The organism is Microbacterium sp. PAMC21962 (assembly GCF_019443465.1).
Classification (GTDB): Bacteria; Actinomycetota; Actinomycetes; order Actinomycetales; family Microbacteriaceae; genus Microbacterium; species Microbacterium hominis.
In genome coordinates this window covers 3,309,630-3,421,944 of sequence record NZ_CP080381.1, presented here as the reverse complement: position 1 = coordinate 3,421,944, position 112,315 = coordinate 3,309,630, and the positions used below count along the sequence as shown (strand labels likewise).

Sequence of the window (112,315 nt, the reverse complement as noted above, 5' to 3'; positions counted from 1 at the left end):
TGTAGCCGGTGCGGTGGTCGGCGATGCGGTTCTCGGGGAAGTTGTACGTGCGGATGCGCTCGGAACGGTCCATGCCGCGGATCTGCGAACGGCGGGCGTCGGATGCCGCGGCATCCCGCTCCTCCTGCTGCTTGGCGAGCAGCCGGGCACGCAGCACCCGCATGCCGGCCTCGCGGTTCTGCAGCTGGCTCTTCTCGTTCTGCATCGAGACGACGATGCCGGTCGGCAGGTGCGTGATGCGCACCGCGGAGTCGGTCGTGTTGACGGACTGTCCACCCGGACCCGACGAGCGGAACACGTCGATCTTGAGGTCGTTCGCGTCGATCTGCACCTCTTCGGGCTCGTCGACCTCCGGGAAGACGAGGACACCCGTCGTCGACGTGTGGATCCTCCCCTGCGACTCGGTCGCGGGGACGCGCTGCACACGGTGCACGCCGCCCTCGTACTTGAGGTGGGCCCACACCCCCTGCGCGGGGTCGGTCGAGCTGCCCTTGATCGCGACCTGGACGTCCTTGTAGCCGCCCAGATCGGATTCGTTGCGTTCCAGCAGCTCGGTCTTCCACCCCATGGATGCCGCGTACTGCAGGTACATCCGCAGGAGATCGGCCGCGAACAGGGCCGACTCGGCGCCGCCCTCCCCCGCCTTGACCTCGAGGATCACGTCGCGCGCGTCGTCGGGGTCGCGCGGGATGAGCAGGCGCCGCAGCTTCTCCTGCGCGGCGGCGACCCGCTCCTCGAGGACCGGGACCTCGTCGGCGAAGGCGTCGTCCTCACGGGCGAGCTCACGCGCGGCGGCGAGGTCGTCGTCCGCCGCGCGCCACGCGTCGTGCGCCGCGACGATCTTCGACAGCTCGGCGTAGCGACGGTTGACGCGCTTCGCGCGGGCGGCATCGGCGTGCACCGCGGGGTCGGAGAGCTCCTCCTGGACCGCGCGGTGCTCGTCGATCAGCGCCTGGACGGACTCGAACACGGTCCCGCTCAGCGGATGCTGTTCTCGTGTCCGTGGCTGTGGCCGCCGGCGGTCGTGGACACCGACTTCATCTGCACGTTCTGCATCTGGTAGAGGAACTCCACGTTCGAGCTCGTCTCCTTGAGCTTGCCGAGGACCACCTCGAGAGCCTGCTGCGGGTCGAGGCCGGCGAGGGCGCGACGCAGCTTCCAGGTGATCTTGACCTCGTCGGGGTTCAGCAGCATCTCCTCGCGGCGCGTGGACGAAGCGTTGACGTCGACGGCGGGGAAGATGCGCTTGTCGGCCAGCTGACGCGACAGGCGCAGCTCGCTGTTGCCGGTGCCCTTGAACTCCTCGAAGATGACCTCGTCCATCTTGGAGCCGGTCTCCACGAGCGCCGTCGCGAGGATGGTGAGCGATCCGCCGTTCTCGATGTTGCGGGCGGCACCGAAGAAGCGCTTGGGCGGGTACAGGGCCGACGCGTCGACGCCACCGCTGAGCACGCGGCCGCTGGTGGGCGCCGAGATGTTGTAGGCGCGGCCGAGACGCGTGATCGAGTCGAGCAGCACGACGACGTCGCGGCCGAGCTCCACGAGGCGCTTGGCGCGCTCGATGGCGAGCTCCGCGACGGTCGTGTGGTCTTCGGCCGGGCGGTCGAAGGTCGAGGCGATGACCTCGCCCTTGACCGTGCGCTGCATGTCGGTGACCTCTTCGGGGCGCTCGTCGACGAGCACGACCATGAGGTGGACCTCGGGGTTGTTCGTCGCGATCGCGTTCGCGATCTGCTGCAGGACGATCGTCTTGCCGGCCTTCGGCGGCGCGACGATGAGACCGCGCTGGCCCTTGCCGATCGGGGCGACGAGGTCGATGATGCGCTGCGTGAGCTTCTCCGGCGCCGTCTCCAGGCGCAGGCGCTCCTGCGGGTAGAGCGGCGTGAGCTTGCCGAACTCGACGCGCTCGGCGGCGTCGTCGACCGACAGGCCGTTGATGGCGTCGACCTTCACCAGCGCGTTGTACTTCTGGCGGCTCGACTGCTCGCCCTCGCGCGGCTGCTTGATGGCGCCGACGACGGCGTCGCCCTTGCGCAGGTTGTACTTCTTGACCTGGCCGAGCGAGACGTAGACGTCGCTGGCGCCGGGCAGGTAGCCCGTCGTGCGCACGAACGCGTAGTTGTCGAGCACGTCCAGGATGCCGGCGATCGGGATGAGGACGTCGTCCTCGCCGATCTCGGTCTCGAACTCGTCGCCGTTCTGGTTCTGTCCGCCGCGACGCTTGTTGCGCTGACGACCGCGTCCCTGACCCTGCTCGTCGGCGTCGTCGTTCGACGTGTTGTCCTCGGCGGGGGCCGCGGGAGCGGCCGGCGCGTTCTGACCGCCCTGCGTGGCCGGGGCGTTCTGCGCGGCCTGGGCGTTCTCGCCGCGCTGGCCGCGGTTGCGGCTGCGGCTGCGCGAACGGCTGCGGCTGCGGCTGGGGGTCTCGCCCTCGGCCGCGTTCTCGCCGGATGCCGTGGCGTCGGCGGCGGCACCCGTCTCGTCCTGGGCAGGAGCGGTCTCGCCCTCACCGGACGGGGCGACGGCGTCGGTGGCCGCAGCCGCGGTGTCGGGGGTCTCCGCCGGCGCGGCGGTCTCGGCGGGCGCGTCCGCGCTCTCGGCGGCGGTCTCGACGACGGTCTCGGCGACGGTCTCGGCGGCGGCGGTCTCGGCGGCGGGAGCCTCGGCATCCGTCGCCTCGGCGGCCGGCACGTCGGTGCTCTTCGCACGGCGCGGGGCACGCTTGCGCGGCGCTTTGACGGGCTTCTCGACGACCGGCGCCTCCTCGCTCGCGGCGGCGGGGGCCTCGGCATCCGAGGGCACCTCGACGTCGGGGGCCTCGCTCTGGACGGCCTCGGCGGCGGGCTCCTCCGGCGCGACGGGCTCCTCCGCGGGAGCCTCCTCCGCGGGAGCCTCCTCCGCGGGAGCCTCCTCGGCGGCGGCCTCCTCGACGGGGGTCTCCTCCGCCGGGGTCTCGTCGGCGGTGGGGGCGTCGGTCACCTCGGTCGCGGCGGCGTCGCCGGCGGCTTCCGTGTTCTCGACGTTCTCGATGTTCTCGGTCTGGATCTCGGAGAGGGACTCCACGAGTTCTCCTTCGTAGGCATGTGGACGGGGACCGTCCGCATCGCGCCGTCCACGACAGGCGCTACCGCTCTCGTGCGCGCATGCACGTCTAGCTCAGACGCGCGATGGTGCAACGTGAGGGTTATGCGGTGGTTCGCAGAATTGCGACGGAGGCCAGATTCACGGTCACGCCGTGGCACCCTCCGTATGGTTCCTCACTGTACCACCCCTGACGTCGACGGCGAGCATGCGCGGCTCCCACGGAGTGTCCGTGACGGTGGCCGCCACCTCCGCGGCCGCGAGACGCTGACCGGGACCGTCGGCGAGCACGAGCACGCTCGGTCCGGCTCCCGACACCACCGCCGCGAAGCCACGGGCACGCAGGGCGCGAACGAGCTCGTCGGTCGCCGGCATCGCCTGGGCCCGGTACGACTGATGCAGCTTGTCCTCGGTGGCCGCCATCAGCAGCTCCGGGCTCTGGGTGAGCGCCGCGATCAGCAGGGCCGAGCGCGACACGTTGAAGACGGCGTCCTCGCGCGTGACCTGCAGGGGCGCGAGCCCGCGCGCGACCGACGTGGACATCGTGAAGTCGGGGACGAACACGAGCGGAGCCACGCCGCGGTGCACCAGCAGCTTCTTGTGCTGCGGGCCGTTCTCGTCCATCCACGCGATCGTGAGGCCGCCGAACAGCGCCGGTGCGACGTTGTCGGGGTGCCCCTCGAGCTCCGTCGCGAGCCGCAGCAGCGTGTCGGGACCGAGCTCGACATCGCCGGCGAGCAGCCCCTGGGCCGCGAGCAGTCCGGCGACGACCGCCGCGCCCGACGAGCCCATGCCGCGCCCGTGCGGGATGGTGTTGTGCGCGACGAGACGGATGCCGGGCATCGGACGGCCGGAGGCCTCGAAGGCGTACGCCATGGCCCGCACGACCAGGTGCGAGGCGTCGGTGGGCACGTCCGCGGCGCCCTCCCCCGAGACGACGATCTCCAGCCCCGGCTCGGGCAGCGCCGTGACGACGAGCTCGTCGTACGAGCTCAGCGCGAGGCCCAGCGTGTCGAAGCCGGGCCCGAGGTTGGCGCTCGTCGCGGGCACGCGCACCGCGACGGCACGCCCCGCCTCTGCCGCGGTCATGCCAGGTCGAGGACGGACGCGACCTCACTGGTCGTCGCGTCGACGACGGTGGGCTCGACCTCGGTGCCGTCGGCGTTGCGCAGGGCCCACTGGGGGTCCTTGAGGCCGTGGCCGGTGACGGTGATGACGATGGTCGCGCCGGCGGGGATCACGCCCGCCTCAGCGCGGTCCAGCAGGCCCGCGACGCCGATCGCGCTGGCGGGCTCGACGAAGACGCCGGCCGTGCTGGCCAGCAGCTTCTGCGCCGCGAGGATGCGCGCGTCGTCGATGGCGCCGAACCAGCCCTGGGTCGCGTCGCGCGCTTCGAGGGCGAGCTCCCACGAGGCGGGGTTGCCGATGCGGATCGCGGAGGCGATCGTCTCGGGGTTGCGGACGACCTCGCCGCGCACGAGCGGCGCGGAGCCCTCGGCCTGGAAGCCGAACATGCGCGGCACCTTGGTCGCGACGCCGCGCGCGGCCTCCTCGCGGTAGCCCCGGGAGTAGGCCGTGTAGTTGCCGGCGTTGCCGACGGGGATGAGGTGGAAGTCGGGGGCGTCGCCGAGCTGGGAGACGACCTCGTAGGCGGCCGTCTTCTGCCCCTCGATGCGGTCGGGGTTGACCGAGTTGACGAGGTGGACGGGGTAGTTGTCGGCGAGCTCGCGCGCGATCTCGAGGCAGTCGTCGAAGTTGCCGCGCACCTGGATCAGCCGACCGCCGTGGATGACCGCCTGGCTGAGCTTGCCCATCGCGATCTTGCCCTCCGGGACCAGCACGGCCGCCGTGATGCCCGCGTGCGCCGCGTAGGCGGCGGCGGATGCCGACGTGTTGCCGGTCGAGGCGCAGATGACGGCCTTCGCGCCGTGCTCGACGGCGCGCGAGAGCGCGACCGTCATGCCGCGGTCCTTGAAGGAGCCGGTCGGGTTCATGCCCTCGAACTTGATGAAGACGTTCGCGCCGGTCTGCTGCGAGAGCGCCGCGGCGGGGATCAGGGGCGTGCCGCCCTCGCCGAGCGTCACGACCGTCGACGTCTCCGTGACGCCGAGCCGATCGGCGTATTCGCGCAGGACTCCCTGCCAGACGTGTGCCATGTCCATCTCCTTCTTGCGGTGCCGCGACCGCGAGTTCAGTTTCCCCGGATCAATTGCCTTCGACGCGCAGGACCGACACGACGCGGCCGACCACGCCGCTGGCGGCGAGACGGTCGACGGTGTCGCTGAGGTCCTGCTCGCGTGCCGTGTGGGTGCCGATGACCAGCCGCGCGACGCCCGGAGCGTCCTCGACCTCGGTGGGCGCGGTCGGCTCGATCGTCTGCTCGACCGTCGCGATCGACACGCGTCCCTCGCTGAGGATGCCGGCCACCGTCGCGAGCACACCCGGCTCGTCGGAGACCTCGAGGGTGATCTGGTAGCGCGTGGTGACGCGGCCGATCGGGAGCACCGGGAGGTTCGCGCGCGTGGACTCGCCGACCCCGACCCCGCCGGCGATGTGGCGCCGCGCCGCCGACACGACGTCGCCGAGCACGGCGGACGCCGTCTGCACGCCGCCGGCGCCCGCGCCGTAGAACATCAGGTTCCCGGCCGCCTCGGCCTGGACGAAGACCGCGTTGTTGGCGCCGTGCACGCTCGCCAGCGGGTGCTCGCGCGGGACCAGGGCGGGGTACACGCGCACCGAGATCGCCTCGCCGGTGGGCGAGTCAGCCTCGGCGTCGGCGAGACGCTCGCAGACGGCCAGCAGCTTGATGACGTAGCCGGCGTGATGGGCGGCATCCATCGCCTGCTTGTCGATGCGCGTGATGCCCTCGCGGTGCACGGCGTCGAGCGGGACGGCGGTGTGGAAGGCGAGCGAGGCGAGGATGGCCGCCTTCTGCGCCGCGTCGTAGCCTTCGATGTCCGCCGTGGGGTCCGCTTCCGCGTAGCCGAGCTTCTGCGCGTCGGCGAGGACCTCGTCGAAGCCGCTGCCCTCGCTGTCCATGCGGTCGAGGATGTAGTTGGTCGTCCCGTTGACGATGCCCATGATCCGCTGCACGCGGTCGCCGGCGAGCGAGTCGCGCAGCGGTCGGATGATCGGGATGGCACCGGCGGCGGCGGCCTCGTAGTACACCGACGCGCCCACCTGATCGGCGGCGTCGAAGATCTCCGGGCCGTGCGTGGCCAGCAGCGCCTTGTTGGCGGTGACCACGTCGGCGCCCGACGACAGCGCCAGCAGGATGTCGGTGCGGGCGGGCTCGATGCCGCCCATCAGCTCGATGACGATGTCGGCGCCGACGATCAGCTGCTCGGAGTCGGTGGTGAACAGCTCGCGCGGCAGGTCCGCGTCGCGCGGCGCGTCGGGGTTGCGCACCGCGATGCCGACGAGATCGAGCGCGGCGCCGGCGCGGTCGGCCAGCTCGTCCGCGTGCTTGCGCAGGAGCGCGGCGACCTGGGACCCGACGGCCCCCGCCCCGAGCAGGGCCACACGCAGTCGACGGTAGTCGGTCATTCGTTCTCCTCGCCGGATGGGGAGCCGGAGGCGACCCCGAGGTCGCGCGCCAGCAGGTCGTCGATGGTCTCGCCGCGCACGATCACCCGTGCCGCGCCGTCCCGGACGGCGACGACCGGCGGCCGCGGCACGTAGTTGTAGTTACTCGACAGCGAGAAGCAGTAGGCGCCGGTCGCGGGCACGGCGAGCAGGTCGCCGGGGGTGACGTCGCCGGGCAGGTACTCCGCGTCGACGACGATGTCGCCGGACTCGCAGTGACGGCCCACCACGCGGGCCAGGGCAGGCGCGGCATCCGAGGTGCGCGATGCGAGACGGGCGGAGTACTGCGCGCCGTACAGCGCCGGACGCGCGTTGTCGCTCATGCCGCCGTCGACGCTGACGTAGAGCCGTTCGAGCTCGTCGCTGACCTGCACGGGCTTGACGGTGCCCACCTCGTACAGAGTCACACCGGCGCGGCCGACGATCGTGCGGCCCGGCTCGAAGGCGAGGTGAGGCAGCGGGATGCCGCGGACCTCGCACTCGCGCGCGACGGCGTCGACGATGCCGTCGGCCAGCGCGGCGATGGGCGTGGGCGTATCGACCGACGTGTAGGCGATGCCGAAGCCGCCCCCCAGGTTGAGGACGGGGATGTCGCCGCCGGCGAGCAGCTGCGCGTGGAGGTCGACCACGCGAGCCGCGGACTCCTCGAAGCCGCGCGCGCCGAAGATCTGCGAGCCGATGTGGCAGTGCAGGCCGACGAAGCGCAGGCCCGGCAGCTCGCGGATGCGGGCGACGACGGCCGGGGCGTCGGCGAGGGCGAACCCGAACTTCTGGTCCTCGTGGGCGGTCGCGAGGAAGTCGTGCGTCTCGGCGTGCACGCCGCTGTTCACGCGGACGAGGACCGCCTGCGGCTCGGCCCCGGCGGCGACGCGGCGCTCCACGATCGCGGCGAGCCGCTCGAGCTCGATGCGGGAGTCGATGACGATCGAGCCGATGCCGATCTCCACGGCGCGCTCCAGCTCGGCCACCGACTTGTTGTTGCCGTGCAGCCCGAGCCGCGACGGGTCGGCGCCGGCGGCGAGGGCCACGGCGAGCTCACCACCGGTGGCGACGTCGACCGCGAGCCCCTCTTCGGTGACCCACCGCACGACCTCCGTCGACAGGAACGCCTTGCCGGCGTAGTAGACCCGGGCCTGCACCCCGTGGCGGGCGGCGGCGGCGGCGAACGCCTCGCGCACCTCGCGGGCGCGGCGGCGCACGGCATCCTCGTCGAGGACGTACAGCGGTGTGCCGAAGCGGGCGCGCAGCGCGGCGGCGCCGACGCCGGCGATGAGCAGCTGGCCGTCGTCGTCGCGGGCGGCCGAGGCCGGCCACACGGCCGCGGCGAGCGCGTTCGCATCGTCCGGCACGGTGAGCCACGCGGGCACGAGCGGGCGGTCGGAGGCGGCGGACACGTGCGGAACCAATCGTGTGGGGTCGGGCTGCCGACGGTCACGTCACGCCCGGCAGTCCTAGAAGTCTAGGGCACCCCCGCATGCCGCCTCACGCATGTGACGACCCCCGCGAGACCCCCCGGGCCCGCCCCGCCTCAGCTGCACGTGCCCTTCTGCTGCAGGGCCGTGTCGACGGTGATCCGCGGATCGACCGCGATGTCCGCGACCACCTGCGATCCGTCGACGCGCACCGCGGACAGCGTGAGCCCGGCGGGCAGGTACTGCTTCACGCACACGTCCCAGTCGCGCACCACGGTGCGCGCGACCGCGCCGAACTGGTCGATCAGCACGTCGGCCGACACCTCGGCGCCCGACACCCGCAGCGTGCGCGGCGTGAGCACCAGGTCGCCGTCCGACGCCGAGGGGGCGAGGCTCACCCCGACCGGCACCGACAGGGCGAACAGCCTCAGCTCCGTCGACATCACGATGTCCGGCGCCTCGAGCGTGACGGCATCCGCCGGGAAGCCCTCGACGGTGCCGAGCAGCCCCCGCACCTGGGCCTCGTCCAGACGCACGGTCGCCGACGCGCTCTGCAGCGGCTGGTCGCCGCCGACGGGCACACCCGCGGCGTGCACCTCGACGTCGCCCGTGAGCTGCCCGAGCGGGACGTCCGCGGCGGACACGGTGACCTCGTCGAGACGGCCCGCGATCAGCTGCGGCAGCATCTGACCGGGGACGGCGACGTCGATCTGCTGGTCGGCGGGGAGGTCGAGCCGCGACACGACCTGCTCGCGGATCGTCCGCTCCACGACACCGCGGGCGATGTACTCCCCCGCGAACCACGCGCCGACGGCGAGCGCCGCGACCGCGAGCACGGCGATCAGCCACGGCCAGCGGCGGCTGCGGCGTCGTCGCGGTGCGGATGCCGCGGCATCCGTCGACAGCACCCACTGCGCCGTCGGGTCGGGAAGCGGCTGGGTGGGGTGCTGGTCGCTCACGTCACATCCGCTCGGGCGCGCTCACACCGAGGAGTCCGAGTCCGTTGCGCAGCACCTGACCGGTCGCGTCGTTGAGCCAGAGCCGCGTGCGGTGCAGGTCGGTGACCGGCTCGTCACCCAGCGGCGTCACCCGGCAGGTGTCGTACCAGCGGTGGTACAGGCTCGCGAGCTCCTCGAGGTAGCGCGCGACACGGTGCGGCTCGCGCACCTCGGCGGCGTAGGCCACGATGCGCGGGAACTCCTGCAGGGCGCCGAGCAGGGCCGACTCGCTCTCGTGGTCCAGCAGCTCGGGCACGAACGCGCTGCGGTCGACGCCGGAGTCCGCCGCGTTGCGCGCGACGTTGTGCGTGCGGGCATGCGCGTACTGCACGTAGAAGACGGGGTTGTCGTTCGTGCGCTTCGTGAGGATCTCGGGGTCGAGGGTCAGCGGCGAATCGGCGGGGTACCGCGCGAGCGAGTAGCGCAGCGCATCGGTGCCGAGCCAGTCGCGCAGGTCGTCGAGCTCGATGATGTTGCCGGCGCGCTTGGACAGCCGCGCGCCGTTGACCGAGACGAGCTGGCCGATCAGCACCTCGATGTCCTTCTCGGGGTCGTCGCCCGCCGCGCCCGCGAGCGCCTTGAGGCGGTGGACGTAGCCGTGGTGGTCGGCGCCGAGGAGGTAGATCTTGTGTGCGAAGCCGCGGTCGCTCTTGTTGAGGTAGTAGGCGGCGTCGGCGGCGAAGTAGGTGTACTCGCCGTTGGAGCGACGGATCACGCGATCCTTGTCGTCACCGAAGTCGGTCGTGCGCACCCACACGGCGTCGTCCTGGTCGAACACGTGCCCCTGGGCGTGCAGGCGGTCGACGGCCTCGTCGACGAGGCTCGGCTCGCCGTTCGGGCCGTGGGCGTGGAGCGTGCGCTCGCTGAAGAACACGTCGAAGTGGACGTTGAACTTCTCCAGCGACGCCTGCAGGTCGGCCAGCTGCAGGGCATACGCCCGATCGCGCGCCTCGACCACCTGGTCCTCCGCCGGCAGGTCGAGGATGCCCGGGAGCTCGGCGAGGACGCGACGGGCGAGGTCGTCGATGTAGGAGCCCGGATAGCCGTCCTCGGGGGTCGGCTCGCCCTTGATGGCGGCGAGCACGGAACGGCCGAAGCGGTCCATCTGCGCGCCCGCGTCGTTGATGTAGAACTCGCGCACGAGCGTCGCACCGCTGGCCAGGAGCACCCGCGCGATCGCGTCGCCCAGGGCCGCCCACCGGGTGTGGCCGATGTGCATCGGGCCGGTCGGGTTCGCGCTCACGAACTCCAGGTTGATGCTCTGCCCGCGCTGGGTCTCGTTGGTGCCGTAGGCCGCGCCGGCCTCGACGATCGCCCGGGCCAGGGCACCGGCGGCGCCCGCCTCGAGACGGATGTTGATGAAGCCGGGACCGGCGACCTCGACGCTCGCGACGCCGTCGGTGGCGGCGAGCGCGTCGGCGATCTCCTGCGCGAACTCGCGCGGGTTCGCCCCGACCGCCTTGCCGAGCTTCAGCGCGGCGTTGGACGCCCAGTCGCCGTGGTCGCGGTTGCGCGGCCGCTCCAGCGGCAGGTCGGCCGCGGTCAGACCGGCGCTCGCACCGGGGCGTCGCGCCTCGGCGAGCGGGGCGATGACGGCGAGGAGGGCGGCGGAGAGGGCGTCGGGGTTCATAGCCCGTCAAGTCTACGGGCGCGTGCCGCCCGCAACCTGCGTGCCCGGCTCGGCATCCGTCGTGAGGTGCGGGGTCTTGCGGGGCCCTCCCCGCGCGCAGGCGCCGGCACAACTCCACCTGAGACGTCTGCGAAGCCACGAAAGCTGCGGACACCAGACCACAGGCGGAGTTGCGCAGGCACGTCGAGACCCACGGCCGCGGTGGCGGCCCGGCTGGCGCCGTCGGAGGCTCAGGCCGCATCCGCGCGCCGCCGCCGTGCGCAACTCCAGCTCGGTCGTGCGCGTGGGAGCGATAGCCGCAGCCTGGTGACGCACAGGCGGAGTTGCGCAGGCGCGTCGAGCCTCACGGCCGCGGTGGCGGTGGCGGCCGCGATGGCGGTGGCGGCCGGGTCAGGCGAGCTGGACGAGCTCGGCGAAGTCGTCGAGAGCGGGGTCGGATGCCGCGGCCGCGGCATCCTGCGCCGCGACGTCGGACGCGTCGTCCGGCAGGACGCACGCGTCGACGCGCATCCGCTGCAGGCCGACGTAGCCGCCGTGGTAGCTGAGGAACGCGCAGTCGGCGGCGTCGCGGCCGGTCGCGATGCGCACCAGCGAGCGGCGGTTCGCGAGCCGGGTGGCGTCGATGACGTACCAGCTGCCCTCGAGGTAGGCCTCGGCGACGGCGTGGAAGTCCATCGGGCGCAGCCCCGGCGCGAAGCACGCGGCGTAGCGGGCCGGCATGTCCATGGCCCGCAGCAGGGCGATGACGACGTGCGCGTAGTCGCGGCAGACGCCCTGGCCGGTCATCAGCGTGGTGACGGCCGAGTCGGTGCCCTGGCTGAGCCCCGGCGTGTAGGTCGTGCTGGAGGCGACGAACTCGCTGACGGCCGCGATGAGGTCGAGGCCCTGCAGCCCCCGGAACTGACGCCGCGCCTGCGAGAAGACCTCGTCGGACTGGCAGTAGCGGCTGGGGCGCAGGTAGGTGATGGCTTCCAGGTCGCTCGTCGCGCGCTGGGCGACGTGGCCCTCGATGAGCGCCTCGTAGCGCACCTCGAGACGTCCCGACTCGCCCAGAAGGCGGTGCAGCCGACTCCCGGACTGGTCGATGATCTCCGTCGGGGTGTACACGCGATCGCCCTGCGTGAAGGTCAACTCCTCGCGCAGGACCGGGGCCGGCTGGGCCGCCGCGATCTGGAAGATGAGGTCGACGGAGGCCCCGAGATCGAGGTCCAGTTCGGCGGTCACGAGGCGTTGCACCGCAGTATCCTCGCACGCCGCGGAGGCGGTCGCGCACACGGATGTCCGGACCCTCTCACGCGGGTCCCCGACGGCCGATTCCGGTTTGTGCCGGCCGTGACCTACTCTCGTCGCATGTCCGCCGCCCGCCGCCCGCGTCGCCGCCTTCCGGCGGGCGCACGGGCGACGCTCGCGACGCTCGTCGCGGTCGCCTGCGGCGTGGGCGTCTGGCAGCTCGCGATGCGCATCGCCGACCCGGCACCGGCCGCGGTCACGGCCTCCGGCAGCGACGCCGTGGCGGTGGCACCGGCATCCCTCGTGCTGCCGGATCACCCCACGGTGCTGGTGTTCGGCGACTCCTGGACGTACGGCTCGGCAGCCGCATCACCGGCCCTCGGCTACGCCGCCGTGGTCGGCGAGCTCGCCGGCTGGACGACGGTGGTCGACGGCGTGCGCGGCTCCGGGTATCTCACACCCGGGATCGACGGGCCCGACTACGCCACGCGCATCGCGGCGCTCGACCCGCGGCTCGATCCGGACCTCGTGATCGTGCAGGGCTCGATCAACGATCGACGTGAGCCGGCGGCGGGCTATCGGCAGGCGGTGGATGCCGCGTGGGACGCCCTGGCCGATCGGCTCCCCCGCGCGCAGGTGGTCATCCTCGGGCCGGCGCCGCAGGTGCTGCCCGTCGAAGCGGCGACGGCGCGGATCGACGCGGATCTCGCCGCCGCGGCCGCTGCGCGCGGCTGGTGGTACATCTCCCCCGTCCGGGAGCGGTGGATCACGCCGGCGAACTACGCGCAGGTGATCGACGCCGGTGCCGGGCGCCAGCACCCTTCGACCGCCGGGCACCGCTACCTCGCGGAGCGGCTCGCGGCGGCGGTCGCGGCGCTGCAGCGGTGATACCCTCGATCGGTACGCCTCCGTAGCTCAGGGGATAGAGCGTTGGTTTCCGGTACCAAAGGTCGCAGGTTCGATTCCTGTCGGGGGCACTCCTAGTTCCGCACGTCGTCGCGACGCGTCCGCGTCACGCGTCGTCATGCGCCGTCACACGCGCTCATCTCGCGGCACGGGGACACCCCTCTTCCTCCCGTCGAGACATGACCCGCACGACACTGCTGGAGAGGAGGCCGTCGCCTTCGCCCGCGATCTCATCCGCATCGACACCGTCGACACGTGTGTCGCCGATCTCGTCCTCGCGTTCCTCGCCGACGAGGAGAGCGGTGGCGTGTGGGGCGCGGGATGGCTCGTGGAGCACCGTCCGGACCTCTTCGGCGCGGCACGGGGGCTCTCCTTCTCCCCCGAGACGCGCGACGACGACCTCGACGCCCTCGGCTTCGTCGGAACCCTGATCGAGACCCTGCAGGCGGCGATGGCGGCGGAGGACGAGCAGGGCATCGTCGTCCCGTACCTGCTCCCGGCCTCCACCGACAACAAGCACTTCGCACGCCTCGGCATCCACGGCTACGGGTTCATCCCGCTCCGCGTGCCGCGGGGCTTCGACGTCTTCGGCCAGTTCCACGCGGCGGACGAGCGCATCCCTCTCGCGGCGCTGCACTTCAGCGCGCGCACGACGGCTCGCATCCTGCAGCACGCCTAGCGGGCAGGATGCGGGCCGTCGGGGATTCAGCCCTCGGACGGGAGCTCGGCCGCCGGTGCCCCCGCGTCGCGCCAGGCGGGGAAGCCGCCGTCGACGTGCGCGACGTTGGTGAAGCCGCTCTCGCGCAGCTTCTGCGCCACCGGTCCCGAGCCGCGGATGGATCCGCAGACGATGACGATGTCCTGATCCCACTCGGTGATCTCGGCGAGCTTCTCCGGAGAGTCGAGGAGGAACTGCGCGTCGATGCGATCGCGGTCACCGCGGATCGCCCCGGGGATCGCCCCGTCTTTGGCGCGACCGGCGTCGCTGCGCACGTCGACCACGACGGCGCCGGCCGCGAACCGGTCGGCGGCCTCTTCCGGGCTGATCAGCGGGGCCTCGACGGCGGGGGTGGATGCGGGTGCGACGTGGTCGTGGGTCACGGATGTCTCCTCGTGGGTCGGGATCGGAAGGGGGTGGTCCGCATGCGTCCGACGATAGGTGCGCCCCGCGCAGCGCCGGCCGATGCGTCGCCGGATTGCTCTGTGTGACGCCACGCTACGGATGATCACGGGCCGTGACGAACGGTGTTTGCCGTGCGCCCGTGCCGCTCTCTACCGTCAGGCAACCGGCTCGTCCCCGATGAGCCTTCCCGAGAGAACGGCCCGAAAGAGGCTTCCATGACCGACACCCTGGCCCGCGCCACCGGCGCGTCCGCGACCGCCCCCGGATCGCCGCCCGACGGCGACCGGTGGGACCTCGGCACCATCCGCGTCGTCCGCACGAAACACTGGTTCCGCTGGGCGCTCGCGGCCGTCGTGATCTTCGTCCTCGCGCAGTTCGCGTGGTCGCTCGTGACCGACGAGAACTACGAGTGGGACGTGTTCGCGCGCTACTTCGTCTCCGAGCCGGTCCTGCGCGGACTCGGTCTGACGCTGCTGTACACGGCGGTCTCGGCCGTGATCGGCTTCCTCCTCGGGACGCTGATCGCCCTGGCCCGCCTCGCGAAGTCGCCGCTGCTGAACAGCGCCGCCTGGCTGTACATCTGGTTCTTCCGCTCGGTGCCGCTCGTCGTGCAGCTGGTGGTCTGGTACAACCTCGGCTACCTCTACCCGACCCTCGGCCTCGGAACGCCGTTCACGACGGACTTCTGGATCGTCGAGTTCCCCACCGTCCAGCTGATCTCGGCGTTCGCGGCCGGCGTGCTCGGTCTCTCCCTCCACCAGGCCGCCTACTCGGCGGAGATCATCCGCGGTGGACTGCTGTCGGTGGACCAGGGCCAGCTGGAGGCCGCCGCCTCGCTCGGCATCCCGCCCCGCCGCCGCCTCACCCGCATCGTGCTCCCGCAGGCCATGCGCTCGATCGTGCCCAACGCGACCAACGAGGTCATCGGTCTCGTCAAGGGGACGTCGGTGCTCTTCGTCATCGCCATCCCCGAGCTTTTCTACGCGGTGCAGGTCATCTACAACCGCAACAGCCGCGTCATCCCGCTGCTGCTGGTCGCGGTGGTCTGGTACACGATCGTCACGACGATCCTGAGCATCGCGCAGTACTACATCGAGCGCCACTACGCCCGCGGAACCGTGCGCGTGCTCCCGCCCACACCGGTACAGAAGGCGCGCGCGTGGATCGCCGCGCAGTGGGCGCGCCTGGCCGACGAGAACCCGACAGCGGCGCGACCGGTGCCGCACGACGAGAAGGTCGCAGGACGGTCATGAGCGCGACGACGGGACTCGTGGAGATCCACGACGTGCACAAGAGCTACGGCGGCATCGAGGTGCTCCGCGGCATCCATCTGACGATCGCCCCCGGCGAGGTCGTGGCGATCCTCGGCGCCAGCGGCTCGGGCAAGTCGACCCTGCTGCGCACCATCAACCACCTCGAGACGGTGGATGCCGGCTCGGTCACGGTCGACGGCGAGTTCATCGGCTACGAGAAGCGCGGCGGCGTCCTCCACGAGCTGCGCGAGCGCGACGTGCTCGCGCGACGCACGCAGATCGGCATCGTCTTCCAGAACTTCAACCTCTTCCCGCACCTGACCGCCCTGGAGAACGTCACGGAGGCGCCGATCGCCCTCGGGCGACACTCCAAGGAGGATGCCCGCGAGCTCGGGCTGGGGCTGCTGGACCGCGTGGGCCTCGCGGACAAGGCCGACCGCTACCCGCGCCAGCTCTCCGGCGGTCAGCAGCAGCGGGTGGCGATCGCCCGCGCGCTGGCCCTCGCACCGAAGGTGATCCTGTTCGACGAGCCGACGAGCGCCCTCGATCCGGAACTGGTCGGCGAGGTGCTCGACGTCATCCGCGACCTCGCGCAGCTCGGCACCACGCTGGTCATCGTCACCCATGAGGTCGGCTTCGCACGCGAGGTCGCCGACCGCGTCGTCTTCCTCGACGGCGGTCGCATCATCGAGCAGGGTCCGCCCTCCGAGGTCCTCGTGCGTCCCCAGCACCCCCGCGTGCAGGAGTTCCTCGCCAAGGTCCTCTCCTGACAACCCCACCGCAGATCACACCCGAAACACAGAAAGCAGAACACAGCACATGGCCATCAGCAAGAAGCAGGGCATCGCCCTCGGCATCGCGGTCGTCGCCGTCGCCGCGATCGTCGGCGGCATCATCACGGCGGTCAGCCTCAACGGCTCGGCGACCGCCGCCGAGCCCGGCCCGACCGAGACCAGCGCGAACGTGTCCGCCTCCGGCATCCACTGGGTCCACCTGGACTCGTCCGTTCCCGCCGCCGTCGAGGCGCTCAAGAAGAGCGGCTTCACCCCGATCGAGCCCGGGAAGCTCACCGTCGCGATCGGCGCCTTCGTCCCGCCGCTGAGCTACCAGCCGGAGGGCACCTCGGCCGCGACGGACGTCGCGGGCACCGAGCCGAACATCGGCTCGCTGATCGCCGAGGCGCTGGGGCTGGAGTACAACCCCGTCGTGGTCGCCTGGGCCGACTGGCCGCTCGGCATCCAGTCGGGCAAGTACGACCTCATCGCGTCGAACGTCACGGTGACAGAGGAGCGCAAGGAGCTGTACGACTTCGCGAGCTACCGTGTCGACCAGCTCGGCTTCTACGTGAAGTCCGACAGCGCGATCACCTCCATCGCGGGCTCCGACGACATCTCGGGGCTGAAGATCATCGTGGGCTCGGGCACGAACCAGGAGAAGGTGCTGCTCGCCTGGAACGCGGAGCTCGAGAAGAAGGGCAAGGCGCCCGCTGAGCTCGTCTACTACGACGACAACGCGGCCGCGACGCTCGCGATCCAGTCGGGTCGCGCCGACGCCACCTTCGGCCCCAACGCGACCTCCGCCTGGGGCGCGCGCGAGACCGGTGACACCAAGCTCGTCGGGCTGGTGTCGGGCGGCTGGCCGCTGACGGCCAACATCGCGGCGGCGACGAAGAAGGGCAACGGCCTCATCGAGCCGGTCCAGATCGCCCTCAACGCCATCATCGACGGCGGCCAGTACGACGAGCTCCTGAAGACCTGGGGTCTGGAGGGCGAGCGGGTCGACAAGAGCGAGGTCAACCCGCAGGGTCTGCCGAAGTCCTGAGTCCGCGTTCTCCCACCGGCCGGTCCCATCCGCGGGACCGGCCGGTATCCTCGTCCTCTGGAGATCCGATGCCCCCTTCTTCCCCCGTCCCCGTCCCCGCTCCCGCCGCGCCCGCGCGAGCGGCCCACGACCCGGCGTCGCCGGCCGACGCCGCGTACCTCGCCAGCTACGGCGCGCTGTCCGACGGTTATCTCGCCTCCCTGCGCGACGTCGCCTCCCGCGTGCGCACAGGCGACGTGTGGGTGGCCGTCGACGACACGGGAGAGATCGTCGGCACCGTGTGGGTGTCGCGGCCGAACCGGGCCCTCAACCCCGACATCGGACGGCCGGGCGAGACCGACTTCCGCCAGCTCGCGGTCGCCCCGTCGGCGCGCGGCCGCGGCATCGGCGCCGCGCTGACGCGCCACGTCATCGCGCTGGCCCGCGAGCGCGGCTCGCACCGCGTCGTCATGAACTCGGGTCCGGAGATGACCGGGGCCCACGCGCTGTACGCGAAGCTGGGGTTCCGCCGGCTGCCCGACCGGGAGCAGGCACGCGAGCTCGAGCCGGGCCGCATCGTCACGCTCCTCGCCTTCGGCTACGACCTGGCTCCCGCACCCGCGCCCCCTGCCGAGGGCGCCGCCGACGAGCGCGGGCGACTGCTCGAAGTCCCCTGGGCCGACACCCGCGCCGCCGCGCTCCGCGAGCTCATGGATGCCGAGGTCAGCCCCCGCTACGCCGACCGCTTCCGCGACGGCGACCCGGCCGTCGCCGAGAGGGCGTTCGCCGTCGACCCCGCGACGATCGTCGCCACCCTGATCGCCCTCGACGAGGACGGCACCCCGGTCGGGCACGCCGCGCTGCGCGATCTCGCCCACGACGGCATCCGTGACCTCGAGATCAAGCGCTTCTTCGTGCACCCCCGCGCGCGCGGGCGTGGCGTGAGCCGGGCCCTGCTCGCGGAGTTGGAGCGCATCGCACAGCACCGCGGCGCGCGCCGGCTCATCCTGCAGACCGGGGACCGGCAGCACGACGCCGTGGCGCTCTACGAGAAGGCGGGCTACACCCCCATCGGGATCTACGAGCCCTACACGCCGTTCGCCTTCTCGCACTGCTTCGCGAAAGAGATCCCGGCGCAGGAGGTCCCGGCGAGCGGGCCCGGCGAGCGCTGACCGCTCAGGCCGGCACCGGCGCCGTCTCGCCGTGCACGCGCGAGACGGGGGTCTTCTCGCCCGCCTCGACCGCGATCGGCAGCCGGTTCTCGCTCGGCGGCAACGGGCACGTCGCGAAGTCGGTGTACGCGCACGGCAGGTTCGTCGCGCGGGTGAAGTCGATCGCCGTCCAGCCGTCCGCATCGGGGGCGTCCACCGCGACCGAGCGGTTCGCCGCGTAGGTCGTGCGCCCGCTCGTCGCATCGGTGAACAGCACGAGGAGGCCGCCGCCGTGACCGGGGAAGGCGGTGAGGGCGAGCGTCTCCCCCTCCCAGGCGAACTCCAGGCGGCCGGGCGCGTCGTAGACGTGGGTGAGACCGTCGACGGCCGAGCCGACCTCGGTCGGACGCGGGGTCTCGAACGGCACGAAGCGGGCGGGCACGCGCCACCGCGCGTCGGGGAGGTAGGCGGGCGTCCCCGGATACGCGACCAGGAACGGGTGGTCGGCGCGCCGGGGACGCACGATCGTGTGGCCCCCGCGGCGGGCGAGTTCGATCGCGCCCTCGACGTCACCGTCGGTGAAGCCCAGGAGCACGGAGGCGCGCTCGGGCAGCATCCCGAAGACGTGGCGCCCGCCGATGGCGACGCCGTCCAGGGTCAGGGTCTCACCCGCGGCGAGGTCGACGACGGCGCCGTCCACTCCGACGCTCCACGCCCCCGGCGCGCCCTCCAGGCGCACCGGGTCGGCCGAGAGCCAGGCCAGCCCGGTGATCGCGTGGAAGCCCAGCGGACTGTTGCGTCGCTCCTCGTGCGCGAGATGCCACGTCTCCCACTCGTGGGCGAACCGCGCCCGCTCGACGTCCGCGGTGATCGTGCTGGTCATCTTCTCTCCTCGTGGGGATGGGGGGTGGGGTGGGACTCAGGCGGGGACAGCGGCCGCCTCCCGCGGGCCTCCGCGCGATCCGGCGAGGCGAGCGAGCAGCGCCCCGGCGACACGATCGGTCTGCCGGAACGACAGCGCGTCGCTGCGCGGGCGGGTGAACGCGCCGCCCTCGGGATGCGAGGTGAACGGGCCGATCGCGAACAGGGCGTCGTGGACCGCGCCGTCGGCGCGACGCACCCGACCGTCCGCGTCGACGACGACGCGCCCGATGGTGAGCGTGCGCTCGCCGTCGGCGACCCGCAGGACGGTGCCGTGCACGGTGGCCAGCTGGCGCAGAGCGGCGCTGTCGCTGGTGGCCGCGTCGCTCGGCGGAAGCCAGGCGTCGACGAGGGTCCGCGCCCGCGTCGCACCCGGCCGAGACGGGCTGGATGCCGCGAACGACGCCCCGGAGGGGCCGCCCGCGTCGATCGCGATCTCGAGGTCGGGGCCGAGGAAGCGGACGATGCCGGCGTCGGCGAGCGCGAGCAGCTCCTCGAGACGGTGCGCGGGCGGGCCGCTCGCGACGTAGCTGAAGAAGGTGTGCCAGCGCACGGGCAGCAGGTCGGCCCGCGAGCGGGCGTTCCACCGTTCCGCGGGGATCTCGCTGAGCGCCAGGAAGGAGAGCAGGATCGCGAAGAAGAGCCCCTGCGCGGGGCTGCGCTCGGGCGCGGTGCGCAGGTGGAGGTCGCCGCGGATGTGGGCGACGACCGCATCGTGCGCGTCGTCGCCGTCGCGGAAGACCGCGCCCGCGAAAGGGCGATCGAGGGCGGCGATGTCGAGCCGGTCCAGCGGGTCGGTGACGAGCGCGGCCAGCGCCGCGTGCAGCGCGGGGTCGTCCCAGGCGTGCGTCGACAGCAGCGCCCGCGCGTGCTCCCACGTGCCCGCGACCCGGTCGGGGTACCCCGTGAACAGCTCGCGATAGTGACCGTGGAGGAGCTCGCGGGCGATCAGCGGCCAGGCGTCGCGCTCGAAGTCGAGGAGGCGCCCGTCGTCGCCGGGTGCCGCGAGGGCCGCGATCGCGGTCGGTGTGAGCACCTCGCGGCGGGGAGCCTCGCCCCGCAGCTGCGACGAGACCTTGGACCGGTAGGGGACGCCCCGTCGGGAGCCGAGATGCAGTCGGGGCTCGCGGCCGGAGGGGACGTAGCGCAGACCGTCCGCCGCGCGCTCGAACCGCCCCCCGCGCCCCTGCGTCAGCAGGACGACGAGATCGACCGCGGCGAGCCCGAGCCCCCGCACGATGACGTCGGCGGCCGCGGGGACCCCGTCGAGGTCGAGGTCTGCGGTGAACGCCGGCGGGATGTAGTCCAGGCCCGCACGTCGCGCGGCGTCCGCGAGGACCGCGGTCGGGCTGCCCGCGGCGGGGGCCGAGGCGACGTGGCCGATCGCGTAGACCACGGCATCCGCGGGCAGTGTCCCGCCCGAGGCGAGGGCGACCTCCCACTCCGCGCCGACGGCACGCACCTCGGTCACCTCGTCGACGTGCGTGCGGATGACGACGCCCTCGGGCGCCGCCGCGACCACCCGGCGCGCGAACCACTCCAGGTAGAAGCTCTGCAGCCGCCGGGTGGGGAACGCGTCGCCGGTCAGGGCCCGGGCCTCGGCAGCCACGACCTCGTCGTCGATCTCGACGTCGGCGAGGAGACCCTCCCGCCAGGACTGCGCCCACTCGATCAGCGAGGGCCCCGCGACGACCGGCCCCTCGATGGAACAGGTCTCGTCGGTGAACACCGTGACGTCCTGTGCCATCGAGTTGAGCTTCAGCAGCGGCGACTGCGCGCGCCGCCAGATGCGCCCCGCCCCGAGCGGATGGGGGTCGACGAGATCGATCCTCAGATCGCAGGCGGCGTCGGCGCGCGCGACGATCCGCTCCAGCAGCATGATCGCCCGGGGACCGCCCCCGACGATGACCAGGCGCGAGGTCATCGAACGGCGACGCTCGCGTCGAGGGGACGCACGGCGGGAAGCCCCAACAGGTCGCGGAGGGTCGCGCCGTCCTCGTACGCCTGACGGTACGAGCCGCGCTCCTGCAGCAGGGGCACGACCCGGTCGGCGAACTCGTCGAGACCGTGCGGGGTGAGGTGTCCGACGATCGTGAAGCCGTCGGTCGCGCGCCCCTGCACGTAGCGGTCGATCTCGGCGGCGATGTGCGCCGGCGTCCCGACGAAGGTGTGCCGCGCGGTGAGGCGGATGACGACCTCGCGGATGCTGAGGTTCTCGCTCTCGCTGAGCTCGCGCAGCGAGGCGATGCGCCGCCGAACGGCGGCGTGACGGTTCGCCCACCCGTGGTCCGACTCGGCGCCCGTGTCCGGATCGATCTCGGGGAGCGGACCGTCCGGGTCGTAGCCGCTGAGGTCGCGCCCCCACACCTGTTCGACGTAGGTCAGGGCGACCTCGGGACGCACCTGCTGCCGGGCGATCTCCCGCGAGCGCTCCTCGGCCTCCTCGGCGGTGTCGCCGATCACGAAGCTGGCGGCGGGGAGGATCTTCAGCGACTCCTCGTCGCGGCCGCCGGCGGCCAGGCGGCCCTTGACGTCGTCGTAGAAGGCCCGCGCGTCGTCGAACTCGGTGTGCAGCGAGAAGATCACCTCGGCGTGGGCGGCCCCGAAGTCACGGCCGTCGGCAGAGTCGCCCGCCTGCACGATCACCGGCCGCCCCTGCGGGGAGCGCGGCACGTCGAAGACCGCGTCGACGTCGAACTGGGGGCCGCTGTGGCGCACTCGTGCGGGTGCGCCCGCACGCAGGTACTCCCCCGCGGCGGCATCCGCGACGACGTCGCCCTCCGCCCACGAGTCCCAGAGCTTCTTCGCGAGCTCCGCGAACTCGGCGGCGCGCGTGTAGCGATCGGCGTGGTCGAGGAAGCCGCCGCGGCGGAAGTTCGCGCCGTGGAACGCATCCGAGCTCGTCACGGCGTTCCACCCGGCGCGTCCGGCGGAGAGCCAATCGAGGGTGGCGAGCTCCCGCGCCAGCTCGTACGGCTCGTTGAACGTGGTGTTGAGCGTGCCGACGAGCCCGACGTGATCCGTGACGGCGGCGAGCGCCGCGAGCACCGACAGGGTGTTGGGCCGGCCGACGACGTCGCGTCCGTGGATGCGACCGCGATGCTCGCGCAGGCGCAGCCCCTCCGCGAGGAAGACGTAGTCGAACAGCCCCTTCTCGGCCGTGCGACCGAAATACTCGAAGGAGGAGAAGTCGATCTGGCTGCCCGAATGCGGGTCGTTCCACACCGTCGTGTTGTTGACGCCCGGGAAGTGGGCGGCGAGATGGATCTGACGACGGCTCATGCGAAGGCCTTCTCTCGGGTGGGGGTGGTGGTCGGTCGTGCCAGACCGAGACGGCCGCGCAGGCTGACGCGGTCGTCGCGGACGAGGCCGCCGAACGCGTCGAGCAACGGGACCACGCGCTCCGCGACGGCGACGACGTCGCGCGGCTGACGAGCGGGTCGCAGGCGCACGCCGTCGACCCCGGTCGCCGCCAGCGCGCGGATCTCGTCCACGACCTCGAGCGGGGTGCCGATGACGATGCGCGCATCGGAGGCGAACGCGGAGCCGGCGAGATCGTCCAGACGCGCGGCGGCGGCGCGCGCCGCGGCCGGGGTCTCCTCGATCAGCACGACCAGATCGGCGAACACCCGGAGGCGCTCCCGCCCGCGTCGGTGCGCGGCGACGGCCTGATCGAGCTCGGCCAGGATCCCCGTGGCCGACGCCTCGTCGTGCGGTGTGACGAAGACGACGTCGGCCTGCTCGGCGGCCAGTCGGAACGGCACCGTCTGGTGCGCGAGCACCGTGATCAGCGGACGCCCCTGCGGCGAGCGCGGCACGATCGAGGCCCCCTCGACGGAGAAGAACTCGCCCTCGAACCGCGCGGGGTGCACACGATCGGGGTCGAGGAAGAGGCCCGCGGACGTGTCGCGGACGATGGCGTCGTCGTCCCACGAGTCCCACAGTCGTGTCAGCACCTCGGCGAACTCGCCCGCCTCGCGGAAGGCGGCCACCAGCTCGGGCGCGTCCTCGACCCGTCCGGATGCCGGGAGCCGTCCCGGCCCGTCCGGACGACGTCCGAAGTTCGCGCGCTCGGCGGGCGACGCGCCCGCGACGAGGCGGACGCCCGCGCGGCCACGGCTCGCGAAATCCAGCGTCTGGATGCCGGTGGCGACGTGGAACGGCTCGGGGTGCGCGGTCGTGACCGTCGGTACGAGCCCGATCCGCTGCGTGAGCGGAGCGACGTACGACGCGACGAGGACGGCGTCGAGGCGGCCGCGGACCCGATCCGATGCCGGGTGCTGCGCGTCCTCGAAGCGGTCGGTGAAGCTGAGGGCGTCCTCGATCGTGGCGAGCACGAGACCCGCGCGGTCGGCGCTCGCCACGAGGCGCCGCCAGTAGTGCGGGCTCTGCAGGTCGTGTGGGGCGGCGGAGGCGTCGCGCCAGGCGGCGGGGTGCCACCCGGCCCGGTCGAGGGCGAGGGCGAGATGAACCGGGGCTGTCATGTCGGCCACTGTGCGTCGGCCCCGCACGATCTCTCAACCGGCGACGACACAGGACGACGCACCTCGACACGCGGCGTCATCTTCCCCGTGGGTTCGTCGTGAGACGGGTGCGGTCACCGGCCTAGGCTCGGGGCATGACCCGTCCCGATCGGCACGACGCCCCCACGACCCATCTCGACACGCGGGCGGTGCACGCCGGCAACCGGGTCGACCCGGCTTCCGGCGCGATCCGGACGCCGGTGGTGATGGCCAACTCCTACGCGCTGCCCGAGGACCCGTCCGCCCTCGACTGGTCGGGCACCGACGTGCCGCTGTACACCCGGAACTCGGGCGTCAACCAGCTCGCGCTCCAGGAGAAGCTCGCGGCACTGGAAGAGGGCGAGGATGCCGTGGCCCTGGCATCCGGCGTCGCGGCGCTGCACGCGGTCTTCTTCACCTTCCTGCGCACCGGCGACCATGTCGTCGTCGCCGACGTCACCTACGAGGCCAGCTGGCGGCTGTTCGCGCAGCTGCTCCCGGAGAAGTACGGCATCGACGCGACGTTCGTGGATGCCGCCGATCCCGCCGCCGTCGAGAACGCCATCCGCCCCGAGACGCGGCTGATCCACGTCGAGACGATCGGCAACCCCACGACGAAGGTGACCGACATCGCCGCCGTCGCGCGCATCGCGCACGCCGCGGGCGCGTTGCTGTCGGTCGACTCCACCTTCACGCCGCCGCCCCTCTACCGGCCGCTCGCCGACGGGGCCGATCTGGTCGTCCACTCGCTGACGAAGTTCATCAACGGCCACGGCGATGCGATGGGCGGTGCGGTCATCGGCCGTCGGGAGCTCATCCAGCGGATCAAGGCCGACGCGATGGTCGACGTCGGCGGCGTCATCTCGCCCTTCAACGCGTGGCTCATCCAGCGCGGGTCGGTGACGCTGCCACTGCGTCTGCCCCGTCACCTGGAGACGGCGCAGCGGCTCGCCCGCGTGCTGGACGCCGATCCGCGCATCGCCTTCGTCGCCTATCCGGGGCTGGAGAGCCACCCGCAGCACGAGATCGCGCGACGTCAGTTCGGCGGGCGCGGGTTCGGCGCCGTCATGGCGTTCGCCGTCGACGGGGGTCCCGAGGTGCAGAACCGGTTCGTCTCGCACCTTCGCGTCATCACCTCGGCCGTCTCCCTCGGGCACGACGAATCCCTCATCGTCCACATCGGCACGGGCGGCCCACGGACCCTCGCGTACCCGGAACCGTTCCGCCGCTACGGTCATCTGCGTTTCTCGGTGGGGCTCGAGGACGCCCGCGACCTGGAGGCCGACCTCCTCGCCGCGCTCGACGACACGTTCGCATGAGGCCCTCCGACGCGCGCGTGTTGCCCGACGTGTCGGACGCGTTTGCGTGTCGCGTCGCGGACGCCGACAGTGGACGGATGACCGCATCGCCCGCCACGGCCGCCAGCGAGATCGCGCTGGACAACGCCGCCTGGTCCTCCCTCGCCGGCCCCCATGCGACGTTCGCGATCGGCGACGACCTCGCCCGCCGGTATCCGGAGGACGTCGCGCCGTTCGTGGCGGTGCGATCGTGGGACGAGCCGGGCGTCTGGGACGCGTTGCGCGGCATCCTCTCGCCGGGTGAGGCGTTCGGGCTGTCCGGCTTCGACGGCGAGCTCCCGCCCGGATGGGCGCTGCTCGGCGGCGGCGACGGGGTGCAGCTGGTCGAGACGGCGGCGCTGTCGCCGCGCCCCGACGACGAGGCGGTGCTCCTGGGCACCGACGACGTGCCCGAGATGCTCGCGCTCGTGGAGCGCAATCAGCCCGGTCCGTTCCGCCCCCGCACCCACGAGCTCGGTCGCTACATCGGCATCCGCCGCGGCGACCGCCTGGTCGCGATGGCCGGCGAGCGCCTGCACCCGCAGGGGTGGACGGAGATCAGCGCCGTCGCCGTCGACGACGACCATCGCCGACAGGGGTTGGCGTCCCGTCTCGTGCTCGACGTCGCGTTCCACATCCAGCAGCGCGGCGACCGCGCTCTCCTGCACGCCGCGGCGTCGAACACGGGTGCCATCGCCGCGTACGAGAGGCTCGGCTTCGCGTTGCGGCGACGCACGCGGTTCAGCTCCGTGCGCGCACCCCTCTGACCGCCGCGCCGCGTGACGCCGCGTGACACCAGCCGGGCGATCCGACGCGGCGGCGCGCCTAGCGTGGAGGCGTGACCCGTCCCCTACGTGCGCTCGGCTTCCTCACCATCGGCCTCTTCGACCGCGCCGACCCTCGACCCGGGCATGAGGCGACCCTCGCGATCATCGAGCGGGCCGAACGGCTCGGCTTCGACAGCGCCTGGCTGCGCGATCGCCACCTCCAGTACGGCATCTCGTCGCCGGTCGCCGTCCTGGCGGCCGCGTCGCAGCGCACCCGCCGCATCCGCCTCGGCACCGCCGTCATCCCGCTCGGGTTCGAGAACCCCTTCCGTCTGGCCGAGGACCTGGCGACCGTCGACGTCCTCTCCGGCGGCCGGCTGGAGCCCGGATTCTCGGTCGGTCCGCCGCGCCGCTTCGATGAGATCGCCGAGGCGCTCTACCCCGACACCGCCGCCCACGAGCGGTTCGGCTACGAGAGGCTGGCGCGCCTGCGGCGGTACCTCGCCGGCGACGCGGTGAGCGCCTTCGCCGGCGTGGAAGGCATCGAGGAGTACTCGGAGCGCATCGAACCGCACTCCGCGACGCTCGCGCAGCGCCTCTGGTACGGCGCGGGCAGTCCCGAGTCCACGCGGTGGGCGGCCGAGAACGGGTTCCATCTGCTCACCAGCAGCGTGATCCAGTCGCGGGAGACCACCGACTTCGACCGCGAGCAGCACGCCCAGATCCGCCTCTTCCGCGAGCATCATCCCGACGGCGAGCGCGCCCGCGTCTCGCAGGGTCTGGTCGTCATCCCCACCGACACCGCGACGGCGGATCAGCGTGAGCGGTACCGCGCGTACGCGGCGTCGCGCGCGCACCGCGTGGGCGTGCCGCACGGCCCCAAGCGGATGCTGTTCGCGGCCGACATCGTCGGCACCTCGGAGGAGATCGCCCAGACGCTGACGCAGAGCCGGGCCTTCGCCGAGGTCGACGAGGTGGCCTTCGCACTGCCGTTCAGCTTCCGCGAGGCGGACTACGTCCAGATCCTCGAGGACATCGCCGGCGTGCTCGCCCCGCTGTTGGGCTGGGAGCCGGCGGCGGACGCCACGGTGTGATCGCCGCGATCACCAGCCGCGGAAGGCGTCTCCGGGCGTCGGTCCGACGGCGACGGGCCGGCGCCGATCACGCGCCCACTGGCTCCACGAGCCGGCGTAGACGGCGGCGTCGATGCCCGCCGTCGCCAGCGCGAGCGCGGAGTGGGCCGAGGCGACGCCCGTCCCGCAGTACAGCACGACCTCGCCGTCCGGATCGATGCCGTGCGCCCACAGGATCGACCGCACCTCGGCGGCGTCGTGCAGCGCTCCGCCGTCGCGGATGAACGTCGTGGTGGGCAGGTTGACGGCGCCGGGGATGTGGCCCGCCGCCGGATCGGCCCCCGCCGCGGTGCCGCGATAGTGCGCCGGCGCCCGCACATCGATCAGGACGCCGTCCACGGGCGCGCGCGCCGCATCGTCGATGCCGACGACGCGGGGGCCGCGCCCCGTCAGGGTGACGCCGCCGGGCTCGGCCACGTGGTCGCCCGCGCTGACCGGCAGGCCCCGGGCGACCCAGGCGCGGATCCCTCCGTCGAGAACGCGGATGTCGATGCCCCGGTTGCGCAGCAGCCACCACGCGCGCGCCGCCGCCACGGAGTCGTTGTCGTCGTACGCGACGACGAGGTCGCCGTCGTCGATCCCCCACCGGCGGGCCGCGCGCTCAATGTCCTCCGCGTGCGGAAGCGGCAGGCGTCCCTCCTCCGGGTGGCCGCGTCGGGCGAGATCCCGCTCGAGGTCGACGTACACGGCATCCGGCAGGTGAGCCGCGAGGTAGGCGGGCCGGCCCTCCGGCACGTCCAGTCGCCAGCGCACGTCGAGCAGCCTCACGGGTCTCGCGTCGGCGAGCGCCGCGCTCAGTCCGTCGACGTCGATGAGATGCGGCATCTCCCCAGGCTCTCCCCGCGAGCCGTCGAGCGGAAACGAGGTCGAAACCAATCGCAACAGGACGAAAGACGGCGTCGCATTGACGCCCGCGTGTCACATCAGGCTGGCGATGAGCCCCTCGACGCGCGCCCTGATGTCGTCGCGGATGCCGCGCACCACCTCGACCGGCTGACCGGCCGGGTCGGTGAGCTCCCAGTCCTCGTAGCGCTTGCCCGGGAAGATGGGGCACGCGTCGCCGCAACCCATCGTGATGACGACGTCGGCCTGCCGCACGGCATCCGTCGTGAGGATCTGCGGCGTCGCGGTCGACAGGTCGATCCCCTCCTCGGCCATGACGGCGACGGCTGCCGGGTTGACGGCGTCGCCGGGTTCGCTCCCGGCGGAGAAGACGTCGATGCGATCCCCGGCGAGGGCGCGGAGGTAGCCGGCGGCCATCTGTGAACGACCGGCGTTGTGCACGCAGACGAAGAGCACGGCGGGAGCGGTGGCGGACATGGTTCCTCCGTGTCGGGCGACGGTGTGGGACGCGGGCGGTGCGACGGTGCTCGCCGCCCGCCGCCGAATGGTCCGCACCAGAGGATCCCCGATGCGTCGACGGATGTCAACACGGACGTCGCCGGCTCGTGCGGGCGCCGTGCCCCGATCGGCCGGCGAAGATCATCCTCCCGGCGGATGCCGGTGCATCCGCCGTCCGATGTGCGGCTCCCGCGCCGTCCGTAGCGTCGAGACCATGACCACCTCGACCCTCGTCCTCGCTCCGGCCTCCCCTCCCGCGACGTCGTCGTCGCGGACCCCGCGCGTGCCGCGGACCACGCGGATCGCGCTGTCCGACCGCGGGGCGGCGACGTCCGTCGGCGCCGCCGTGCTGTCGATCCTCGGCAGCATGATCGCGATCGGCGTGGCCGCGATGGGCGTGCTCGTGGTGCCCGTGGCGGCGCTCGTGGTCTTCGGTCCGGCGCTGCTGGCACGCTTTTGAGGGCGACCGCCCCGGTGCGCGATGCGTCGACGTGGGTTCACGGCGGCGTGGGGCAGCTCCCGGTACGGTGAAGGCATGACGGAGACAGCCCCCGCCGCCTCCCCCGCTCCGGCGGCCGCCGCGGCATCCGCGCGCACGCACGCCGTCGTCCGGCTCATGCGTCATCTGCCCGCCACCCTGCTCACGGTCGTGGCGATCATCGTCGTGGGCGTGCTGTCGCAGGGCCTCTGGGAGCCCTTCGACGAGAGCGCCGGCATGGACGTGTGGGCCTACGGACTGCCCGCCCTGCAGGCCGGTCGCTGGTGGACGCCGCTGACGGGCACCTTCTTCGTCGCCGAGCCGTGGCTCTTCGTCCCGACCATCCTCGGCTTCATCGGGATGGGCGTCCTCGAATACGCCCGCGGCACGCGCGTCGCCCTCGCCTACTTCTGGATCGGTCAGATCGTCGCCGTCCTCGCCACGGCGCTGCTCCTGGCCGCGCTCAGCGTCTTCTCCGGGTGGGAGTGGGTGCAGGAGACCGCGACCACGCTCGACGTCGGCGCCAGCGGCGGCACGTTCGCCTGCATCGCCGCGGTCATGGGCCTCCTGGCGTCGCCCTGGCGCCTGCGCGGCTGGCTCGTGCTCATCGCCGTCGTGATCGTCGGCGTGCTCGTGCTCGGAACCGTGGCGGACCTCTCACACCTCCTCGCGGTCGTGGCCGTCCTCCTCTTCGACCGCACGCTGCGGCCCCGCCGTGCGACGCTGCGGGAGCAGCGGCTCATCGCGTTCATCGGCATGGTGTCGTTCGTGGGCATCGAGGTGATCCTGACGATCATCCCGACCTACGGCCCGTTCGGCAGCACCGATCCGCTCTCCAGCTCGTGGATCACGACGGTCATCGACGTCGTCGTCGTCCTCGTGATCGCGCAGGGCCTGCACCGCGCGCGTCGCTGGGCGTGGATCTGCGCACTCGTACTGCTGTCGCTCAACATCCTCTCGGCGACGCTCCTCGCCGCCGTCGTCACCCTCGACGTCCACTTCGACCTGGGCGTGCCCATCGACGGCGAGACGGCCATCGAGATCGGGAGCGGACTCATCGCCCTCGTGCTGCTGGTCTACCTCGTGCTCGTGCGCGGCGCGTTCGCCGGCGCTCCGCGCACGGCGCTCGGGGCACGAGGGGCGGAGCCGACCGCCCGCGATGCCGCCGACCTCATCCGCACCCACGGCGGCGGGACGCTCTCGTGGATGACGACCTGGGAGGGCAACAGCTACCTCGGCACCAGCACCGGCATCGTGACCTATCAGATCCGGGCGGGCGCGGCCATCGCGCTGGCCGATCCGCTCGGACCGGAGGAGGGACGCGCCTCCTCGGTCGCGGAGTTCATCGCGGCGGCCGAGCAGGCGGGCCTGGCACCGTGCTTCTTCAGCGCCGGCGCATCGACGCTCGAGGCCGTGCCCCCGACGTGGCGCTCGCTCGTCGTCGCCGACGACACCATCGTCGATCTCCCGGGCCTGGCCTACACCGGAAAGCGGTGGAACTCCGTCCGCACGACGCTCAACCGGGCCGGTCGCGAGGATATGACCTTCCGCCTCACGCGCCTCCGCGACGAGTCGTGGGGTGTGCGCACGCAGCTGCAGGCGATCTCGAACCAGTGGGTCGGCGAGAAGCAGCTCCCGGAGATGCGCTTCACGCTCGGCACGCTCGCCGAGGCCGACGACCCCGAGGTGCGCATCGCCCTCGCACTGGACCCGCGCGGGGACGTGCACGGGTTCCTGTCGTGGATGCCGGTGTACGGCGAGAGCGGCATCCGGGGATGGACGCTCGATCTGATGCGTCGCCGCGAGCACGGGTTCGGCCCCGTCATGGAGTACCTGATCGGCAGCTCCGCCGCGGCGTTCCGCGACGAGGGCGCCGAGATCATGTCCCTGTCCGGCGCCCCCCTCGCGCACGAGTACCCGCCCGAGGCGCAGGGGCTGTCGGCGCTGAGCACGCGCCTGTCGGACGCGCTGGAGCCCGTCTACGGCTTCCAGTCGCTCCACCGCTTCAAGCAGAAGTTCCACCCGCGGTACGAGACGATGTACCTGCTGTTCCGCGACGAGGCCGACCTGCCGCGGATCGGCGCCGGACTGACCCGGGCCTTTCTGCCGTCCGCGACGACGCGCCAGTTCGCCAGCGCCGGTCTGGAGCTGCTGCGCGGGGAGCGCTGAGCGCGCGGCGGTCAGTCGTGGCCGACGAGTTTCAGGCCGACGACGCATCCGACCAGTCCCACGATGAGCAGCATCCGTACGAGCGAGAACTGCTCGTCGCCGGTGATCATCGCGTACGCGACGGTGAGCGCGGCGCCGATGCCGACCCACACGGCGTAGGCGGTGCCGGTGGAGATGTCGCGCATCGCCCACGCGAGTCCGCCCATGCTGGCGACGAGCGCCACGGCGAAGACGATCGTGGGAGCGGGCCGGCTGAAGCCCTCCGATTTGCCGAGGGCGGTGGCCCAGACGGCTTCGAGGATGCCGGAGACGATGAGGACGAGCCAGGACATGACGAGACCTTTCGGCCAGTCTTGTCGCTCACCGGGTACTGGGATCCCTCGTCCGGAGACCCTGTCGGGGTCCGGGTACGAGGATAGCGTCGCCGGCTGATCAGGAGCCGGGCACGAGCAGGAAGATCCCGTCGAGCAGTCCGGGGTTGTGGGCGTGCACCAGGACGGCGAAGACGACGGCGTCGAACAGCAGGTGCACCGTCACGACGTAGCCGAGTGAGCGCGTCTTGAGGAAGATCACCGCCTGCAGCAGAGCGAACGGGATCGTGAGCACGGGGCCCCATGCCCGGTAGCCGAGCTCCCAGAGGAAGGAGACGAAGACGACGGCCTGCAGGAGGTTCGCGGCGACGTCGGGCAGGTGGCGGCGCAACAGCACGAACACGGTGCAGATGAAGAACAACTCGTCCCAGATGCCGACCGCGCCGACCCCGACGAACAGCCGGGCGATGAGCTCCGGCGAGTCGACCACGGGCCAGTTGCGGTACACGCCGGAGCTGATGAAGTAGAACGGCAGGAGGGCCCATCCGAGCACCAGCACGGCGACGAGCCAGGCCCACTGCCAGCTCTTCCAACGCCCGCCGCCGCGCCAGGGGAACCGGATGGCCCGGTCGCGGTACACCCACCGTGAGACGGCGTACGGCACCGCGACGGCGCCGCCGAGCGCGAGGGTGAAGCGGACCATGGAGAGGTCGTCGAGCTTCGCCTCGAGCGAGATCGCGCTCACGACGAGCATGCCCAGCGCGATGAGCGAGAGGTCGCGGGCGAGCGAGGGTCCGGATGCGGCGACCCGGCCCCGTTCCCGCGCGATCGCGGCGCCCACCCCGAGGGCGAGGAGCCCCACGCCGATCAGGGGCTGCAGCAGCACGAAGAACGCGGGCGCGGCCAGGCAGACGATCAGGGCGGGGCCGACGGCCGTACCCCACCGGCGGGAGGACGCGTCCGAGGCCGCCGTCGAGATCATGCCGCGCCGGAGGGGCCGCGCGCCGCGCGACGGTAGGCGAGGTCGCGGATCTCGCGCCCCTTGGCGAGCCCCTTGCGCTCGAAGGCGGTCATGACCCGTCCGTCGAAGCGCGGTGCCCACGCCCCCTCGAACGCCGCGGCGAACTCCGACGCGGAGCCCAGCACGGCGCGCATCTGCAGGGCGTAGTCCTCCCAGTCGGTCGCCAGCCGCAGCATCCCGCCGTCGCGCAGCGCCCGCGCCGCGAGCGGCGGGAAGGCGGGGGCGACGAGCCTGCGCTTGTTGTGCTTCGCCTTGTGCCACGGGTCGGGGAAGAAGATCCAGAGCTCGTCGACGCTCGCCTCGGGCAGGAGGTGCTCAAGGACCTCGGGCGCGTTCGCCTCGACCAACCGCAGATTGCGCACACCGTCGCGGTCGGCGTCGAGCATCGTCCGGGCCAGGCCCGCGCGGAACACCTCGACCGCCAGGAAGTCGGTGTCCGGCGTCTGCGCCGCGGCGTGCACGATCGCGTGGCCCTGGCCGGAGCCGATCTCGACGATCAGCGGCGCGGTGCGCCCGTAGACCTCGGCAGGCGCGATGGTCGTCCCCGGCAGGATGCTGGTGGCCGCGGCATCCCGCTGCACCTCGATCACGTACCGCGGCGACAGCTCCGCCCACGCCCGCTCCTGCGCGTCGCTCATCCGGCCGCTGCGCCGCACGAACGAGACGGGCTTGTCGCGGTAGCGTGGGGCGGGTTCGGTCTCGTGCGGCATCCGACCAGGGTACCGGCGGACGCCGCGCCGTCAGGTGGTGACGAAGTCGATGAGCTCCTCGACGCGCCCGAGCAGGGCCGGGTCGAGGTCGCGGTAGCTGTGCACGGAGCCGAGGATCCGCTGCCACGTCCGCGCGATGTCGGCCTGGTCGTGCGCGGGCCAGCCGAGCGCCCGGCTCACGCCGACCTTCCACTCGATGCCGCGCGGCACCTCCGGCCAGGACGCGATACCGAGCGCACGCGGCAGGACGCACTGCCACACGTCGATGTGGGGGTGCCCGACGATGCGCACGTGCGCGCCGTGGGGCCCGCGCGCGACCGCGTCGGCGATGCGCGACTCCTTCGAGCCCGGCACGAGGTGGTCGACGAGCACGCCGTAGCGCCGTCCCGGCCCGGGCGGCTCGTCGCGCAGCACGGATTCGAGGAGGTCGACGCCCTGGAGGTACTCGACGACCACGCCCTCCACGCGCAGGTCGTCGCCCCACACCTTCTCGACCAGCTCGGCGTCGTGGCGGCCCTCGACGAGGATGCGGGAGGCGCGCGCGACCCGCGCCCGCGCGGTGTCGGCGGCGAAGGAGCCCGACGCCGTGCGCCGCGGCCCGGTCGCCGTGCGCCGCGGGGGCTCGAGCACGACGGCGGCACCGTCGATCAGGAAGCCTCCGCCGAGCGGGAACAGTCGGCGCCGTCCGCGCCGATCCTCCAGCTCGACGTGGCCGGACTGGATGCCGGTGACGGCTCCGCAGAACCCGTCGCCGGCCACCTCCACCACCAGGTCGGCGGTGGCTTCGACGCGCGGGACGACGGCGCGACCGGCGTCGCGCCATCCCGCGGCGAGCACATCCGCTCCGTACCGGTCGGGGCCGAATCCGTCGTCGATCATGGTTCCTCCGAAGCCGACACCCTACCGGGCCGACTCCCGCCGGGCGGGACGACGGGCCGCGTCCGCGCAGACCCGCAGCATCCCGTCGGTCCGCCTATCGTGCCATGCCGCGCGGGGCATAGGATCGAAGGGAGGGAGCGAGGGACCCGCGCCTCGCGCAGGGAGGATCACGCATGCGTGCGCGTCTGTGGCTGGCTCTGACGGCGGCAGCGGCGATCGTCCTCGGCGGTGCGGCGGCAGCGGTGGCGACGAGCCCCGTCGCCCTGAGCTCCTCGCGCGTCGTCGACCAGTCCGGGGTGCTCTCCGGGGCCCAGGTGTCGGAGGTCGACACGCGCTTGCGCGCCCTGACGGCCAGCTCGGGAGTCGACCTGTGGGTCGCCTACGTCCCGCAGTTCACCGACCCGTCCTCCCCCGAAGAGTGGGCGAACCAGACGGCTCAGAACAACGGTCTCGGCCCGCACCAGTACCTGCTCGCGATCTCCACCGACGGCCGGCAGTACTACCTGTCGGGGTACTCCGCGGGGCCGGTCACCGGCGACGAGCTCACCACGATCGAGCAGCAGCGGGTACAGCCCGCGCTCAGCTCCGGCGACTGGGTCGGCGCCGCGACCGCCGCCGCCGACGGGCTGGCCGACGCGATCGCGGGGGGCTCGGGAGGCACCTCGGCGGGAGGTGCCGGCGGCATCGTGCCGATCCTGCTCATCGTGGTCCTGCTGGCCCTCGCCGTCCTGGTCGTGTGGATCGTCGTCCGGTCGCGGCGCCGCGGTCCGCAGGGCGCGACACCGGGGGCGCCGCCGCCGGTCAGCCTCGAAGACCTCGCCCGCCGCGCGTCGTCGGCTCTCGTGCAGACCGACGATGCGGTCAAGACGAGCGAGCAGGAGCTCGGCTTCGCCCGGGCGCAGTTCGGCGACGACGCCGCCCGCGAGTTCGCCGCCGCACTCGCCGACGCGAAGTCGAAGCTGGACGAGGCGTTCTCGCTCAAGCAGAGGCTGGACGACGCGACGCCCGACAGCGACTCCGACGCGCGGGCGTGGAACGCGCGCATCGTCGAGCTGTGCGACGCCGCGAACGCCCAGCTCGACGAGAAGGCCGCCGCCTTCGACGAACTGCGCAAGCTCGAGCAGAACGCGCCCGAGGCGCTGGCCCGCCTCCAGCAGCTGCGCGCCACGGTGGGCGGCGCACACGAGGCCGCCGCCTCGGCCCTCGCCGCCCTCCGCACGACCTACGACCCGCTCGCGCTCGCCCCGATCGCGGACAATCCCGAGCAGGCGCAGCAGCGGCTCGCGTTCGCCGACACCCAGCTGACCACCGCTCAGCAGCAGATCGGCGCCGGCAACGGCGGCGCCGCGGCCGTGAGCATCCGGGCGGCCGAGGACGCGGTCTCGCAGGCGCAGGTGCTGCAGGACGCGGTCGGTCGCCTCGGCGCCGACCTCGCGCAGGCCGAGACGGACGCCGCCGCCCTCATCGCCGACCTCGAGACCGACATCGCCGCGGCGAGCGCCCTGCCCGATCCGGACGGACGGATCGCGCCGGTCATCGCGGCGACACGCGCCGAGGTGGATGCCGCCCGCGCCCTGATCACGGGCACGGCGAAGCGCCCCCTGTTCGCGCGCGACGAGCTCGATCGGGCGAACGCGCAGATCGACGCCCTGCTGGCGGGCGTCCGCGACGCACAGCAGCAGGCCGCGCGCGCCGCCCAGCAGCTCGGCGGCCTCCTGGCCCAGGCGCAGGGCGAGATCTCCGCCGCCGAGGACTTCATCGGCTCGCGCCGCGGGGCCGTGGGCGCCGAGGCGCGCACGCGGCTCGCCGAGGCCGGTGCCTCCCTCGTCCAGGCGCGCCAGCTGCAGCAGTCCGACCCCGCCCAGGCCCTCGCCGCCGCGCAGCGCGCCCACGACCTCGCGACGCAGGCGCTGCGCGCCGCGCAGAACGACGTGGGCGTGTTCCAGGGCGGGATGTTCGGCGGCACGGCCCCCGCGGCGCGCGGCAACGGATCGGGCGACATGATGGGCGCGATCCTCGGCGGGATCGTCATCAACTCGCTCCTCGGCGGCGGCGGTCGCCGAGGCGGTTTCGGAGGCTCGTCCGGCAGCCGCGGCGGCAGCATCTCCCCCGGCGGCTTCGGCGGGGCCGGAAGCCGGTCCCGCCGCGGAGGGGGCCGTTTCTGAGCCGGCATCCCGCCCTTCTCCCGCCCACCACCACTGACCTCGCAGTCCCCGCAGTTTCCCGCTAGGAAAGGAAAACCGATGGCAAAGCAGTCCATCTTCGGCCGCATCTCGACTCTCGTGAAGGCGAACATCAACGCGATGCTCGATTCCGCCGAAGACCCGCAGAAGATGCTCGACCAGCTGGTGCGCGACTACACCAACTCGATCGCCGACGCCGAGTCCGCCATCGCTGAGACCATCGGAAACCTGCGCCTGCTCGAGCGCGACCACGAAGAGGACGTCCGTGCCGCCGCGGAATGGGGCAACAAGGCCCTCGCCGCCAGCCGCAAGGCCGACGAGCTGCGCGCCGCCGGCAACGCCGCGGATGCCGACAAGTTCGACAACCTCGCCAAGATCGCCCTGCAGCGCCAGATCAGCGAGGAGAACGAGGCCAAGGCCGTCCAGCCGACGATCGCCTCCCAGACGGAGGTCGTCGACAAGCTCAAGGACGGCCTCAACGGCATGAAGCAGAAGCTCGAGCAGCTCAAGGCGAAGCGCAGCGAGCTGCTGGCGCGCGCGAAGACCGCCGAGGCGCAGAACAAGGTGCACGACGCCGTCAAGTCGATCGACGTGCTCGACCCCACGAGCGAGCTCGGACGCTTCGAAGACAAGGTCCGTCGCCAGGAGGCCCTCGCCGCCGGCAAGGCGGAGCTGGCGGCATCCAGCCTCGATGCCCAGTTCAACGAGCTCGAGGACGTCGGCGAGCTCACCGAGGTCGAGGCGCGGCTGGCCGCGCTCAAGAGCGGCGGCAGCCCCACGGCGGCGCTCGAGCAGTAGGAACGGCGCGCACGTTCCGGGGCCCCGCCCGACGCGGGAGCCCCGGGACGGCCCGCGGGGACGGAAGGACGACCGCATGACACGCTTCCTGGTGGTGCCGCAGTGGCAGGGCTCGCCCGCCCCGCGGGCGATGCTGCTCGTCGACGGTGCCGAGGCGATCGCGGGCGACCTCCCGCGCGCCGCGACGACGCGCGTCGAGGTCCCGGCGGAGGCCGGCGAAGAGCTCGAGACGGGCATCCGCCGTTTCAGCGCCCTGAACCGCGTCGCGGAGGCCGTCGGCGCCGCCCTGGCGACCGGCGACGAGCCCGCCCTCGTCATCGGCGGCGACTGCGGCGTGGCCCTTCCCGCGATCGCGCACGCCGCCCGGACGCACACCGACCTCGCCGTCGTGTGGTTCGACGCGCACGGCGACCTCCACACCCCGACCACCTCGCCCTCCGGCGCGTTCGCCGGGATGGCGCTCCGTGCGGTCGTGGCGACCTCCGCGCTCCCGGGCGGCGGCGCCGTCGCGGAGGATCGCACCGTGCTGGTCGGCACCCGCGAGCTCGACGAGCCGGAACGCGCGTTCCTGGACACCAGCGCGGTGCGCGTCGTCGACGCGGATGCCGCCGCCGAGGCGCGCGCGCTCGTGGACGCGGTGGCGGCCACCGGCGCGCAGGCCGTGTACATCCACGTCGATCTCGACGTGCTCGACCCGGCGGTGCTCGCGGGTGTCTCCCGTCCGGTCCCCTTCGGGCTCACGCTCGCGCAGCTGACCGCCGCGATCGGCGCGGTGCGCTCGCGCTTCCCCCTCGCGGGCGCATCGCTCTCCGGGTTCGCACCGGCCTCGCCCGCGGCGGCCGTCGACGATCTCGGGACGATCCTCCGCGTGGTCGGCGCGCTCGCGTGATCGCGACTCCGCCTCCCGGCTGGCAGACCCGTGCTGCCCGGGCCGTGGCGCGCGGGCGACGCCTGGACGCGCTGATCCCCGGCTTCCTCCTCGACTCGCCGGTGAGCCGCGTCGGCTACTGGTGGGGCACGGCCGTGGGCTGGGTCTGGGGGACGCTGTGGTCGACGGGACGCATCGAGCGCCGGGGCGGGCTCTGGGTCTTCACCGGGATGCCCTCCTGGACGTTCGGTCGCGGCGGCGTGTGCGTGGGCGGGTGCTTCCTCACCGACTCGCCGCACATCGGCGACGCGGTGCTGCGGCACGAGGCCGTGCACGCGCGCCAGTGGCGCCGCTACGGGTTCCTCATGCCGCTGCTGTACGCCGTGGCCGGTCGGGATCCGCTGACGAACCGCTTCGAGATCCTCGCCGGGCTGGAGGAGGGCAACTACGTGCCACGCGGCTCGTCGTCGACGAAGGGCGCGCGGGTCAGCGGGAGCTGACGAGCCCGAAGCGGGCAGGCGTGTGCACCGCCGCGGCGGCGATGCCCAGACGCTCGGTGAGGTGATCGAAGATGTCGGCGGTGCCGAGGAAGCCCCCGAGCAGGTGGATGCGCGTGCCGTCGACGCACGCGGCATCCGACGCGGGCCGAAGCCCGTCGGTGTCGTCCGCCGCGGCTTCGTCGGAGACGGCGTCGTCGCAGAGCATCTCGTCGGCCCAGGCGGTGACGGCGCGGCTCAGCGCCTGCCCCGGGGCGCATGCCCGGCCCGTGCCCGGCTCGCCGCTGCGCGCCGATCGATCGAGCCACGTGAGCACCATCCGGGCAGGAACGGTGATCGGAGCGATCCACGACGCATCGGGAACCTCGACGAAGACGCGGCCGGTCGAGCAGATCGGCAGGGTCGCGATGAGCGCCTCCAGCTCGGCGAGCGCGTTCTCGTCGGCCGTGATGAGGTGCTGCACGCGCGCGTGACGCGACGCCTTGCAGGCGGTCGAGTCGTGCACGGCACGTGTCGCGAGGGAAGTCATGATGACCCCCATCATACGCCCTGTTAAGGGGAGCCTTACCTCATTCTTCGATGAGGTGCGTACGCAGGGCCGCCACCTCGCCCTCCGTCAGTCCGTAGGCGCGCAGGTAGTCGGCGGCGCCGCCGTAGCGGCCGCGCACGTCGGCGAGGAGATCGCGCATGACCGTGGCCGGCGAACGCGTCACGAGGTCGTCGAGATGGCGCGCGTCGGGATGCAGGGTGCGCAGATACGCCAGCACGCGCCCGTTCCGCTCCGGCGGCAGCAGCTCCTCCGTCCGGGCGTAGTCGGCGACGATCGCGTCCTCGTCGACGCCCGCCGCCGCCAGCAGCAACGCGATCGTCACGCCCGTGCGGTCCTTGCCCACCGTGCAGTGCACGAGCACGGGCTGCGCGCCCAGGACGGCGCGCGCGGCCTCCACGAGCTGCGGCGCCGAGCCGTCGACCAGCTCGCGGTACATCTGCGCGAGCGACCTGTCCTCCGCGAAGAAGGATCCGACCGATCCGACGAACAGCGGGATGCGGACCGTCTCGAGGTCGAGGCCGTCGACGCGACTCGGCTCGGTGGCGACCTCGTCGTCGGCGCGCAGATCCACGATCCGGCGCACGCCGAGATCCGCGAGCGCGCGGCATCCCTCGCCGGTCAGCCGAGCGAGGTTGCCGGAGCGGAAGAGCACCCGCGGCCTCGTCGCACCCGAGCCCGCCGGCAGCCCGCCGACGTCGCGGAAGTTGAGCGCTCCGGGCACCAGCGTCATGCGGTGCCGCTCCCCGCTGCTGCGGCCGCCGCCTCGCCCCCGCGCGGCGGGACGGGGTACGCCCCGGCGATCGTGATGCGGTTGAACGCGTTGATCGAGACGAGGAGCCAGCTGATCGCGACGTACTCCGGCTCGGAGAGGATGCCGCCCACGCGGTCGTAGACCTCGTCCGGCACGCCTTCCTCGTGGATGAAGACGTGGCACTCGGCGAGCTCGAGAGCGGCGCGTTCACGGGCCGAGAAGACCCCCGACTCGCGCCACGTCGCCAACTGCGCGATGTCGTCGGCGGTCAGTCCCGCCGCCACGCCGCGGTCGACGTGCACCCGCACGCAGTAGGCGCAGCCGTTGAGCTGGGAGGCATGGATGAGCACGAGCTCCCGCAGCCGCGCGTCGATCCCCGCGTCGGCCGCGATGGTGCCGACCGTCTGGGAGAAGGCCTCCAGCGCGTCGTAGGCGGGACGGGCGGACCGGGACAGGTGGACGCGACGCTCGCTGCTCATGCGCCCAGCCTAGGACGCCCCCCTCACCCGCGAACCGCTATCCCGCGTGCGAGCCGCCATCGCGCGCACCGCCCAGGCTATAGCGGCTCGTCCGTGCCGTGGCGGCTCGCGGGGTGGGGAGGGAGAGGGGGAGGGAGAGGGAGAGGGGGGAGAATGGCGGGATGGATGAGTTCTCCTTCCTCGCGGCCCAGGCCGCGGAGCTCGGCATCGACGCCCCGCCTCCGGTCCGCCGGCTGACCCACACGCTGCCGGACGGTCGCACGGTCAGCGCCCTCCACTACGGCGATCCGACCACCGGAGCCTTCGCTCCCCCGCAGGTCACCCTCCTGCACGGCGCGGGCCTGAACGCCCACACGTGGGACACGACGGTGCTCGCCCTCGGGCTCCCGGCGCTGGCCGTGGACCTGCCCGGCCACGGCGACTCGTCGTGGCGGGCGGACGCGACGTACGCGGGCGGCGTGCTGGCCGCCGACATCGCCCCCGCGATCGCCGCCTGGGCACCGGCCGCGCAGGTGCTGGTCGGGCAGTCGCTCGGCGGCCTCACCGGCGCGGCCCTCGCCGCGGCGCACCCCGACCTCGTGCGCGAGCTGATCGTCGTCGACATCACTCCCGGCATCGACCCCAACGGCGACGCCGCCCAGATCGCGGCCTTCTTCGCGGGGCCCACCGACTGGGCGAGCCGAGAGGAGCTCGTCGAACGCGCCCTCGCCTTCGGCCTCGGCGGGTCGCGCGAGGCCGCGACGCGCGGCGTCACGCTGAACTCGCGCATCCGCGCGGACGGCCGCATCGAGTGGAAGCATCACTTCGCCCACCTCGCGAACGCGCTCGCCGGCGACCCGGATGCCGCCGCGAGCGCCGCCGCCCAGCAGGCCGCTCTGCGCGGCGCGCTGACGGCGAGCGGCTGGGACGATCTCGCGGCCGTCGCCGCGCCGATCACGCTCGTGCGCGGCACCCGCGGGTTCGTGACGCCGGCGGATGCCGACGAGTTCCGGCGCCGCCTGCCCGCGGCATCCGTGGTCGACATCGTCTCGGGCCACAACGTCCAGGAGGAGCAGCCGGTCGAGCTGGCGCGACTGATCGCACAGGTCGCCCGCGGTTGAGGCGGGGCCGGCCCGACGCGCTGCATGACGCGCCGTGTCGGGGCTGCGACGATCGATGACCGCGACGGGCCCGGCAAAGCCTAGGCTGTAACGCGCACAAGAGTCCGCGGGCCGCTGCGCACAGCACCGGCGCATGCCCGCGCCCCCGAAAGGACACCTCTCACATGCTTCGCCGCACCTCCGTCGCCGCGGCCGCGCTCATCGCGGCCGGCGCCCTGCTGCTCAGCGCCTGCTCCGGCGGCGCCGCCCCCGACACCTCGGCCTCCGCGGTCACGCCCGACCCCGACGCCGTCGTGACGGTGCGTCTGGTCTCCGAGCCGAGCAACCTCGACATCCGTGAGACGGCCGGCGCCGCGCTCGACCAGATCCTCATCGACAACGTGTACCAGGGGCTCGTCTCCCGCACGCCCGACCAGCAGATCGAGCCGGCGTTGGCCAGCAGCTACGACGTCTCCGGCGACGGCCTCACCTACACGTTCACCCTCCGCGAGGGGGTGAGCTTCCACGACGGCTCGCCCCTCACGCCCGAGGACGTCGTCTGGTCGCTCCAGCAGGTGAAGGACAACGCCGCCTACCGCGACTCCGAGCGCCTCGCACGCGTGCAGACGATCGCCGCGAACGGCCAGGACATCGTCCTCACCCTCAGCGAGCCCGACTCGAGCCTGCTGTGGAACCTCACCGGCCGCGCCGGCCTCGTCCTGAAGAAGGACGACACCACCGACCGCAAGACGAAGGCCAACGGCACCGGTCCGTTCACCCTCGCGAACTGGAAGCAGGGCGATTCGATCACCTTCGACCGCAACGACGCCTACTGGGGCGACAAGGCCAAGGCGAAGGAGGTCGTCTTCGACTACATCCCCGACAACCAGGCGGCCCTCAACGGCGCTCTCGCCCACGAGCTCGACGTCGTCACCGGCTTCGACGCGAACCTCAAGGACCAGGTCGAGGCGAACGGCGACTTCGCGCTCGTGCTCGGCAAGTCCACCGACAAGGGCACGCTCGCGATGAATGCGACGAAGGCCCCGCTGTCCGACAAGCGCGTGCGCCAGGCCATCCGCCAGGCCATCGACCACGACGCCATCGTGAAGGCGCTGGGTGCGGGCCAGACCCTCTACGGCCCCATCCCCGAGCTCGACCCCGGCTACGAGGACCTCTCGTCGACGGCGCCGTTCGATCCGGATGCCGCGAAGAAGCTGCTCGCGGAGGCGGGCGTGAGCGATCTCACGCTGACCCTCACGATCCCCTCGTTCTACGGGACGACGGTGTCGCAGATCCTCGTGTCGAACCTCAACGACGTGGGCATCACGCTCAAGGTGAAGGCCGTCGAGTTCCCGACGTGGCTCAACGACGTCTACATCAACAAGAACTACGACCTCAGCTTCGTCCTGCACACCGAGGCGCGTGACTTCGAGAACTGGGCGAACCCGGACTACTACTTCACCTACGACAACGCCGAGGTGCAGAAGCTCTACCAGCAGTCGCTCAGCGCGACCGACGAGCAGACCTCCGCCGACCTGCTGAAGAAGGCCGCGAAGATCGTCGCCGACGACCAGGCCGCCGACTGGCTGTACAACGGCGCCTCGGTCGTCGCGGTCGCCACCAACGTGAGCGGCTTCCCCTCGATCAACGTCAACGAGCGCATCGACCTCGCCGAACTGGCCAAGAGCAAGGGGTGATCCGCTACGTACTGACGCGACTGGCCCTGCTCCTGCTGGGCCTGTTCGTCGCCAGTGCGCTGATCTTCCTCACGCTGCGGGTCCTTCCCGGCGATGTGGCGCAGCTCATCGCCGGGATCGACTCGAGTCCGGAGCAGGTCGCCGCGATCCGCGAGCGCCTCGGCCTCGGCCAGCCGCTGCCCGTGCAGTACCTCGCCTGGATCGGCGGGGTGCTGCGCGGCGACCTCGGGCAGTCGCTGCTGACCGGGGCGCCGGTCGGGGCGCAGCTGGCCGAGAAGGCCCAGGTCACCATCCCGCTGGGGCTGATGGCCATGACGGTGGCGCTCGTGATCGCCCTCCCCTTCGGCGTCGTGTCGGCGATGCGCCGCGGACGCCCCGACGGCACGGCGCTGTCGGTGGGCGCCCAGGCCGTCGCGGCGGTGCCGGTCGTGTGGGCGGGCATGATGCTCGTCCTCGTCTTCGCGGTCTGGCTCGGCTGGCTGCCCGCGCAGGGGTTCCCCCGCGCAGGATGGAGCGACCCCGCATCCGCCGTCCGCGCCCTGCTGCTGCCGGCGATCACGATCGGCGTGGTCGAGGGTGCGATGCTGATGCGCTTCGTCCGCTCGGCCACCCTGCAGGCCACGGGGCAGGACTTCGTCCGCACCGCGGCCGCGAAGGGCCTCACCCGCACCCAGGCGCTCCTGCGCCACGGCCTGCCCACGGTCGGGCTGTCCATCATCACGGTGCTCGGGCTGCAGGTCGCGGGCATCATCGTCGGAGCCGTCGTCATCGAGCAGCTGTTCAGCCTCCCCGGCATCGGACGGATGCTGGTGGAGGACGTCGGCAAGCGCGACCTCCTGAAGGTGCAGGGCGAACTGCTCGTGCTGACCGGGTTCGTCCTCGTGGTCGGGTTCGCCGTCGACCTCGTCCACCGGGTCATCGACCCCCGGCAGCGGGAGGCGGAATGAGAAGGCTCGAGTGGCTGCGCCGGCTCTGGTCGCTGTCGACGGGGCGCTTCGGTCTCGTGGTGGTCCTCGCGATCGGGGTCGTGGCGCTCATCGCGCGGTTCTGGCTGCCCTTCGATCCGCAGACCGTCGACGTCGACGGGCGGTGGGCTGCCCCGGGCTGGCCGCATCTGCTCGGCACGGACGGCTCGGGCCGCGACATCCTGAGCCTGCTGATGGCCGGGGCGCGCACGACCGTCTGGGTCGCGCTGGGCGCCGGGCTCGTCGCGACGGTGATCGGCGTCGCCCTCGCGGCGCTGGGCTCGCTGACCGCCCGCTGGCTGCGGGAGACGGTGGCCGTGCTCGTGGACATCCTGATCGCCTTCCCGGTCCTGCTGATCGCCATGATGATCTCGTCGGTGTGGGGCGGCTCGCTCTGGGTGGTGATCGTGTCGGTCGGCATCGGTTTCGGCGTCAACATCGCGCGCGTCACACGCCCGGAGCTGCGGCGTGTGCTGCACAGCGACTTCGTCCTCGCCGGTCGCGCGGCCGGACTCACCCCGTTCCAGAACCTGTACCGGCACCTGCTGCCCAACGTCGCGCCCGTGTTCATCGTGCAGCTGTCGTGGGGCATGGCGGTCGCCGTCCTCGCCGAGGCCGGACTCAGCTACCTCGGCTTCGGCGCGCCGCTCACCGAGCCGAGCTGGGGCCTGCTGCTCAAGGACCTCCAGCAGTACATCTCGGTGCATCCGCTCAGCGTGGTCTGGCCGGGTCTGGCGATCACCATCACCGTGCTCGGACTCAACCTGCTCGGCGACGCCCTGCGCGAGGCGACCGACCCCACCCTGTCGCGGCGTCGCACGGCCGCGCAGACGCATACCCCGGCGGTGATCGCATGAGCCTCGTGGTGCGCGACCTCGTGATCGAGATCGACGGCCGTCGTGTCGTCGACGGCGTCTCCTTCGACGTGCCCGACGGCGCTCGCGTGGGACTGATCGGTGAGTCCGGCTCGGGCAAGTCGCTCACCGCCCTCGCGGTGCTCGGCCTCCTGCCGGACGCCGCGACGGCGTCGGGCAGCATCCGCTGGGACGACCGCGAGCTGATCGGCCTCCCCGACCGCGAGCTCGCGCGGCTGCGCGGCGACGAGATCGGCATCGTGTTCCAGGAACCGCGCACCGCCCTCAACCCCATCCGCACCGTCGGGCGTCAGATCGCCGAGTCGGTGCGCATCCACGAGGGCCTCGGACGCCGGGATGCCGCGGTGCGCGCGATCGCGGAGGCGGAGCGGGTGCGCCTGCCCGAGCCGGCGCAGATCGTGCGGCGCTATCCGCACCAGCTCTCCGGCGGTCAGCGACAGCGCGTCGCCATCGCGATGGCCCTGGCCTGCCGCCCCCGGCTGCTCATCGCGGACGAGCCCACCACGGCGCTGGACGTGACGATCCAGGCGGAGGTGCTCGACCTGCTGGCGGGTCTCGTCACCCGCGACGGGATGTCGCTCGTGTTCATCACCCACGACCTCGCGGTGCTCTCGCAGATCGCCACCCACGCGGTCGTGCTCGACGAGGGACGGGTCATCGAGCACGGACCGCTCTCCCGGCTGCTCACCGCACCGGCATCCCCCGTCACGCAGGGACTCCTGCGCGACGCGACCGCCACCCTGTGGCGCCCGGGAGGGATCTCGTGAGCGACGCCTCGCCCCTGCTCAGCGGACGCGGGCTGAGCCGCCGCTTCCGCCAGCGCGGCACCCGACTGCTCGAGCCGGCGCGGTGGACGACCGCGCTCGACGACGCCGACATCGACGTCTTCGAGGGATCGGCCGTGGGCATCATCGGCGAGTCCGGCTCCGGCAAGTCGACCCTCGTGCGCATCCTGCTCGGACTCGACCGCCCCTCGACGGGCACCGTCACGGTCGCCGGTCGCCGCGTCGACGCCGACGCATCCGCCCGCTCGCTGCATTGGTTGCGCCGCGAGACGGGGATCGTCTTCCAGGACCCCTACGCGTCGCTCGACCCGCGCATGAGCGTCGGCCGGATCGTGGGCGAGCCCCTGTGGGCGCTCGGCATCCCGGGCGACCGACGCGCCCGGGTGCGGGAGGTGCTGGAGGCGGTCGGGCTGGACGCGGAGATGGCCGACCGCTACCCGCACGAGTTCTCCGGCGGCCAGCGTCAGCGCGTCGCCCTCGCCCGCGCGATCGTGCACCGTCCGCGCATCCTCGTCGGCGACGAGCCGCTGTCGGCCCTCGACGTCACCGTGCGTGCGCAGATCCTCGAGCTGCTGCGCGCGCTGCGCGAGAGCGAGCGGCTCACCCTCGTGATGGTCTCGCACGACATCGGCGTGGTGCAGAACCTGTGCGACGAGGTCATCGTCATGAAGGACGGGCGGATCGTCGAGGAGGGCCCGACGGAGAAGGTGCTCCTCGCCCCTCAGGTCGCCTACACGCGGCGTCTGCTCGCATCGATCCCGGTGATCGACCCGCCGCGCGACGCAGACGGGCGTCGGTAGCCGGGCGTAGGGTGACGCCATGCCGGCCATCGTCCCCCCGTACCTGCTGTCCCGCCTCGCCGCCGCGCAGGCCCCTCACCTCGAGGCCGCGGCGGAGGCCGCCCGGGCGACGCTCGCGATCGTGCGCACCTACCATCCGTCGCGTCCCGATCGCGCTCGGCTCGACCTCTCGGTCGACGGCGATGCGCTCGTCGTCAGCGGCGAGCCCGCCCCCGACCGCGTGATCTCCGACGCGCAGCACCGCGAGCAGCTGCCCGGCGTGCGCGTGCGCGGCGAGGACGATCCGGCCTCGGGCGACCCGGCGGTCGACGAGGCGTTCGACGGGCTCGGGGCGAGCTTCGAGCTGTTCTGGGATGCGTTCTCCCGGCGGTCGATCGACGGCGCGGGCGGCACCCTCGAGGCGACCGTGCACTATGGCGATCGCTACGACAACGCGTTCTGGAACGGCGAGCGGATGGTCTTCGGCGACGGTGACGGCGAGGTGTTCCGCGACTTCACCGGGTCGATCAGCGTCATCGGGCACGAGCTGGGCCACGGCGTGATCGAGCACGGCGGCGGTCTCGACTACCGCGGACAGTCCGGCGCGCTCAACGAATCGGTGGCCGACGTCTTCGGCGCCCTCACGGAGCAGCACCTCCGCCGCCAGAGCACCGCCGACGCGACGTGGCTGATCGGCGCCGGGATCTTCACGGATGCCGTCCAGGGCGTCGCCCTGCGCTCGCTGAGCGCACCGGGCACGGCGTACGACGACGACGTGCTCGGCCGCGACCCGCAGCCCGCCCACATGCGCGACTACGTCGACACCGCCGAGGACAACGGCGGCGTCCACATCAACTCGGGCATCCCCAACAAGGCGTTCCACCTCGTCGCCACCGCCCTCGGCGGCTTCGCGTGGGAGCGCGCCGGACGCATCTGGTACACGACCGTCGCCTCGGGCTCGCTGTCACGCACGGCCGACTTCGCGACCTTCGCGGCGGCCACGACGGCGACCGCCGAGCGGGAGTACGGTGAGGACTCGGAGGAAGCCGAGGCCGTCCGCACCGCGTGGAACGCCGTCGGCGTGACCGCCCGTGACGAATCACCCCGATCCAGGCCCCACGTCTGACCCTGCCGAGCAGGGCGAGCCGGAGGTGTTGCTGAGCGTCACCCGCTCCGGCGGGTTCGCGGGGCTCACCCGCCGATGGAGCGTGAGCGCTCCCCCGCACGAGTCCGCGACCTGGATCGCGCTCGTCGGGCGCTGCCCGTGGGAGGCCACGGCATCCGATCCCCCACCGGCCGACGGCGCCGATCGCTTCACCTGGACGATCGACGCCGACCTGCGCGGTCGACGTCACCGCGCCGTCATCGGCGAGGACCAGGCGCGCGGCGCGTGGCGCGAGCTGCTCGACGCGGTCCGCGCCCGCGGATCCGCGGGCTGAGCCCGCCCCCGCCCGGCTCGGCCTGCCTCGCCGGGCTGTGCCCCCGTGACGAGCGTCGGACAATCCGCGCGGCGGCCGGGGAGGCCGCCCGGATACCGCGGGGACCCCTCGGGGGCGGCCGAGAAGTCCGGCGTTCGTCACGGCGCCTCCGCGGGCGACGGGCCGGCGGGCGACGGGACGGCGGCCGGTCAGCGCTCGGATCGGGAGAACAGCGAGCGCTTCTTCTTGACGGGAGACAGCTGCTTCTGCAGGTAGATGGTGCCCAGCCAGCGACCGAACTTGAAGCCGACCCGGCCCATCCGCCCGACCTCGACGAAGCCGAGCTTCTCGTGGAGGGCGATCGACGACTCGGCACCCTTGTCGCTGATGACGGCGACCATCTGGTGGATGCCGGCGGCCTCGCTCGCCGCGATGAGCGCTTCGAGCAGCGCACGCCCCAGCCCCTTCCCGGTGGCCGCCTGCCCCAGGTAGATCGAGTTCTCGACGCTGTAGCGATACGCGGACTTGGCGGACATGGGCTGTACGAGCGCGTAGCCGAGGATCTGCCCGCTCGGCGACTGGGCGACCAGGAACGGCATGCCCAGCCGCGACAGGTGCGCGACCTTCTCGCGCCACTGCGCGAGCGTCCACTTCTTCTCGTCGAAGGTCACGACGGAGTTCGTCACGTAGTGGTTGTAGATCTCGCGGATGTCGGGGATGTCGGCATCCCGCACGGGACGGATCTCGTACGCGAACGGTCGTTCCTGCTCGGCGCGCCGCAGATGCGCCGGCAGCCGCCGTCGCGTCTTCTCGTACTCCTCCTCCAACATGACGCTCAGCCTAGGCGCCAGTCCACGGCGGACGCACCCTGCTGCGCCAGCAGCTCGTTGACGCGCGAGAACGGCCGTGAGCCGAAGAAGCCCCGGCTGGCCGACAGCGGTGAGGGATGAGCCGATTCGACGATCGGGGTCGCCCCGAGCAGCGGCCGCAGGTTCGCGGCATCCCGCCCCCACAGCACCGCCACGAGCGGGCGTTCGCGGGCCACCAGCGTGCGGATGGCGTGCTCGGTCACCTTCTCCCACCCCCACCCGCGATGCGACGCGGGAGCTCCGGGCGCCACCGTCAGCACGCGGTTGAGCAGCATGACGCCCTGGTCGCTCCACGCGGAGAGGTCGCCGTGCGGCGCTCTCGGGATGCCGAGGTCGGCTTCGAGCTCCTGGTAGATGTTCGCGAGGCTCCGCGGCAGGGGCCGCACGTGCGCGTCGACGGCGAACGACAGTCCGATCGGGTGACCGGGCGTCGGGTACGGGTCCTGGCCCACGATGAGGACCTTCACCGCGGACAGGGGGCGCGCGAACGCGCGGAGCACCTTGTCGCCCGCGGGCAGGTAGGGGCGACCGGCGGCCGTCTCGGCGCGCAGCCGCTCGCCGAGGGCGGCGATATCCGGGGCGACCGGCGCGAGCGCGGACGCCCAGTCCGCGTCGATGAGCCCGGCACCGGCCAGCTCATCGAGCGTCATCGCCATCAGGCGCTCGCCTCCGCGCCGGCATCCTCCTCGATGACGGAGCCGGCGGCCGACCACGGGAAGTCGATCCAGCGGTCGGTCTCACGCCAGGAGTAGTCGGGCCGGGCGATGCTGCCGGGCTTCGTGTAGATGCAGACCGAGCGCACGTCGGCATCCGCGTCGCGCAGCATCTTCACGGCGAGCGCCAGCGTGCGTCCGCTGTCGGCGACGTCGTCGACGAGCAGCACCCGCTTGCCCGGCAGGTAGCCGAGGTCGAGGTCGGGCGGCAGCAGCGCCGGCGCCTCGAGCACCGTGCCGATGCCCGTGTAGAACTCCACGTTCAGCGCGCCGCAGCTCTTCACGCCGAGGCCGTACGCGATGGCGCCGCCGGGCAGCAGCCCGCCGCGTGCGATCGCCACCACGACGTCGGGCACGAACCCGTCCGCCACGATCGATCGGGACAGCGCCCGGGTCGCCTCGCCGAAACCGTCCCATGTCAACACTTCGCGCTCGCTGGTCACGGCATTCAGCCTAGGCGTCGGTGCCGCCGCCCGCCGTCACGCGTGGCTAGAGTGAACGCCGTGACCTCCCCCACTGCAGGCTCTTCGACGGCGAAGACCTCCCGCGCCCGCTCCGCCCGGCTCCCCGCCGGCTTCGGCATCACCGCCGGCCTGATCGGCTGGTTCATCCTGGTGGAGATCGTCAGCGGCATCCTGCAGGGCTACTACGTGCCGCTCTTCAGCGACATCGTCGTCTCCCTCGGCATCCACGATTCGGACGTCAACTGGTTCGAGGCGGCGCAGCTGCTGTTGTCGGCACTGGTCGTCCCGGTGCTCGCCAAGCTCGGCGACATGTACGGGCACAAGCGCATCCTGCTGATCGCCGCGATCCTGACTGCCGGGGCGACGTGGTGGCTCGTGTTCGCGACCTCGTTCTGGAGTTTCCTGATCGCCTGGGCGCTGCAGGGCTTCTACGTCGTCTGGCTGCCGCTGGAGATCGCGCTCATCTTCGAGCGCGGACGCGTCCAGCAGCGGGGTGTGTCCACGACCCGCCGCGCCGCGGGCCTGCTCGTCGTCGGGCTGCAGGCCGGAGCGATCATCGGCGCCCTCGCCGCGGGGCGCATCTTCGCGGCGACCGGGCAGAACCTCACCGCCACGCTGGTCGTGCCGGCGATCGCCGTGACGGTCGTCGCCCTCGTCATCTGGGTCGGCGTCCCCGAGTCCGTCCCCGAGGGCGGACGACGCCTCGACACCTGGGGGTTCGTGCTGCTCGCCTGGGCGCTCCTGCTGATCACGGGCGGGCTCGCCTGGATGCGCATGATCGGCGAGCTCGCACTCGGCTCCGGCGCCTGGTTCTGGGTCGTGGCGCTGCTGGTCGCGGGGGCGGGCGTGCTCGTCTGGTTCGTGCGCTACGAACTGCGCCAGGACGACCCCGCCGTCGACATCCGCGTGCTGCGGCGCCCGGAGATGTGGCCCGTGCAGGCCACCGCGTTCCTCATCGGGATCAGCCTCCTCGGCGCCCAGGGACCGCTGTCGACGTATGCCGGCACCGATCCCTCGATCGGGTACGGCCTCGGCCTGGATGCCACGGAGCGCTCGAACATCATCGGCGTGTACCTGGTGTCGCTGATCGTGGGAGCCGTGCTGTTCGCGATCACGTCGCGGCGGGCGAGCCCGCGGGTCGTGCTGATCGGGGCCTCCCTGCTGGTGGGCGTGGGGTATCTCCTCTTCCTGCCGTTCCACCTCGAGCTGTGGCAGGTGCTGCTGAACCTCTCGATCGCCGGCCTCGGCTGCGGTGCGCTCGTCGGGGCGCTCCCGGCGGCCGCGGCCGCCGCCGCCCCGCGCGGGCAGACGGGCATCGCGACGGCGTTGACCAACACGACCAAGACCATCGGCGGCTCGTTCTCGTCGGCCGTGTTCGGTGTGGTGCTCGCCGCCGGCGCCGGCGCCGTGGCCAGCCAGACCGCGGCCTCCCTCGGCGGCTACCTCACGGTGTGGGCGATCTGCGCCGGCGGCGGCTTCCTCGCGGCCCTGCTGCTCGTGTTCGTCCCGAAGGTGGCCTTCTCCGACGCTCCCGCCTCCTGACGCGTCGCCGCGGCGGGCGCGTCGCGGGGTCAGCCGCGCGGGCGGAGGCGCCCGCGCGCGAGCAGGTGCTGCGCGGACTGGGCGACGGGCCGCATCGTCACGAGGTCGAGGTTGACGTGCCCGGGCGCGTTCAGCGCGTAGGCGATCACGTCGGCGACGTCGTCCGCGACGAGCGGATTCTCGACGCCCTCGTAGACCTTCTCGGCGGTGGCCCGGTCGCCGCCCAGCCGGTTGAGCGTGAACTCCTCGGTGTAGACCATCCCCGGCGCGATCTCCGTCACCCGGATCGGCTCGCCGTTGAGCTCGAGGCGGAGGGCGTGCACGAGCATCGCCTCGCCCGCCTTCGCGGCGTTGTAGCCGGCGCCGCCGGGATACGCCGTCTGGGCGGCCGTCGAGGTCACGTACAGGGTGTCGGCGTGGCCGCCGGCACCGATCGCCGCACGCAGCAGCGGCAGCACCGCGGCGGTCACCAGCTGGGCCGACAGCACGTTGGCCTCGAACATCCACCGCCAGTCGGCGGGATCGCCGTCCTCGACCCGATCGGTGCCGCGCGCGCCGCCCGCGACGTGGACGAGCGCGTGCAGCGGGCCGGTGGCGGCCAGGTGCTCGACGAGCGCGGCGACGTCCGCCGCGTTCGAGAGGTCCGCCGCGAACGACGCGGAGCCGACCTCGGCGTCGAGGGCGGCAAGGCGGTCGGCGCGGCGCGCGACGCCCACGACCTCCCACCCGCTCGCCCGGAGGGCCCGCACCGTGGCGGCTCCGATCCCCGAGCTCGCACCCGTCACCACGGCTCGTCTGGTCCCCTGCTGCGAAGTCATGCCCCCACGCTACGTCACGGTGCCGGATGCCGTCGGGAGCCGAATTCGTTACGTCACATTTCCCACCCGTTGTTGACAACGACGCCGATCCCTACTCTCGGTGGTGGCCGCGGCGTCCGTCCCGGCACCCCTCCACTTCCCGATACCCCGATGGAGCCCGACATGTCCGCATCCGAGAACTGGCGCTTCGAGACCACGCAGATCCACGCGGGCGCCCAGCCCGATCCGGTCACGAAGGCGCGCGCCACCCCGATCTACCAGACCACCTCCTACGTGTTCGACAACGCCGACCACGCCGCGAACCTCTTCGCTCTGGCCGAGTTCGGCAACATCTACACCCGCATCCAGAACCCCACGCAGGATGTCGTCGAGCAGCGCATCGCCGCGCTCGAGGGCGGCACCGGCGCCCTCCTCGTCGCATCGGGTCAGGCCGCGGAGACCTTCGCGGTGCTCAACATCGCCGAGGCGGGCGACCACATCGTCTCGTCGAGCTCGATCTACGGCGGCACCTACAACCTGTTCAAGTACACGCTGGGCAAGCTCGGCATCGAGGTCACGTTCGTCGAGAACCAGGACGACCCCGAGGAGTGGCGCCGCGCCGTCCGCCCGAACACGAAGCTGTTCTTCGCGGAGACGATCGGCAACCCGCAGATCAACGTCCTCGACATCCGCACCGTCGCCGACGTCGCGCACGAGGCCGGGGTGCCGCTCATCGTCGACAACACGATCGCGACCCCGTACCTCATCCGCCCGTTCGAGCACGGCGCCGACATCGTCGTGCACTCGGCCACCAAGTTCCTCGGCGGTCACGGCACCGTCATCGGCGGCGCGATCGTCGACGGCGGCACCTTCCCGTGGTCGGAGCACGCCGACCGCTTCCCGGGCCTGACCACCCCCGACCCCTCCTACCACGGCGCGGTCTACACGCAGGCGGTCGGCGACGGCCTGGCCTACGTCATCAAGGCCCGCGTGCAGCTGCTGCGCGACCTGGGTGCCGCCATCTCGCCGCAGAGCGCGTGGCTGCTCATCCAGGGCATCGAGACCCTGTCGCTGCGCATCGAGCGTCACGTGCAGAACGCGCAGGAAATCGCGGAGTGGCTGGAGAACCACGACGACATCGCGTCGGTGAACTACTCGGGCCTGCCCACCTCGCCCTGGTACGCCGCCGCGAACCGCTACGCCCCAAAGGGTGTCGGCGCGGTGCTCTCGTTCGAGCTGAAGGGGGGCGTGGAGGCCGGCCGTGAGTTCGTCAACGCGCTCGAGCTGTTCAGCCACCTCGCGAACATCGGCGACGTGCGCTCGCTCGTCATCCACCCGGCATCCACGACGCACTCGCAGCTCACGCCCGAGCAGCAGCTCACGACGGGTGTGACCCCCGGCCTCGTGCGCCTGTCGGTGGGTCTGGAGAACGTCGAGGACCTCAAGGCCGACCTCGCGCAGGCCCTCGCCGCCGCGCGCAAGGTCTCCGAGGCCGCCCGCGCCTGAGCCCACTCCCCTCCCGCGGCGCGCGAGCACCGCAGGATGCCGCGAACTCCGCAGCCGATCACGCGATCGACTGCGGAGTTCGTGCGTGTGGGCCCCGCCCGGCGTAACAGTCGGTTCGCGCGCCGGGCGAGCCGGGAGAATGGAGCGTATGGACTGGCAGACCTCCGAGGACACGGTGCCGAGCGCGCCGATCACGGAGGCCGACGCGCGTCTCCTGCGCGGACGTCCCCCGGCGACGGGCGCCTGGCGCGACGGCGATCCGGCCGGCGAGCGCCGGTTCGCCGCGTTCGGCGCGTTCACAACGGAAGGCGGTCGGGCGCTGCCCGGCATCCGACTCGCCTACGAGACCTGGGGCGAGCTGTCCCCCGACCGCGACAACGCCGTGCTCGTGCTGCACGCGCTGACCGGCGACAGCCATGTGCGCGGCGCGGCCGGCCCCGGCCACCCCACCGCGGGCTGGTGGGACGACATCGTCGGTCCCGGCGCTGCCATCGACACCGACCGCTGGTTCGTCGTGGCGCCCAACATGCTCGGCGGATGCCAGGGCTCGACAGGCCCGTCCTCGATCGCACCCGACGGCTACGAGTGGGCGGGACGCTTCCCGTACCTCACGATCCGCGACCAGGTCGCCGCGCAGGTGCTCCTCGCCGACAGCCTGGGAATCCCGGTGTGGGCAGCGGTGATCGGCGGCTCGATGGGCGGGATGCACGCCCTGGAGTGGGGTGTCGGCCTCCCCGAGCGGGTGCGCCGGCTGGCGGTCCTCTCCTCGCCGCCGACGACCACGGCCGACCAGATCGCCCTCAACGGCGTGCAGCTGGAGGCCATCCAGATGGACCCCCGCTTCGCGGACGGCGAGTACTACGACGCGCCCGACGGCGACGGCCCGCACCGCGGTCTTGCCCTGGCCCGCCGCATGGCACTGCTGAACTACCGCAGCCCCACCGAGCTGAACCAGCGCTTCCAGCGCTCGTGGCAGTCGGGAAAGAGCCCGCTCGGGCACGGCGGCCGGTTCGCCGTGGAGAGCTATCTCGACTTCCACGGCAACAAGTTCACGCGCCGCTTCGACGCGAACACCTACATCACGCTCGTCGAGGCGATGAACTCGCACGACGTCGGTCGTGATCGCGGCGGTGTCGAGGACGCCCTCGCCCGGGTCACCGCCCGCACCCTCGTGCTCGGCATCGACAGCGACCGGCTGTTCCCGATCGACGGTCAGCACCGGATCGCACGAGGCATCCGCACGACGATCGACGACGGCGCGATCGTGCTGTCGAGCGACTTCGGCCACGACGGCTTCCTCATCGAGACGCCCGCGGTGGGAGCACATCTGCGGCGACTGCTGCAGGACTGATACGACTCAGCCGGCCGGGTGCACGGCACGGCGCGTCGCGCGCGCCTCGATCCCGAAGCTGACCAGGGCGAGCACGAGCCCGGATGCCGCGAGCAGCGCGCCCACCCAGACCGGCGCGACGAAGCCGAACCCCGCGGCGATCACGACGCCGCCGAGGAACGCCCCGCTCGCGTTGCCGATGTTCAGCGCCGAGTGGTTCAGCGCCGCGGCGATCGACTGGTTGTCGCCGGCGACGTCCATGAGCCGCGTCTGGATCGACGGGCTGAGCACCGACGACACGAAGCCGACGAGGAAGATGAACACCCCGAGGGTGAGCAGCAGCCCCGCGCTCAGCGCGAGGAGCACCTGCACCACGACCAGGGCGGCGAGGCCGCCCAGCATCGTGCGCTTCAGGTCGCGATCGGCGAGGTGGCCGCCGACCAGGTTGCCGATCGTCATCCCGAGGCCCATGACGATGAGGATGACGGGGACCACGGCGCTCGGCGCGCCGGCCACCTCGGTCACGATCGAGGCGACATAGCTGTAGGCCGCGAAGAAGCCGCCGAAGCCGATCGCGCCGACCCCGAGGGTCAGCCACACCTGGCCGATGCGCAGCGCGCCCAGCTCGGCGCGGAGCGTGCGGCCGGGATCCCCCGCGTGGGCGGGCACGGTCAGGGCGATCATCACGGCGGCGAGCGCGAAGATGAGTGCGACGACGAGGAAGGCGACGCGCCAGCCGAAGCTCTGCCCGAGGAAGGTCCCGAGCGGCACACCCACGACGTTCGCGACCGTGAGCCCGGTGAGCACGAACGCGACGCCCTTCGCGCGGTTGCCCGGCCCCATGACGTCGGCGGCGACGAGCGCGCCGATGCCGAAGTACGCGCCGTGCGGCAGCCCGGCCAGCACGCGGGATGCCGCGACCAGCTCGAACGTCGGGGCCACCAGGGTCAGCGCGTTGCCGACCGTCAGCGCGGCGGCGAGCGCCAGCATGACGCGGTGTCGCGGGTACTTCGCGACGGCGCCGGCGATCGTCGGCGCGCCGATGACCACCCCGAGCGCGTACAGCGTGATGAGCCAGCCGGCGTGCGCGACGGCATCCTCGGGCGAGGCCGCCCACGTGGCGGGCAGCAGGTCGGCGGCGATGTCGGGAAGCAGGCCCATGACGACGAACTCGGTCATGCCGATGCCGAACGAGCCGACGGCGAGAGAGAGGAGCGCCCACATCGCCGCACCCCTCGACGGTGTCGAGGAGATCACCCGGTCATGCTACCGGTTGCCGACAGCGTCAAGGCCGGCCTAGGACGGGTCGTCGAGCGCCGCGATGGCCGTCTCGAGCCGCTCGATCTTCCCGTCGATCTCACCGGTGCGCCCGGGCCGGATGTCGGCCTTGAGCACCAGCGAGACGCGCGAGCCGAACGGCATCACGGCATCCGTCGCCGCCTTCACGACCGCGAACACCTCGTCCCACTCCCCCTCGATCTCCGTGAACATCGAGGTCGTCCGGTGCGGCAGGCCGGACTCCCGCACCACCTTCACCGCCGCGGCGACGGCGTCGTGGACCGAGCCGTCCGCGGACGCGGTCGGCTGCGAGGATGCGCCGCTGGGGGCGACGGAGAACGCGACGAGCATGGGGACTCCTTCGATCGGGGTGAGCGGTCAGGGCAGGCTGCGCACGGTGGGCGTCTCGAGGGCGGCGGCTCGGGCAGCCCGTGCCGGCCCGGTGGGCGCCCGCACGACCGCGACGAGCCGGACCAGCATCCAGACGAACATCGCGACGAGCACGAGGTTGCGCAGGGTCAGCAGGCTCACCGGCACCACCTGCGGATACAGGATGCCGTTGTAGGTCAGCGGGTAGACGAGCTGCGTCAGCAGCGCGGCGAAGAGGGCCACGGATGCCGGGGCCGACCATCGCCGGCGATCGATGACCAGACCGACGACCAGCGAGGGCACGAGCCAGCACAGGTACTGCGGCGAGCCGACCTTGTTGAAGACGATGAAACCCAACACCAGCGCGAGCGACAGCGTCGGGAACAGCGTCGCGTAGCGGGCGCCGCGCATGACCGCGGCCGCCCCCAGGCCCACGACGGCGAGCATCGCGATCATGAGCGCGGGCGTCATCGCCGCGATGACGGGATCGATCTCGGTGCCCGTGACCTGGAAGGTCAGCAGGTCCTGGGCGTAGTACACCGAGAAGCCGGGGATGCCGAGGAGCGCGCCCCAGAGGTAGGGCATGCTGATGGGCGCCTCGACCTGCAGGCCCCGCGACGTCTGATCGCCGATGAACCCGAACGCGTGCGCCGCGCCCCCGAGGGCGACGACGAGGAGGAGGGTCGCCGCGCTCACCAGCAGCGCCCCGCCGATCAGGGCGATCCGCCGACGCAGCACCACGACCGCGGCGGCGAGCAGAGCGGCGGGCCACACCTTCATCCACGTGGCGACCGCCAGCAGCACGGAGGCCAGCCACGGCCGCCCGAGCAGCCACAGGCAGCCCAGCACCGCCAGCGCCACGGTGAACCCGTCCAGACGGTAGAGGCCGACCGGGCCCAGCAGTGCGATGTAGCAGAGCCAGAACCAGCCCGCCGTCCGGCGTCCCGCCGATCCGGCGCGACCGATGAGCACCGCGAAGGCGACGGCATCCGCGGCGATCACCACAAGCGCCCACGCGACGGTGTAGCCGGCGATCCAGGCGAAGGCGTGGGCGAGCAGCATGGGCAGCAGGGCCAGCTGTGGGTACACCCAGGACTGGTCGATGCCGACGATGCCGTATCCCTGCAGGGCGCCGAGCGACCAGGGCTCGTACACGCGGTAGACGTCGCCCATCGGCTCGTTCGGCAGGAGGAAGCCGAGCCAGGCCACGGCGACGTGCACGATCACGAAGGCGGCCCACAGTGCGCTCCGCCTCGTCATCCCCCCATCCTAAGGAGACGCGCTCAACGGTCCGAGACCAGCTGCCCGACGACGGATGCCACGGCGTGCGCGACGTCGAGGGCGACGATCGGTCCGCCGCCGTGTCGCTCGGACGCGAGCGCGCCGGCGCGCCCGTGCAGCCAGGCGGCGGTGGCCGCGGCATCCGCGGGTCGGTCGGGGTAGGCGGACAGCAGCGCGCCCAGCACGCCGGCGAGCACGTCGCCCGTCCCGGCGGTGGCGAGCCAGCCGACGCCGGACGTGACCGAGCGCAGGGCGGGGGCGCCCGTGCCGGGGGCGGCGATCAGGGTCGTGCCGCCTTTCAGGAGGACGACCGCACCCGTCGCCGTCGCGGTGTCGGCGGCGGCCGCCTCGCGATCGGGCTGCTCGTCGCGCCCGAGGCGGCGGCGCAGGGCGGTGTGCTCGCGATCGTGCGGAGTGAGCACCAGGCGGGTGGATGCGCCGGCCGGCGCGGACGGCACGAGATCGAGGGCGCCGGCGTCCACGACGACCGGCACCTCTCCGGCGAGGAGCGTCCGGACGGCGGAGGTCTCCGCGGCGGTCCGCGTCTGCGCGGACGTGCCGGAGCCGACGACCCACGCCTGCACCCGGCCGTCGGCGGTGACCGTCTCGGGTCGGCGGTGCAGCACGAGGTCCGCGGCGCGGCGGGGTCCGAGGTAGCGCACCATGCCCACACCCGTGCGCCACGCCGCCTCGACACCCAGCACGGCCGCCCCCGGGTACTCCTCGGATCCGGTGCGCAGCCCCACGACGCCGCGGGAATACTTGTCGTCGTCGGCGGTTGGCACCCTGAGGAGGGCGGCGGATTCCGCCGCCGACCACGGCCGGGCAGCGCTCATGCCCGCCACTGTACCCCGGCCCCACCCCCGGTCGTCGAGCGAGGCCACCAGGCCGAGTCCAAACACCCACCCCACCCCCGGTCGTTGAGCGAGGCCGCCAGGCCGAGTCGAAACGCCCACCCCACGACCCCTCCGGAGAGTCACGATGAGCCTGCTGTTCACCCCTACGATCTGGCCGGACGCACGGTGCGCAACCGCCTGTGGGTCGCGCCCATGTGCCAGTACTCGGCCACCGACGGCGTGCCGAACGACTGGCACCACGTGCACCTCGCGCAGTTCGCCTCGGGCGGTGCCGGCGTCGTGATCGCCGAGGCGACCGCCGTCGTCCCCGAGGGCCGGATCTCACCGGAGGACGTCGGCCTGTGGAACGACGAGCAGCGCGACGCCTGGGCCCCCATCGCCGCCGCGATCCGCTCCCGCGGCGCTCTGCCCGGCGTGCAGCTCGCCCACGCCGGCCGCAAGGCGTCGACGTGGTCGCCCTTCTCGGGCCGCCGCGGCACCGTCCCCCTGAGCGAGGGCGGCTGGAGCACCGTCGCGCCGTCCGCCGTCGCCTACGACGGGTTCGAAGCGCCCGAAGCGCTGGACGCCGCCGGCATCGACCGCATCGTCGAGGCGTTCGCGGATGCCGCGGCGCGCGCCGTCGCCGCCGGCTTCGAGGTGCTCGAGATCCACGCCGCGCACGGCTACCTCCTGCACCAGTTCCTCTCGCCGCTGTCCAACCTCCGCACCGACGAGTACGGCGGCTCCCTCGAGAACCGCGCCCGCCTGCTGCTGCGCGTCGTGGACGCCGTGCGCGCGGCGGCCCCCGACGCCGCGCTGCTCGTGCGGTTCTCGGCATCCGACTGGGCCGAAGGCGGATGGGATGCCGCGCAGACGGCGACCGTGGCCGCCTGGGCGGCCGCGCGCGGCGCCCACTTCTTCGACATCTCCAGCGGCGGGCTCGTCGCCCATCAGCGCATCACCACCGGTCCCGGCTACCAGGTGCCGCTGGCCGCCGAGGTGCGCCGCGAGGGCGGCGTGGCGGTGAGCGCGGTCGGCGAGATCTCGTCGGGCGCTCAGGCCGAGGAGATCCTCGCCTCCGGCGCCGCCGACGTCATCCTCGCCGGGCGCGAGTGGCTGCGCGACCCGCACTTCGCGCTGCGCGCGCAGGTCGAGCTCGGTGAGCCCGACGCGGGCCTCTGGCCGCCGCAGTACCTGCGCGCCCGCCCCGTCGCCCGCTGATCGGGCGCCGCGCGGGCGTGTCGACGCGGTCCGCTCGCTCGACGACCGGGGGGTCATCCCTCCCGGTCGTCGAGCGAGGCCCGCAGGGCCGCGTCGAAACGCCGCCTCTGCTCAGTAGCCGCGACGCGTCGCGTCGTGCACCTCGCCGACGAGCTCCTCGATGATGTCCTCGAGGAACAGCACGGCCGTCGTCTCCCCCGCCGCGTTGCGCACCTGGGCCAGGTGACGGCTCGTGCGCCGCATGAGCGCCAGCGCGTCCTCGAGGTCGGTCGTCTCGGCGACGGGCACCATGTGGTGGATGCGCTTGGGCTTGATCGGAGCGACGATCTTCTCCTCGGCCCCGGCACCCTCGGCGGCGCGCAGCACGTCCTTCAGGTGCACGTAGCCGATCGGGGCGCCCTCGGCATCCACGATCACGTACCGCGAGAACCCGTGTTTGGCGACGGCGCGCTCGATCTCGTCGGGCGTCGTCGTCTCGGGCAGCGTCACCAGCTCGGACAGCGGCACGGCGACGTCGCGCGCCTTCTTGTCGGTGAACTCCACCGCGGCCGTCACCGCGCCCGACGCATCGTCGAGCACACCCTCGATGCGCGACTGGTTCACGATCGTGGCGACCTCGTCGAGCGTGAACGTCGACGCCGCCTCATCCTTCGGCTCGACGCGGAACAGGCGCACGATGTGGTTCGCGATCCAGTTGAGCGCGACGATGATCGGGTAGAAGAGCTTCGACGTCCACACCAGCGGGGTGGCGAGCAGGAGCACGGCCCGGTCGGGCAGCGAGAACGCGAGGTTCTTCGGCACCATCTCGCCGAACACGACGTGCAGGTACGACACGAGGATCAGGGCGATCGCGAACGCGACGCCGCCGATGACGGCCTCGCTCCACCCCGTGAGTCCGAGCGGCACCTCCAGGAGGTGGTGGATCGCCGGCTCGGAGACGTTCAGGATCAGGAGCGAGCAGATCGTGATGCCGAGCTGGCTCGTGGCCAGCATCAGGGTGGCGTGCTCCATCGCGTACAACGCGGTGACCGCCGTCTTCGACCCCTTCTCGGCGAGCGGCTCGATCTGCGAGCGGCGTGCGGAGATCACGGCGAACTCGGCGCCGACGAAGAACGCGTTGAACGCCAGCAGGACGACCAGCCAGGCGATTCCGGCCCAATCGCTCATCGTCGCTCACCTCCCTCGCGTGCCGCGTCGGGCACGTCGGCACCGTCCGGCAGCGGGTGCGGCGTGAACCGGACGCGGTCGACGCGCCGGCCGTCCATCCGCTGCACCTCCAGCGTCCCGTCCTCGAGATCGATGCGGTCCCCGACGACGGGGATGCGCTCGAGGGTCGACATGAAGAATCCGCCGACGGTGTCGTACACGTCCCCTTCGGGCACGCGGATGCCGGTGCGGTCGAGCACCTCATCCGGACGCAGCTCGGCGGGGAACGTGACCGCTCCGGCCATCCGCACGACGCCGGCCCGGCTGCGGTCGTGCTCGTCGAGCACTTCGCCCACGATCTCCTCCACGAGGTCTTCGAGGGTCACGACCCCGGCGGTCCCGCCGTACTCGTCGACGACGATCGCCATCTGGTATCCGCGGGAGCGCAGCTCCGACATGACGGCGTCCAGGTGGACGGCCTCGGGCACCCGCAGCGGCTCCTGCGCGATCGCGGCGGCCGGCACGTCGCCGCGACGCTCGCGCGGCACGCTGACGGCCTGCTTGAGGTGGACGATGCCGGTGATGTCGTCCATCGACTCGTCGTAGACGGGGAAGCGGCTGTGGCCCGTGCGCCGGGCGAGCTGGATGACGTCCTCGACGCTGTCACCGGCGGCGACGGCGTGGATGCTGGGCCGCGGGGTCATCACGTCGGCGGTGGTGAGCCGCGCGAAGGTGAGGGTGCGATCCAGCAGGGATGCCGTGTCCTCCTCGAGGAGGCCGGCGCTCGCGGAGCGGCGCACGAGGCTGGACAGCTCCTCGGCCGTGCGGGCGCCCGACAGCTCCTCCTTGGGCTCGATGCCCATGCCGCGCAGCACACCGTTCGCGCTCCCGTTGAGCACGGTGATCGCGGGGCGGAAGACGGTCGTGAAGGCGACCTGGAACGGGATGACGAGCTTGGCGGTCTGACGCGGGATGGCGAGGGCGAAGTTCTTCGGCACCAGCTCGCCGAGGATCATCGAGAACGTCGTGGCGATGACGATGGCCAGGGTGGTGGCGATGACGCGCACGAGCGTGTCGGGCACGCCCCACCCCGCGAGCACGGGACTGAGCAGGCTCGTCAGCGCGGGCTCCATCGTGTAACCGGTGAGCAGCGTCGTGAGCGTGATGCCCAGCTGCGCGCTCGACAGGTGCGTGGAGGTGATGCGCAGCGCGCTGATGGTCAGCGACAGCCGCGACTCGCCGGCGGCCTGGCGGGCCTCGAGGTCGGCGCGATCGAGGTTGACCAGCGCGAACTCGCTCGCGACGAACAGTCCCGTTCCGATGGTGAGCAGAAGCCCCACGCCCAACATGACGAATTCCATCACGCGTCACCCCCGATCATGCTCGGGGAGGGTCGGTGGGGCGATCGTCTACAACTGGGAGGGTCGTCCATGGTGCAGAAGAGTTTACGGCACCCGGCCCGCGTCTGGGCTGGATGCCGCGGGCACAATGTCACGGAGCCCGCGACGATGATCGGTAGTGCCTCGTGGCACTGGGAGTCGGAGGAATCGGACTGGCGGCGCATGGGGCTCACCGTGTACGACCCGTCGATCCGCGGCCGCGGGATCGGAACGAATGCGCTGGCCGTCTGGACCGACTACCTCTTCCGCACCACGGCGGCCGTGCGACTCGACTACTCGACGTGGTCCGGCAATGAGCGCATGCTCGCCGTCGGCCGCCGCCTGGGTTTCACGGAGGAAGCCCGCTTCCGCGACGCCCGCGAGGTGCGCGGCACGCGTTACGACTCGGTGGTCATGGGAGTGCTGCGGCGCGAGTGGGAAGGGCGCGGAGCCGAGGAGGTCACCAGCTGACCGGCAGGGCCTTGCCCTCCTCGTAACCGGCGGCGGACTGCAGCCCGACCGTCGCACGCTCGTGGAACGCGGGCACCGTCGCAGCCCCCGCGTAGGTGAACGAGGACCGCACGCCCGACGTGATCATGTCGACGAGGTCCTCCACGGACGGCCGCAGCGGGTCGAGGTAGATCTTCGACGACGAGATGCCCTCCGCGAACAGCTCCTTGCGGGCGCGCTCGTAGGGGTCGAGGCGCCCGAAGCGGCCCTGGACCGCCTTCGTCGAGGCCATCCCCCACGACTCCTTGAAAACGCGGCCGGCCTCGTCGACCTGCAGCTGGCCCGGAGCCTCGATGGTCCCGGCGAACCACGAGCCGATCATGACGGATGCCGCGCCCGCGGCCAGGGCCAGCGCCACGTCGCGCGGGTAGCGCACGCCTCCGTCCGCCCAGACGTGCGCGCCGAGCTCGGCGGCGGCCTGCGCCGTCTCGAGCACGGCGGAGAACTGCGGGCGGCCCACCGCGGTCATCATGCGGGTCGTGCACATCGCGCCCGGTCCGACGCCCACCTTGAGGATGGTCGCCCCCGCACCGACGAGATCGCGCACGCCCTCGGCCGTGACGATGTTGCCGGCCGCGATCGGGATGCCCAGGCCCAGCTCCGACACCGTGTGCAGCGCGCGCAGCATCCCCTCCTGGTGGCCGTGCGCGGTGTCGACGACGAGCACGTCGACGCCGGCCGCGACGAGCGCGCGGGCCTTGGCGGCGACGTCGCCGTTGATGCCCACGGCCGCCGCGACGATCAGCCGACCGTCCGCGTCGACGGCGGGGCGGTACAGCGTCGAGCGCAGCGCCGTGCGCTGCGAGAGCGTGCCGACGAGGTAGCCGTGGTGCAGGACGCAGACGGTCTCGGCGCCCGCGGCGACGATCAGGTCGAAGGCGTGGCGGGCGTCGGTGACGTCGTCGGCGTCGATCGAGGCCCCGCGCCCGCGGGCGAGATCGCCCAGCCGCGCGTCGGGAAGCGCCGTGCCGAGGCGCGTGGCCGGCACGACCCCGAGGATGTCGTCGACGTGGACGCGGGCGGTCTCGCCGGACACCACGACGATGCCGTGGCCCTCCGTCGCGGGAAGCAGCGCCGCGGCCTCGGCGACGGTCGCGTCGGCGCCCAGCACGAGGGGCGTGTCCCACGGCACGGGCTGGTCCTTGACCCAGCGGATCGCCGCGTCGATGTCCTGCAGCGGCATGTCCTGCGGCAGCACGCCCAGCCCGCCGCGGCGGGCGAGGGCAGCGGCGAGGCGGGGACCGGTGACCGAGTTCATGTTCGACGCGACCAGTGGGATGGTCGCGGAGGTGCCGTCGCGCGGCGACAGGTCGACGTCCAGCCGGCTCGTCACGCCCGAGCGACGGGGCACGAGGAACACGTCGGAGTAGGTGAGATCGACGGTGGGCTGGGCGCCGGAGAACTGCATGGTTCCCACGGTACCGACAGAAAACCTGGGATACCCTTGATGAACGTGTGCGTGTGGGCCGCGCCATACACAGCAGCGGGCCTCGCACGATCTGAAGTTCATCGATGAAAGCAGGCGCAACCGTGTCCAGTCAGGTGACCGGCGTGGGAACTTCGAGCGACGGCGAGTTCGGGGCCAACGAATGGCTCGTCGCCGAGATGTACGACCAGTTCGCGAAGGATCGCGACTCGGTCGACCGGGCCTGGTGGCCCGTGCTGGAGGCGTACGAGAAGACCCAGACGGATGCCGGGACGCCCGCGCCCGCGACGACGGCCCCCGCCGCCGCATCCGCTCCCGCGGCGACCGCCCCGGCGGCGACCGACGCCCGCCCGATGACTGCGCCGATCCCCGTCGTCGGCGCGCAGCCGGTCGCGCGCACCACCGCGCGGCCCGCCTCGCCGCAGCCCGTGCCGGCCCAGGCGCCGAACACCGACCCGACGCCGACCCCGGCCGCCCGCGAGGACGTCGTCACGCCGCTGCGCGGCATGCCGAAGACCCTCGCCGCGAACATGGACGAGTCGCTCACCGTGCCGACCGCGACGAGCGTGCGCACCGTGCCGGCGAAGCTCATGATCGACAACCGCATCGTCATCAACAACCACATGTCGCGCACGCGCGGCGGCAAGGTGAGCTTCACGCACCTCATCGGCTGGGCGCTCATCCAGGCGCTCAAGGCCTTCCCCAGCCAGAACGTGTCCTACGCCGAGATCGACGGCAAGCCGTCGGTCGTCGCCCCCGCGCACATCAACCTCGGCATCGCGATCGACCTGCCCAAGCCCGACGGCACGCGCGCGCTCATGGTGCCCTCCATCAAGCAGGCGGAGTCGCTGACGTTCGGCGAGTACCTCTCGGCCTACGAGGACCTCGTCAAGCGCGCCCGCGGCGGCAAGCTCACCGCCGCCGACTTCCAGGGCACCACGATCTCGCTGACCAACCCCGGCGGCATCGGCACGGTCCACTCCGTGCCGCGCCTCATGAAGGGCCAGGGCTGCATCGTCGGCGCCGGCGCCCTCGAGTACCCCGCCGAGTTCCAGGGCTCGAGCGAGAAGACCCTGGTCGAGCTCGGCATCGGCAAGACGATCACCCTGACCAGCACGTACGACCACCGCGTGATCCAGGGCGCGGGCTCCGGCGAGTTCCTGAAGATCGTCCACGAGCTGCTCACCGGTCAGCGCGGCTTCTACGAGGGCGTCTTCGCGGCCCTGCGCATCCCCTACGCGCCCATCCACTGGGCCGGCGACATCAACGTCGACATCGCCGAGCGCGTCGACAAGACCGCCCGCGTGCAGGAGCTCATCAACTCTTACCGCGTCCGCGGCCACCTCATGGCCGACACGGACCCGCTCGAGTACGTGCAGCGCACGCACCCCGACCTCGAGATCGAGAACCACGGCCTCACCTTCTGGGACCTCGACCGCGAGTTCGTCACGGGAGGTTTCGGCGGCAAGCGGCTCATGAAGCTGCGCGACATCCTGGGCGTCCTCCGCGACTCGTACTGCCGCACGGTCGGCGTCGAGTACATGCACATCCAGGACCCGGCCCAGCGCAAGTGGTTCCAGGACAACGTCGAGGTCAAGTACCAGAAGCCGAGCCACGACGAGCAGCTGCGCATCCTCGACAAGCTCAACCAGGCCGAGGCCTTCGAGACCTTCCTGCAGACGAAGTACGTCGGCCAGAAGCGCTTCAGCCTCGAGGGCGGCGAGTCCCTCATCCCGCTGCTCGACCAGATCCTGCAGGGCGCCGCCGGTGCCGGCCTCGACGGCGCCGCCATCGGCATGGCGCACCGCGGTCGCCTCAACGTGCTGACGAACATCGCCGGCAAGACCTACAGCCAGATCTTCCGCGAGTTCGAGGGCTCCGTCGCGATCGGCTCCAAGAGCGGCTCGGGCGACGTGAAGTACCACCTCGGCACGCAGGGCACGTTCGTGTCGGATGCCGGCGAGGAACTGCCCGTGTACCTCGCCGCCAACCCCTCGCACCTCGAGACGGTCGACGGGGTGCTGGAAGGCGTCGTCCGCGCCAAGCAGGACCGGATGCCGATCGGCTCCTTCTCCTGGCTGCCCATCCTCGTGCACGGCGACGCGGCCTTCGCCGGCCAGGGCGTCGTCGTCGAGACCCTGCAGATGTCGCAGCTGCGCGGCTACCGCACGGGCGGAACGGTGCACGTCGTCGTCAACAACCAGGTCGGCTTCACGACCCTCCCCCAGGACGGGCGCACCTCGGTGTACGCCACGGACGTCGCCAAGACGATCCAGGCGCCCATCTTCCACGTGAACGGCGACGACCCCGAAGCCGTCGTGCGTGTGGCCGAGCTCGCCGTGGCCTACCGCCAGGAATTCAACCGCGACGTCGTGATCGACCTCGTCTGCTACCGCCGCCGCGGTCACAACGAGGGCGACGACCCGTCGATGACGCAGCCGCTGATGACGAACCTCATCGAGGCCAAGCGCTCCGTGCGCCGCCTCTACACGGAGTCGCTCGTCGGTCGCGGCGACATCACCGAGGAGGAGTACGAGAAGGCCAAGCAGGACTTCCAGAACCGCCTCGAGATCGCCTTCGCCGAGACGCACGCCGCCGAGACCGGCGCCACGGGCATCGTCTCGCCCTCGACGACCGGACCGGTCGACCAGGCCGTCGGCGAGCCGGAGACCACCGGCGTGTCCGTCGAGGTCGTCAACCAGATCGGCGACGCCTTCGTCAACAAGCCCGACGGCTTCACGGTGCACAACAAGCTGCAGCAGCTGCTCGACAAGCGCCTCGACATGAGCCGCAACGGGCAGATCGACTGGGGCTTCGGCGAGCTGCTCGCCTTCGGCTCGGTGCTGATGGAGGGCACGAACGTGCGCCTCGCGGGTCAGGACGCCCGCCGCGGCACGTTCGTCCAGCGTCACGCGGTGCTGCACGACCGGGCGAACGGTCAGGAGTGGCTGCCGCTGGCGAACCTGTCCGAGAGCCAGGGCCGCTTCTACGTCTACGACTCGCTGCTGAGCGAGTACGCGGCGATGGCCTTCGAGTACGGCTACTCGGTCGAGCGGCCCGACACGCTGACGCTGTGGGAGGCGCAGTTCGGCGACTTCGCCAACGGCGCCCAGTCGGTCATCGACGAGTACATCTCCGCGGCCGACCAGAAGTGGGGTCAGCAGTCGAGCGTCGTGCTGCTGCTCCCCCACGGCTACGAGGGCCAGGGGCCCGACCACTCCTCGGCGCGCATCGAGCGCTACCTGCAGATGTGCGCGCAGGACAACATGACCGTCGCGCGCCCCTCCACGCCCGCGTCGTACTTCCACCTGCTGCGCCGTCAGGCCTACGCCCGGCCGCGTCGCCCCCTGATCGTCTTCACGCCGAAGGCGATGCTGCGTCTTCGCGGAGCCACGAGCCCCGTCGACGCGTTCACCAGCGGACGCTTCGAGCCGGTGCTGGACGACGATCGGAACATCGACCCGTCGGGCGTGACGCGCGTGCTGCTCCACTCCGGGAAGATCCACTGGGATCTGAAGGCCGAGCTCGACAAGAAGCCCAACCCGCAGGTCGCGCTCGTGCGCCTCGAGCAGCTCTACCCCGCGCCGATCGACCAGCTCAACGCCGTGATCGAGCGATACCCGAACGCTCAGCTCGTCTGGGTGCAGGACGAGCCCGAGAACCAGGGCGCGTGGCCGTTCATCGCGCTCGAGGTCGTCAAGCACCTGCACGGTCGCACGATCCGACGCGTGTCCCGCGCCGCCGCCGCCTCGACGGCGACGGGCTCGCCGAAGGTGCACGCGCGCGAGCAGGCCGCGATCCTCGAGAAGGCGCTGACCGTCTGACGCGGCGAGACGAGGGGCCCGACACACCCGACTGGACGACATGGACGTCGCGCTCCTCGTCAACCCGACCGCTCGCGCCTCCGCGCGCACGCACGCCGCGGAGGACGTCGCCGCGCTCCTGCGCGCCCACGGCATCCGCACGACGCTGATCGCGGGCGGGAGCGCCGCCGAATCGACGCGCCTGCTGCGCCTCGCCCTCGACGCGGGGGCCGACGCCGTGCTCGTCGCGGGCGGCGACGGCACGGTCAATCTCGCCGCGCAGGAGCTCGCGGGCACCGGCATCCCGCTCGGCATCGTGCCGACGGGGACCGGCAACGACGTGGCCACGGCCCTCGGGCTGCGCGAGCGCGATGCGCGCGGCGCCGCCGAGGCCGTCGTGGCCGGGTCCACGCGCACGATCGATCTCGCGCGCGTGCGTCGCGCGGACGGCTCGACGACGTTGTACGCGACCGTGCTGGCGAGCGGGTTCGACTCGCGGGTGAACGACCGTGCCAACCGCATGCGCTGGCCCCGCGGACACGTCCGCTACGACCTCGCGATCCTCATCGAGTTCCTGCGGCTGCGCTGCGTCGCCTTCGAGGTGGAGCTCGAGCACGACGACGGCACGATCGAGCGCCGCAGCGAGGAGCTGCTCATGGCGACGGTGGGCAACGGCCCCACCTACGGCGGCGGCATCCCCATCTGCCCGGATGCCGACCTCGCCGACGGCCTCCTCGACGTCACGCTCGTGCGCCCGCTCGGCCGCGCCCGCCTGTTGCGACTGCTGCCCCGCGTCTACCGCGGCACGCACACCGGCCTCGATGAGGTCGTCACCGCGCGCGTGCGGCGGGTGCGGCTGTCCGCCCCCGCGACGACCGCCTACGCCGACGGCGACGCGGTGGGGATGCTGCCCCTGGAGGTCGACGTCGTTCCCGGTGCGCTCCACGTCTTCGCGCCGCCGGCGCGCTGACCCCGTTTCAGGGCCGGGTCACGGACCGCCCCGCAGGGGTGCGGTCAGTGGTGCGTGGCCTGCTCGGCGCGCAGACGCGCGAGCACCTGATCGCGCAGCTGTTCGGGCGCCGTCTCCTTGCAGGCACGCGCCACGACCGCGGTGAGCGTCGTCGCGACCAGTGCCTCGTCGCGGCAGGAGGGGCAGGTCTCCAGATGGGCACGGATGTCCGCGTGCTCCGTCTTGCAGACTTCGTTGCGGAGGTACTCCTCCAGATCTTTGCGCGCTTTGTCGCAGCCGCAGTCGCTCATTTCCTGCTCCCTGATGAAGAAGTGGCGGGCGCCGGCACATCGATGCCGCGCTCGCGTGCGTAGTCGGCGAGGAGGTCGCGCAGCATCCGTCTGCCACGGTGCAGACGGCTCATGACCGTGCCGATGGGGGTTTTCATGATGTCCGCGATCTCCTGATACGCGAAGCCTTCGACGTCCGCGAGGTAGACCGCCAGCCGGAAGTCCTCGGGGATCGACTGCAGCGCGTCCTTGACCACCGACGCGGGCATGTGGTCGATGGCCTCCGCCTCGGCGGAGCGGCTGCTCGTGGCCGTGGTCGACTCGGCACCGCCGAGCTGCCAGTCCTCGAGGTCGTCGATCGTGCCCTGATAGGGCTCGCGCTGCTTCTTGCGATACGTGTTGATGTACGTGTTGGTGAGGATGCGGTACAGCCACGCCTTGAGGTTGGTGCCCTGCGTGAAGGAGGACCACGACGCGAACGCCTTGACGAAGGTCTCCTGGACGAGGTCCGCGGCATCCGCCGGGTTCCGCGTCATCCGCATGCCCGCCGCGTACAGCTGGTCCATGAACGGCAGGGCCTGCTCCTCGAACTGCGCGCGGACGTCGATCGCCGTCGACGCGTCCTCCGACGGCGGCTCGGGGTACTCGGACGCTGGGTTCTGGGACACCGTGTCGTCGGGCGCTGAGGCCGCCTGCTCTTCCATCAGCGCCCAGTCTACGTCGGCGATGTCCGCCCGCACGGGTGCGAGTGTCGCGGTCACGGGGCTCCTCTCCCGGTCTGGCTCGGACGGCCCGCCGCGGTGGGCGGCGGCGGTGTCCGATGGGTTCGTTAGGGTAGAACCCGATGACAGTGACCGGGTATTCCCTCCCCCAACCGGCCGCGGATCCCGTCTGGCGGGCGCCGCGTGCGGATGACGCCGTCCAGGCGACGGTATCCGTGCCCGGATCCAAGTCGCTGACGAACCGCAAGCTGGTCCTGGCCGCCCTCGCCGACGGCCCCAGCACGCTGACGTCGCCGCTGCACTCCGAGGACTCGGAGCGCATGATCGCCGCGCTGCGCGCTCTGGGGGTGGAGATCACCGAGGTGCCCGGAGCGGGCGCCTTCGGGCCCGACCTGCTCGTCACTCCCCCCGCCACGTTCCGCGGAGACGTCGAGATCGACTGCGGTCAGGCCGGCACCGTCATGCGCTTCGTCGCCCCCCTCGCGGGTCTCGCCGACGGCGACGTCACCCTGACCGCCCATGCCAGCGCGCTGCACCGCCCGATGGGCGAGATGATCAAGGCGCTGCGCGAGATCGGTGCGGACGTCGACGACGGCGGCACCTGGTCGCTGCCGTTCACCGTCCGCGGGCGCGGCCACATCCGCGGCGGAGAGGTCACGATCGACGCGAGCGGCTCCAGCCAGTTCGTCTCCGGCCTCCTGCTCGCCGCCCCCCGCTTCGACGTCGGGCTGCACCTCGTGCACTCCGGGGAGCGTCTGCCCAGCGCGCCCCACATCGAGATGACGATCGAGACGCTCGCCCGCCGCGGCATCCAGGTGGAGCACCCCACCCCCCACGAGTGGGTCGTGCCCGCGGGCACGCTGCGCGGACGGGATGCCGCGATCGAGCCCGACCTGTCCAACGCGGCGCCGTTCCTCGCGGCCGCGATGCTGACGGAGGGCTCCGTCACGATCCCCGGCTGGCCGGCGAGCTCGACCCAGCCCGGCGCACTGCTGCCCGAGATCCTCACGGTGCTGGGCGGACGCGCGTCGCGGCGAGGAGGGGCGCTGACGGTCACCGGAGGCCCCCGGATCGCCGGTGTCGACCTCGACCTCAGTGCGGCGAGCGAGCTCGCGCCGACGCTGTTCGTGCTCGCGGCGTTCGCCGACGCCCCGACCACGCTCCACGGCATCGGTCACATCCGCGGCCACGAGACGAACCGCATCGACGCCCTCATCGGCAACCTCCGCAACATCGGCGGGCGCGCCGAAGAGCTGCCCGACGGCATCCGGATCATCCCCGCGCCCCTGCACGGCGGGCTGTGGCGTGCGCACCACGATCACCGCATCGCCACGGCCGGTGCGCTGATCGGTCTTCGCGTTCCCGGCATCGAGGTCGATCACATCGAGACGACCGCCAAGACGATGCCCGAGTTCCCCCAGCTCTGGGCGCGCATGCTGGGCGCCGAGACCGACGACGGAACCGGCGTACGGCGGCCGTGAGATGAGCTGGCTGGACCTCGACGACGACGACGAACCCGAGTTCGACGAGGCCGACATCCGTGTCCGCCCGAACCCGAAGGCCAACCGGCCCCGGACGAAGCGGCGACCGGCGCACGCCGACGCGCGCATCGCGCGCGTGCTGGGCGTCGACCGGGGGCGGTACACGGTGCTCATCGACGAGGACGGACCCGAGGAGCACACGGCGCTCGCGACGCGCGCGCGCGAGCTGCGCAAGCAGCCCATCGTCACGGGAGACCGCGCCCGCGTCGTGGGCGACACCACGGGCGACGACGGGACGCTGTCGCGGATCGTGGGGATCGAGGACCGCTCGTCGCTGCTGCGCCGCAGCGCCGACGACACCGACCAGGTCGAACGCGTCGTCGTCGCCAACGCGGATCAGATGCTCATCGTGGTGGCGGCGGCCGACCCCGAGCCGCGTCCGCGCCTCGTCGACCGGTACCTCATCGCCGCGCTGGATGCCGGCATCCACCCGCTCCTGGTGGTCACCAAGACCGACCTCGCCGACCCCTCCGGCTTCCTGGCGCACTTCGAGGGGCTGGACGACCTGGAGATCTTCACGAGCGGGCGCAGCAGCATGCCGGTCGATGAGATCGGCACCCGGCTCGTGGGCCACTCGACCGTGTTCGTGGGCCACTCCGGCGTGGGCAAGTCGACGCTCGTGAACGCGCTCGTCCCGAGCGCCGACCGGGCCACCGGCCACGTGAACGAGGTCACCGGACGCGGCCGTCACACCTCGAGCTCGACCGTCTCGCTGCGGTATCTCGGCGACGGCGGCCGCGGGTGGGTGATCGACACCCCGGGGGTCCGTTCGTTCGGGCTGGGCCACGTCGACCCCGCGAACATCCTCAAGGCGTTCACCGACCTCGCCGCGATCGCGCAGGAGTGCCCGCGCGGCTGCACGCACCTGCCGGACGCACCCGACTGCGCGATCGTCGAGGCGGTCGCGGAGGGCCGTCTCGGAGAACGCGGCGCTGCCCGCCTCGATTCGCTGCAGCGGCTCCTGTCGACCTTCGCCTGATCGTAGGCTGGTGGCATGGCCCGCCTCGAACCCGGTACCCCCGCTCCCGACTTCACGCTCGTCGACCAGGACGACGCCCCGGTCAGCCTGCACGATCTGCGCGGCGCTCCCGTCGTGCTCTTCTTCTACCCGGCCGCGATGACCCCGGGGTGCACCACCGAGGCGTGCGACTTCCGCGACAGCCTCGGCCCGCTGCAGGCCGCCGGGTACACCGTCGTCGGCATCTCGCGCGACGACCCCGCGACGCTGCGTCGTTTCCGGGAGCGCGACGCCCTCACCTACCCGCTCCTGAGCGACCCCGACCACGCGGTCCACGACGCCTACGGCGCCTGGGGCGAGAAGATGAACTACGGCAAGCTCGTCGAGGGCGTCATCCGCTCGACGGTGATCCTGGATGCCGAGGGCGTCGTCACCCACGCGCTGTACAACGTCAAGGCGACCGGGCACGTCGCGCGCGTGCGGTCGCTGCTCGGCGTCGGCTGACGACGCGCCGCGACGAGGATCACCCGCGGTCCGGGGCGTCCCGACGCGCCGCGACGAGGATCACCCGCGGTCCGGGGCGTCCCGACGCCCCGCCGCGGCACGCACGGCGGCGAACAGGGCGACGAGCCCCACGACCGCGGGCAGGGCCGTCCAGAGCGCCGTCTGCGGCGACGGGGTCGGACCGGTGATCGCCCCCAGCGCCACGGCGAGGATGAGCAGCTGCGCCACGATGCCTCCGGAGCGCCCCCACGACTGGCCGCGGAAGACGGCGACGGCGAAACCGACCAGCGCGACGGCGCCGATCGCCGTGAGGACGATGAGCGCGACGGAGCTGACGGCGTCATCCGTGTCGCCGGAGACGAGGGCGACGATCTCCCACCCCGCGAGAACGAAGACGGCGACCGCCTCCAGCGCCAGGACGGCGGCGGCGATACGCTCCGAACTCGTTGTCGTCATGGGCGCAGGTCCTCTCGTGCAGCCGATCCACAGCACACGCCGGGGGAAATGCCGAGTTCACCCTTGATTCATCTGAATGACCATGGGAGCATTGAACTATCCGTGTGCTCCCACAGTGGCGTGGGGCGAGCGTCTGCTCGCACACCATCAGGGTAATCGACGCCCGACGTCACACCCACCCGAACTTCTCATCCCGCATCAAGGAGCACCCCCTATGGATTGGCGCGACAAAGCCGCCTGCCTGACCGTCGACCCCGAGCTGTTCTTCCCCGTGGGGAACACCGGACCCGCTGTCGATCAGATCGAGAAAGCCAAGTCCGTGTGCGCGCGCTGCACCGTCACGGAGGTCTGCCTGCAGTACGCCCTCGAGACCGGTCAGGACTCGGGCGTCTGGGGAGGCCTCTCCGAGGACGAGCGCCGCGCCCTCAAGCGCCGCGCCGCGCGCGCCCGCCGCGCCAGCTGAGCCGCGCCTTCGCGTCTCAGCTCTGCGCGCGCCCGAGGTAGCGCATCGGGATCTCGATGGTCACCTCGGTGCCGGACCCGACGAGGGTGTGCCAGTCGATGGTTCCGCTGAGCTCACCCTGGATCAGCGTGCGCACGATCTGCGTCCCGAGCCCGCGCCCGACCTGACCCTCGGGAAGCCCGACCCCCGTGTCGCGCACCTTCACGCCGAGCTGCTCCTCGGTGCGTTCGGCGATGATCTCGACCTCGCCCTCCTGATCGACCAGGCCGTGCTCCACGGCGTTGGTCACGAGCTCGGTGAGCGCGAGGGCGAGGGGGGTCGCGTACTCGCTCGGCAGCGTGCCGAAGGTGCCGGTCTTGCGTGTGCGCGCGCGGGTGTTCGGCGACGCGGCCACCTCGGCCACGAGCTTGAGGACGCGGTCGAACACGTCGTCGAAGTCGACGTTCTGGGCGAGCCCCTCCGAGAGCGTGTCGTGCACGACCGCGATCGCCGACACGCGCCGCATGGCGTGGGTGAGTGCGTCGCGCGCCTCGTCGGAATGCGTGCGACGCGACTGGATGCGCAGCAGTGACGCGACCGTCTGCAGGTTGTTCTTCACCCGGTGGTGGATCTCCCGGATCGTCGCGTCCTTGGTGATCAGCTCCTGCTCCTGGTGGCGGATCTCGGTGACGTCGCGGCAGAGCACGATGGCCCCGATCCGCGTTCCGTGATCCTTGAGCGGGATGGTGCGCAGCGAGACCGTGACCCCGCGCGCCTCGATGTCGGCGCGCCACGGGGCGCGTCCGGCCATCACGATGGGAAGGGACTCGTCGAAGTCGCGCCCCTTCGGCAGGATGCCGGTCGCCACCTCGAGCAGCGACTCACCCTCGAGCTCGTCGTCGAATCCCAGCCGGTTGAACGCCGAGAGCGCGTTCGGGCTCGCGAAGGTGGTCACGCCGTCGACGTCCATGCGGATCAGACCGTCGGAGGCGCGGGGAGCGCCCCGGCGGGGAGAGGTCGGCGCGGCGAGGTCGGGGAAGTCGGCGCTGGCGATCATGCCGAACAGATCGTCCGCGCAGTCGTTGAAGGTGATCTGCTGTCGCGACGGTGTGCGGGCCTCGCCCAGGTTGGTGTGCCGGGTGAGCACGCCGACGACGGTCGGCGGGTTTCCGCCGCCCCCGACCGTGCGCACGATGGGCACGGCGCGCACGCGCGTGGGCGTCTCCTCGAACCAGTCCGGGGATGCCGAGTCGACGATCTCGACGCGGGTGAAGGCGTCGCGCACCTGGGTGCGCCACTGCGGCCGGACCAGGTCGCCGACGATGTCGCGGTAGAACAGCGTCGCCGCTCCGCTCGGACGGGTGTGTGCGACGGCGATGAAGGAGTCGTCGGCCGTCGGCACCCAGATCACGATGTCGGCGAAAGCGAGGTCCGCGAGCAGCTGGCCGTCACCGGCGAGCCGGTGCAGCCACTCGATGTCCGCGCCCGTCGAGCGGCCCTGGGCATAGACGAGATCGCTGAGCGTCGACACGCACCCAGCCTAAGCGACAACGACGTGCCGGCCACGCGGCGCCGGCCGTGCCTCAGGCCGCGCCGCGGACGGCCCGTCGCGTCCGCGTGCGACCGCCGCTGTCGTCGACGGCGACGTCCGCGCGCGCGTTCGCGCGGGTTCGCGCGGCGGCGGGGCGGGCGGAGGGAGGGGGTTCGATCGCCTCCCCGACGAATCGCCGTACGGCGGAGCAGAGCGCGGAGCGCGGAGCGACGCGACCGACCGGTTGCGCCTGCAGCACCGCGGCATCCGCTGCCTTCGGATCCCAGGGGATGAACCAGCACTCCGCGACGCCGGTGTACCGCGCCAGCGTCCGGCGCATCTGCGTCCGGGCGTCGATGCCGAGGGTCGAGGAGCGCGTCTTGTTCACGACGACATGGATCGGCGCGGCGCCGGCCGTCGCGCGCAGGTCCGGGTAGGCCCGCACGAACCGCGCCACCCCGACCGGATCGGCCGCCACCACGGCGATCACGACGTCGGCCGCGGCCAGCGCGGCGAGCGTCGCCGCGTTTCGCCGGGGTCCGTCCAGGTCGCTGACGATCTCCTCGTCGCGCTCGAGCGGCGCCGCGAGGTCGACGACGAGATCGTCCACCCACGCCCGGCCGCGGCGGAGCGCCTCGTCGACCCTTGTGGCGGTCAGCTCGGGCCAGCGTCCGGGCCGGTTGATGCCGGTGAGCACGCAGACGTCTCCGAGCGGCAGGGAGATGCGTTCGAGTTCGGCGACGGTGAGCGCCCCGCGCTCGGCCGCGCGGCACGCGGCGGCGAACCCCGGCCCCTCGTCGGGCAGGCCCGCGAGCATCGCCAGCGACGGCGCGTGGGTGTCCGCGTCGACGAGGCCGACGCGACGCCCATCGCGGGCGAGCTCCCCCGCGACCTCGATCGCCATCGTCGTGCGCCCCGGCGCGCCGTGCGGCCCCCAGACGGCGATGACACGCCCCCGCGGCGGCACGGGCACGGTGCGGGCGCGCGGGGCCAGGATCTCGTGCACGGCATCTGCCGCGTCGACCGCGGTGACGCCGAACATCTCGGCGAGGCGCCTGTCGGCGACGCCGTCGCAGAGCGCGACGATGCGCACGCCGAATCGGTCGCACGCGGCCACCACGCCGGGGGTGAGCGTGCGGCGCCCGGCATCCACCGCCAGCACGTCCGCCCCGGCGAGGGCGCCCCGCACCTCGGCGGGCTCCACCCGGCGCACCTCGGCATCCGCCTCCCGGAGCCGGTCGGCGAGCGCCGCCGCGTCGGCACGGCCGGATGCCAGCACGACGTGGAGCGTCATGAGCGCGGCCCGCCGATCGGGACGATGGCGAGACTCGACCCGTCGGCGATCGCCGCGAGCGCGGCGGCGACGTCGGCACGCTCGATCACGATCTCCACCGCGGCGCCGGCGGAGCCCATCATCGATCTCTCGCGATCGACCGAGGCCACCGTCGCCGCACCGACGAGGATGCGGGGCGTGTCGAACGTCCCGCGCTCGAGCGGAGACGCGGCCCACACCTCCACGGCCGAGCCGGTCACCACCGCCGCGGGCACCTCGCTCGCGGTGCGGACCACGATCGTCGTCGTCCGGGCGCGCGAGGGCTCCCCCACGGCGTCGCGCGGGACGAGCTCGCCCGCCGCCACCGTCCGCGTGACGACCGCGCCGGGCTGCAGCGTCGCCGGCGACGCGTACGAGTCCTGCACCGCGCCGAGGGCGACCTCCACGACCCGCAGATCGCCGGCGTCGACGTCCTGGCCGGGCACGAGCGTGCTCGCCGCGGCGAAGACCGGCACCGTCTGACGCGCCGCCGCCACGACGAACCACACGCCCGCGACGGAGACGACGATCAGTGCGATGCCGAGCAGGAATCTCAGGTCGGCCCAGAACGCCCGCGGACGGGGTCGGGCGGTGACGAACTCGCTCATCCGGACATGGTGTCCGAACGCTCCGCGACCCCGCGCGGGTTATCCACAGCCCGGCGTGGGCCGGTGAGTCGCCCACGAACGGAACGCATAATGTCCTCATGCCCGAATCGCCCCTCGACGGCGCACGCCTGCTCGCCCCCGCACAGGTGGCGGAGATGCTGCAGCTCGCCGTCGACGAGGTCATCGCGCTCGTCATCGACGGGCGGCTGCGCGGGGTCAGGGCGGGCGCGCCCCCGCGCTGGCGCGTCGACGCCGACAGCGTGGCGGAGTATCTCGACGACCAGGCCGAGGACGCCCGCCGGATGGCGCTGTGGCGGGAGTCGAACGCCGCGAGCTTCCCCGAGCTGTGGGGACGGGGCACGGTCCGAAACCCCGACTGACCGCGGCCGTCCGCGCTCAGATCAGGTCGGCGACGGCATCCAGCCGCACCGCGGCGACCGCCGCGAACGGCACGAGCCGGAAGCCGCGCACCTGGTCGGCCCGCCGCGGCGCGCCGAGGTCGTGCACGGCGAGGTCGAGGTGGTCGGCCCCGGCTCGATCCACCGTTCCCGACAGCGCCTGACCCGACACGAGCCGCACCGTGACCGGCACCCGGCGACGCACGAGATCGCGCAGCAGGAAGCCGAGCGGCATCCGCTGACCGAGCGCGCCGCCCGGACCCGCGTCGCGCACGGTGGACAGCACCTCCTCCGCGTCGAGGACGATCATCGCCACCGCGGGCAGCGGGACGATCCACACGGTCGGGCCCTCACCGGCATCCGTGCGCAACGCCGCCCAGTCGGCGCCCACCCGTCCGACGGCCCCGACGAGCACGGTCCCCTCGACGAGGTGGGCGGCGCACCGCGCAGCGTCGGCGTCGGCGAGGGCGACGAGGCGGTCGCGCAACGGCACCCGCGACAGGCGCAGTCGCTCCGCCTCGGTGTCCAGGGCCGCACGCTCGGCCTCCCATTCGGAGTCGAGTTGGTCTTCCAGATCCTCGAAGAAGCGGTCCCAGCGCACGCCGCGACCCTAGGAGAGGGATGCCGCGACGCGCGGGATCTGTCCACAGGCGACCTGTCCACACGTTGGAGGATTCTCATCCACGCCTCGTGACCGCTGTGCTGTACTCGTCAGACGCCCGCCCGGGCCGACGCCGCCAGAGGAGGTACAGCATGGTCCCCACCTCCGCCGACGCTCCCCGGCCGGCGTCACGGCTCGGCTCGGCGCTCGAGGTCGCCGACTACTTCGCCCCGCAGCGCACCGGCACCGACGCGCTGCCCGAACCGGAACCGCTGCTGAAGAACCTGACGATCGGCGTCCTCGAGGTGCTCGCGGGGGTCCGCGAAGTGGACCAGCTGGCCCGGTGGTTCGGCGAAGACGCCTTCCGTGCCCTGCTCACCCGCTCCAACCTGTCCGCCCGCGCCCGCAGCGCCCGCGGGGTGCCTCCGGCCCGGCCGGTGCACCGCATCCTGTCCACCCGGTACTCCTCCCCCGCCGACGGCGTGGTCGAAGGCGTCGTCGTGGTCGCAGGACCCGCCCGCACGCGCGCCGTCGCGATGCGGCTCGAGGGCTGGGACGGACGCTGGCGCGCGACCTCGCTGGGACTGCTCTGATCGCGGCGACGGCGCCGGCCGGGGCATCCCTGCCCTACCGTTACTGGCGGTAGGAGGACAGGAAGTTGCCGAGCCGCTCGATGGCCTCGGTCAGCACACGCGCCTCGGGCAGCGTCACGATGCGGAAGTGGTCGGGCGTGGGCCAGTTGAAGCCCGTCCCCTGCACCAGCAGCACGTGCTCGGCCACGAGGAAGTCGTAGACGAACTTGGCGTCGTCGTGGATCTCGTACACCTCGGGATCCAGCCGCGGGAACGCGTACAGGGCGCCGCGCGGCTTGTGGCACTGCACACCGGGAATGGCGGTCAGGGCGTCGAAGGCGGCATCCCGCTGCTCGTGCAGGCGACCGGTGGGGGCGATCAACGCGTCGATCGACTGCACCCCGGACAGCGCCGCCTGCACGGCGTGCTGGGCCGGGACGTTGGGGCACAGTCGCGTCGAGGCCAGCAGCTGGATGCCCTCGAGGAAGCCGGCGGCGTGCTTCTTCGGACCGGTGATGACCATCCAGCCCGAACGGTAGCCGGCCACGCGATACGTCTTCGACAGCCCGTTGAAAGTCAGGCAGAGCAGATCGGGTGCCAGGGTCGCGAGCGGGATATGAACGGCATCGTCGAAGAGGATGCGGTCGTAGATCTCGTCGCTGAGCAGCAGGAGGGAGTGCTCGCGCGCGATCTCGACGATGCCCTCCAGCACCTCGCGGGAGTAGACCGCGCCGGTGGGGTTGTTGGGGTTGATCACGACGATCGCCTTCGTCGCCGGGGTCACCTTGGCCCGGATGTCGTCGAGGTCGGGCTGCCAGCCGTTCTCGTTATCGCAGAGATAGTGCACCGGAGTCCCGCCGGCGAGGCTCGTCATCGCCGTCCACAGCGGATAGTCCGGCGCGGGGATCAGGACCTCGTCGCCGCTGTCGAGCAGCGCCTGCATGGTCATGGTGATCAGCTCGGACACGCCGTTTCCGAGGTAGACGTCGTCCGGGTCGAACTTCGGGAAGCCGGGCACCTGCTCGTACCGGGAGACGACGGCGCGGCGCGCCGACATGATGCCGCGGCTGTCGCTGTAGCCGTGCGCGTGCGGGATCGCCTCGATCATGTCGCGCACGATCTGGTACGGCGCCTCGAACCCGAAGACCGCGGGGTTGCCGGTGTTGAGCTTCAGGATGCGGTGCCCGTCGGCCTCGAGCCGGTCGGCCTCCACCAGGGCGGCTCCACGGATCTCGTAGAGGACGTCCTTGAGCTTGGATGACTGGTCGAGGATGCGGGGACTCATCGGATCAGGATATCGCCGCCCGGGCAGGGCCAATCGACGGCCGGTGGCCCGACCGTTCCACGCCCGATCGACCTACTTCTTCTTGCCCGCGGCGCGACGGTCGGCACGGTTCTGCGGCGCGGGAGCGGATGCCGCGGCATCCGTCCGCTGTCCGAACGCCCCGCGCGGGGCCTCGGCGGCGGGCTGCGCCGGAGCCTGCGCAGCGGACTGCTGACGGACCTTGTTGGTCGCCGCCTGCTGCACCTGCCCGCGCTCGTTGCGCACCTCGACCTCGCCCGCGTCGTTCGCCGCGGTGTACTGGAGCTTCTGGGCCTCGACGGCGGGCGCCGCCTGCAGTCCCTTCGCCTCGACCTCGCCGTCGCCCGACGCGCGCACCTCGACCTCGAGGTTGTAGAGGAAGCCGACCGACTCCTCCTTGATCTGGCCCATCATCGACTGGAACATCTGGTAGCCCTCGCGCTGATACTCGATCAGGGGGTCGCGCTGGGCCATCGCCCGCAGGCCGATGCCGTCCTTGAGGTAGTCCATCTCGTACAGGTGGTCGCGCCAACGACGGTCCAGCACCTGCAGCACGACACGGCGCTCGAGCTCGCGCATCGCGGCCTCGCCCAGCTTGTCCTCGCGCGCGGCGTAGGCGATCTTGGCATCGGAGAGGATCTCGCGCTTGAGCACCTCCGGCGTCACCCGGCCCTTGCTGCCGCTCTCGGCGACGACCTCGTCGATCGTGACGGAGACGGGGTAGAGCGTCTTCAGCTCGGTCCAGAGGGCGTCGAAGTCCCAGCTCTCGTTGTGGCCGCTGCCGGTGTGGTCGTCGATGATCGCGCCGATCGCGTCCTCGATGAAGTGGTGCACGCGGTCGGAGAGGTCGTCGCCCTCGAGCATCTGCCGGCGGTCGGCGTAGATGGCCTCGCGCTGGCGGTTGAGGACGTCGTCGTACTTCAGCACGTTCTTGCGGACCTCCGCGTTGCGCGCCTCGACCTGCGACTGCGCGCTCTTGATCGCGCGAGAGACCATGGTCGACTCGATCGCCACGTCGTCGGGGAAGTTCGTCCGGGCGAGGATCGCCTCGGCGGCTCCCGACTGGAACAGGCGCATGAGGTCGTCGGTCAGCGACAGGTAGAAGCGGCTCTCGCCGGGGTCGCCCTGTCGACCGGAACGACCGCGCAGCTGGTTGTCGATGCGGCGCGACTCGTGCCGCTCGGTGCCGAGCACGTAGAGCCCGCCGGCCTCGACGACCTTCGCCGCCTCCTCGGCCACGACGTCGCGCATCGCGGTGTAGGTCTCGCTCCACGCGGCGTCGTACTCGTCGGGGGTCTCGACGGGGTCCAGCCCCTTCGCCTTGACCTCCTGGACGGCGAGGAACTCGGCGTTGCCGCCGAGCATGATGTCGGTGCCGCGGCCGGCCATGTTGGTGGCCACGGTCACGGCCCCCAGACGCCCGGCGCGGGCGACGATCTCGGCCTCGCGCGCGTGGTTCTTCGCGTTGAGGACCTCGTGCTTGATGCCCTTCTTGGCCAGCAGTCGCGAGAGGTACTCGCTCTTCTCGACGCTGACCGTGCCGACGAGCACCGGCTGCCCGGTCTCGTGGCGACGCGCGATGTCCTCCACGACCTGGGCGAACTTCGCCTGCTCGTTCTTGTAGACGAGGTCGGGCTGGTCCTTGCGGATCATCGGCTTGTTGGTCGGGATGGGCACGACGCCGAGCTTGTAGGTCGACATGAACTCGGCCGCCTCGGTCTCGGCGGTACCGGTCATGCCGGCCAGCTTCTCGTAGAGGCGGAAGTAGTTCTGCAGCGTGACGGTCGCGAGCGTCTGGTTCTCGGCCTTGACCGGGACGCTCTCCTTGGCCTCGATGGCTTGGTGGATGCCCTCGTTGTAGCGGCGTCCGACGAGGATGCGACCCGTGTGCTCGTCGACGATCATCACCTCGTCGTTCATGACGACGTAGTCGGTGTCGCGCTTGAACAGCGCGAGCGCCTTGATCGAGTTGTTCAGGAACGAGATGAGCGGGGTGTTGGCCGACTCGTACAGGTTGTCGATGCCGAGGTAGTCCTCGACCTTCTCGATGCCGGGCTCGAGCACGCCGATCGTGCGCTTCTTCTCGTCGACCTCGTAGTCGACGCCGGCCTCGAGCGTCTTCGCGATCTTCGCGAACTCGACGAACCAGCGGTTCGCCTCTCCCGACGACGGTCCCGAGATGATGAGCGGCGTGCGCGCCTCGTCGATGAGGATCGAGTCGACCTCGTCGACGATCGCGAAGAAGTGGCCGCGCTGGACGAGATCCTGCTTCTGCCACGCCATGTTGTCGCGCAGGTAGTCGAAGCCGAACTCGTTGTTCGTGCCGTACGTGATGTCGGCGTTGTACTGCTCGCGGCGTACCTCGGGCGTCTGGCCCGCGATGATCGTGCCGGTCGTCATGCCGAGGGCACGGTAGACGCGCCCCATCAGCTCGGACTGGTACGACGCGAGGAAGTCGTTCACGGTGATGACGTGCACGCCCTTGCCGGCGATCGCGTTGAGGTACACGGCGAAGGTCGCGGTCAGGGTCTTGCCCTCACCGGTCTTCATCTCGGCGATGTTGCCGAGATGAAGCGCCGCTCCACCCATGATCTGCACGTCGTACGGACGCTGTCCGAGCGTGCGCTTGGCCGCCTCCCGGACGGCCGCGAACGCCTCCGGCATGAGCTTGTCGAGGCTCTCGCCCGCCTCGTGCCGCGCACGCAGTTCGGCCGTCTCGCCGCGCAGTTCCTCGTCGGTGAGCTGTGCGTAGTCCTCTTCGAGGGCCCCGACCGCTTTCACGACCTGCTGAAGCCGCCGCAGGATGCGTCCTTCGCCGGCGCGGAGCAGTTTCTCGAGAGGGTTGGCCACGGAGCATCTCCATCTATCGTGTGCGGGTGACGCGCGACGCCACCGGAGCCGCGCACGGGGGCACGGCATACGGGGCCATGTTACCTGGCTGTGACTTTGCTTACCTGCGCGAGTCCTCGAAAGGGCACGCATAGGATCGTGGCATGGCGGGATTCTGGGGCGCACGCAAGCAGGAGCGGCAGCAGAAGGCCGCGGAGGACGCCGAACTCGGCCGCCGCGCCGACGCCGCCCTCGTCTCGATCGACGAGCGGCTGCGTACGACCGAGGACGAACTCGTGTTCGCCGAGATCGAACTCGGCCGCGAGGCGACCTCGGGTCTGCGCGATGCCCTGGCGGCCGTCCGCAGCCACATGGGCGAGGCCTTCCAGCTCAATCAGCTCAACCACGACCACATCCCCGACACGGCGGAGGAGCTGCGCACCCGCAACGCGCGCATCATCCAGCTGTGCGACTGGGCCGAGGATCTGCTGGACGACCGGCTGCAGGCGCTCGCCGAGCCGGTGGAGCGCGCCCGGCGGGCTCCCGAGATCATCGACGGCATCCGCGCCGACGTCGCGCGCGGCGAGCAGCGCCTGGCCCGGGCCGAGGCGACCCTCGACCGCGTGCGCGCTCGCTACTCCCCCGACGCGGTGCGCCGCATCGAGAAGAACGCCGCGGAGGCCGCGCAGCTGTTCGCGTTCGCCACCCACGGGGCCGACGTGTCGACGGCGCGGCGCGAGTCGGGTCAGCGCGAACAGGCGAACCTCGCCCTGGAGACCGCGATGGAGGCCGTGCGACGCGGGACCACGCTGCTGGACGCCGTCGACGCGTTCGAGGTCGAGGCCCTGCGTGCGGAGTCGACGCTCGACGCGATCGTGGAGGACTCGCGCGACGACCTCGTCGTCGCCCGCGACCTCGCGCACGTCCCCGCCGTCGCGGCGGCGATGTCGACCCTCGAGAAGGAGCTGATGGCCCTCACCCCGGCCGGCGGCCTCCCCGATCCCTTCGGCGAGCTCACCCGGCTGCGCGAGGCGAACGCCGCGCTGGATGCCGCGGTCGCGAAGGCCCGCGCCCGGCTGGCCAATCCGGCGCCGCCCGAGACGCACGTGCGGCATGCGATCGACGACGCGGACCGCCAGCTCGGGGTGGCGCGCAGCGTCATCTCCGGCCACCGCGGATGGATCGGCGCCGATGCGCGCACCCGCCTGGCGGAGGCCGAGCGCATCCGCCTGGACCTCGCTGCGCTCGCTGCCCAGCCCATCGCCGAGGACGATCGCGAGCAGGCGCTGGCCGACGCGCGGCGCTGCGGTCAGCTCGCCGCCGAGGCCCTGCAGCTCGCTCAGCGCGACATCGACTCGTCGCGTCCCAACGACGGCGGCTGGGGCAACGGCGGCGGGTGGGGCGGCGGACGGCGCGGCGGAGGCGGCGGCGACATGGTCGGCGGCATCCTGGGCGGTCTCGTCATCGGCAGCATCCTGGACGGCATGTTCGACTGACCCCGCGCCCGCGGCGCGCCCGCGCCCGCCGCAGATTCGGTCCGCGCAAACAGAATCGGATGCCGCGCGTCGCGGCATCCGATTCTGTTCACTCCCTCCGATTCCGGGAGTCGGTGGCGTCGCTCAGGACGCGAGCTCCCGCGCCGGCGGCGCACTGGCCGTCAGCGAGATGACGCCGTAGTCCCAGCCCTTGCGGCGGTAGACGACGCTCGGGTGATCGGTGCGCGCGTCGATGAAGAGGAAGAAGTCGTGGCCCACGAGCTCCATCCGGTCCACGGCCTCCTCGACCGTCATCCACTCGGCGTCGAAGTTCTTCGTGCGGATGACGACCGGGGTGTAGTCGTCCTCGCCCTCGTCGCCCACGGCGATCGGGATCTCGCCGGTCGCGACGGCACGCAGCGTCTCGACCGAGGCCGGCTGCAGATCGATGCCGGACAGCGCGCCGCTGCCCTTGTCCAGCTTGGCTCCCCGCGGGTGGTTACGGGCATCCACCCTCTTGTCCTTGGCACGCCGCAACTGCTCGGCGAGCTTGTCGACGGCCATGTCCAGCGCCGTGAACTTGTCGCCGTCGGTGGCCTCCGCACGCACCAGCGGGCCCTTGCCGGTGACGGTGAGCTCGACGGTCTCCTCCTCGCGACTGCCGTTGTGATAGGCGCGGTGAGTGACCTTGACGTCGAGCCGCTGCGCCCGCGGCGCCAGCGTTCCGATGCGAACGGACTTCTCTTCGGTGACGGTGCGGAAACGATCGGAGATGCTCACGCCCACGCCGACGATGCTAGTTTCCATCCTGACCTCCTTGTTCCGGGTCCGGCCGGTCAAGGGCGGACCCTGAGTTCGCCTTGGTCCCTCCCACGCTATCGGGGTGCCGCGCCCGTGTCACCTGCGAATCGCCGTCGCGATCCGTGAGCATCCGCGATGAATCCGGGCTCACCGGGCGTGTCGGGCCGTGGCGGCCACCGTCGCCGCTCCCACGACCCGCGCGCCGGCGTCGGTGAGGGCCCGCGCGGCCTCGCGCAGGGTCGCTCCCGTGGTGACGACGTCGTCGACGATCAGCACCGGAGCCCCCTCGACGCCGCGGGCGCACATCGTGCCCGCGACGTTCTGCGCACGGGCTGCCCTTCCCAGACCGCGCTGATCCGCCACCGCGCCGACCGTCCGCAGCGCCCGCAGCGGTCGGAGTCCGCCGCGGCGCGCGATCAGCCCCGCCACCTCGTGGCCGCGACGCCGGAACGCGGCCCGGGACGAGGGGACGGGAACCACCAGGACGTCCTCGACCGCGCCCCCGGCGGCGGCCTCTGCCGCGGCCGCGAGGGCGGCCCCCAGCGGTCGTGCGAGTGCGGTGCGGCCGTCTTCCTTGAGCGCGCGCAGGACACGCGCGGGCACGCCCGAGAACTCCCGCGCCGAGAAGACGGCCAGGCCCGCGTCGAGCCGGCCGCGACGGACGCGCGGAGCGAGCTCGTCGCGGCAGGCCGGGCACAGTCCGACGTCCGGGACGTCGCAGCCGGCGCACCGGGTCGGCAGCAGCAGGCTCAGCGCCTCGGCACCCGCATTGCGGAGGACCGCGCCCAGCCCGCCCGGTGCTCGTGGGGATGCGCTCACGCCCCTCAGCCTCGCCGTCGCGTGCGCGCCGCGGGGCCCGGAGCGCACCATCGGGGGGATGCCGCGCGCCCGCGCTCCCCGGGGAGGAGCCGGCGCGGGATCAGCGGGGCGCGCCCTGCTGGATCGCGAGCACGCGGACGTCGCCGACCAGCTGCTGCCAGTTGGCGCCGCGCTGGGCGTAGACCTCGCCGTCGGCATCCCGCACGCGCGCGCTGTCTTTCTGCCCGGCGACGGTCGTGGTGTCGCCCGGGGTGCGGCTCGCTGAGGCGAACCCGCCCACGGTGAGCGTCTCGAGGTACTGGTCCTCGCCGTCGCTCGTGAGCACCCCGAGCGTGCTGCCGTCGAGCCAGGTGAGGGCCGTCGCCGGTCCGGGCAGGGTGTCGAGCACCTTCTCGGGCGACTCGATCGAGGTCGGCACGCCGTTGCGATCGCGCTGGATCCCCGCGCCCCAGATCGCGTAGCGGTCGCCGTCGCGGACCGCCGCGACCAGGCGCGTGCCGTCGCGGGACACGCGCTGCGCGAGGATCTGCGAGGCGCCCGACCACCCGCCGGCGACCGTGACGATCGTGCCGTCGGGGGCGTAGGCCCGCACGGCGCTCGGGGCGTCGGTGGGCACCGTCCAGATGTACCCCGACGGGTCGATCGAGGGCGCGATGAGGCCGGCGCGCTGGTCCAGCCGCTGGGTGGGCGCATCGGCGTGCACCGCGAGCACGGCGCCCGACACGTCGCGGACCGCGGCCGTCGTACGATCCGCATTGACCTCGATGTCGGTCGTCGCGATGTTGAGGATCGCGTCGGACAGCCCGGCGATCGGCGTCACCGTCGAGCCCGACGCGAATCCGAAGGCCGCCTCCGTGCGGACGACCGGGTTGGAGGCGACGGCGGTGGAGCGCACGTCGACCTTCTGCGCCATCAGCGCCTGCCCTCCCGGCAGGATCATGTCGACACCGCTGATACCGGCCGTGCCGAGACTCGCCTCGAGTTGCGTCTGCATGCGGTCCAGCGCCACCTGGTCGAGGTTGCGCGCGCCGTCCTGCAGCGTCACCTGTGCGACGTTCGACTGACGCGGCACCGAGGTCAGCTCCAGGCGGGCGCCGTCGGTGAAGGCGCTCACGACCGCACCGCGCAACCAGGGCGCCGGTGAGCCGTCGACCAGTCCCTCCGCGATGTTCGTGGCGGCGTAGTAGCGGGGGAACCACCGCACGTCGGGGACCAGGTAGGTCCACGTGGGGTCGAAGTACATGAGCGAGTACGCGTCGAACACCGTCGCGAACCGCGTCTGGTCGAGGACGATGCCGTCCGGCGCCTGCGTGATGCGCCATTGGCCGTCCGCCTGCTGCGCCAGTTTGAACGACAGGGGGATGTCTCCGTCGTCGGATGCCGGGGTCAGCTCGCCCGTGGCATCCACCGTCGCCACCGGCGCGACGGTCAGCACGAACTCCGCGGTGCCCGTCTGCTGCAGCGTCCGCTGCCCGGCCGCGTACACGGTGACACCGGCCTGCGGCTTCCACGTGCCCTTGAAGCTCGGCGCGAGGAACTGCTGGGCCGTCTCCCAGTTGTTGCTGGGACCGGTGCCGGCGGCGATGAAGCCCTCGACGATCTGCTGGGGCGTCGCATCCTGCACGGGCCCCTTGGGGATGAACGCGAAGTCGGCGGAGCCGTCGTCGTCGACGATGCGCACGCCCGGGTTGACCGGGCCCGAGGTCGGCAGGCCGGCGCACGCGACGAGCGCCGTCGAGAGCAGGGCGGCGAGGAGGGCGGCGACGACGCCGCGCAGGCGGATACGCATCATGGGCGACTCCCCCGGTCGAACACGGTGATCGGCTGCGTGAGACCGAGGTCGTCCAGCGAGACCCCGTCCTCGACGGGATCGACCGGAATCGGCGAGGCCCCGTCGAGCGGCTGGCCCTGACGCGGCAGCGTGAGCACGAAGTTCGTCCCGCGGCCGAGCTCGGACCAGACCGCCAGGCTGCCGCCGTGCAGCTTGGCGTCGCCGAGCGCGATCGACAGGCCGAGGCCCGTGCCGCCGATGGTGCGCTTGCGCGACGGGTCGGCGCGCCAGAACCGATCGAACACCCGCTCCGCATCGGCCGCGCTCATCCCGAGACCGTAGTCGCGCACGCCGATCGCCACGGCCCGCTGATTGCTGTCCACCGTCACGACGATGGGGCGTCCCTCGCCGTGCTCGATCGCGTTGCCGAGGAGATTGCGGACGACGCGGCGTACCCGCCGCGGATCCATCTCGACCGGCGAGTACCCGCCGGGGGCGACCAGCCGCACGTCGGTGCCGTGCTGCTCCGCGAGCTGCTGCATCGACGCGATGACGTCCTCCGCGAGGTGGGCCAGGCTCGTGGGCTCGTACTCGAGCTGCACGGAGCCGGCGTCGTATCGGCTGATCTCCAGGAGGTCGGTCAGCAGCGTCTCGAAGCGCTGCACCTGCGCGTGCAACAGCTCGGCGGCGCGGGCGGTCGTCGGATCGAAGCTCTCCCGCTGGTCGTTGAGCATGTCGCTGGCCAGACGGATGGTCGTCAGCGGGGTGCGCAGCTCGTGGGAGACGTCGGAGACGAAGCGCTGCTGGACGAGCGACAGTTCCGCCAGCTCCTTGATCTGCGCCTCGATGCTGTCGGCCATCGCATTGAAGGACCGGCCCAGCGTCGCGAACTCGTCCTCGCCGCGAACCGGCAGCCGCACGGCCAGGTCGCCGGCGGCGAGCGTGGCGCTCGTCTCCGCCGCCTCGGCGATCGGCACCGTCACGGAGCGCAGGACGAACCACGAGATGGCGGCGATGAGGACGACCAGTCCCGCGCCGACCAGCCAGAGCGTCACCTGCACGAACTGCAGGGTCTGCTGCTCGGGGGCGAAGTCGTACGCGAAGTAGAACTCGTAGGCTCCGACCTCGGGGAACACGAGCTGCTGGCCGATCACGACGCCGGGCACCGTGCTGCCGTCGGACTCGGCGAGCCCGACCGACTGCCACCAGCGCTTCTCGGCATCCCCCTGCACGGCGCTGCGCAGCCCCGGCGTGATGAGACCGACGTTGAGGCCGCCCTTCTGGAAGTCCTGGGGCGCGATCGTCGACGGGGCGTCCGAGATGCGGAAGGCGGCGATCATGTCGGTGCCGGCCTGTCGCGCGATCGAGTCGGTCACGTTGTTCCACAGGGACTGGAGCGCGGCGCCGTCCCCGTCGATCTGCGCGGCGTTGAGGGTCTGCTGCGTGGACTGCGTCGCCCGCTGCACCGACTCCTGCACCTGCTGGACGCGCGACTCGAAGAGGTCGTTCTGGATCGCGAGGGCCATCGCGACGAACGCGATCAGGATCGCGAACGCCGTGGCGCCGATCGTGATGACGAGCGTCCGGAACCGCAGCGAACGCGTCCAGGCGTAGGCCACGCGACGCGGCCAGGTGCGCCAGTCGCGCCACCCGGTCATCGTCGGCACGGTCGCCGTCTGCGGCGTCATCGTGGGCCGATCAGACCACCGCGCCGGCGCGGTAGCCGACCCCGCGCACCGTCATGACGATCCGCGGGTTGTCGGGGTCGATCTCGACCTTGGCGCGCAGACGCTGCACGTGCACGTTCACGAGGCGCGTGTCCGCCTTGTAGTGGTAGCCCCACACCTGCTCGAGGAGCATCTCGCGGGAGAACACCTGCTGCGGCTTGGAGGCCAGTGCCACCAGCAGCTCGAACTCGAGCGGGGTGAGCGCGATCACCTCGTTCCCCCGGCGCACCTCGTGCGCGGCCACGTCGACGACGACGTCGCCGATGCGCAGGTCGTCGCCCGCCGGCTCGGCCGCGGGGCGCAGCCGCGTGCGGATGCGCGCGACGAGCTCCTTCGGGTTGAACGGCTTGACGATGTAGTCGTCCGCGCCAGATTCGAGCCCCCGGACGACATCGGCGGTGTCGGTGCGCGCGGTCAGCATGATGATCGGAACGCCCGACTCGGAGCGGATGCGCGTGCAGATCTCGATGCCGTCCATGCCGGGAAGCATGAGGTCGAGTAGCACGAGGTCGGGGCGCTCCTCGCGCCACACGTCGACGGCGACGGTGCCATCGGCGCAGAACAGCGGTTCGAAGCCCTCGGTGCGCAGCACGATGCCGATCATCTCGGCGAGCGCGACGTCGTCGTCGACAACGAGGATGCGGGAAGTCATATGGCCTGGTTCGTCCTTCGGGTGGGCCGGATGCCGCCGACGCGGCAGGGCGCAGGAACACAGTATCGGACGCTCCTGGGATGGCACCGAGTGCCGCGCAGACGATGACGGGTCCGGGACGCTGTCCCGGACCCGTCATCGTCGACGTCCCGCCGCGGCGACCGCTACTGCAGAGCGGGCAGCTTGTCGTCGCTGTTGAGGGCGCGGAACAGGAGCGCGGCCAACGCGCCGCCGACCAGCGGGGCCAGGAAGTACAGCCAGTAGGCGCCGATGTCGAAGATGCCCGTGATGGACAGCCCCAGCGCGACAGCCGGGTTGAAGCCGCCGCCGGAGATGCCCCCCACGGCCACGGCGCCGACGAAGACCGTCGAGCCGATCGCGAGACCGTAGAACGAGTTGTGGACGTTGGACTTGGTGGTCGCGACGTTGAGCACGACGTACACGAGCACGAAGGTCCAGAGCGCCTCGACGAGGAACGCGGGGCCGATCTCGATCTTGGCAGGCTCGTCCGCGACGGGCCAGAGCGCGAAGCTGACGGCCGCCGCGAGCGCTCCGGCCGCGAGCTGGGCGACGACGTACGAGACGAACCGCGTCAGGCTGATGGCGCCGCGCAGCCAGGCGCCGAGCGAGACCGCCGGGTTCAGGTGGGCGCCGGAGATGTGGCCGGTCGCGAACACCATGATCATGAGTGCGAAGCCGATGGCGAGCGGGGTCAGGGCGCTGCCGCTGTTGACGGCGCCGATGATGGCGAACACGAAGATGAACGTGCCGATGAACTCGGCGAGGGGGTTGCGCAACGAATCCTTCATGATGAGCTCCTGTGGTCATCGCCGGTCCCTTCCGGCTCAGCACGACCATAGTGCACTCCCAGCGCTTTCCCAGGCAGCCGCGCGAGAACTCCCTCCACGCCGAACCGGGCCCCCTCCGATCGGAGAGGGCCCGGCATCCGCGCAGCGCGGTCAGCGGTGCAGGTCGAACCGGTCCAGCTCGGTGACCTTGCCCCACGCGGCGGCGAAGTCGCGCACGAACTTCTCGGTGGCGTCGTCCGAGGCGTACACCTCGGCCAGCGCGCGCAGCTCGGAGTTCGAGCTGAACAGCAGGTCGACGCGGGTGCCGACGCCGACCTTCTCGCCGCTGCCGTCCTTCGTCCCCGCGAACGCGTGGGCTCCGGGATCCAGCGGCTTCCAGGTCGTGCCGAGATCGAGCAGCGTGACGAAGTAGTCGTTCGTCAGCACGCCGACGCGGTCGGTGAACACGCCGTAGGGCGAGCCGTCCCAGTTGGCCCCGAGCACGCGCAGACCGCCGACGAGGACCGTCATCTCCGGCGCCGTGAGGGTGAGCAGGTTCGCCTTGTCGAGGAGGTGGTACTCGGCGGGCATCGCCGCCAGCGGACCCTGGTAGTTGCGGAACCCGTCGGCCGCGGGCTCCAGGTAGCCGAAGGACTCGACGTCGGTCTGCTCCTGCGACGCGTCGGTGCGCCCCGCGTGGAACGGGATCTCCACCTCCACGCCCGCGTCGGCGGCCGCCTTCTCGACCGCCGCGTTGCCCGCGATGACGATCAGATCGGCGAGGGAGACCTCGATGCCCGCCTGTGCGGCGTCGGCCGCGATGCCCCCGAGCACGCCCAGGACGCGGTGCAGCTGCGCGGGGTTGTTGACCTCCCAGTCCTTCTGCGGGGCGAGACGGATGCGGGCGCCGTTGACGCCGCCGCGCTTGTCGCTGCCGCGGAAGGAGGATGCCGCGGCCCACGTCGTGGCGACCAGCTCGGACACCGTGAGGCCGGAGGCGAGCACCCGAGCCTTGAGGTCGGCGACCTGGTCGGCCCCGAGCGGGGCGCCGGTCGGCGCGGGGACGGGGTCCTGCCACAGCAGTTCCTCGCCGGGGACCTCGGCGCCCAGGTAGCGGGCGACCGGACCCATGTCGCGATGCGTCAGCTTGAACCAGGCGCGCGCGAACGCGTCGGCGAAGGCGTCCGGGTCGTCCTTGAACCTGCGCGAGATCTTGTCGTACGCAGGGTCCACGCGCAGCGCGAGGTCGCTGGTGAGCATGCGGGGCTCGCGCTTGCCGTCGCTGTGGGCGAGCGGCACCATGTCGGCGCCGTGGCCGCCCGTCGGCCGCCACTGGTGCGCGCCGGCCGGGCTCTTCATGAGCTCCCACTCGTACGCGTAGAGGATGTGGAAGAACTCGTTGTCCCACCGGGTCGGGTGGTAGGTCCACGTCACCTCCAGGCCCGACGTGATCGTGTCGTCGCCGCGGCCGGTGGCGTGGTTGTTCTTCCACCCGAGGCCCTGCATCTCCAGCCCCGCGGCCTCGGGGTTGTCCTCGAGGTTGGCGTCGGGGGCGGCGCCGTGCGTCTTGCCGAAGGTGTGGCCGCCGGCGATGAGGGCCACGGTCTCCTCGTCGTCCATCGCCATCCGGGCGAACGTCTCGCGGATGTCGCGAGCCGAGGCGAGCGGGTCGGGGTTGCCGTTGGGCCCCTCGGGGTTGACGTAGATGAGGCCCATCTGCACGGCCGCGAGAGGCTTCTCGAGCTCACGGTCGCCCGAGTAGCGCTCGTCGCCGAGCCACGTGGTCTCGGGGCCCCAGTACACGTCGTCGTCCGGCTCCCACACGTCGGTGCGTCCGCCGGCGTAGCCGAAGGTGCGGAAGCCCATCGACTCCAGCGCGACGTTGCCGGCCAGGATCATGAGGTCGGCCCAGGAGATCGACTGCCCGTACTTCTTCTTGACGGGCCAGAGCAGGCGCCGGGCCTTGTCGAGGTTGACGTTGTCGGGCCAGCTGTTCAGCGGAGCGAAGCGCTGCTGTCCCGCTCCCCCGCCGCCGCGGCCGTCCGTCACGCGGTAGGTGCCGGCGGAGTGCCAGGCCATGCGGATCATGAGGGGCCCGTAGTGGCCGAAGTCGGCGGGCCACCAGTCCTGGCTCGTGGTGAGGAGCTCCGCGATGTCCGCCTTGACGGCGGCGAGGTCGAGCGACTCGAAGGCCGCCGCGTAGTCGAAGTCGTCATCCAGGGGGTTACGGACGCTCGGGTTCTTCGCGAGGATCTTGAGGTTGAGCTGGTTCGGCCACCACACCCGGTTCGCCGAGCCACTGGTGGGATGCGGCTGCGCATGGATGACCGGGCAGGTCGCCGCCTCCTCCGCGCGCGCCTCGTCGGTGTCGCTGACGGTGAGGGACTGGTCGATCTCGGTCGCGTCAGCGCCGATGCCGGCGGTGGTCGGGTCGTGGTCGGTCATGGTGTTCCTTCCGTTGGGGTGGGTCCGGCGGCGGCCGCGCACGACGGGCAGAGCCCCCAGTACGTGACCTCCGCCGTGGTGAGGGTGAAGCCGTGCGCGTCGGACGGTTGCAGACAGGGCGCGGCGCCGATGGCGCAGTCCACATCGACGACCGTGCCGCAGGAGGTGCACACGAGATGGTGGTGGTTGTCGCGCACCCGCAGCTCGAACAGCATGGGGCGCCCCGCGGGCTCGATGCGGCGGACCAGCCCGGCGTCGACGAAGTCGCCCAGCGCGTTGTACACGGACTGGCGGCTCGTCCGCGGCATCCGCTGGACGATCCGCAGGAAGACGTCGTCGGCACTCGCGTGCGGCATGTCGCGCAGGGCGTCGTAGACGGCCGTCCGCGACTCGGTGACCTTGAGTCCGGCCGCCCGCAGCGCGGCCGGGGCCGCCGCCTCGCCGTGCGGGGTGTCGATCTCGGTCATGTCTCCACCCTACCCAATTTTGACAAAGTCAAAATTACTCACGGGTGATCCATAGGCCGTCACGCCCGCGCCCCGAACGCCGCAACGCCGCCCCCGGTGGCGGGGACGGCGTTGCGAAGACGCGGAGGGCGCGGCTCAGTAGCGGTAGTGCTCGAGCTTGTAGGGACCCTCGACGGGCACGCCGATGTAGGCGGCCTGCTCGGGGGTCAGCTCCGTGAGCTCCACGCCCAGGGCGGCCAGGTGCAGGCGCGCGACCTTCTCGTCGAGGATCTTCGGCAGCACGTACACGCCGACGGGGTACAGCTCAGGCTTCGTGTACAGCTCGATCTGGGCGAGCACCTGGTTGGTGAACGACGCGCTCATGACGAACGAGGGATGCCCGGTCGCGTTGCCGAGGTTCATCAGGCGCCCCTCGCTCATCACCAGGATGCTGCGGGGCGCACCGTCGGCGGCCGCCGGCAGCCGGTACTCGTGCACCTGAGGCTTGATCTCGATCTTCTCGACGCCCGGCAGCGCCTCCAGACCGGCCATGTCGATCTCGTCGTCGAAGTGGCCGACGTTGCCGACGATCGCGAGGTGCTTCAGCTTCGTGAGGTGCTCGACGGTCACGACACGGGTGTTGCCGGTGCCGGTGATGAGGATGTCGACGTCGCCGACGACGGACTCGAGCCGGGCGACCTGGAAGCCGTCCATCGCCGCCTGCAGCGCGCAGATCGGGTCGACCTCGCCGATGATGACGCGCGCGCCCTGACCCCGCAGGGCCTCGGCCGCACCCTTGCCCACGTCGCCGTAGCCCACGACGAACGCGACCTTGCCGCCGATCAGCACGTCGGTGCCGCGGTTGAGCCCGTCGGGCAGCGAGTGACGGATGCCGTACTTGTTGTCGAACTTGCTCTTGGTGACCGAGTCGTTGACGTTGATGCCCGGGAACAGGAGCTTCCCGGCGGCGGCGAGTTCGTACAGGCGGTGCACGCCGGTCGTGGTCTCTTCGGTGACGCCGACGATCTGCGACGCCATGCGGGTGAAGCGCTGCGGGTCGCGGGCGAGGCTGGCGCGCAGCGTGTCGAGAACGATGCGGTACTCGAGGGAGTCGTTCTCGGATGCCGCGGGCACCGCGCCGGCCGCCTCGAACTCGACGCCCTTGTGCACGAGGAGCGTCGCGTCGCCGCCGTCGTCCAGGATGAGGTTGGGGCCGTCGAAGCCCTCCGCCGACCAGTCGAAGATGCGGTCGGCCAACTGCCAGTACTCCTCGAGCGTCTCGCCCTTGAACGCGAAGACGGGAACCCCGGCGGGCTCGTCCACGGTGCCCGTGGGGCCGACGGCGACCGCGGCGGCGGCCTCGTCCTGCGTGGAGAAGATGTTGCAGCTCGCCCAGCGCACCTGTGCTCCGAGCGCGACGAGCGTCTCGATGAGCACGGCGGTCTGCACGGTCATGTGCAGCGAGCCCGCGATGCGGGCGCCGGCGAGGGGCTGCGAGGGCCCGTACTCCTCGCGCAGCGCCATGAGCCCGGGCATCTCGTTCTCGGCGAGGCGGAGCTGGTGACGGCCGGCCTCGGCGAGGCTCAGATCGGCGACGACGAAGTCGTGGAGGCGGGCGGGGGCGGCAGTGGTCGGCATCCGACCATTCTCGCATCCCACGCCCGGGGACGGCTGTGCGTCAGACCCGCAGCGTCTCGTGGCGCACGACGACCCAGCCCTTCGGCACGGACAGCCGATCGGTGTGGATCGCGCAGAGGTCGTGCGCGTGGGGGTCGGTCGCCGCGCCGAGGGGGCCGAGCGCCGCCATCTGGTCGCCGTAGTCGTAGGTCAGGGTCGTCACAGCCTCGCGGGCACAGCCCACCTTCGAGCACAGTCGGGTACGCATCGCCCTCACGGTACCCGTCCGCGGTGCTCCCCGAGCGGATGCCGCGCCGCCGCGGGGCGATCGGCCCGGCCGATCGGCGCACGCTGACCTAGACTCGGACCATGATGAGGCGGCGCGCGAGCAGTGCCCCGCGCGTGCGCGCCTCGCGCCACGGCCGCCACGGCCGCGAAGACCGCAGTCCCGTCGTCCGCCCGCCCCTGCCGGCGCAGGAGACCCGGGAGGAACGCTTCGACTTCATCGTGGGCACGGCGGCGGAGTTCCTGCGCAGCGCCTGGCCCGAGCTGCGCGACGTCGCCTTCGAGGTCGCGGCGATGCCTCCGGCGCCCGACGCCGACGGCATCCCGCGCTGGACGGTGTCGACGGGCGACCGGCGCATCGTGCTCTACCGGCTGCCGATCGAGCGTCTCGGGTCGCTGCACCGCGAGGACGACCTGCACCGGCGGATGGCGATCGAGAGCTGCGTCTTCCGTGCGGCCGCGGAGTACCTCGACCGCGATCCGTGGGACCTCGGCCCCGAGCGCTTCCGCTACTTCTGAGCGCGCCGCCGGCGGCGGCCCTCAGCGGGCTCAGCGGGGATACACCGTGACCGCCGACGCCGACGCCGCGCTCGGCGCCACCGGATAGCCCGCGAGAGCCGACGCCCCCGCGTAGGTCACGCCCGCGCGCACGGCGCCCGTGCCGGGATCGACGCGGTAGACCTCTCCGGGGCGGACGGGGACCGTCACCGCCCCCGACGCCGGCACCGTCACATCCGTCGCCGTGCCCGCGCCGGCCGCCGCGGTCAGCACCACGGTCGTCGCCCGCCCGTCGGAGGAGACGAGCGTCAGCGTGGGCTCCGGCGCGCCGGACCCGCCGGCGGCGACCGCGACGAGGGCGGGAGCCGAGATCTCCTCGGCCGCGACGAACCAGCCGAAGTCGCTCCCGGCGCCGAACCCCGAGGTCGCCCACACCGCGCCGGTGACCGGGGCCGTCGCGCTCACGCGCACGGCGTAGGTGCCGGTGGCGAGGCCGCCGAGGTCGAGCTTCAGCGGCACACCCGCCGTCAACGGCACCGTCTGCGCGGTGCCCACCTGCGTCGCGCCCTGGAAGACGGTCACCGTCGCCTGAGCGTCGCTGCCCGGCGACAGGAGCCGCAGCGCGGTGGGCACGTTGCTCTCGCCCGCGCCGCCCTGGGTGGTGACGACCGGGACGCCCGGGATGACGAGATCGGTGTCCGGCACGGCGGCGGCGCCCACCTGGTCGACGCCGCCGGCGACGAGCACGCGCGTGAGGCTCGCCTGCAGCGCGGCACGGACCGGCGCCTGGGACGAGGTGATCCGCAGGACGGGGTTCTCCTCGCCGATGGCCAGCGAGGCGAGGGGGATGACGCGCTGCGTGCCGGCGGGAACCACGATGCCGTTGCCCGCCACGGGCACGGCGCCGCCGTCGGCGCCGTAGACGGTGACGGTGACCCGCGCCGCGACCGCGCCGGGGTTGGAGAGCACGACGAGATCCGACGCCCCCGTCGCGGCGGAGCCCGCGACGAGCCACGACTCCATCTCCGGGCGGGCGCACGCCGCGGCGGCGAACCCGCTGAGGTCCTCGGCGGCCGCCCGGGCGGCCGAGGCGGCCGCGATGTCGGTCGGCTCCCCGCCGACGGGGGCGGCGCGAAGCGTCGTCGGGCCGGTTCCCCCGGTGACATCGGGGGTGAGCAGCGTCGAGGTCGTCGCCGCGGCGGGCGTGCCCGCGGAGGCGGCGGCGGAGGTGACGGCGGCGGGCGCGGCATCCGTGAGCTGGGAGGCGATCGACGCGTCGCGCCCCGTGGCGAGGATCGGTCCCACGCACGTCGCGACGGAGGCGGATGCGGGGGTGTGCGCCGTGACCGAGACGGCCTCGCGCGCGAGGGTCGGCAGCGGCGTGACGACGAGGGCGACGGCCGCGGCGATCGCGACCGCGGCGACGGCGCCGCCGACGGCCAGCCGCACGCCGGCGATGCCGCGCGGACCGCGGGGGTGGGAGACTCCGTCGCTCACGCTGCCCCTCCTCGTTCGAGACCGACGGTGCGCGGGCGACGCCGGTTCAGGCGGAGCGAGCGCCGCGTCGGAAGCGCCAGCAGGAGCGCGATGACGATCACTCCGATCTGGAGGACGGCGACCTCCGCACCGGCGGTGCCGCCGGTCTGCTGCCGATCGACGACCGTGCCGGTGACGCGCCACAGCTTGCCGCGGCCCGTGTCGCCGACGATCTCGAGGTCGTCGCGCTGGTCCAGCGCCGTCTCCGCCCCGATGCGCACGGCCCGTGCGACGTCGCTCTCGCCGTCACCGCCGCCGCTGAGCAGGACGAAGGCCACGCCGTGGGCGGCGAGGTCGGCCACGGCGCTCCCCGAGGGCGCGGCGAGCAGCTCGGCGGTCAGTCGCGCCGCCTCGGCGTCGCCGGCGTCGGGGCCCTGGCGCGCCGAGCGGAGGGTCGTCTGTCCGCCGAGGGCCGAGGTCTCGCCCCACACGACATCGGTGACGACGGCGCCGTCGGATGCCGGTGTCAACACGAACGTCGCGTTGCCGAGCCCGGCGCGGCCCTCCGCCTCGACGTAGGCGGGCAGCGTGCTGCTCGGCCCGTCGGTGAGGGCGGAGGTCCCGCGGGGAAGCGCGGTGAGAGCGGGCACGGCGCTGACGGCGAGCGCGGCCATGGCCAGGACCGCCAGCGGCATCCGCACCCGGGCGGCGTCGGGGATCGCATCGACGGCGAGCGCCGCCGCGCCCAGCAGCGCCAGCCAGTACAGGCTCAACGCCGCCCCGGGCCACACGGCGATGCCCACGGACGCATCCGTGGTGACCTCGATGCCGATGACGGCCATCGCGGTCGCGAGGGCGCTGACGGCCACGACGAGCGCGACGGCCGCCGGCACGACCCGCGACAGGAGCGGTGCGGCGACGGCGAGACCCAGCAGCGGGACGACCAGCAGCAGCGCCCACGGTCCGATCCCGGCGACGAGCTGATCCCAGCCCGCGGCGTCGGTCGTGGGGAATCCGAAGGCGATCGCGATGCGGCGCGCGAGGTCGACCTGCTCGCCGCTCGCGAGGGGGACGCCGGGGTCGGCCAGGAGGGCCCACGGGTCGCCCGTGTCCAGGCGATGCCAGACCATCGGCGCCCAGACGGCCACCGCGGGCACGAGGAGCCAGATGACGCGGGCGATGCCGCGGCCTCGTCCGAGGCTCGCCGTGAGCACGATGGCCACGACCCACAGCAACACGACGGCGGGGGCCAGCGAGGGCGCGCAGGCCAGGACGGCGACCGCGATGACCGACCCCATGCCGGCCGCGCTCCATGAGCGGTGCGCGACGGCGGCGGTCCACAGCAGCCACGGCAGCAGCAGGTGCGCGATCACGACGGTGGGCCGACCGCTGGCGAGCGCCCCCAGCAGGGTCGGCGCCAGCGCGTAGCCGACGGCGACGAGGGCGCGCGCGAGGGGGCGCTCCGTGACGCGGGTCGCCGCGAACCACGCCCCGAGTGCCGCCAGCGGCAGCGCCAGCACCCACACGACGACGAGGACGCGCGAGGGCGCCGCGGGCCACAGCGAGCCGAGCACGGCGATGACCGCACTGAACGGATCCGCCGGACCGCTGGTGTCCCAGCCGAGCGGACGCAGTCCCGACGCGGCATCCGCCCACAGCTGCGCGACCGTCGCCCGCAGCGGGACGAGCGCTCCCCCGCCGAGCACCGGCCACGCCAGCAGCGAGAGGAAGGCGAGCACGGAGACCAGCAGCGCGCCGAGCACGATCCAGGCGCCGCCGCCCGAGAAGAAGCGCAGTTCCCCGCGCGCGGCACCGTCCACCACGTCGTCGTCGAGGCGTTGGCGCAGTTCGGCGCGGGTGATCCGCAGCGGCGCGAGCTGCGCCCACGAGACGCTGCGCCCGGCCCGGATGCCGCGTCGCGCCCGGGCGACCGCACCCGGGCGGGCCATCACCGTGACGGTGGCGCCCCACTCGGGGCCGATGAGCGCGGGGCGTTTGCCCAGCAGCAGCGCCACCGACCGCAGCAGGGCCAGCGGGAGGTACGACAGCCAGTGCAGCGGGACCGCGGCCGCCGGGGCGTAGGCGAGGCGGCGGTGCAGCTGTGCGGTGCGCTGGGCGTAGGCGCGGCGCACGCCCTCCGGCTCGAAGCGGTCGCCGAGCGCCGGCGGGTCGCTGCGATCGGCGTCGGCGATCGCGACGATCGCCTGCGGTGCGAGCACGACGCGCCCGCCGCGCAGCCGGGCGCGGACGCCGAGGTCGAGGCCCTCGTCCGCGCCGGCGAGCGCGGTGTCGAGTCCGCCCAGCGCCCGCCAGGCGTCGGTGCGCACGAGGATGCCGCGGACATCGGCGCCGAGGACGTCGTCGCCCGCGTCGTGCTGACCCTGGTCGTGCTCGCCGTCGGCGAGCCCGACCGTGCGCCCCCCGTGGGTCAGGGAGACGCCGAGGGAGACGATGCGGTCGTTGTCGTCGGCGCGCACGAGCTTCGGGGCGGCGAAGGCGACCGACGGCGAGGTCTCGAGCGCGCCGAGAAGGCGCATGAGGGCGTCGGGCGCGGGGGTGGTGTCTTGGGCGAGGATCCACACCGCCTCGCCGTCGAGTCGGCGGCTGGCCAGATCGAGGGCGTCGGCGAAGGAGGTGCCGCGATCGGCTGTGATGACCCCTTCGGCGCCCGACTCCCCCGCGATCCGCTGCAGTTCACGGTCGCCGGCGTGCACGCCGCAGAGCACGATCGTGAGCCTGTCCACGGGGCGCGACTGCGCCGCGAGCGCGGACAGGACGCGTTCGAGGCGGATGTCGGTGGCCACGCGCGCATCGGGGCGCACGACCAGCAGTGCGTGAACTCGGGCGGGCATGACGTCGTCAGCCTAGGCGCGGACGGCTCGGGCCCGCGCACGTCGCCCGCGAGTCTCGGGAACTCGTCAGGCGCGGCGCTTGAGCTTGCGGCGCTCGCGCTCGCTCAGCCCGCCCCAGATACCGAAGCGCTCATCGTTCTGCAGGGCGTACTCGAGGCACTCCCCGCGCACGTCGCACGAGGTGCAGATGCGTTTGGCGTCTCGCGTCGAGCCGCCCTTCTCCGGGAAGAACGCCTCGGGATCGGTCTGGGCGCACAGGGCGTCGGCCTGCCAGGCGAGGGCGGTGTCCTCGTCGGGCGCCGCGGCCCGGCGCACGCCCGGCACGCCGAGATTGACCGGGTCGACGAACCAGTTGTCGGGGACGCCGGAGCGGTAACCCGTCATATCGTTCTCCCCACGTTTTCCCGATGCGCCGATGCGCGTGTTGGGAATAATTACACCCTTGTCATTCGCCGTGGTCAAGTCGCAGATCGTAAACCCTCAATGAGGGATTGAACCTTCATCTCGACGCATCGGCGTGTCGCGCGCGATGTCGCGGGCTCACGCCCCGGGCTGAGCGAGGAAGATCTCACCGGATCCGGCGACGGCGATGACCCCTTCGTCGGCGACGTGCACGGCGGCCCCGGGGCGGAGGGCGACCTCATGGCCGGATGCCGAGACGACGACCTCGCCCCGCGTGCACAGGGCGATCGCGGGGCCACGCAGCGTCAGGCGTGCGTCGGCGCCGGGGGCGACGCTCACGCAGGACAGGGCGAAGTCGTCGACCGGTGTGTCGTAGTCGACCACGCCGTCGCCGACGGCGCGGGGGTGCACGACGGGGGCGGGTCCGGGGGTGACGTCCACGACGCGCATCAGTTCGGGCACGTCGACGTGCTTAGGGGTCAGACCGCCGCGCATGACGTTGTCGCTCGCGGCCATCAGCTCGACGCCGAGACCCGACTGGTAGGCGTGCAGGACGCCGGCGGGCGCGAACAGCCCCTCCCCGCGCCGCAGCGTGACGAGGTTCATGAGGAGGGCGACGATCAGACCGGGATCGCCCGGGAAATCCGCGGCGGCCGCACGCAGCACGGCGATCTCGTCGGAGAACTCGGCGCTGTCGGCACGGCCGAGCGCGGCGGTCAGGTCGGCGACGGTCGCGGCATCCGCCTCGTCGAGGGCCCACGCGAGCGTGCCCCGCAGCGCGGACCGGGCGTCGACGCCGGTGTCGGCGTCGCCGAGCCGCTCGCGGATCTCGGCGACGGCGCCGCTCGCGGACGGGGCGTCCAGGGCGTCCAGCAGCCGTCGGGTCTCGGCGAGCGGACGCAGTCCCACGAGGGCGCGGAACCGCTCGCTCAGCGCGACGATGATCTCGGGCTTGTGGTTGTCGTCGCGGTACAGACGCTCCGCTGCGTCGCGCGGGACTCCGGCGCCCTCCTCCCGCGCGAAGCCCTCCCGCGCCTGGTCCCGCGTGGGGTGCGCCTGGATCGACAGCGAGGATGCCGCGGCCAGCAGTTTCAGCAGGAACGGCAGCGGCGGGCGCCCGGCCTCGGCGAGGGCGACGTCGAGCGTGCGTCCGTCCGGCGTCCGCGACGGGCAGCCGGGGTGGTCGCCGTACCAGATCTCGGCCTCCGGAGCCCCCGTCGGCGGACGCCCCTCCAGTCCCGCGATCAGCGTCGTGGAGCCCCAGGAGTAGTCGCGCGGCTCGTTGGAGATCGGCGTCAGCATGCCCCCAGCCTAGAACCGCCGCCGCGATAGCCTGATCACACCATGGCCGTCTTCACCACGCACCCCGTCGCCGCGCCGCCGACCGCGCCGGTGCGCGCGACGACGGCCCATCTGCTGCTGCGGGGCTGGTGCATCTTCGTGATCGCCGCGGCGCTCGCGGGCACGTCGTGGCTGATGCTGCTCGGGGCGCCCGGCGCGGCGGTCGTGGCGATCGCGACCGGAGTGGTCTCCGCGGTGCTGTGGGCCCTGCTCCGCCCGCCCGTGCAGTGGCGCCGGCTCCCGTGGTTCGCGATGGGCTACGTCATCTGGGCGATCGCCTCGCTCCTGTGGAGCGCGCATCCGACCACGACGGCCGTCACCCTGCTGCTCCTGCTGATCACGACGCTGCAGGCGATGTTCGTCGGCGCCGTGCTCACCTGGCGCGAACTCGTCCGCGCGATCGCGTCGGCCCTGAAATGGGTGCTGGGGCTGTCGATCGTGTTCGAGCTCTGGGTCTCGCTCGTCTGGGGCGGCCCGATCCTGCCGCAGTTCGTGCGGCCCGACGGGCCGGTCGCCGATCCGATCGTCTACTGGTCGCGCGACAACCTCTTCGACGGGGGCCGCATCCAGGGCGTCTTCGGCAACGCCAACCCCCTCGCCTACGTCGCCCTGCTCGGCATGATCGTGTTCGCGATCCGCTTCGCCACGCGCGCCCCCCGGCGCTCGCTGCTCGTCGCCTGGTTCGCCCTCGCGGCCTACCTGTTCGTGCGCGCGGGATCGGCGACCGCCTGGCTCGCCGCCGGCGCGGTCGTGGTGGTCCTGCTCACCGTGCTCGCGATGCGCACCACCCGCCGCGCCGGCGAGCGCACACGCTACTACCTCGTCTACGCCGTCGTGGCCGTCGGCGGACTGGTCGCGCTCTGGCTCGGCCGCGAACGGGTGTTCTCGGTGCTGGGCCGCTCGTCCGACCTGACCGGCCGGGAGGGCATCTGGTCGATCGTCGGGGCGAAGGCCGTCGAGCGCCCCGTCGTGGGCTGGGGCTTCGCCACGCCCTGGCTGCCCGACGACCCCGCGTTCGACGGATGGATCGTCGACCACGGCCAGACCGTGATGCAGGCCCACAACATGTGGCTCGACGTGTTCTTCCAGCTCGGCGCCGTCGGGCTCGCCCTCATCGCCCTGACCTTCTTCGCCTACGTATGGCGGTCGTGGTTCTTCGCCGTCGACCGTCCGCGCTGGGATCTCGTCGCCGACCGCCCCTACTCCCCGGTCACTCTCCTGCCGACCCTCGTCGGCGCGGTGCTGCTGGTGCAGGGCCTGGCCGAGTCGGGGCCGCTCCTCGGCTGGGGCTGGCTGTTCGTCGTCATGCTCGCCTTCAAGATCAAACAGGCGCCGCTGCTCGGCCGAGGCGCCTCCGAGCAGCGACTGGTCGGCGAACAGGGCGAGCCGGAGCGGATGCCGCGATGACGCGCGCCGGGCGCGGCGACGGGTCGCTGCTCGGCGCCGGCAGCCCCCTGCAGCGCATGCTCGCCTCGGCGGATCTGGCGCGGGCGTACACGCTCGCCGCCGTCGCCACCCTGGTCGGTTCGCACCTGATCGCACGGCTCGCCGGCGTCGTCACCCTCCGCAGCATCATCGCCGGGCTGTGCGCCCTCGCGATCGGCATCCTCATCGCCCGTCGCGAGGAGCTGACGCTGCTGCGCCTGGTCCCCCTCACCGTGCTGCTGTGGGTCACCTGGGCGTTCGCGAGCGTCTTCTGGAGCACCGACCCGCTCGGCAGTCTCGCCCGGTGGCTCGCGATGGCGGCGATCGCGCTGATCGCGGTGACGGTCGGCCACGTGCGCGACCCGCTCCAGACGGTCCGCGCGCTCGGCGACGTCCTGCGCGTCGCGCTCGGCCTGTCCCTCGGCCTCGAGATCCTCTCGGGGCTCCTGCTCGACATGCCGCTGCGCTTCCTCGGCATCCAGGGCAACATCGCCGCGCTCGGGCCGGTGCAGGGGATCTTCGGCACCCGCAACATGCTCGGCTTCGTGGCGGTCGTCGCGATGGTCACCTTCGCCGTGGAGCTGCGCACGCATTCGGTGCGCACCGGTGTCGGCGTCGGATCGCTCGCCCTCGCCGCCGCGCTCGGCATCCTCTCGGCCTCCCCCACGGTGCTCGTGCTGGCCGTCGCGGTCGGTGCGGCCACCGGGGCGCTCACGCTGGTGCGCACCGTGCCGCCCGCCCGGCGCGCCGCCGTGCAGTGGTCGCTGGCGATCGTCGTCGTGGTGGCCGCGCTCGTCGGATACGCGCAGCGCACGCGCCTGCTCGATGCCCTGGGAGCGACCGACGACCTCGACATGCGCACGCGCCTGTGGTCGCTCGCGGAGTTCTTCGTGCAGCTGCGTCCCGTGCTGGGGTGGGGCTGGTTCGGGCCGTGGGACCGCTCCGGCCAGCCGTTCCTGACCATCAATCAGCTGCTGGCCGAGCACCACTCCAGCGCCCTGAACGCCTACGTCGACGCGCTGGTGCAGCTCGGCTGGGTCGGCGGGCTGCTGCTGTGCCTGCTCGGCGGCGTGGCGCTCGTGAGATCGTGGAGCGTCGCCAGCCGGCGCCGGTCGATCATGCACGCCTGGACGCCGCTGATCGTGGTGACGCTGGCGGTCACGAGCATCTTCGAGTCCGTCGCGCTCGTCGGCTTCGGGTGGATGCTCCTGTGCCTGTGCGCCGTGCGCGCGGGACAGTCGCGGTCGTGGCGCGACCGGCTGCGCGTCGGCGCCGTGCCCACGTCGGGGCTGCCCGAGGGAGGGTAGCTCACCCCGCGTGGTCGGCGTTGTACGCGTCGAGGACGTCGCCGATCGCGGCATCCATCACGAGAACGCCGTTGTCGAGGTAGAGGCCGCGCGTGCAGAACCGACGCAGGTCCCGCTCGTTGTGGCTGACGAAGAAGAGCGTCCGCCCCTCGGCGAGGAGCTCGTCGATGCGGCGGTAGCACTTCTCCCGGAACGCCTTGTCGCCGACGGCGAGCACCTCGTCCACGAGGAGCGTGGGCTCGTCCAGCTGCGACACCACCGAGAACGCCAGCCGCACCTTCATGCCGTTCGAGAGGTGTTTGTAGGGCATGTCGACGAAGTCGCCGATCTCGGCGAAGGCGATGATGTCGTCGAAGCGGCGGGAGGTCTCCGCCTTCGACATGCCGTGCAGCCCGGCCATCAGCCGCACGTTCTCCCGCACGGTGAGATCGCCCACGAAACCGCCGGTGATCTCGATGAGCGGCGCCACTCCCCCCTCGACCCGGACGGACCCCTCGTCGGGGAGCAGGACCCCGGCGACGAGCTTGAGGAGCGTGGACTTGCCCTGACCGTTGCGGCCGACGACACCGATCGCCTCGCCGCGGCGGACGTCGAAGGACACGCCCCGCAGGGCCCAGAACTCGCCCGGCCGGCTGCGCCGCGCCGAGCCCGCGAAGAGGTCCTTCAGGCTGCGGCGACCGCGGCGGTTGCGGCGGAAGCGCACCCCCAGGCCGTCGACGCGGATCGCGATGTCCTCGCCCATCACAGCTCCTTCAGCACGGCGGGCTCCAGGCGCCGGAAGACGACGACGCCGAGGGCGAGGATGCCGAGGCTGACGACGGCCGCGACCAGCACGGCCGTGACGTCCGCCTCGCCGGGGAACAGGCCCACGCGGTACAGGGTGAAGATGCCCGACAGCGGGTTGAGCAGCGCCAGGTCGCGGAAGATCCCGGGAAGGTCGTTCACGCCGTAGATGATCGGCGAGGCGTAGAACAGGGCCCGCAGGATCAGCCGGGTCGTGCGCTCCAGGTCGCCCCAGAGGACGCACAGCGGCGCGACGAGCAGACCGAGCCCGACCAGCAGGATCGCCTGCAGCGCGACGGCCACCGGGAACAGGAGCAGCCCCCAGCCCACGGTCACCCCCGAGAAGACCGCGAACAGCACGAGCACGGGCAGCGAGAAGACGAACTCGACGCCCTTGCTGAGCACGATGCGGTTGACCCAGATCGAACGCGGGATCGCGGTCGAGCGCACGAGGCGCGCGTCCTTGTTGAAGGCGCGGGTGAGGTCGCCGACCGCCGCGTTGAACCACACCCACGGCAGCAGGCCCGACAGGAGGAACACGATGTAGGGCTGGGCGCCGATGTCTCCGCGTTGGAACACCTGGGTGAACACGAACCAGTAGATCGCGCTCATCACGAGCGGATCCAGCACCGACCACAGGTAGCCGAGGGCACTCGTCGCGTAGCGCACGCGCAGGTCGCGCGCCGACAGCAGCCACAGCGAGTGCAGGTAACGCCGCGGAGAGCCGGCGGCGCCGACGACGGCGGTGGTCACGCGTCCGAGTCTAGGAGGTGAGCGTGCGCACGCGAGTGAGCCTGCGCCGTCCCGCACAGGGGACGCGGGGCGCACCGGGGTAGACTCGTGAGGCCATGGCCTCCATTCCTTCGCGCCACGACGCGGCCCCGAACGACACGTTCACGCCCGCCAGCGCGACGATCGCGATCGTCACCTTCAACCGTTCCGGACTGCTGACGAGGCTGCTCGAGAGCATCACCGCGATGGACCCGAAACCGGGCCATGTCGTCATCGTCGACAATGCGTCGACCGACGACACCACCGCGGTCGTCGAGTCGTTCCGCGATCGCCTGGGCACCGAGCTCGTGTACCGCCGGCTCGACGAGAACACCGGCGGCTCGGGCGGGTTCAGCGAGGGGATGCGCGTCGCGTACGAGCTCGGATCGACCTGGATCTGGCTCATGGACGACGACGTCGAGGTGCTGCCCGACGGCCTGGCGAGGATGGGGGCGTGGGCGCCGCGCTTCAAGTCGATCCAGGGGCGGCGCTACGACTTCGACGGCAGCGAGTTCTACTGGCAGTACCGCGTGGCGGAGCCGCTGGCCATCCCGATCCCGTTCGCGCCCAGCCGCTTCGACGACTCCGGCTACAAGGAGATGAACTCCGGCTGCTTCGAGGGCATGTTCATCCACCGCGACATCGTCGAGCGGATCGGCCTGCCCGACCCGCGCTTCTTCATCTACTGGGACGACCAGACCTACGGTTGGCTCGCGTCGCGGGTGACGACGTCGGTCATCGTCAACGAGTTCGTGCTCCGCCGCACCCGCGAGATCAAGCAGTGGGACATGGGCATCCGGCACATGAACGCGTCGAGCAACGCGTACCGCTACTACATCATGCGCAACCGCGCCATCATCCAGCGCTACTACCGGAGCCTCGGGGTCTACAACCCGGTGCTGTTCGGCGTCGGCACCGCGCTGACGTTCGGCAAGGAGCTGATTCGGCTCCTCTTCGTGGAGCGCACCGTCCGGGGGACCTCGAACCTGTTCCGTGGGCTGCGCGACGGCAGGAAGATCGCGCGGGATGCGGAGTGGAAGCCGATGCCGCCGCTGGTCGCGGCACCCGCGGCATCCTGAACTCCCCTTCATCGCTCGCAACGCTCGGAGACTCTCGTGGCCCACATCCTGCAGAACACCGTCCTCCCGACCGAGCGCGACCCCGATCTGCTTCCGCTCTACGTGGACCCCGAGACCTGGACCTCCATCGACGAGGAGCCCGTGCGGGTGTCCAGCCGTGCCCAGCTCGGCAACATCCTGGGCCGGACGACGGCGCGCATCGTCGCCGGGCGGCGCGTCTCCTTCGGCACCTACTTCAACGCGTTCCCCGCGTCGTACTGGCAGCACTGGACGACGGTGCGCGCCGTGACGCTCACGGTGCGCACCACCGGACCGGCCACGATCCTCGTGTACCGCTCGACCGGCAGCGGTGTGCGCCAGCGGATCGACACGCGCGAAGTGGAGGGCCAGGCCACCACGACGTTCGAGCTCACGCTCAATCAGTACAGCGACGGGGGCTGGATCTGGTTCGACGTCGCCGCGGATGAGAAGTCGGCGACGTTCGAAGGCGCCACGTGGTCGACCGAGACGGAGCCGCGTCGCCAGGGCAAGGCGAGCATCGGCATCACGACCTACAACAAGCCCGATTACTGCATCGGAACCCTGCGCGCGCTGGCGGCGAGTCCCGAGGTCCTTCCCCTGTTGGACCGCGTGTTCGTGATCGATCAAGGCGATCGGCTCGTCTCGGCGGAGCCCGGCTACGACGACGTCGCCCGCACGCTCGGCGACACGCTGCAGATCGTGACGCAGCCGAACCTCGGCGGTTCCGGAGGCTTCGCCCGGGCGATGACGGAGACCCTCCAGCGGCCGGAGAGCGACTTCGTGCAACTGCTGGACGACGACGTCCGCATCGAGCCGGAGTCGATCCGGCGATCCATCATGTTCGCGCGGTTCGCCACGATTCCGACGATCGTCGGCGCCCACATGTTCGATCTGCTCGACCGCCCCAAACTGCACGCGTGGGCGGAGGTCGTGGACGACATGCCGTTCATGTGGCGCACCCTCAACCAGGAGCGGATGCCCCACGACTTCTCCGTCGCGAATCTCCGCCAGTCGCCGTCGCTGCACTCGCGCCTCGATGCGGACTACAACGGGTGGTGGATGTGTCTGATCCCGACCGACGTCATCCGTGAGGTCGGGCTCGCCCTCCCGGCGTTCATCAAGTGGGACGACGCCGAGTATTCACTGCGCGCGCGCGAGGCCGGTTTCCCCACGGTCTCCGTGCCGGGCGTCGCCCTCTGGCATGTGTCGTGGGTGGGCAAGGACGACTCCATCGACTGGCAGGCGTACTTCCACGCGCGCAACCGCATCGTCGCCGGGCTGCTGCACTCTCGCGCACCGCGGGGGGGCACCCTGATGAAGCACAGCCGCCGGCTGGACCTCAAGCACCTCATGATGATGCAGTACTACCCCGTGGCCCTGCGCCACCGGGCACTGCGTGACGTCCTGTCCGGTCCCGCGCACATGAGGGCCACCCTCGCGACCGCGATGCCGGAAGCCCGCGCACTGTCGTCGGGGTTCCCCGAGACCGTCGTGCACCGGGAGACGGACACGCCCCTGCGGTCGCGGCGCGGGCGGCTGGTGTTCCCGCAGCGCAAGCGCCATCAGATCGACAGCCCCACGGGCCTGCGGCTGCGATGGTTCACGGCATCCACCCTCGCGGCGCACTGGCTCCGTGCACCCCGCCCCGAGAACGTGGCGCAGCCCGAGGTCGAGTTCGGCAAGGACGACGCCCACTGGTGGCGCGTCCCGCTCTTCGACAGCGCCCTGGTCAACGCCGCGGACGGGTCGGGCAAGAACGTCTACACCCGCGATCGTGCGCAGTTCCGTCGGATGCTCATCGACGGCATCCGCCTGCACCGCACGTTGCGTCGGCGATGGGACCGACTGTCCGACGAGTACCGCCGAGCGCTGCCGGAGCTGACCGCGGAGTCGGCCTGGCGCCGGACGTTCGACCTCGACGGCGACGCGGGCCGCTGAGCCCGGGTCGCTCGCTCGGGGCGACAGGTGCCATCGCCGTCAGGCGAGGTGGTTGTTCCAGAGGGAGAGCGCGGCCCCGATCGCCATGTGCATGTCGAGGTACTGGTAAGTGCCGAGTCGCCCGCCGAAATGGACGTCGCGCTCACCCTTCGCGAGTTCGCGATAGGCGAGAAGACCGGCACGATCGTCCGGGGTGTTCACCGGGTAGTACGGCTCGTCGTCGCGCGTCGCGAAGCGGGAGAACTCTCGCATGATGACGGTCTTGTCCGTCGGGTAGCGGTCGGCACGCTCCGGGTGGAAGTGCTTGAACTCATGGATGCGCGTGTAGGGCACGTCCGCATCGGCGTAGTTCATGACGCTCGTGCCCTGGAAGTCGCCGATATCGAGCACTTCCTCCTCGAAGTCGAGCGTCCGCCACGACAGCTCGCCCTCCGCGTAGTCGAAGTACCGATCGACCGGGCCGGTGTAGACGACGGGGACCTGACCGACGGTCGACTTCTTGTTCAACGGCTGCGACTCGTCGAAGTAATCCGTCGACAGTTTCACCTCGATGTTGGGGTGGTCCGCCATCCTCTCGAGCCACGCCGTGTAGCCATCGGTCGGCAGGCCTTCCCAGGTGTCGTTGAAGTAGCGGTTGTCGTAGGTGTATCGCACGGGCAGGCGGCTGATGATCTCTGCCGGCAACTCCTTCGGATCGGTCTGCCACTGCTTGGCGGTGTAGTCCCGGATGAAGGCTTCGTAGAGCGGGCGTCCGATCAGGCCGATGCCGCGCTCCTCGAGGTTCTGGGCGGATTTCGGGTCGAACTCCCCCGCCAGCTCGTGCACGAGCGCACGCGCCTCATCGGGCGTGTAGGCCGCCTGGAAGAACTGGTTGATCGTGCCCAGATTGATCGGGAGGGGGAAGACGACGCCCTTGTGAGTGGTGTACACGCGGTGGACGTAGTCGGTGAACGTCGTGAACCGGTTCACGTACTCCCACACGGTCGCGTTCGAGGTGTGGAACAGGTGCGCGCCGTAGCGGTGCACCTCGATGCCGGTCAGCGCTTCGTCCTCGCTGTAGGCGTTGCCACCGATGTGGTGGCGGCGATCGATCACCACGACCTTGCGGCCCGCGGCCGCGGCCCGCTCGGCGATCGTGAGTCCGAAGAAGCCCGAGCCGACGATGAGAAGATCCATGACATCCAATCCCGAGCGCGATGGCGCTCACTTTCCCAGGGTACCGAGCCGACCGGTGAGGTCAGACGTACCGTCTTGCGTAACGTCGGACGTGCACCGCCCGATAGACGGCGAGCGCCGCGGCGACGATCAGGATGCCGAGGATGGCACCGTAGAGTCCGAGCCAGATCACCAGCGCCGCGATGACGGGGATGCCGACCACCGCGGACGCGATCGATGAGAGCGCCAGCTGGCGAGAGCCTCCGAGCGCGACGAGGCCCGAGAGACCGGCGATCTGAGCCACGCATTCGAAGGCGAAGGCGGCGCCGGCGATGACGGCGACCGTCCACGGCACTACGGCTTCGCCCAGACTCAGCAGCGACGACACCGGGGTCGACAGCACCGCCAGTGCCACACCCCCGAGGAGGCCGACTCCGGTTGCGACCTTCACTCCGGTCACCGCTCGGGCGCCCACGGTCGCTCGCCCGGATTCCGGCACCCACCCCTGGATGGCCTGCAGGATCGGGGCGAGGGCGAGGACTCCGTACTTCATCAGCCGATCGATCATGGCGAAGACCGGAACGGCGGCGGGCGCGAAGGCCTGAACGAGCACCGTCGGCGCAGCCGTCCACATGCTGGCCGAGATCGTGCTCGACACTCCTGCGGACTGGGAGCGCAGGATCTCGCGCCACGGAGTCGGGTGCGCGGCCCGACGCGGGCCGTCCTGGGGACGGGTGACGACGTAGACCACGGATGCCGCCACTCCGACGACGGTCAGCGCCGCCGTGCACGCGAGGTACGCGGTCAGCTCTCCGGTGATCGAGACGGCGAACAGGCCGAGCACCTGGCCCACGATGGAGGGCGTCGCGTCGAGGAGGAAGAGCGGGATCGGCCGATTCGTGCCCACGAAGTACCAGGCGGCACTCAGTCCGGCGAACGTGTAGGTTCCGGCGGCGAGCACCGCATTGGTCCACGACTGGCCCGTGAGCTGAGCGCAGAGGATCACGGTGGGCAGGAGCACCACCGCGAAGAGCGTCCCGCGGACGGAGAGCGACTGCATGAACACCGCTTTGCGCTCCCCGGGTGCGATGGCCGACACCATGCTCGGGCCCGTCGCCCCCCAGCCGAAGGCGACGATCACCGACGCGAACTGGGTGATGGCCTGCATGACGGCGAGATGCCCCCACTGCTCGGCGCCGACCGTGGCGATCAGGATGGGTAGCGAGAAGACCCCGACGAGCGTCGAAGCGACGATCGAGAGGGAGAACAGAGCGCTCCGGCGCAGCAGCTCGTGGCGGAACAGGCGCCTCATGGGCGTCGCCGGCTCCCCCGGATGGCACGCAGCCGCTCCTCGCTGATGCGACCCGTCACGCCGCGCAGCCCGTCCGAGAGCCCCGCCACGGCAGCCCGCCACTGCGCGCCGCGATCCGGTGACAGCACGACGCATCCGACGACCATCTCCGCCATCTTGCGGGTGCGGAACAGCATCCAGC

General features: G+C 72.1%; 104 protein-coding genes, 1 tRNA gene and 1 riboswitch (2 of these 106 only partly in view). Of the genes, 43 read left to right on the top strand and 62 right to left on the bottom strand.

The annotated features are described in order from the left end of the window. The 9 genes from prfA to KY498_RS15980 form a co-directional block, all read right to left on the bottom strand. A protein-coding gene (gene prfA, locus KY498_RS16020) for a peptide chain release factor 1 (protein ID WP_060958901.1) crosses the window boundary here: on the bottom strand, window positions 1–970 show its 5' portion. It extends 107 nt beyond the left edge of the window; the window shows 970 of its 1,077 coding nt (coding positions 1–970); it begins with the start codon at window positions 968–970; the stop codon falls past the left edge of the window. A gap of 8 nt (window positions 971–978) precedes the next feature. Next, window positions 979–3,063 carry a transcription termination factor Rho gene (gene rho / locus KY498_RS16015; protein WP_191008830.1) on the bottom strand — a complete coding sequence of 695 codons (2,085 nt, stop codon included), beginning with the start codon at window positions 3,061–3,063 and terminating at the stop codon, window positions 979–981. 165 nt (window positions 3,064–3,228) lie between these two features. Further along, window positions 3,229–4,170 (bottom strand): homoserine kinase, encoded by a 942-nt coding sequence (gene thrB, locus KY498_RS16010; protein WP_060959191.1) that lies wholly within the window; start codon window positions 4,168–4,170, stop codon window positions 3,229–3,231. Continuing rightward, window positions 4,167–5,237 carry a threonine synthase gene (gene thrC, locus KY498_RS16005; RefSeq protein ID WP_060959190.1) on the bottom strand — a complete coding sequence of 357 codons (1,071 nt, stop codon included), beginning with the start codon at window positions 5,235–5,237 and terminating at the stop codon, window positions 4,167–4,169. The genes thrB and thrC overlap by 4 nt, the downstream gene beginning before the upstream one ends. Window positions 5,238–5,286: 49 nt before the next feature. After that, the gene (locus KY498_RS16000; protein WP_191008831.1) at window positions 5,287–6,627 is read right to left on the bottom strand and encodes a homoserine dehydrogenase; all 1,341 of its coding nucleotides are present in this window, start codon (window positions 6,625–6,627) and stop codon (window positions 5,287–5,289) included. After that, window positions 6,624–8,060 carry a diaminopimelate decarboxylase gene (gene lysA / locus KY498_RS15995; protein WP_191008832.1) on the bottom strand — a complete coding sequence of 479 codons (1,437 nt, stop codon included), beginning with the start codon at window positions 8,058–8,060 and terminating at the stop codon, window positions 6,624–6,626. Before lysA ends, KY498_RS16000 begins: the two co-directional genes overlap by 4 nt. A gap of 134 nt (window positions 8,061–8,194) precedes the next feature. Further along, window positions 8,195–9,037, bottom strand: coding sequence for a DUF2993 domain-containing protein (locus tag KY498_RS15990; RefSeq protein ID WP_191008833.1), 843 nt, complete (start codon window positions 9,035–9,037; stop codon window positions 8,195–8,197). Window position 9,038: 1 nt separating this feature from the next. Next, complete coding sequence (locus KY498_RS15985) at window positions 9,039–10,706, bottom strand: arginine--tRNA ligase (RefSeq protein WP_191008834.1); 1,668 nt, start codon at window positions 10,704–10,706, stop codon at window positions 9,039–9,041. A gap of 390 nt (window positions 10,707–11,096) precedes the next feature. Then, window positions 11,097–11,942, bottom strand: a complete 846-nt coding sequence (locus tag KY498_RS15980; RefSeq protein ID WP_191008835.1) for a transglutaminase family protein — start codon at window positions 11,940–11,942, stop codon at window positions 11,097–11,099. A gap of 114 nt (window positions 11,943–12,056) precedes the next feature. Here KY498_RS15980 and KY498_RS15975 point away from each other — a divergent pair, with 114 nt between their 5' ends. The 3 genes from KY498_RS15975 to KY498_RS15965 all read left to right on the top strand — a co-directional run bounded on the left by KY498_RS15975 (window position 12,057) and on the right by KY498_RS15965 (window position 13,521). Beyond that, complete coding sequence (locus KY498_RS15975) at window positions 12,057–12,824, top strand: SGNH/GDSL hydrolase family protein (RefSeq protein WP_223848954.1); 768 nt, start codon at window positions 12,057–12,059, stop codon at window positions 12,822–12,824. Window positions 12,825–12,840: 16 nt separating this feature from the next. Beyond that, a tRNA-Arg gene (locus tag KY498_RS15970) sits at window positions 12,841–12,913 on the top strand. 47 nt (window positions 12,914–12,960) lie between these two features. Continuing rightward, window positions 12,961–13,521: a hypothetical protein gene (locus KY498_RS15965; protein ID WP_191008893.1), complete on the top strand. Its 561-nt coding sequence runs from the start codon at window positions 12,961–12,963 to the stop codon at window positions 13,519–13,521. 26 nt (window positions 13,522–13,547) lie between these two features. On the opposite strand, the gene KY498_RS15960 is transcribed toward KY498_RS15965, so the two are convergent. Then, complete coding sequence (locus KY498_RS15960) at window positions 13,548–13,943, bottom strand: rhodanese-like domain-containing protein (RefSeq protein ID WP_191008894.1); 396 nt, start codon at window positions 13,941–13,943, stop codon at window positions 13,548–13,550. 237 nt (window positions 13,944–14,180) lie between these two features. Between KY498_RS15960 and KY498_RS15955 the strand changes: the two genes are divergently transcribed. From KY498_RS15955 to KY498_RS16575, 4 genes are all read left to right on the top strand, one after another. After that, on the top strand, window positions 14,181–15,218 hold the full coding sequence (locus KY498_RS15955; RefSeq protein ID WP_191008895.1) for an amino acid ABC transporter permease: 1,038 nt from the start codon (window positions 14,181–14,183) through the stop codon (window positions 15,216–15,218). Next, window positions 15,215–15,988 carry an amino acid ABC transporter ATP-binding protein gene (locus KY498_RS15950; protein ID WP_061782543.1) on the top strand — a complete coding sequence of 258 codons (774 nt, stop codon included), beginning with the start codon at window positions 15,215–15,217 and terminating at the stop codon, window positions 15,986–15,988. The genes KY498_RS15955 and KY498_RS15950 overlap by 4 nt, the downstream gene beginning before the upstream one ends. A gap of 49 nt (window positions 15,989–16,037) precedes the next feature. Then, window positions 16,038–17,039, top strand: a complete 1,002-nt coding sequence (locus KY498_RS15945; RefSeq protein WP_219879425.1) for an ABC transporter substrate-binding protein — start codon at window positions 16,038–16,040, stop codon at window positions 17,037–17,039. Between the two features lie 68 nt (window positions 17,040–17,107). Continuing rightward, window positions 17,108–18,190: a GNAT family N-acetyltransferase gene (locus KY498_RS16575; RefSeq protein WP_223849527.1), complete on the top strand. Its 1,083-nt coding sequence runs from the start codon at window positions 17,108–17,110 to the stop codon at window positions 18,188–18,190. Between the two features lie 4 nt (window positions 18,191–18,194). Here KY498_RS16575 and KY498_RS15930 read toward each other — a convergent pair whose 3' ends face one another. Genes KY498_RS15930 through KY498_RS15915 form a run of 4 tightly spaced genes read right to left on the bottom strand, consistent with a single transcriptional unit; the run spans window position 18,195 to window position 23,574 of the window. Next, a complete protein-coding gene (locus tag KY498_RS15930) occupies window positions 18,195–19,052 on the bottom strand; it encodes a DUF1684 domain-containing protein (RefSeq protein ID WP_191008897.1) in 858 nt (285 codons plus the stop codon). A gap of 36 nt (window positions 19,053–19,088) precedes the next feature. Next, window positions 19,089–21,014 (bottom strand): FAD/NAD(P)-binding domain-containing protein, encoded by a 1,926-nt coding sequence (locus KY498_RS15925; RefSeq protein WP_191008898.1) that lies wholly within the window; start codon window positions 21,012–21,014, stop codon window positions 19,089–19,091. Next, the gene (locus KY498_RS15920) at window positions 21,011–22,372 is read right to left on the bottom strand and encodes an NtaA/DmoA family FMN-dependent monooxygenase (protein ID WP_060960867.1); all 1,362 of its coding nucleotides are present in this window, start codon (window positions 22,370–22,372) and stop codon (window positions 21,011–21,013) included. The genes KY498_RS15925 and KY498_RS15920 overlap by 4 nt, the downstream gene beginning before the upstream one ends. Continuing rightward, window positions 22,369–23,574 (bottom strand): LLM class flavin-dependent oxidoreductase, encoded by a 1,206-nt coding sequence (locus tag KY498_RS15915; protein WP_061782539.1) that lies wholly within the window; start codon window positions 23,572–23,574, stop codon window positions 22,369–22,371. The genes KY498_RS15920 and KY498_RS15915 overlap by 4 nt, the downstream gene beginning before the upstream one ends. Before the next feature lie 134 nt (window positions 23,575–23,708). Between KY498_RS15915 and KY498_RS15910 the strand changes: the two genes are divergently transcribed. From KY498_RS15910 to KY498_RS15900, 3 genes are all read left to right on the top strand, one after another. After that, a complete protein-coding gene (locus KY498_RS15910; RefSeq protein ID WP_101306650.1) occupies window positions 23,709–24,911 on the top strand; it encodes a PLP-dependent aspartate aminotransferase family protein in 1,203 nt (400 codons plus the stop codon). A 77-nt stretch (window positions 24,912–24,988) separates the two neighbouring features. After that, window positions 24,989–25,696 (top strand): GNAT family N-acetyltransferase, encoded by a 708-nt coding sequence (locus KY498_RS15905; RefSeq protein WP_191008899.1) that lies wholly within the window; start codon window positions 24,989–24,991, stop codon window positions 25,694–25,696. A 71-nt stretch (window positions 25,697–25,767) separates the two neighbouring features. After that, window positions 25,768–26,790 (top strand): LLM class flavin-dependent oxidoreductase, encoded by a 1,023-nt coding sequence (locus tag KY498_RS15900; RefSeq protein WP_060960870.1) that lies wholly within the window; start codon window positions 25,768–25,770, stop codon window positions 26,788–26,790. A 9-nt stretch (window positions 26,791–26,799) separates the two neighbouring features. Here KY498_RS15900 and KY498_RS15895 read toward each other — a convergent pair whose 3' ends face one another. Both KY498_RS15895 and KY498_RS15890 read right to left on the bottom strand, forming a co-directional pair. Then, on the bottom strand, window positions 26,800–27,654 hold the full coding sequence (locus KY498_RS15895; RefSeq protein ID WP_101306651.1) for a sulfurtransferase: 855 nt from the start codon (window positions 27,652–27,654) through the stop codon (window positions 26,800–26,802). Window positions 27,655–27,747: 93 nt separating this feature from the next. Beyond that, window positions 27,748–28,149, bottom strand: a complete 402-nt coding sequence (locus tag KY498_RS15890) for an arsenate reductase ArsC (RefSeq protein WP_191008900.1) — start codon at window positions 28,147–28,149, stop codon at window positions 27,748–27,750. Between the two features lie 235 nt (window positions 28,150–28,384). On the opposite strand from KY498_RS15890, the gene KY498_RS15885 reads away from it, so the two are divergent. Both KY498_RS15885 and KY498_RS15880 read left to right on the top strand, forming a co-directional pair. Beyond that, window positions 28,385–28,630 (top strand): hypothetical protein, encoded by a 246-nt coding sequence (locus tag KY498_RS15885; RefSeq protein WP_191009713.1) that lies wholly within the window; start codon window positions 28,385–28,387, stop codon window positions 28,628–28,630. Window positions 28,631–28,705: 75 nt separating this feature from the next. Next, on the top strand, window positions 28,706–30,817 hold the full coding sequence (locus tag KY498_RS15880) for a bifunctional lysylphosphatidylglycerol flippase/synthetase MprF (protein ID WP_191008901.1): 2,112 nt from the start codon (window positions 28,706–28,708) through the stop codon (window positions 30,815–30,817). Window positions 30,818–30,828: 11 nt separating this feature from the next. Here KY498_RS15880 and KY498_RS15875 read toward each other — a convergent pair whose 3' ends face one another. From KY498_RS15875 to KY498_RS15860, 4 genes are all read right to left on the bottom strand, one after another. Then, window positions 30,829–31,149 (bottom strand): multidrug efflux SMR transporter, encoded by a 321-nt coding sequence (locus KY498_RS15875; protein WP_101306654.1) that lies wholly within the window; start codon window positions 31,147–31,149, stop codon window positions 30,829–30,831. Window positions 31,150–31,159: 10 nt separating this feature from the next. After that, a riboswitch (guanidine-III (ykkC-III) riboswitch) is annotated at window positions 31,160–31,226 on the bottom strand. A gap of 23 nt (window positions 31,227–31,249) precedes the next feature. Next, window positions 31,250–32,110, bottom strand: coding sequence for a CPBP family intramembrane glutamic endopeptidase (locus tag KY498_RS15870; RefSeq protein WP_191008902.1), 861 nt, complete (start codon window positions 32,108–32,110; stop codon window positions 31,250–31,252). Continuing rightward, entirely contained in the window at window positions 32,107–32,859 is a 753-nt protein-coding gene (gene trmB, locus KY498_RS15865; RefSeq protein ID WP_191008903.1) for a tRNA (guanosine(46)-N7)-methyltransferase TrmB, read from the bottom strand. Before trmB ends, KY498_RS15870 begins: the two co-directional genes overlap by 4 nt. Window positions 32,860–32,889: 30 nt before the next feature. Further along, window positions 32,890–33,738, bottom strand: coding sequence for a DUF3097 family protein (locus KY498_RS15860; RefSeq protein ID WP_191008904.1), 849 nt, complete (start codon window positions 33,736–33,738; stop codon window positions 32,890–32,892). A gap of 173 nt (window positions 33,739–33,911) precedes the next feature. On the opposite strand from KY498_RS15860, the gene KY498_RS15855 reads away from it, so the two are divergent. The 4 genes from KY498_RS15855 to KY498_RS15840 all read left to right on the top strand — a co-directional run bounded on the left by KY498_RS15855 (window position 33,912) and on the right by KY498_RS15840 (window position 38,087). After that, window positions 33,912–35,903 (top strand): TPM domain-containing protein, encoded by a 1,992-nt coding sequence (locus KY498_RS15855; RefSeq protein ID WP_191008905.1) that lies wholly within the window; start codon window positions 33,912–33,914, stop codon window positions 35,901–35,903. Window positions 35,904–35,981: 78 nt separating this feature from the next. Then, complete coding sequence (locus KY498_RS15850) at window positions 35,982–36,719, top strand: PspA/IM30 family protein (RefSeq protein WP_060960880.1); 738 nt, start codon at window positions 35,982–35,984, stop codon at window positions 36,717–36,719. A gap of 76 nt (window positions 36,720–36,795) precedes the next feature. Further along, window positions 36,796–37,608 (top strand): arginase family protein, encoded by an 813-nt coding sequence (locus KY498_RS15845; RefSeq protein WP_191008906.1) that lies wholly within the window; start codon window positions 36,796–36,798, stop codon window positions 37,606–37,608. Further along, window positions 37,605–38,087, top strand: coding sequence for a hypothetical protein (locus KY498_RS15840; protein WP_060960881.1), 483 nt, complete (start codon window positions 37,605–37,607; stop codon window positions 38,085–38,087). Before KY498_RS15845 ends, KY498_RS15840 begins: the two co-directional genes overlap by 4 nt. Here the strand turns inward: KY498_RS15840 and KY498_RS15835 are convergent. The 3 genes from KY498_RS15835 to KY498_RS15825 are packed head-to-tail and all read right to left on the bottom strand — an operon-like array spanning window position 38,074 to window position 39,864. After that, window positions 38,074–38,613: an SIP domain-containing protein gene (locus KY498_RS15835; protein ID WP_101307261.1), complete on the bottom strand. Its 540-nt coding sequence runs from the start codon at window positions 38,611–38,613 to the stop codon at window positions 38,074–38,076. The genes KY498_RS15840 and KY498_RS15835 overlap by 14 nt on opposite strands. Window positions 38,614–38,653: 40 nt before the next feature. Next, window positions 38,654–39,364, bottom strand: a complete 711-nt coding sequence (locus KY498_RS15830) for a tyrosine-protein phosphatase (RefSeq protein ID WP_191008907.1) — start codon at window positions 39,362–39,364, stop codon at window positions 38,654–38,656. Continuing rightward, on the bottom strand, window positions 39,361–39,864 hold the full coding sequence (locus KY498_RS15825; RefSeq protein WP_191008908.1) for a carboxymuconolactone decarboxylase family protein: 504 nt from the start codon (window positions 39,862–39,864) through the stop codon (window positions 39,361–39,363). Before KY498_RS15825 ends, KY498_RS15830 begins: the two co-directional genes overlap by 4 nt. A gap of 161 nt (window positions 39,865–40,025) precedes the next feature. Here KY498_RS15825 and KY498_RS15820 point away from each other — a divergent pair, with 161 nt between their 5' ends. The 8 genes from KY498_RS15820 (at window position 40,026) to KY498_RS15785 (ending at window position 47,483) form a co-directional block, all read left to right on the top strand. After that, the gene (locus KY498_RS15820) at window positions 40,026–40,964 is read left to right on the top strand and encodes an alpha/beta fold hydrolase (protein WP_101306661.1); all 939 of its coding nucleotides are present in this window, start codon (window positions 40,026–40,028) and stop codon (window positions 40,962–40,964) included. Window positions 40,965–41,128: 164 nt separating this feature from the next. Continuing rightward, window positions 41,129–42,640, top strand: a complete 1,512-nt coding sequence (locus KY498_RS15815) for an ABC transporter substrate-binding protein (RefSeq protein WP_191008909.1) — start codon at window positions 41,129–41,131, stop codon at window positions 42,638–42,640. Continuing rightward, window positions 42,637–43,587: an ABC transporter permease gene (locus KY498_RS15810; RefSeq protein ID WP_061782533.1), complete on the top strand. Its 951-nt coding sequence runs from the start codon at window positions 42,637–42,639 to the stop codon at window positions 43,585–43,587. Before KY498_RS15815 ends, KY498_RS15810 begins: the two co-directional genes overlap by 4 nt. Then, entirely contained in the window at window positions 43,584–44,462 is an 879-nt protein-coding gene (locus KY498_RS15805) for an ABC transporter permease (RefSeq protein ID WP_191008910.1), read from the top strand. The genes KY498_RS15810 and KY498_RS15805 overlap by 4 nt, the downstream gene beginning before the upstream one ends. Then, complete coding sequence (locus KY498_RS15800; protein ID WP_060960888.1) at window positions 44,459–45,247, top strand: ABC transporter ATP-binding protein; 789 nt, start codon at window positions 44,459–44,461, stop codon at window positions 45,245–45,247. The genes KY498_RS15805 and KY498_RS15800 overlap by 4 nt, the downstream gene beginning before the upstream one ends. Then, on the top strand, window positions 45,244–46,065 hold the full coding sequence (locus KY498_RS15795; RefSeq protein ID WP_191008911.1) for an ABC transporter ATP-binding protein: 822 nt from the start codon (window positions 45,244–45,246) through the stop codon (window positions 46,063–46,065). Before KY498_RS15800 ends, KY498_RS15795 begins: the two co-directional genes overlap by 4 nt. Before the next feature lie 19 nt (window positions 46,066–46,084). Continuing rightward, window positions 46,085–47,170, top strand: coding sequence for a M4 family metallopeptidase (locus tag KY498_RS15790; protein WP_191008912.1), 1,086 nt, complete (start codon window positions 46,085–46,087; stop codon window positions 47,168–47,170). Between the two features lie 25 nt (window positions 47,171–47,195). Further along, window positions 47,196–47,483, top strand: a complete 288-nt coding sequence (locus KY498_RS15785) for a protealysin inhibitor emfourin (protein ID WP_375140945.1) — start codon at window positions 47,196–47,198, stop codon at window positions 47,481–47,483. Between the two features lie 188 nt (window positions 47,484–47,671). Here the strand turns inward: KY498_RS15785 and KY498_RS15780 are convergent, their stop codons facing one another. Genes KY498_RS15780 through KY498_RS15770 form a run of 3 tightly spaced genes read right to left on the bottom strand, consistent with a single transcriptional unit; the run spans window position 47,672 to window position 49,487 of the window. Beyond that, the gene (locus KY498_RS15780; protein ID WP_060960891.1) at window positions 47,672–48,292 is read right to left on the bottom strand and encodes a GNAT family N-acetyltransferase; all 621 of its coding nucleotides are present in this window, start codon (window positions 48,290–48,292) and stop codon (window positions 47,672–47,674) included. A 5-nt stretch (window positions 48,293–48,297) separates the two neighbouring features. Further along, complete coding sequence (locus tag KY498_RS15775) at window positions 48,298–48,987, bottom strand: uracil-DNA glycosylase (RefSeq protein ID WP_060960892.1); 690 nt, start codon at window positions 48,985–48,987, stop codon at window positions 48,298–48,300. Next, a complete protein-coding gene (locus KY498_RS15770) occupies window positions 48,987–49,487 on the bottom strand; it encodes a phosphoribosyltransferase (protein ID WP_060960893.1) in 501 nt (166 codons plus the stop codon). Before KY498_RS15770 ends, KY498_RS15775 begins: the two co-directional genes overlap by 1 nt. 60 nt (window positions 49,488–49,547) lie before the next feature. Here KY498_RS15770 and KY498_RS15765 point away from each other — a divergent pair, with 60 nt between their 5' ends. After that, window positions 49,548–51,050 (top strand): MFS transporter, encoded by a 1,503-nt coding sequence (locus KY498_RS15765; protein WP_223849528.1) that lies wholly within the window; start codon window positions 49,548–49,550, stop codon window positions 51,048–51,050. 29 nt (window positions 51,051–51,079) lie between these two features. On the opposite strand, the gene KY498_RS15760 is transcribed toward KY498_RS15765, so the two are convergent. After that, window positions 51,080–51,868, bottom strand: coding sequence for an SDR family oxidoreductase (locus tag KY498_RS15760; RefSeq protein ID WP_101306667.1), 789 nt, complete (start codon window positions 51,866–51,868; stop codon window positions 51,080–51,082). A gap of 162 nt (window positions 51,869–52,030) precedes the next feature. Here KY498_RS15760 and KY498_RS15755 point away from each other — a divergent pair, with 162 nt between their 5' ends. Together KY498_RS15755 and KY498_RS15750 are read left to right on the top strand one after the other, a co-directional pair. Then, entirely contained in the window at window positions 52,031–53,353 is a 1,323-nt protein-coding gene (locus tag KY498_RS15755; protein WP_060961029.1) for a bifunctional o-acetylhomoserine/o-acetylserine sulfhydrylase, read from the top strand. A 148-nt stretch (window positions 53,354–53,501) separates the two neighbouring features. After that, window positions 53,502–54,704 carry a homoserine O-acetyltransferase gene (locus tag KY498_RS15750; RefSeq protein WP_191008914.1) on the top strand — a complete coding sequence of 401 codons (1,203 nt, stop codon included), beginning with the start codon at window positions 53,502–53,504 and terminating at the stop codon, window positions 54,702–54,704. Window positions 54,705–54,710: 6 nt separating this feature from the next. On the opposite strand, the gene KY498_RS15745 is transcribed toward KY498_RS15750, so the two are convergent. The 4 genes from KY498_RS15745 to KY498_RS15730 all read right to left on the bottom strand — a co-directional run bounded on the left by KY498_RS15745 (window position 54,711) and on the right by KY498_RS15730 (window position 58,447). After that, window positions 54,711–55,907, bottom strand: coding sequence for an MFS transporter (locus KY498_RS15745; protein WP_060960895.1), 1,197 nt, complete (start codon window positions 55,905–55,907; stop codon window positions 54,711–54,713). Between the two features lie 72 nt (window positions 55,908–55,979). Beyond that, window positions 55,980–56,312 carry a thiamine-binding protein gene (locus KY498_RS15740; RefSeq protein WP_060960896.1) on the bottom strand — a complete coding sequence of 111 codons (333 nt, stop codon included), beginning with the start codon at window positions 56,310–56,312 and terminating at the stop codon, window positions 55,980–55,982. Window positions 56,313–56,339: 27 nt separating this feature from the next. Continuing rightward, window positions 56,340–57,590, bottom strand: a complete 1,251-nt coding sequence (locus KY498_RS15735; protein WP_191008915.1) for a glycosyltransferase 87 family protein — start codon at window positions 57,588–57,590, stop codon at window positions 56,340–56,342. A gap of 23 nt (window positions 57,591–57,613) precedes the next feature. Further along, window positions 57,614–58,447 carry an NAD(P)H-hydrate dehydratase gene (locus KY498_RS15730; RefSeq protein ID WP_191008916.1) on the bottom strand — a complete coding sequence of 278 codons (834 nt, stop codon included), beginning with the start codon at window positions 58,445–58,447 and terminating at the stop codon, window positions 57,614–57,616. 213 nt (window positions 58,448–58,660) lie between these two features. Between KY498_RS15730 and KY498_RS15725 the strand changes: the two genes are divergently transcribed. Beyond that, a complete protein-coding gene (locus tag KY498_RS15725) occupies window positions 58,661–59,668 on the top strand; it encodes an oxidoreductase (protein ID WP_258186426.1) in 1,008 nt (335 codons plus the stop codon). A 111-nt stretch (window positions 59,669–59,779) separates the two neighbouring features. Here KY498_RS15725 and KY498_RS15720 read toward each other — a convergent pair whose 3' ends face one another. Beyond that, window positions 59,780–60,835 carry a hemolysin family protein gene (locus KY498_RS15720; RefSeq protein WP_060960900.1) on the bottom strand — a complete coding sequence of 352 codons (1,056 nt, stop codon included), beginning with the start codon at window positions 60,833–60,835 and terminating at the stop codon, window positions 59,780–59,782. Further along, a complete protein-coding gene (locus tag KY498_RS15715) occupies window positions 60,832–62,175 on the bottom strand; it encodes a hemolysin family protein (protein ID WP_060960901.1) in 1,344 nt (447 codons plus the stop codon). The genes KY498_RS15720 and KY498_RS15715 overlap by 4 nt, the downstream gene beginning before the upstream one ends. 147 nt (window positions 62,176–62,322) lie before the next feature. Here KY498_RS15715 and KY498_RS15710 point away from each other — a divergent pair, with 147 nt between their 5' ends. After that, window positions 62,323–62,664 (top strand): GNAT family N-acetyltransferase, encoded by a 342-nt coding sequence (locus KY498_RS15710; RefSeq protein WP_258186425.1) that lies wholly within the window; start codon window positions 62,323–62,325, stop codon window positions 62,662–62,664. On the opposite strand, the gene KY498_RS15705 is transcribed toward KY498_RS15710, so the two are convergent. Continuing rightward, window positions 62,654–64,111, bottom strand: coding sequence for a GuaB1 family IMP dehydrogenase-related protein (locus KY498_RS15705; RefSeq protein WP_191008917.1), 1,458 nt, complete (start codon window positions 64,109–64,111; stop codon window positions 62,654–62,656). The genes KY498_RS15710 and KY498_RS15705 overlap by 11 nt on opposite strands. Window positions 64,112–64,233: 122 nt before the next feature. On the opposite strand from KY498_RS15705, the gene KY498_RS15700 reads away from it, so the two are divergent. Both KY498_RS15700 and KY498_RS15695 read left to right on the top strand, forming a co-directional pair. Continuing rightward, the gene (locus KY498_RS15700) at window positions 64,234–67,953 is read left to right on the top strand and encodes a multifunctional oxoglutarate decarboxylase/oxoglutarate dehydrogenase thiamine pyrophosphate-binding subunit/dihydrolipoyllysine-residue succinyltransferase subunit (RefSeq protein WP_191008918.1); all 3,720 of its coding nucleotides are present in this window, start codon (window positions 64,234–64,236) and stop codon (window positions 67,951–67,953) included. Window positions 67,954–67,993: 40 nt separating this feature from the next. Next, entirely contained in the window at window positions 67,994–68,902 is a 909-nt protein-coding gene (locus KY498_RS15695; protein WP_191008919.1) for a diacylglycerol kinase, read from the top strand. A gap of 44 nt (window positions 68,903–68,946) precedes the next feature. Here KY498_RS15695 and KY498_RS15690 read toward each other — a convergent pair whose 3' ends face one another. Continuing rightward, entirely contained in the window at window positions 68,947–69,192 is a 246-nt protein-coding gene (locus KY498_RS15690; protein WP_060960904.1) for a zf-HC2 domain-containing protein, read from the bottom strand. Beyond that, window positions 69,189–69,932, bottom strand: a complete 744-nt coding sequence (locus KY498_RS15685; RefSeq protein ID WP_082734285.1) for a sigma-70 family RNA polymerase sigma factor — start codon at window positions 69,930–69,932, stop codon at window positions 69,189–69,191. Before KY498_RS15685 ends, KY498_RS15690 begins: the two co-directional genes overlap by 4 nt. Before the next feature lie 83 nt (window positions 69,933–70,015). On the opposite strand from KY498_RS15685, the gene aroA reads away from it, so the two are divergent. Genes aroA through bcp form a run of 3 tightly spaced genes read left to right on the top strand, consistent with a single transcriptional unit; the run spans window position 70,016 to window position 72,896 of the window. Beyond that, window positions 70,016–71,374, top strand: a complete 1,359-nt coding sequence (gene aroA / locus KY498_RS15680) for a 3-phosphoshikimate 1-carboxyvinyltransferase (RefSeq protein ID WP_191008920.1) — start codon at window positions 70,016–70,018, stop codon at window positions 71,372–71,374. Between the two features lies 1 nt (window position 71,375). Next, a complete protein-coding gene (gene rsgA / locus KY498_RS15675) occupies window positions 71,376–72,413 on the top strand; it encodes a ribosome small subunit-dependent GTPase A (RefSeq protein ID WP_061782072.1) in 1,038 nt (345 codons plus the stop codon). Between the two features lie 15 nt (window positions 72,414–72,428). Continuing rightward, window positions 72,429–72,896, top strand: coding sequence for a thioredoxin-dependent thiol peroxidase (gene bcp, locus KY498_RS15670; RefSeq protein WP_060960907.1), 468 nt, complete (start codon window positions 72,429–72,431; stop codon window positions 72,894–72,896). 60 nt (window positions 72,897–72,956) lie between these two features. Here bcp and KY498_RS15665 read toward each other — a convergent pair whose 3' ends face one another. Then, a complete protein-coding gene (locus KY498_RS15665; RefSeq protein WP_060960908.1) occupies window positions 72,957–73,352 on the bottom strand; it encodes a hypothetical protein in 396 nt (131 codons plus the stop codon). Between the two features lie 214 nt (window positions 73,353–73,566). On the opposite strand from KY498_RS15665, the gene KY498_RS15660 reads away from it, so the two are divergent. Then, window positions 73,567–73,815 (top strand): WhiB family transcriptional regulator, encoded by a 249-nt coding sequence (locus tag KY498_RS15660; RefSeq protein WP_005048317.1) that lies wholly within the window; start codon window positions 73,567–73,569, stop codon window positions 73,813–73,815. Window positions 73,816–73,831: 16 nt separating this feature from the next. Here the strand turns inward: KY498_RS15660 and KY498_RS15655 are convergent, their stop codons facing one another. Genes KY498_RS15655 through KY498_RS15645 form a run of 3 tightly spaced genes read right to left on the bottom strand, consistent with a single transcriptional unit; the run spans window position 73,832 to window position 77,245 of the window. After that, window positions 73,832–75,325, bottom strand: a complete 1,494-nt coding sequence (locus KY498_RS15655) for a sensor histidine kinase (RefSeq protein WP_060960909.1) — start codon at window positions 75,323–75,325, stop codon at window positions 73,832–73,834. Between the two features lie 52 nt (window positions 75,326–75,377). Beyond that, window positions 75,378–76,619 (bottom strand): P-loop NTPase, encoded by a 1,242-nt coding sequence (locus KY498_RS15650; protein ID WP_061782071.1) that lies wholly within the window; start codon window positions 76,617–76,619, stop codon window positions 75,378–75,380. Beyond that, window positions 76,616–77,245 (bottom strand): hypothetical protein, encoded by a 630-nt coding sequence (locus tag KY498_RS15645; protein ID WP_060960910.1) that lies wholly within the window; start codon window positions 77,243–77,245, stop codon window positions 76,616–76,618. The genes KY498_RS15650 and KY498_RS15645 overlap by 4 nt, the downstream gene beginning before the upstream one ends. Window positions 77,246–77,343: 98 nt before the next feature. Here KY498_RS15645 and KY498_RS15640 point away from each other — a divergent pair, with 98 nt between their 5' ends. Beyond that, the gene (locus KY498_RS15640) at window positions 77,344–77,625 is read left to right on the top strand and encodes a helix-turn-helix domain-containing protein (RefSeq protein ID WP_060960911.1); all 282 of its coding nucleotides are present in this window, start codon (window positions 77,344–77,346) and stop codon (window positions 77,623–77,625) included. A 16-nt stretch (window positions 77,626–77,641) separates the two neighbouring features. On the opposite strand, the gene KY498_RS15635 is transcribed toward KY498_RS15640, so the two are convergent. Further along, the gene (locus KY498_RS15635) at window positions 77,642–78,244 is read right to left on the bottom strand and encodes a hypothetical protein (protein WP_191008921.1); all 603 of its coding nucleotides are present in this window, start codon (window positions 78,242–78,244) and stop codon (window positions 77,642–77,644) included. A gap of 152 nt (window positions 78,245–78,396) precedes the next feature. Between KY498_RS15635 and KY498_RS15630 the strand changes: the two genes are divergently transcribed. After that, window positions 78,397–78,837 (top strand): Rv3235 family protein, encoded by a 441-nt coding sequence (locus KY498_RS15630; RefSeq protein ID WP_060960913.1) that lies wholly within the window; start codon window positions 78,397–78,399, stop codon window positions 78,835–78,837. Between the two features lie 40 nt (window positions 78,838–78,877). Here the strand turns inward: KY498_RS15630 and KY498_RS15625 are convergent, their stop codons facing one another. Next, window positions 78,878–80,101, bottom strand: a complete 1,224-nt coding sequence (locus KY498_RS15625; RefSeq protein ID WP_060960914.1) for a pyridoxal phosphate-dependent aminotransferase — start codon at window positions 80,099–80,101, stop codon at window positions 78,878–78,880. Window positions 80,102–80,173: 72 nt separating this feature from the next. Continuing rightward, window positions 80,174–82,969, bottom strand: a complete 2,796-nt coding sequence (gene secA, locus KY498_RS15620; RefSeq protein ID WP_191008922.1) for a preprotein translocase subunit SecA — start codon at window positions 82,967–82,969, stop codon at window positions 80,174–80,176. A gap of 143 nt (window positions 82,970–83,112) precedes the next feature. On the opposite strand from secA, the gene KY498_RS15615 reads away from it, so the two are divergent. Then, the gene (locus KY498_RS15615; protein ID WP_060960916.1) at window positions 83,113–84,444 is read left to right on the top strand and encodes a hypothetical protein; all 1,332 of its coding nucleotides are present in this window, start codon (window positions 83,113–83,115) and stop codon (window positions 84,442–84,444) included. Window positions 84,445–84,567: 123 nt separating this feature from the next. On the opposite strand, the gene hpf is transcribed toward KY498_RS15615, so the two are convergent. The 10 genes from hpf to KY498_RS15565 form a co-directional block, all read right to left on the bottom strand. Continuing rightward, window positions 84,568–85,230 (bottom strand): ribosome hibernation-promoting factor, HPF/YfiA family, encoded by a 663-nt coding sequence (gene hpf, locus KY498_RS15610; protein WP_060960917.1) that lies wholly within the window; start codon window positions 85,228–85,230, stop codon window positions 84,568–84,570. Window positions 85,231–85,371: 141 nt separating this feature from the next. Continuing rightward, window positions 85,372–86,043: a ComF family protein gene (locus KY498_RS15605; protein ID WP_223848966.1), complete on the bottom strand. Its 672-nt coding sequence runs from the start codon at window positions 86,041–86,043 to the stop codon at window positions 85,372–85,374. A 100-nt stretch (window positions 86,044–86,143) separates the two neighbouring features. Continuing rightward, window positions 86,144–87,835: an LpqB family beta-propeller domain-containing protein gene (locus KY498_RS15600; RefSeq protein WP_191008924.1), complete on the bottom strand. Its 1,692-nt coding sequence runs from the start codon at window positions 87,833–87,835 to the stop codon at window positions 86,144–86,146. Then, window positions 87,832–89,502, bottom strand: coding sequence for an MtrAB system histidine kinase MtrB (gene mtrB, locus KY498_RS15595; RefSeq protein ID WP_101306700.1), 1,671 nt, complete (start codon window positions 89,500–89,502; stop codon window positions 87,832–87,834). The genes KY498_RS15600 and mtrB overlap by 4 nt, the downstream gene beginning before the upstream one ends. A gap of 10 nt (window positions 89,503–89,512) precedes the next feature. Continuing rightward, on the bottom strand, window positions 89,513–90,193 hold the full coding sequence (gene mtrA / locus KY498_RS15590; RefSeq protein ID WP_191008925.1) for an MtrAB system response regulator MtrA: 681 nt from the start codon (window positions 90,191–90,193) through the stop codon (window positions 89,513–89,515). A gap of 164 nt (window positions 90,194–90,357) precedes the next feature. After that, window positions 90,358–91,002: an MIP/aquaporin family protein gene (locus KY498_RS15585; RefSeq protein ID WP_060960922.1), complete on the bottom strand. Its 645-nt coding sequence runs from the start codon at window positions 91,000–91,002 to the stop codon at window positions 90,358–90,360. Between the two features lie 150 nt (window positions 91,003–91,152). Further along, window positions 91,153–93,426 (bottom strand): catalase/peroxidase HPI, encoded by a 2,274-nt coding sequence (katG, locus tag KY498_RS15580; RefSeq protein ID WP_191008926.1) that lies wholly within the window; start codon window positions 93,424–93,426, stop codon window positions 91,153–91,155. Beyond that, complete coding sequence (locus KY498_RS15575) at window positions 93,423–93,893, bottom strand: Fur family transcriptional regulator (protein ID WP_101306702.1); 471 nt, start codon at window positions 93,891–93,893, stop codon at window positions 93,423–93,425. Before KY498_RS15575 ends, katG begins: the two co-directional genes overlap by 4 nt. Before the next feature lie 135 nt (window positions 93,894–94,028). Further along, on the bottom strand, window positions 94,029–95,510 hold the full coding sequence (gene ahcY / locus KY498_RS15570) for an adenosylhomocysteinase (RefSeq protein WP_060960925.1): 1,482 nt from the start codon (window positions 95,508–95,510) through the stop codon (window positions 94,029–94,031). A gap of 40 nt (window positions 95,511–95,550) precedes the next feature. After that, window positions 95,551–95,757 carry a DUF3499 family protein gene (locus tag KY498_RS15565; protein WP_005048283.1) on the bottom strand — a complete coding sequence of 69 codons (207 nt, stop codon included), beginning with the start codon at window positions 95,755–95,757 and terminating at the stop codon, window positions 95,551–95,553. Between the two features lie 101 nt (window positions 95,758–95,858). On the opposite strand from KY498_RS15565, the gene KY498_RS15560 reads away from it, so the two are divergent. Further along, the gene (locus tag KY498_RS15560; RefSeq protein WP_191008927.1) at window positions 95,859–96,293 is read left to right on the top strand and encodes a metallopeptidase family protein; all 435 of its coding nucleotides are present in this window, start codon (window positions 95,859–95,861) and stop codon (window positions 96,291–96,293) included. 30 nt (window positions 96,294–96,323) lie between these two features. On the opposite strand, the gene KY498_RS15555 is transcribed toward KY498_RS15560, so the two are convergent. The 4 genes from KY498_RS15555 to manA all read right to left on the bottom strand — a co-directional run bounded on the left by KY498_RS15555 (window position 96,324) and on the right by manA (window position 102,304). Next, window positions 96,324–97,769, bottom strand: coding sequence for a DUF5719 family protein (locus KY498_RS15555; protein ID WP_223848967.1), 1,446 nt, complete (start codon window positions 97,767–97,769; stop codon window positions 96,324–96,326). Continuing rightward, window positions 97,766–100,600: a glycosyltransferase gene (locus tag KY498_RS15550; protein ID WP_191008928.1), complete on the bottom strand. Its 2,835-nt coding sequence runs from the start codon at window positions 100,598–100,600 to the stop codon at window positions 97,766–97,768. The genes KY498_RS15555 and KY498_RS15550 overlap by 4 nt, the downstream gene beginning before the upstream one ends. Before the next feature lie 66 nt (window positions 100,601–100,666). Beyond that, on the bottom strand, window positions 100,667–100,984 hold the full coding sequence (locus KY498_RS15545) for a WhiB family transcriptional regulator (RefSeq protein WP_191009569.1): 318 nt from the start codon (window positions 100,982–100,984) through the stop codon (window positions 100,667–100,669). A 156-nt stretch (window positions 100,985–101,140) separates the two neighbouring features. After that, a complete protein-coding gene (gene manA, locus KY498_RS15540; RefSeq protein ID WP_191008929.1) occupies window positions 101,141–102,304 on the bottom strand; it encodes a mannose-6-phosphate isomerase, class I in 1,164 nt (387 codons plus the stop codon). A 42-nt stretch (window positions 102,305–102,346) separates the two neighbouring features. On the opposite strand from manA, the gene KY498_RS15535 reads away from it, so the two are divergent. Then, the gene (locus tag KY498_RS15535) at window positions 102,347–103,750 is read left to right on the top strand and encodes an O-antigen ligase (RefSeq protein WP_060960929.1); all 1,404 of its coding nucleotides are present in this window, start codon (window positions 102,347–102,349) and stop codon (window positions 103,748–103,750) included. Then, on the top strand, window positions 103,747–105,075 hold the full coding sequence (locus KY498_RS15530) for an O-antigen ligase family protein (protein WP_219879424.1): 1,329 nt from the start codon (window positions 103,747–103,749) through the stop codon (window positions 105,073–105,075). Before KY498_RS15535 ends, KY498_RS15530 begins: the two co-directional genes overlap by 4 nt. Before the next feature lies 1 nt (window position 105,076). Here the strand turns inward: KY498_RS15530 and KY498_RS15525 are convergent, their stop codons facing one another. Further along, window positions 105,077–105,817, bottom strand: coding sequence for an ABC transporter ATP-binding protein (locus tag KY498_RS15525; RefSeq protein ID WP_060960931.1), 741 nt, complete (start codon window positions 105,815–105,817; stop codon window positions 105,077–105,079). Next, window positions 105,817–106,611 (bottom strand): ABC transporter permease, encoded by a 795-nt coding sequence (locus tag KY498_RS15520; protein WP_060960932.1) that lies wholly within the window; start codon window positions 106,609–106,611, stop codon window positions 105,817–105,819. The genes KY498_RS15525 and KY498_RS15520 overlap by 1 nt, the downstream gene beginning before the upstream one ends. A 95-nt stretch (window positions 106,612–106,706) precedes the next feature. On the opposite strand from KY498_RS15520, the gene KY498_RS15515 reads away from it, so the two are divergent. Together KY498_RS15515 and KY498_RS15510 are read left to right on the top strand one after the other, a co-directional pair. Further along, window positions 106,707–107,708, top strand: coding sequence for a glycosyltransferase family 2 protein (locus tag KY498_RS15515; protein ID WP_060960933.1), 1,002 nt, complete (start codon window positions 106,707–106,709; stop codon window positions 107,706–107,708). Between the two features lie 36 nt (window positions 107,709–107,744). Next, window positions 107,745–109,667 carry a glycosyltransferase gene (locus tag KY498_RS15510; protein WP_191008931.1) on the top strand — a complete coding sequence of 641 codons (1,923 nt, stop codon included), beginning with the start codon at window positions 107,745–107,747 and terminating at the stop codon, window positions 109,665–109,667. A 39-nt stretch (window positions 109,668–109,706) separates the two neighbouring features. On the opposite strand, the gene glf is transcribed toward KY498_RS15510, so the two are convergent. The 3 genes from glf to KY498_RS15495 form a co-directional block, all read right to left on the bottom strand. Further along, on the bottom strand, window positions 109,707–110,843 hold the full coding sequence (glf, locus tag KY498_RS15505) for a UDP-galactopyranose mutase (protein WP_060960935.1): 1,137 nt from the start codon (window positions 110,841–110,843) through the stop codon (window positions 109,707–109,709). 61 nt (window positions 110,844–110,904) lie between these two features. Continuing rightward, on the bottom strand, window positions 110,905–112,134 hold the full coding sequence (locus tag KY498_RS15500) for a lipopolysaccharide biosynthesis protein (RefSeq protein ID WP_101306712.1): 1,230 nt from the start codon (window positions 112,132–112,134) through the stop codon (window positions 110,905–110,907). Continuing rightward, window positions 112,131–112,315, bottom strand: partial view of a glycosyltransferase gene (locus tag KY498_RS15495; RefSeq protein WP_060960937.1) — the 3' portion only. The gene runs 718 nt beyond the window's last position; only the last 185 of its 903 coding nucleotides appear in the window; its start codon lies off the right edge, out of view — the gene reads right to left on this strand; it ends in the stop codon at window positions 112,131–112,133. Before KY498_RS15495 ends, KY498_RS15500 begins: the two co-directional genes overlap by 4 nt.

Bases quoted from the DNA above. Each gene is read 5' to 3' on its own strand.
- KY498_RS15860 (WP_191008904.1), bottom strand. From the start codon at position 33,738: ATGATCGACGACGGATTCGGCCCCGACCGGTACGGAGCGGATGTGCTC.
- KY498_RS15625 (WP_060960914.1), bottom strand. From the start codon at position 80,101: ATGAGTCCCCGCATCCTCGACCAGTCATCCAAGCTCAAGGACGTCCTC.
- KY498_RS15895 (WP_101306651.1), bottom strand. From the start codon at position 27,654: ATGCCGCATCTCATCGACGTCGACGGACTGAGCGCGGCGCTCGCCGAC.
- KY498_RS15800 (WP_060960888.1), top strand. From the start codon at position 44,459: ATGAGCCTCGTGGTGCGCGACCTCGTGATCGAGATCGACGGCCGTCGT.
- manA (WP_191008929.1), bottom strand. From the start codon at position 102,304: ATGCTGACGCCGATCTCCAACGAGCCGCGCGACTACTCCTGGGGCTCC.
- KY498_RS15740 (WP_060960896.1), bottom strand. From the start codon at position 56,312: ATGCTCGTCGCGTTCTCCGTCGCCCCCAGCGGCGCATCCTCGCAGCCG.
- KY498_RS15750 (WP_191008914.1), top strand. From the start codon at position 53,502: ATGGACTGGCAGACCTCCGAGGACACGGTGCCGAGCGCGCCGATCACG.
- KY498_RS15745 (WP_060960895.1), bottom strand. From the start codon at position 55,907: ATGTGGGCGCTCCTCTCTCTCGCCGTCGGCTCGTTCGGCATCGGCATG.
- KY498_RS15585 (WP_060960922.1), bottom strand. From the start codon at position 91,002: ATGAAGGATTCGTTGCGCAACCCCCTCGCCGAGTTCATCGGCACGTTC.
- KY498_RS15715 (WP_060960901.1), bottom strand. From the start codon at position 62,175: ATGGAATTCGTCATGTTGGGCGTGGGGCTTCTGCTCACCATCGGAACG.
- KY498_RS15690 (WP_060960904.1), bottom strand. From the start codon at position 69,192: ATGAGCGACTGCGGCTGCGACAAAGCGCGCAAAGATCTGGAGGAGTAC.
- KY498_RS15915 (WP_061782539.1), bottom strand. From the start codon at position 23,574: ATGACAGCCCCGGTTCATCTCGCCCTCGCCCTCGACCGGGCCGGGTGG.
- KY498_RS15650 (WP_061782071.1), bottom strand. From the start codon at position 76,619: ATGACGCTCCACGTCGTGCTGGCATCCGGCCGTGCCGACGCGGCGGCG.
- KY498_RS15660 (WP_005048317.1), top strand. From the start codon at position 73,567: ATGGATTGGCGCGACAAAGCCGCCTGCCTGACCGTCGACCCCGAGCTG.
- KY498_RS15985 (WP_191008834.1), bottom strand. From the start codon at position 10,706: ATGAACCCCGACGCCCTCTCCGCCGCCCTCCTCGCCGTCATCGCCCCG.
- katG (WP_191008926.1), bottom strand. From the start codon at position 93,426: ATGACCGACCACGACCCGACCACCGCCGGCATCGGCGCTGACGCGACC.
- KY498_RS15665 (WP_060960908.1), bottom strand. From the start codon at position 73,352: ATGACGACAACGAGTTCGGAGCGTATCGCCGCCGCCGTCCTGGCGCTG.
- KY498_RS15720 (WP_060960900.1), bottom strand. From the start codon at position 60,835: ATGAGCGATTGGGCCGGAATCGCCTGGCTGGTCGTCCTGCTGGCGTTC.
- KY498_RS15565 (WP_005048283.1), bottom strand. From the start codon at position 95,757: ATGCGTACCCGACTGTGCTCGAAGGTGGGCTGTGCCCGCGAGGCTGTG.
- KY498_RS15955 (WP_191008895.1), top strand. From the start codon at position 14,181: ATGACCGACACCCTGGCCCGCGCCACCGGCGCGTCCGCGACCGCCCCC.
- KY498_RS15780 (WP_060960891.1), bottom strand. From the start codon at position 48,292: ATGTTGGAGGAGGAGTACGAGAAGACGCGACGGCGGCTGCCGGCGCAT.
- KY498_RS15950 (WP_061782543.1), top strand. From the start codon at position 15,215: ATGAGCGCGACGACGGGACTCGTGGAGATCCACGACGTGCACAAGAGC.
- KY498_RS15885 (WP_191009713.1), top strand. From the start codon at position 28,385: ATGACCACCTCGACCCTCGTCCTCGCTCCGGCCTCCCCTCCCGCGACG.
- KY498_RS15945 (WP_219879425.1), top strand. From the start codon at position 16,038: ATGGCCATCAGCAAGAAGCAGGGCATCGCCCTCGGCATCGCGGTCGTC.
- KY498_RS16000 (WP_191008831.1), bottom strand. From the start codon at position 6,627: ATGACCGACTACCGTCGACTGCGTGTGGCCCTGCTCGGGGCGGGGGCC.
- KY498_RS15910 (WP_101306650.1), top strand. From the start codon at position 23,709: ATGACCCGTCCCGATCGGCACGACGCCCCCACGACCCATCTCGACACG.
- KY498_RS15530 (WP_219879424.1), top strand. From the start codon at position 103,747: ATGACGCGCGCCGGGCGCGGCGACGGGTCGCTGCTCGGCGCCGGCAGC.
- thrB (WP_060959191.1), bottom strand. From the start codon at position 4,170: ATGACCGCGGCAGAGGCGGGGCGTGCCGTCGCGGTGCGCGTGCCCGCG.
- KY498_RS15930 (WP_191008897.1), bottom strand. From the start codon at position 19,052: ATGACCAGCACGATCACCGCGGACGTCGAGCGGGCGCGGTTCGCCCAC.
- KY498_RS15775 (WP_060960892.1), bottom strand. From the start codon at position 48,987: ATGGCGATGACGCTCGATGAGCTGGCCGGTGCCGGGCTCATCGACGCG.
- KY498_RS15760 (WP_101306667.1), bottom strand. From the start codon at position 51,868: ATGACTTCGCAGCAGGGGACCAGACGAGCCGTGGTGACGGGTGCGAGC.
- KY498_RS15695 (WP_191008919.1), top strand. From the start codon at position 67,994: ATGGACGTCGCGCTCCTCGTCAACCCGACCGCTCGCGCCTCCGCGCGC.
- rsgA (WP_061782072.1), top strand. From the start codon at position 71,376: ATGAGCTGGCTGGACCTCGACGACGACGACGAACCCGAGTTCGACGAG.
- KY498_RS15925 (WP_191008898.1), bottom strand. From the start codon at position 21,014: ATGACCTCGCGCCTGGTCATCGTCGGGGGCGGTCCCCGGGCGATCATG.
- KY498_RS15805 (WP_191008910.1), top strand. From the start codon at position 43,584: ATGAGAAGGCTCGAGTGGCTGCGCCGGCTCTGGTCGCTGTCGACGGGG.
- KY498_RS15525 (WP_060960931.1), bottom strand. From the start codon at position 105,817: ATGGGCGAGGACATCGCGATCCGCGTCGACGGCCTGGGGGTGCGCTTC.
- thrC (WP_060959190.1), bottom strand. From the start codon at position 5,237: ATGGCACACGTCTGGCAGGGAGTCCTGCGCGAATACGCCGATCGGCTC.
- KY498_RS15725 (WP_258186426.1), top strand. From the start codon at position 58,661: ATGTGCCAGTACTCGGCCACCGACGGCGTGCCGAACGACTGGCACCAC.
- KY498_RS15600 (WP_191008924.1), bottom strand. From the start codon at position 87,835: ATGATGCGTATCCGCCTGCGCGGCGTCGTCGCCGCCCTCCTCGCCGCC.
- KY498_RS15815 (WP_191008909.1), top strand. From the start codon at position 41,129: ATGCTTCGCCGCACCTCCGTCGCCGCGGCCGCGCTCATCGCGGCCGGC.
- KY498_RS15845 (WP_191008906.1), top strand. From the start codon at position 36,796: ATGACACGCTTCCTGGTGGTGCCGCAGTGGCAGGGCTCGCCCGCCCCG.
- KY498_RS15905 (WP_191008899.1), top strand. From the start codon at position 24,989: ATGACCGCATCGCCCGCCACGGCCGCCAGCGAGATCGCGCTGGACAAC.
- trmB (WP_191008903.1), bottom strand. From the start codon at position 32,859: ATGCCGCACGAGACCGAACCCGCCCCACGCTACCGCGACAAGCCCGTC.
- KY498_RS15550 (WP_191008928.1), bottom strand. From the start codon at position 100,600: ATGCCCGCCCGAGTTCACGCACTGCTGGTCGTGCGCCCCGATGCGCGC.
- KY498_RS15825 (WP_191008908.1), bottom strand. From the start codon at position 39,864: ATGAGCAGCGAGCGTCGCGTCCACCTGTCCCGGTCCGCCCGTCCCGCC.
- KY498_RS15500 (WP_101306712.1), bottom strand. From the start codon at position 112,134: ATGAGGCGCCTGTTCCGCCACGAGCTGCTGCGCCGGAGCGCTCTGTTC.
- KY498_RS15615 (WP_060960916.1), top strand. From the start codon at position 83,113: ATGGCGGGATTCTGGGGCGCACGCAAGCAGGAGCGGCAGCAGAAGGCC.
- KY498_RS15965 (WP_191008893.1), top strand. From the start codon at position 12,961: ATGCGCCGTCACACGCGCTCATCTCGCGGCACGGGGACACCCCTCTTC.
- KY498_RS15875 (WP_101306654.1), bottom strand. From the start codon at position 31,149: ATGTCCTGGCTCGTCCTCATCGTCTCCGGCATCCTCGAAGCCGTCTGG.
- bcp (WP_060960907.1), top strand. From the start codon at position 72,429: ATGGCCCGCCTCGAACCCGGTACCCCCGCTCCCGACTTCACGCTCGTC.
- KY498_RS15820 (WP_101306661.1), top strand. From the start codon at position 40,026: ATGGATGAGTTCTCCTTCCTCGCGGCCCAGGCCGCGGAGCTCGGCATC.
- KY498_RS15830 (WP_191008907.1), bottom strand. From the start codon at position 39,364: ATGACGCTGGTGCCCGGAGCGCTCAACTTCCGCGACGTCGGCGGGCTG.
- ahcY (WP_060960925.1), bottom strand. From the start codon at position 95,510: ATGCCGACCACTGCCGCCCCCGCCCGCCTCCACGACTTCGTCGTCGCC.
- aroA (WP_191008920.1), top strand. From the start codon at position 70,016: ATGACAGTGACCGGGTATTCCCTCCCCCAACCGGCCGCGGATCCCGTC.
- KY498_RS15835 (WP_101307261.1), bottom strand. From the start codon at position 38,613: ATGACTTCCCTCGCGACACGTGCCGTGCACGACTCGACCGCCTGCAAG.
- KY498_RS15880 (WP_191008901.1), top strand. From the start codon at position 28,706: ATGACGGAGACAGCCCCCGCCGCCTCCCCCGCTCCGGCGGCCGCCGCG.
- KY498_RS15645 (WP_060960910.1), bottom strand. From the start codon at position 77,245: ATGAGCGAGTTCGTCACCGCCCGACCCCGTCCGCGGGCGTTCTGGGCC.
- glf (WP_060960935.1), bottom strand. From the start codon at position 110,843: ATGGATCTTCTCATCGTCGGCTCGGGCTTCTTCGGACTCACGATCGCC.
- KY498_RS16575 (WP_223849527.1), top strand. From the start codon at position 17,108: ATGCCCCCTTCTTCCCCCGTCCCCGTCCCCGCTCCCGCCGCGCCCGCG.
- mtrB (WP_101306700.1), bottom strand. From the start codon at position 89,502: ATGACGCCGCAGACGGCGACCGTGCCGACGATGACCGGGTGGCGCGAC.
- KY498_RS15515 (WP_060960933.1), top strand. From the start codon at position 106,707: ATGGCCTCCATTCCTTCGCGCCACGACGCGGCCCCGAACGACACGTTC.
- KY498_RS15855 (WP_191008905.1), top strand. From the start codon at position 33,912: ATGCGTGCGCGTCTGTGGCTGGCTCTGACGGCGGCAGCGGCGATCGTC.
- KY498_RS15560 (WP_191008927.1), top strand. From the start codon at position 95,859: ATGATGAGGCGGCGCGCGAGCAGTGCCCCGCGCGTGCGCGCCTCGCGC.
- KY498_RS15920 (WP_060960867.1), bottom strand. From the start codon at position 22,372: ATGAGCCGTCGTCAGATCCATCTCGCCGCCCACTTCCCGGGCGTCAAC.
- KY498_RS15975 (WP_223848954.1), top strand. From the start codon at position 12,057: ATGTCCGCCGCCCGCCGCCCGCGTCGCCGCCTTCCGGCGGGCGCACGG.
- KY498_RS15640 (WP_060960911.1), top strand. From the start codon at position 77,344: ATGCCCGAATCGCCCCTCGACGGCGCACGCCTGCTCGCCCCCGCACAG.
- KY498_RS15890 (WP_191008900.1), bottom strand. From the start codon at position 28,149: ATGTCCGCCACCGCTCCCGCCGTGCTCTTCGTCTGCGTGCACAACGCC.
- hpf (WP_060960917.1), bottom strand. From the start codon at position 85,230: ATGGAAACTAGCATCGTCGGCGTGGGCGTGAGCATCTCCGATCGTTTC.
- KY498_RS15545 (WP_191009569.1), bottom strand. From the start codon at position 100,984: ATGACGGGTTACCGCTCCGGCGTCCCCGACAACTGGTTCGTCGACCCG.
- KY498_RS15870 (WP_191008902.1), bottom strand. From the start codon at position 32,110: ATGATCTCGACGGCGGCCTCGGACGCGTCCTCCCGCCGGTGGGGTACG.
- KY498_RS15535 (WP_060960929.1), top strand. From the start codon at position 102,347: ATGGCCGTCTTCACCACGCACCCCGTCGCCGCGCCGCCGACCGCGCCG.
- mtrA (WP_191008925.1), bottom strand. From the start codon at position 90,193: ATGACTTCCCGCATCCTCGTTGTCGACGACGACGTCGCGCTCGCCGAG.
- KY498_RS15755 (WP_060961029.1), top strand. From the start codon at position 52,031: ATGTCCGCATCCGAGAACTGGCGCTTCGAGACCACGCAGATCCACGCG.
- KY498_RS15710 (WP_258186425.1), top strand. From the start codon at position 62,323: ATGATCGGTAGTGCCTCGTGGCACTGGGAGTCGGAGGAATCGGACTGG.
- KY498_RS15730 (WP_191008916.1), bottom strand. From the start codon at position 58,447: ATGAGCGCTGCCCGGCCGTGGTCGGCGGCGGAATCCGCCGCCCTCCTC.
- KY498_RS15735 (WP_191008915.1), bottom strand. From the start codon at position 57,590: ATGACGAGGCGGAGCGCACTGTGGGCCGCCTTCGTGATCGTGCACGTC.
- KY498_RS15575 (WP_101306702.1), bottom strand. From the start codon at position 93,893: ATGACCGAGATCGACACCCCGCACGGCGAGGCGGCGGCCCCGGCCGCG.
- KY498_RS15790 (WP_191008912.1), top strand. From the start codon at position 46,085: ATGCCGGCCATCGTCCCCCCGTACCTGCTGTCCCGCCTCGCCGCCGCG.
- KY498_RS15850 (WP_060960880.1), top strand. From the start codon at position 35,982: ATGGCAAAGCAGTCCATCTTCGGCCGCATCTCGACTCTCGTGAAGGCG.
- KY498_RS15705 (WP_191008917.1), bottom strand. From the start codon at position 64,111: ATGCAGTTCTCCGGCGCCCAGCCCACCGTCGATCTCACCTACTCCGAC.
- KY498_RS15630 (WP_060960913.1), top strand. From the start codon at position 78,397: ATGGTCCCCACCTCCGCCGACGCTCCCCGGCCGGCGTCACGGCTCGGC.